The sequence below is a fragment of the Pseudomonas sp. GW101-3H06 genome (assembly GCF_059424605.1).
The window spans coordinates 743734-859076 of record NZ_JBWKZO010000001.1 but is presented as its reverse complement, the minus strand read 5'-3'; the positions used below and the strand labels follow the sequence as shown (position 1 = coordinate 859076).

General features: G+C 59.1%; 100 protein-coding genes (1 of these 100 running past the window's edge). 56 read left to right on the top strand and 44 right to left on the bottom strand.

Translation table 11 applies throughout. From position 1 onward, the window contains the following. Window positions 1-297, bottom strand: partial view of a methyltransferase domain-containing protein gene (locus AC07ZE_RS03890; RefSeq protein WP_207261470.1) — the start only. It extends 453 nt beyond the left edge of the window; the window shows 297 of its 750 coding nt (coding positions 1-297); it begins with the start codon at window positions 295-297; its stop codon lies beyond the left edge, outside the window. Next, a complete protein-coding gene (locus AC07ZE_RS03885; RefSeq protein WP_096513594.1) occupies window positions 297-599 on the bottom strand; it encodes a MazG-like family protein in 303 nt (100 codons plus the stop codon). Before AC07ZE_RS03885 ends, AC07ZE_RS03890 begins: the two co-directional genes overlap by 1 nt. 256 nt (window positions 600-855) lie before the next feature. Here AC07ZE_RS03885 and AC07ZE_RS03880 point away from each other — a divergent pair, with 256 nt between their 5' ends. Beyond that, window positions 856-1149 (top strand): hypothetical protein, encoded by a 294-nt coding sequence (locus tag AC07ZE_RS03880; RefSeq protein WP_207261468.1) that lies wholly within the window; start codon window positions 856-858, stop codon window positions 1147-1149. A gap of 103 nt (window positions 1150-1252) precedes the next feature. Here AC07ZE_RS03880 and tssF read toward each other — a convergent pair whose 3' ends face one another. Genes tssF through AC07ZE_RS03830 form a run of 10 tightly spaced genes read right to left on the bottom strand, consistent with a single transcriptional unit; the run spans window position 1253 to window position 16567 of the window. Then, window positions 1253-3022 (bottom strand): type VI secretion system baseplate subunit TssF, encoded by a 1770-nt coding sequence (gene tssF / locus AC07ZE_RS03875; protein WP_207261466.1) that lies wholly within the window; start codon window positions 3020-3022, stop codon window positions 1253-1255. 40 nt (window positions 3023-3062) lie between these two features. Continuing rightward, entirely contained in the window at window positions 3063-6374 is a 3312-nt protein-coding gene (locus tag AC07ZE_RS03870) for an ImcF-related family protein (RefSeq protein WP_207261458.1), read from the bottom strand. Window positions 6375-6393: 19 nt separating this feature from the next. After that, complete coding sequence (locus tag AC07ZE_RS03865; RefSeq protein ID WP_207261456.1) at window positions 6394-7590, bottom strand: KPHS_23130 family T6SS system protein; 1197 nt, start codon at window positions 7588-7590, stop codon at window positions 6394-6396. 1 nt (window position 7591) lies between these two features. Continuing rightward, entirely contained in the window at window positions 7592-7855 is a 264-nt protein-coding gene (locus AC07ZE_RS03860; RefSeq protein WP_207261454.1) for a PAAR domain-containing protein, read from the bottom strand. A 34-nt stretch (window positions 7856-7889) separates the two neighbouring features. Continuing rightward, complete coding sequence (locus tag AC07ZE_RS03855) at window positions 7890-8588, bottom strand: DUF3592 domain-containing protein (RefSeq protein WP_207261452.1); 699 nt, start codon at window positions 8586-8588, stop codon at window positions 7890-7892. Window positions 8589-8623: 35 nt separating this feature from the next. Continuing rightward, window positions 8624-9649 (bottom strand): formylglycine-generating enzyme family protein, encoded by a 1026-nt coding sequence (locus AC07ZE_RS03850; protein ID WP_207261450.1) that lies wholly within the window; start codon window positions 9647-9649, stop codon window positions 8624-8626. A gap of 29 nt (window positions 9650-9678) precedes the next feature. Then, complete coding sequence (locus tag AC07ZE_RS03845) at window positions 9679-10704, bottom strand: formylglycine-generating enzyme family protein (RefSeq protein ID WP_207261442.1); 1026 nt, start codon at window positions 10702-10704, stop codon at window positions 9679-9681. A gap of 28 nt (window positions 10705-10732) precedes the next feature. Continuing rightward, window positions 10733-11749 carry a formylglycine-generating enzyme family protein gene (locus tag AC07ZE_RS03840; RefSeq protein ID WP_207261440.1) on the bottom strand — a complete coding sequence of 339 codons (1017 nt, stop codon included), beginning with the start codon at window positions 11747-11749 and terminating at the stop codon, window positions 10733-10735. A 14-nt stretch (window positions 11750-11763) separates the two neighbouring features. Next, on the bottom strand, window positions 11764-14046 hold the full coding sequence (locus AC07ZE_RS03835) for a hypothetical protein (protein WP_207261430.1): 2283 nt from the start codon (window positions 14044-14046) through the stop codon (window positions 11764-11766). Between the two features lie 4 nt (window positions 14047-14050). After that, window positions 14051-16567, bottom strand: a complete 2517-nt coding sequence (locus AC07ZE_RS03830; protein ID WP_207261428.1) for a type VI secretion system Vgr family protein — start codon at window positions 16565-16567, stop codon at window positions 14051-14053. Between the two features lie 275 nt (window positions 16568-16842). Between AC07ZE_RS03830 and AC07ZE_RS03825 the strand changes: the two genes are divergently transcribed. Next, a complete protein-coding gene (locus AC07ZE_RS03825) occupies window positions 16843-18189 on the top strand; it encodes an MATE family efflux transporter (protein ID WP_207261426.1) in 1347 nt (448 codons plus the stop codon). A gap of 11 nt (window positions 18190-18200) precedes the next feature. On the opposite strand, the gene AC07ZE_RS03820 is transcribed toward AC07ZE_RS03825, so the two are convergent. The 6 genes from AC07ZE_RS03820 to AC07ZE_RS03795 all read right to left on the bottom strand — a co-directional run bounded on the left by AC07ZE_RS03820 (window position 18201) and on the right by AC07ZE_RS03795 (window position 24895). Continuing rightward, window positions 18201-18998, bottom strand: a complete 798-nt coding sequence (locus tag AC07ZE_RS03820) for a DUF4123 domain-containing protein (protein WP_207261424.1) — start codon at window positions 18996-18998, stop codon at window positions 18201-18203. After that, complete coding sequence (locus AC07ZE_RS03815; protein ID WP_207261422.1) at window positions 18995-20317, bottom strand: type VI secretion system Vgr family protein; 1323 nt, start codon at window positions 20315-20317, stop codon at window positions 18995-18997. The genes AC07ZE_RS03820 and AC07ZE_RS03815 overlap by 4 nt, the downstream gene beginning before the upstream one ends. 233 nt (window positions 20318-20550) lie before the next feature. Continuing rightward, window positions 20551-22464 carry an arginine decarboxylase gene (speA, locus tag AC07ZE_RS03810; RefSeq protein ID WP_207261420.1) on the bottom strand — a complete coding sequence of 638 codons (1914 nt, stop codon included), beginning with the start codon at window positions 22462-22464 and terminating at the stop codon, window positions 20551-20553. 219 nt (window positions 22465-22683) lie between these two features. Further along, window positions 22684-23055, bottom strand: a complete 372-nt coding sequence (locus AC07ZE_RS03805) for a translation initiation factor Sui1 (protein ID WP_041068080.1) — start codon at window positions 23053-23055, stop codon at window positions 22684-22686. Window positions 23056-23254: 199 nt separating this feature from the next. Next, complete coding sequence (locus AC07ZE_RS03800) at window positions 23255-23824, bottom strand: NUDIX hydrolase (protein WP_207261418.1); 570 nt, start codon at window positions 23822-23824, stop codon at window positions 23255-23257. A gap of 3 nt (window positions 23825-23827) precedes the next feature. Further along, complete coding sequence (locus tag AC07ZE_RS03795) at window positions 23828-24895, bottom strand: DUF2333 family protein (protein ID WP_095192037.1); 1068 nt, start codon at window positions 24893-24895, stop codon at window positions 23828-23830. 503 nt (window positions 24896-25398) lie between these two features. Between AC07ZE_RS03795 and gcbA the strand changes: the two genes are divergently transcribed. The 14 genes from gcbA to AC07ZE_RS03725 all read left to right on the top strand — a co-directional run bounded on the left by gcbA (window position 25399) and on the right by AC07ZE_RS03725 (window position 44106). Beyond that, on the top strand, window positions 25399-27069 hold the full coding sequence (gene gcbA, locus AC07ZE_RS03790; protein WP_207261416.1) for a diguanylate cyclase GcbA: 1671 nt from the start codon (window positions 25399-25401) through the stop codon (window positions 27067-27069). Window positions 27070-27121: 52 nt separating this feature from the next. Continuing rightward, window positions 27122-29068, top strand: a complete 1947-nt coding sequence (locus tag AC07ZE_RS03785; protein WP_207261414.1) for a methyl-accepting chemotaxis protein — start codon at window positions 27122-27124, stop codon at window positions 29066-29068. Window positions 29069-29222: 154 nt separating this feature from the next. Then, window positions 29223-30965 carry a protein-disulfide reductase DsbD gene (locus tag AC07ZE_RS03780; RefSeq protein WP_207261412.1) on the top strand — a complete coding sequence of 581 codons (1743 nt, stop codon included), beginning with the start codon at window positions 29223-29225 and terminating at the stop codon, window positions 30963-30965. Between the two features lie 132 nt (window positions 30966-31097). Beyond that, window positions 31098-31550, top strand: coding sequence for a type II 3-dehydroquinate dehydratase (aroQ, locus tag AC07ZE_RS03775; RefSeq protein WP_033059577.1), 453 nt, complete (start codon window positions 31098-31100; stop codon window positions 31548-31550). A 48-nt stretch (window positions 31551-31598) separates the two neighbouring features. Continuing rightward, window positions 31599-32063: an acetyl-CoA carboxylase biotin carboxyl carrier protein gene (accB, locus tag AC07ZE_RS03770; RefSeq protein ID WP_207261410.1), complete on the top strand. Its 465-nt coding sequence runs from the start codon at window positions 31599-31601 to the stop codon at window positions 32061-32063. Window positions 32064-32080: 17 nt separating this feature from the next. Then, a complete protein-coding gene (gene accC, locus AC07ZE_RS03765; protein WP_095192042.1) occupies window positions 32081-33439 on the top strand; it encodes an acetyl-CoA carboxylase biotin carboxylase subunit in 1359 nt (452 codons plus the stop codon). Between the two features lie 294 nt (window positions 33440-33733). Continuing rightward, window positions 33734-34612 (top strand): 50S ribosomal protein L11 methyltransferase, encoded by an 879-nt coding sequence (gene prmA, locus AC07ZE_RS03760; RefSeq protein WP_207261408.1) that lies wholly within the window; start codon window positions 33734-33736, stop codon window positions 34610-34612. 30 nt (window positions 34613-34642) lie between these two features. Further along, entirely contained in the window at window positions 34643-35914 is a 1272-nt protein-coding gene (locus AC07ZE_RS03755; RefSeq protein WP_207261406.1) for a DUF3426 domain-containing protein, read from the top strand. Between the two features lie 185 nt (window positions 35915-36099). Then, window positions 36100-37110: a tRNA dihydrouridine synthase DusB gene (gene dusB, locus AC07ZE_RS03750; protein ID WP_207261404.1), complete on the top strand. Its 1011-nt coding sequence runs from the start codon at window positions 36100-36102 to the stop codon at window positions 37108-37110. After that, window positions 37107-37427, top strand: coding sequence for a DNA-binding transcriptional regulator Fis (gene fis / locus AC07ZE_RS03745; RefSeq protein ID WP_015093301.1), 321 nt, complete (start codon window positions 37107-37109; stop codon window positions 37425-37427). Before dusB ends, fis begins: the two co-directional genes overlap by 4 nt. An 81-nt stretch (window positions 37428-37508) precedes the next feature. Next, a complete protein-coding gene (gene purH / locus AC07ZE_RS03740) occupies window positions 37509-39116 on the top strand; it encodes a bifunctional phosphoribosylaminoimidazolecarboxamide formyltransferase/IMP cyclohydrolase (protein WP_207261402.1) in 1608 nt (535 codons plus the stop codon). A 156-nt stretch (window positions 39117-39272) separates the two neighbouring features. Then, window positions 39273-40568, top strand: a complete 1296-nt coding sequence (gene purD, locus AC07ZE_RS03735) for a phosphoribosylamine--glycine ligase (protein WP_207261400.1) — start codon at window positions 39273-39275, stop codon at window positions 40566-40568. 99 nt (window positions 40569-40667) lie between these two features. Continuing rightward, the gene (locus tag AC07ZE_RS03730) at window positions 40668-43445 is read left to right on the top strand and encodes a hybrid sensor histidine kinase/response regulator (RefSeq protein ID WP_207261398.1); all 2778 of its coding nucleotides are present in this window, start codon (window positions 40668-40670) and stop codon (window positions 43443-43445) included. 64 nt (window positions 43446-43509) lie between these two features. After that, window positions 43510-44106 carry a MarC family protein gene (locus tag AC07ZE_RS03725; protein WP_095192049.1) on the top strand — a complete coding sequence of 199 codons (597 nt, stop codon included), beginning with the start codon at window positions 43510-43512 and terminating at the stop codon, window positions 44104-44106. Between the two features lie 76 nt (window positions 44107-44182). On the opposite strand, the gene AC07ZE_RS03720 is transcribed toward AC07ZE_RS03725, so the two are convergent. The 6 genes from AC07ZE_RS03720 to cobG form a co-directional block, all read right to left on the bottom strand. Then, window positions 44183-44833 carry a hypothetical protein gene (locus AC07ZE_RS03720; protein ID WP_207261396.1) on the bottom strand — a complete coding sequence of 217 codons (651 nt, stop codon included), beginning with the start codon at window positions 44831-44833 and terminating at the stop codon, window positions 44183-44185. A gap of 67 nt (window positions 44834-44900) precedes the next feature. Beyond that, entirely contained in the window at window positions 44901-45710 is an 810-nt protein-coding gene (locus AC07ZE_RS03715; protein WP_207261394.1) for a hypothetical protein, read from the bottom strand. Window positions 45711-45910: 200 nt separating this feature from the next. Continuing rightward, window positions 45911-47614 carry a precorrin-3B C(17)-methyltransferase gene (cobJ, locus tag AC07ZE_RS03710; protein ID WP_207261392.1) on the bottom strand — a complete coding sequence of 568 codons (1704 nt, stop codon included), beginning with the start codon at window positions 47612-47614 and terminating at the stop codon, window positions 45911-45913. Further along, window positions 47614-48345: a precorrin-2 C(20)-methyltransferase gene (locus tag AC07ZE_RS03705; protein WP_207267756.1), complete on the bottom strand. Its 732-nt coding sequence runs from the start codon at window positions 48343-48345 to the stop codon at window positions 47614-47616. The genes cobJ and AC07ZE_RS03705 overlap by 1 nt, the downstream gene beginning before the upstream one ends. After that, window positions 48345-48971 (bottom strand): precorrin-8X methylmutase, encoded by a 627-nt coding sequence (locus AC07ZE_RS03700; protein WP_137807144.1) that lies wholly within the window; start codon window positions 48969-48971, stop codon window positions 48345-48347. Before AC07ZE_RS03700 ends, AC07ZE_RS03705 begins: the two co-directional genes overlap by 1 nt. Beyond that, window positions 48964-50271 carry a precorrin-3B synthase gene (gene cobG, locus AC07ZE_RS03695; protein WP_310650355.1) on the bottom strand — a complete coding sequence of 436 codons (1308 nt, stop codon included), beginning with the start codon at window positions 50269-50271 and terminating at the stop codon, window positions 48964-48966. The genes AC07ZE_RS03700 and cobG overlap by 8 nt, the downstream gene beginning before the upstream one ends. Before the next feature lie 131 nt (window positions 50272-50402). Between cobG and cbiE the strand changes: the two genes are divergently transcribed. The 12 genes from cbiE (at window position 50403) to AC07ZE_RS03635 (ending at window position 60129) form a co-directional block, all read left to right on the top strand. Next, the gene (gene cbiE, locus AC07ZE_RS03690) at window positions 50403-51614 is read left to right on the top strand and encodes a precorrin-6y C5,15-methyltransferase (decarboxylating) subunit CbiE (RefSeq protein WP_207261387.1); all 1212 of its coding nucleotides are present in this window, start codon (window positions 50403-50405) and stop codon (window positions 51612-51614) included. Continuing rightward, window positions 51607-52704: a cobalt-precorrin-5B (C(1))-methyltransferase gene (locus AC07ZE_RS03685; RefSeq protein ID WP_207261385.1), complete on the top strand. Its 1098-nt coding sequence runs from the start codon at window positions 51607-51609 to the stop codon at window positions 52702-52704. Before cbiE ends, AC07ZE_RS03685 begins: the two co-directional genes overlap by 8 nt. Further along, window positions 52701-53429: a cobalt-precorrin-6A reductase gene (locus tag AC07ZE_RS03680; protein WP_207261383.1), complete on the top strand. Its 729-nt coding sequence runs from the start codon at window positions 52701-52703 to the stop codon at window positions 53427-53429. Before AC07ZE_RS03685 ends, AC07ZE_RS03680 begins: the two co-directional genes overlap by 4 nt. A gap of 195 nt (window positions 53430-53624) precedes the next feature. Then, window positions 53625-53927, top strand: a complete 303-nt coding sequence (locus tag AC07ZE_RS03675; protein ID WP_207261375.1) for a type II toxin-antitoxin system RelE/ParE family toxin — start codon at window positions 53625-53627, stop codon at window positions 53925-53927. Between the two features lie 3 nt (window positions 53928-53930). After that, window positions 53931-54221, top strand: coding sequence for an addiction module antidote protein (locus tag AC07ZE_RS03670; RefSeq protein ID WP_137807138.1), 291 nt, complete (start codon window positions 53931-53933; stop codon window positions 54219-54221). Window positions 54222-54318: 97 nt separating this feature from the next. Then, entirely contained in the window at window positions 54319-54717 is a 399-nt protein-coding gene (locus AC07ZE_RS03665) for a DUF2946 domain-containing protein (RefSeq protein ID WP_207261373.1), read from the top strand. 48 nt (window positions 54718-54765) lie between these two features. Further along, window positions 54766-55245 (top strand): copper chaperone PCu(A)C, encoded by a 480-nt coding sequence (locus AC07ZE_RS03660; RefSeq protein WP_137807137.1) that lies wholly within the window; start codon window positions 54766-54768, stop codon window positions 55243-55245. Window positions 55246-55266: 21 nt separating this feature from the next. Next, on the top strand, window positions 55267-55707 hold the full coding sequence (locus AC07ZE_RS03655) for a DUF2946 domain-containing protein (protein ID WP_207261372.1): 441 nt from the start codon (window positions 55267-55269) through the stop codon (window positions 55705-55707). Window positions 55708-55753: 46 nt separating this feature from the next. Then, a complete protein-coding gene (locus AC07ZE_RS03650; protein ID WP_207261370.1) occupies window positions 55754-57133 on the top strand; it encodes a PepSY-associated TM helix domain-containing protein in 1380 nt (459 codons plus the stop codon). 256 nt (window positions 57134-57389) lie between these two features. Further along, the gene (locus tag AC07ZE_RS03645; protein WP_207261369.1) at window positions 57390-58178 is read left to right on the top strand and encodes an ABC transporter ATP-binding protein; all 789 of its coding nucleotides are present in this window, start codon (window positions 57390-57392) and stop codon (window positions 58176-58178) included. Then, window positions 58175-59122: an ABC transporter substrate-binding protein gene (locus tag AC07ZE_RS03640; protein WP_207261367.1), complete on the top strand. Its 948-nt coding sequence runs from the start codon at window positions 58175-58177 to the stop codon at window positions 59120-59122. The genes AC07ZE_RS03645 and AC07ZE_RS03640 overlap by 4 nt, the downstream gene beginning before the upstream one ends. Beyond that, the gene (locus AC07ZE_RS03635; RefSeq protein ID WP_207261364.1) at window positions 59119-60129 is read left to right on the top strand and encodes a FecCD family ABC transporter permease; all 1011 of its coding nucleotides are present in this window, start codon (window positions 59119-59121) and stop codon (window positions 60127-60129) included. Before AC07ZE_RS03640 ends, AC07ZE_RS03635 begins: the two co-directional genes overlap by 4 nt. A gap of 33 nt (window positions 60130-60162) precedes the next feature. On the opposite strand, the gene AC07ZE_RS03630 is transcribed toward AC07ZE_RS03635, so the two are convergent. Further along, window positions 60163-64881: a DUF4329 domain-containing protein gene (locus AC07ZE_RS03630; protein ID WP_207261362.1), complete on the bottom strand. Its 4719-nt coding sequence runs from the start codon at window positions 64879-64881 to the stop codon at window positions 60163-60165. 318 nt (window positions 64882-65199) lie between these two features. Here AC07ZE_RS03630 and urtA point away from each other — a divergent pair, with 318 nt between their 5' ends. The 11 genes from urtA (at window position 65200) to ureC (ending at window position 75404) form a co-directional block, all read left to right on the top strand. Then, the gene (gene urtA / locus AC07ZE_RS03625) at window positions 65200-66465 is read left to right on the top strand and encodes an urea ABC transporter substrate-binding protein (protein ID WP_095192070.1); all 1266 of its coding nucleotides are present in this window, start codon (window positions 65200-65202) and stop codon (window positions 66463-66465) included. A 164-nt stretch (window positions 66466-66629) separates the two neighbouring features. Continuing rightward, a complete protein-coding gene (gene urtB / locus AC07ZE_RS03620; RefSeq protein WP_207261360.1) occupies window positions 66630-68132 on the top strand; it encodes an urea ABC transporter permease subunit UrtB in 1503 nt (500 codons plus the stop codon). Then, the gene (gene urtC / locus AC07ZE_RS03615; protein ID WP_207261358.1) at window positions 68132-69211 is read left to right on the top strand and encodes an urea ABC transporter permease subunit UrtC; all 1080 of its coding nucleotides are present in this window, start codon (window positions 68132-68134) and stop codon (window positions 69209-69211) included. The genes urtB and urtC overlap by 1 nt, the downstream gene beginning before the upstream one ends. Further along, window positions 69208-70080, top strand: coding sequence for an urea ABC transporter ATP-binding protein UrtD (gene urtD, locus AC07ZE_RS03610; protein WP_207261356.1), 873 nt, complete (start codon window positions 69208-69210; stop codon window positions 70078-70080). Before urtC ends, urtD begins: the two co-directional genes overlap by 4 nt. A 134-nt stretch (window positions 70081-70214) precedes the next feature. Then, the gene (gene urtE, locus AC07ZE_RS03605; protein WP_207261354.1) at window positions 70215-70913 is read left to right on the top strand and encodes an urea ABC transporter ATP-binding subunit UrtE; all 699 of its coding nucleotides are present in this window, start codon (window positions 70215-70217) and stop codon (window positions 70911-70913) included. 43 nt (window positions 70914-70956) lie between these two features. Further along, window positions 70957-71796 (top strand): urease accessory protein UreD, encoded by an 840-nt coding sequence (locus AC07ZE_RS03600; RefSeq protein ID WP_207261352.1) that lies wholly within the window; start codon window positions 70957-70959, stop codon window positions 71794-71796. Between the two features lie 77 nt (window positions 71797-71873). Next, complete coding sequence (ureA, locus tag AC07ZE_RS03595) at window positions 71874-72176, top strand: urease subunit gamma (RefSeq protein ID WP_096513642.1); 303 nt, start codon at window positions 71874-71876, stop codon at window positions 72174-72176. Window positions 72177-72184: 8 nt separating this feature from the next. After that, entirely contained in the window at window positions 72185-72718 is a 534-nt protein-coding gene (locus AC07ZE_RS03590) for a GNAT family N-acetyltransferase (protein WP_207261350.1), read from the top strand. Window positions 72719-72724: 6 nt separating this feature from the next. Beyond that, window positions 72725-73258, top strand: coding sequence for a GNAT family N-acetyltransferase (locus tag AC07ZE_RS03585; protein ID WP_095192078.1), 534 nt, complete (start codon window positions 72725-72727; stop codon window positions 73256-73258). Further along, a complete protein-coding gene (locus tag AC07ZE_RS03580; protein WP_207261347.1) occupies window positions 73258-73563 on the top strand; it encodes an urease subunit beta in 306 nt (101 codons plus the stop codon). The genes AC07ZE_RS03585 and AC07ZE_RS03580 overlap by 1 nt, the downstream gene beginning before the upstream one ends. A gap of 140 nt (window positions 73564-73703) precedes the next feature. After that, window positions 73704-75404: an urease subunit alpha gene (gene ureC / locus AC07ZE_RS03575; RefSeq protein ID WP_207261336.1), complete on the top strand. Its 1701-nt coding sequence runs from the start codon at window positions 73704-73706 to the stop codon at window positions 75402-75404. A 111-nt stretch (window positions 75405-75515) separates the two neighbouring features. On the opposite strand, the gene AC07ZE_RS03570 is transcribed toward ureC, so the two are convergent. Then, the gene (locus tag AC07ZE_RS03570) at window positions 75516-79940 is read right to left on the bottom strand and encodes an NEL-type E3 ubiquitin ligase domain-containing protein (protein ID WP_207261334.1); all 4425 of its coding nucleotides are present in this window, start codon (window positions 79938-79940) and stop codon (window positions 75516-75518) included. Window positions 79941-80454: 514 nt separating this feature from the next. Here AC07ZE_RS03570 and AC07ZE_RS03565 point away from each other — a divergent pair. After that, window positions 80455-81582, top strand: a complete 1128-nt coding sequence (locus AC07ZE_RS03565) for a sensor histidine kinase (RefSeq protein ID WP_207261332.1) — start codon at window positions 80455-80457, stop codon at window positions 81580-81582. A 39-nt stretch (window positions 81583-81621) separates the two neighbouring features. On the opposite strand, the gene AC07ZE_RS03560 is transcribed toward AC07ZE_RS03565, so the two are convergent. Both AC07ZE_RS03560 and AC07ZE_RS03555 read right to left on the bottom strand, forming a co-directional pair. Continuing rightward, window positions 81622-81927, bottom strand: coding sequence for a chaperone modulator CbpM (locus tag AC07ZE_RS03560; RefSeq protein WP_207261330.1), 306 nt, complete (start codon window positions 81925-81927; stop codon window positions 81622-81624). A gap of 23 nt (window positions 81928-81950) precedes the next feature. Further along, the gene (locus tag AC07ZE_RS03555; protein WP_207261328.1) at window positions 81951-82898 is read right to left on the bottom strand and encodes a DnaJ C-terminal domain-containing protein; all 948 of its coding nucleotides are present in this window, start codon (window positions 82896-82898) and stop codon (window positions 81951-81953) included. 296 nt (window positions 82899-83194) lie between these two features. Here AC07ZE_RS03555 and AC07ZE_RS03550 point away from each other — a divergent pair, with 296 nt between their 5' ends. Continuing rightward, window positions 83195-84460: an Hsp70 family protein gene (locus AC07ZE_RS03550; RefSeq protein ID WP_207261318.1), complete on the top strand. Its 1266-nt coding sequence runs from the start codon at window positions 83195-83197 to the stop codon at window positions 84458-84460. A gap of 100 nt (window positions 84461-84560) precedes the next feature. Here the strand turns inward: AC07ZE_RS03550 and AC07ZE_RS03545 are convergent, their stop codons facing one another. From AC07ZE_RS03545 to AC07ZE_RS03535, 3 genes are all read right to left on the bottom strand, one after another. Then, a complete protein-coding gene (locus AC07ZE_RS03545) occupies window positions 84561-85574 on the bottom strand; it encodes an AI-2E family transporter (RefSeq protein ID WP_137807119.1) in 1014 nt (337 codons plus the stop codon). A gap of 174 nt (window positions 85575-85748) precedes the next feature. After that, window positions 85749-86057, bottom strand: coding sequence for a PsiF family protein (locus tag AC07ZE_RS03540; RefSeq protein ID WP_207261316.1), 309 nt, complete (start codon window positions 86055-86057; stop codon window positions 85749-85751). 64 nt (window positions 86058-86121) lie between these two features. After that, window positions 86122-86916, bottom strand: a complete 795-nt coding sequence (locus tag AC07ZE_RS03535) for an AraC family transcriptional regulator (protein ID WP_207261308.1) — start codon at window positions 86914-86916, stop codon at window positions 86122-86124. A gap of 96 nt (window positions 86917-87012) precedes the next feature. On the opposite strand from AC07ZE_RS03535, the gene AC07ZE_RS03530 reads away from it, so the two are divergent. Then, window positions 87013-87900, top strand: a complete 888-nt coding sequence (locus tag AC07ZE_RS03530) for a DMT family transporter (protein WP_207261306.1) — start codon at window positions 87013-87015, stop codon at window positions 87898-87900. Between the two features lie 39 nt (window positions 87901-87939). On the opposite strand, the gene AC07ZE_RS03525 is transcribed toward AC07ZE_RS03530, so the two are convergent. The 3 genes from AC07ZE_RS03525 to AC07ZE_RS03515 form a co-directional block, all read right to left on the bottom strand. Continuing rightward, window positions 87940-88830, bottom strand: coding sequence for an esterase/lipase family protein (locus tag AC07ZE_RS03525; protein WP_207261304.1), 891 nt, complete (start codon window positions 88828-88830; stop codon window positions 87940-87942). 120 nt (window positions 88831-88950) lie between these two features. Then, window positions 88951-89256, bottom strand: a complete 306-nt coding sequence (locus AC07ZE_RS03520; RefSeq protein ID WP_207261302.1) for a DMT family transporter — start codon at window positions 89254-89256, stop codon at window positions 88951-88953. Then, window positions 89257-89895 carry an FMN-dependent NADH-azoreductase gene (locus AC07ZE_RS03515; RefSeq protein ID WP_207261301.1) on the bottom strand — a complete coding sequence of 213 codons (639 nt, stop codon included), beginning with the start codon at window positions 89893-89895 and terminating at the stop codon, window positions 89257-89259. 109 nt (window positions 89896-90004) lie between these two features. Here AC07ZE_RS03515 and AC07ZE_RS03510 point away from each other — a divergent pair, with 109 nt between their 5' ends. From AC07ZE_RS03510 to AC07ZE_RS03500, 3 genes are all read left to right on the top strand, one after another. Then, window positions 90005-90919 (top strand): LysR substrate-binding domain-containing protein, encoded by a 915-nt coding sequence (locus tag AC07ZE_RS03510; RefSeq protein ID WP_207261292.1) that lies wholly within the window; start codon window positions 90005-90007, stop codon window positions 90917-90919. A gap of 218 nt (window positions 90920-91137) precedes the next feature. Continuing rightward, entirely contained in the window at window positions 91138-91902 is a 765-nt protein-coding gene (locus AC07ZE_RS03505) for a hypothetical protein (protein ID WP_207261282.1), read from the top strand. A gap of 56 nt (window positions 91903-91958) precedes the next feature. Next, complete coding sequence (locus AC07ZE_RS03500) at window positions 91959-92660, top strand: hypothetical protein (protein WP_207261280.1); 702 nt, start codon at window positions 91959-91961, stop codon at window positions 92658-92660. Window positions 92661-92734: 74 nt separating this feature from the next. On the opposite strand, the gene AC07ZE_RS03495 is transcribed toward AC07ZE_RS03500, so the two are convergent. Next, entirely contained in the window at window positions 92735-94804 is a 2070-nt protein-coding gene (locus tag AC07ZE_RS03495; RefSeq protein ID WP_207261278.1) for an AsmA family protein, read from the bottom strand. A 377-nt stretch (window positions 94805-95181) separates the two neighbouring features. Between AC07ZE_RS03495 and AC07ZE_RS03490 the strand changes: the two genes are divergently transcribed. The 7 genes from AC07ZE_RS03490 to AC07ZE_RS03460 all read left to right on the top strand — a co-directional run bounded on the left by AC07ZE_RS03490 (window position 95182) and on the right by AC07ZE_RS03460 (window position 100434). Next, window positions 95182-95604, top strand: a complete 423-nt coding sequence (locus tag AC07ZE_RS03490) for a hypothetical protein (protein ID WP_207261276.1) — start codon at window positions 95182-95184, stop codon at window positions 95602-95604. 173 nt (window positions 95605-95777) lie between these two features. Further along, window positions 95778-96410, top strand: a complete 633-nt coding sequence (locus AC07ZE_RS03485) for a TetR family transcriptional regulator (protein ID WP_095192099.1) — start codon at window positions 95778-95780, stop codon at window positions 96408-96410. A gap of 294 nt (window positions 96411-96704) precedes the next feature. After that, on the top strand, window positions 96705-97205 hold the full coding sequence (ureE, locus tag AC07ZE_RS03480) for an urease accessory protein UreE (RefSeq protein ID WP_207261274.1): 501 nt from the start codon (window positions 96705-96707) through the stop codon (window positions 97203-97205). Further along, a complete protein-coding gene (locus AC07ZE_RS03475) occupies window positions 97202-97876 on the top strand; it encodes an urease accessory protein UreF (protein WP_207261272.1) in 675 nt (224 codons plus the stop codon). The genes ureE and AC07ZE_RS03475 overlap by 4 nt, the downstream gene beginning before the upstream one ends. Window positions 97877-97913: 37 nt before the next feature. Continuing rightward, complete coding sequence (gene ureG, locus AC07ZE_RS03470) at window positions 97914-98528, top strand: urease accessory protein UreG (protein ID WP_207261270.1); 615 nt, start codon at window positions 97914-97916, stop codon at window positions 98526-98528. Window positions 98529-98555: 27 nt separating this feature from the next. Beyond that, window positions 98556-99128, top strand: coding sequence for a HupE/UreJ family protein (locus AC07ZE_RS03465; RefSeq protein ID WP_207261268.1), 573 nt, complete (start codon window positions 98556-98558; stop codon window positions 99126-99128). Between the two features lie 172 nt (window positions 99129-99300). Next, window positions 99301-100434 carry an AGE family epimerase/isomerase gene (locus tag AC07ZE_RS03460; RefSeq protein ID WP_207261266.1) on the top strand — a complete coding sequence of 378 codons (1134 nt, stop codon included), beginning with the start codon at window positions 99301-99303 and terminating at the stop codon, window positions 100432-100434. Window positions 100435-100517: 83 nt separating this feature from the next. Here the strand turns inward: AC07ZE_RS03460 and AC07ZE_RS03455 are convergent, their stop codons facing one another. From AC07ZE_RS03455 to amaB, 8 genes are all read right to left on the bottom strand, one after another. After that, window positions 100518-101291, bottom strand: a complete 774-nt coding sequence (locus AC07ZE_RS03455) for an SDR family oxidoreductase (protein ID WP_207261264.1) — start codon at window positions 101289-101291, stop codon at window positions 100518-100520. A gap of 842 nt (window positions 101292-102133) precedes the next feature. Further along, window positions 102134-102850 carry an ABC transporter ATP-binding protein gene (locus tag AC07ZE_RS03450; RefSeq protein WP_095192103.1) on the bottom strand — a complete coding sequence of 239 codons (717 nt, stop codon included), beginning with the start codon at window positions 102848-102850 and terminating at the stop codon, window positions 102134-102136. After that, on the bottom strand, window positions 102847-103719 hold the full coding sequence (locus AC07ZE_RS03445; RefSeq protein WP_095192104.1) for an ABC transporter ATP-binding protein: 873 nt from the start codon (window positions 103717-103719) through the stop codon (window positions 102847-102849). The genes AC07ZE_RS03450 and AC07ZE_RS03445 overlap by 4 nt, the downstream gene beginning before the upstream one ends. After that, window positions 103716-104999, bottom strand: a complete 1284-nt coding sequence (gene livM / locus AC07ZE_RS03440) for a high-affinity branched-chain amino acid ABC transporter permease LivM (RefSeq protein ID WP_207261262.1) — start codon at window positions 104997-104999, stop codon at window positions 103716-103718. The genes AC07ZE_RS03445 and livM overlap by 4 nt, the downstream gene beginning before the upstream one ends. A gap of 3 nt (window positions 105000-105002) precedes the next feature. Further along, a complete protein-coding gene (locus AC07ZE_RS03435; RefSeq protein WP_095192106.1) occupies window positions 105003-105917 on the bottom strand; it encodes an ABC transporter permease subunit in 915 nt (304 codons plus the stop codon). 171 nt (window positions 105918-106088) lie between these two features. Next, window positions 106089-107222, bottom strand: coding sequence for an ABC transporter substrate-binding protein (locus tag AC07ZE_RS03430; protein ID WP_207261259.1), 1134 nt, complete (start codon window positions 107220-107222; stop codon window positions 106089-106091). A 363-nt stretch (window positions 107223-107585) separates the two neighbouring features. Continuing rightward, window positions 107586-108869 carry an L-pipecolate oxidase gene (amaA, locus tag AC07ZE_RS03425; RefSeq protein ID WP_207261257.1) on the bottom strand — a complete coding sequence of 428 codons (1284 nt, stop codon included), beginning with the start codon at window positions 108867-108869 and terminating at the stop codon, window positions 107586-107588. Window positions 108870-109026: 157 nt separating this feature from the next. After that, a complete protein-coding gene (gene amaB, locus AC07ZE_RS03420; protein WP_207261255.1) occupies window positions 109027-110517 on the bottom strand; it encodes an L-piperidine-6-carboxylate dehydrogenase in 1491 nt (496 codons plus the stop codon). Window positions 110518-110692: 175 nt separating this feature from the next. Between amaB and AC07ZE_RS03415 the strand changes: the two genes are divergently transcribed. The 3 genes from AC07ZE_RS03415 to nadE all read left to right on the top strand — a co-directional run bounded on the left by AC07ZE_RS03415 (window position 110693) and on the right by nadE (window position 113780). Next, a complete protein-coding gene (locus tag AC07ZE_RS03415; protein ID WP_207261253.1) occupies window positions 110693-111604 on the top strand; it encodes a LysR family transcriptional regulator in 912 nt (303 codons plus the stop codon). Window positions 111605-111724: 120 nt separating this feature from the next. Then, window positions 111725-112948, top strand: coding sequence for a nicotinate phosphoribosyltransferase (gene pncB, locus AC07ZE_RS03410; RefSeq protein ID WP_207261250.1), 1224 nt, complete (start codon window positions 111725-111727; stop codon window positions 112946-112948). Window positions 112949-112952: 4 nt separating this feature from the next. Continuing rightward, window positions 112953-113780: an NAD(+) synthase gene (gene nadE, locus AC07ZE_RS03405; protein ID WP_207261248.1), complete on the top strand. Its 828-nt coding sequence runs from the start codon at window positions 112953-112955 to the stop codon at window positions 113778-113780. Window positions 113781-113956: 176 nt separating this feature from the next. Here nadE and azu read toward each other — a convergent pair whose 3' ends face one another. Next, on the bottom strand, window positions 113957-114403 hold the full coding sequence (azu, locus tag AC07ZE_RS03400; RefSeq protein WP_095192113.1) for an azurin: 447 nt from the start codon (window positions 114401-114403) through the stop codon (window positions 113957-113959). Between the two features lie 344 nt (window positions 114404-114747). Here azu and AC07ZE_RS03395 point away from each other — a divergent pair, with 344 nt between their 5' ends. Further along, complete coding sequence (locus AC07ZE_RS03395) at window positions 114748-115335, top strand: cytokinin riboside 5'-monophosphate phosphoribohydrolase (protein ID WP_207261246.1); 588 nt, start codon at window positions 114748-114750, stop codon at window positions 115333-115335. Window positions 115336-115343: the final 8 nt, after the last annotated feature.

The following is a 115343-nucleotide window of genomic DNA, read 5'->3' as shown; positions in this document are numbered from 1 at the left end:
GTCCTGCCACGGCGCCTGAATGAACGTTGCGGTTTGCCCGGCCTCGGCGAAACGCTGGCGGGCGCCTTCAAGCATGGGCTCGGCGGGTTCGGCCAAGGTCACCTGATGCCCGCGCTCGGCCAGCCACAATGACATGTGGCCCAGGCCGGCGCCGATATCCAGGACCCGCAGCGGCCGGTCCGGCAGGATTTCGGCCAGATCTGCCTGCAGCACCGCCAGGCGGATCGCACCTTTGGCACCGCCGTAGATTTTTTCCGCGAAGCGCGTTGCCAGTTGATCGAAATGACGGTCGCTCATCAGCTGAACCTCCGTTCACTGTCAGCCAGCTTGCTGCGCACCACATCATTCATATCCAGCCCCAGCTCGCTGCACAGCAACAGCAGATAAAGCACGATATCGCCGATTTCCTGCCCGGCATGGGCCAGTTTGTCCGCCGGCAATTGCCGTGACTGGTCTTCGGTCAGCCACTGGAAAATTTCCACCAGCTCGGCCATTTCGACACTCGCGGCCATGGCCAGGTTTTTCGGGCTGTGAAAGGGCTGCCAGTCATTGCGGTCTCGGATGGCGTGCAGGCGTTCGGTCAATTCAACAAGGTTCATCGGGCTCTCCTGAAGGCGTATAGCTTCGGGGGGATGGCGGGGGAAGGCAAGTGACAAAGATTGAGTGGTGGGGATAGTTTCCTGTGGGAGCGAGCCTGCTCGCGAAGGCGGCAGAACAGCCAACATTTATTTATCCGACCCACCGCATTCGCGAGCAGGCTCGCTCCCACAGGTTGTGCCCAAAGCTCTATGCTTGTGGGGAACTCGCCACCACCCTCAATGGCCCAAGACACGAATTCATCAGGATGCTCATTCCATGCAGGTAGAAGGTTTTTTCGAATGGCTCGGCCAGGTCCTCGGTTCAATCATCCGTTTCATCGTTGACGCCCTTAGCGGCCTGTTCGAACTGCTGAGCCGTGCCAGCAGCAACTTTGTCGAAGGTCTGGCCCACACGCTGGGCATGGACACCTCGATCGTCAGCATCATTACGCTGATCATCGGACTGGTGCTGCTGTGGTCGGCGATCCGCGCGTTCATGAATGCATCGATCATCATGGGGCTCATCTGGTTGATGCTGGGGTTGTGGCTGCTCAGCTGGATCATCCACTAACACCACATCCCCTGTGGGGGCTTGCTCGCGAATGCGGAGTGTCAGGCGAAATCATCGTCGACTGAACGGACGCCTTCGCGAGCAAGCCCGCTCCCACCCTCTTTCAACCTGGAATCCGCTGACTATGGTTCTCATCCCATCGCAGGCACTTTCCACTCGGTTGCAGAATCAGCGTGAGCTGGTTGAACAGATGAATGTCGGCATACAGGCCAAAGAAACGGTTGAGCATCTCGCCGAACAGAGTGACGTCACCGTCGCCGCAAAAGCCGTTGGTGTCCAGGGTGACTTCAATATCCACCCCGCGTAGCAGGAAGCCTTTTTCGAAACGCTGGAGCAAATAGTGATTCACTTCGAGAATGGCGGCGAGACGGCGCTCATTCAGTTCACTGCCGGCCCAGTCGTAAAGCGCCAGGGTACCGCGCAGCACTTGGGCGTTGTCGAGCATTGGCAGGAAATTCGAACCCAGGTGACTCAGCACACGCCAATGGAAACGGTCTCGTTTGGGCGGATAGCAAGGTAAGGTCGGTGCGCAGAGATTGCGCACGCGCAATCCGGTCCTTGAGGTTTGCGCCAACGTGTCGAGCAATGTGCTTTGCAGGGCCTTGCGCGGGAGCTGACCATTAGTACCGGTCATGCGCAATGACAGGCTTTGATTCTCCACCAGCAAATCTGCTTTGAATCCCTCGCCTCCCAGGCTCAACCACGTGTCATTCAGACCGTTTGCACCGCGCTTCATCCGCGTATGGAAGTAGCGCTCAGGCGCCTCGTTGCGCAGCATGCCGCCCTTGTGTTGAAAGCTGCTGAAGGGCACATAGTCGTGTCTTTCGGTGTTTTTCGAGGCGCTGACCTGGTCGACTGAGTAAATTTCAGTATGACCGTCGTTCAAACACAAGCTGCGAAGCAGATAGTCAGCTTGCAAAGGGTCCAGACTCAGCGGATCTGCGCTCAGCGAGAACAGGTTGATCACCGGCACCGCGTTCAGACGAATGTGCTCGGTTTTCGGAGTGAATCCTTGCGGCCATGGCTGGCGAAGTACCACCTCCACTTCGAACCAGGAAATGCCTGGCGTGAGCTTCAGGTTTTCCAACCCGCAGAGGGTGACGAACATGAATTTTTCACGAAAGGTGAAGTATTCGAGCATCAACTGATAGCCGTTGCACACGCCGTCGCCTTTGGGCCACAGGCGATCCTCATCGGCAAAGCCCTTGGGTGAGAAAAAGCCCTCGAACAACTGGCGATCCGTCTGCCCTTCCAAGCGTACATACATCACTTGGGTGCTGAGTGTCAGCGCATGGTGCAAGGTACTGGCCAGCGGTGCGTCGGCATTCAGGTACAGCGGCAGCCGTCGCAGGTCGATCTCGTTCCAGTCGCACATTGCGCCGCAGGCGAAACGCAGCCGCAGCAGCGAGCGTCCGTCGGGTTCATGGGCGACCTGCACAGACTCCACGGTCAGCGGCTGCAACCTCAGGTCCTGGGTGGTGGTGTAGCGGCAACGGGTACGTTGCGGGCCGATGGGTTGTGACATCACCTCAAACCCCGCCGCGATCAGTTCACTGCGCTTCATCTGCTTGATATCGGGAGCCAGCTCGACGATGGACATTGATGGAAGGGTGCGCAGGTACTGCGGCCACAGCTGGCTGACAAGGCCTTCGGTCAGCTCCGGCAAGTCATCGTCGAGCTTTTCCCGAAATCGTCCCATCAGGAAGGCAAAGCCTTCGAACAGCTGTTCCACGCCGGGATCACGAGCACCCGGGCTATTCAGGCCAAGCTGTGCCGCGCGATCGGGGAAGGCTTGCGCAAACTCTTTGCCGGCCTCACTCAGGTAGCGCATCTCGGCGTCGAAATACTGCAATGTCAGATTGTCCATATTCATAAATAACGTCCCTTTTAATACGGTTAGCGCGCAGCGGTGCCTACAGACTCTTCTTCGATGCACCGCCGTCCAGAAAAATCTGCTTCGGCAGCTTGAAGTCCCTCAGCTTGAGCAACGCCAACGGCCCCGCCCCCAGTTCGGTGCGCAGGTTCCAGGTCAGGTCGATGCCATCGGGCGCGCGCAGTTGCACGCGGTAGTGGCTGCCGCTGTCGGTCAGGGGCGTGACCCTGGCTTGTTCCAGCAAGCGGATCAGGCCCCAGGTGCCCTGGTAGTCGCCGAACAACCGTTCGTTGGCGCGCACGCTGGTCCAGGTCAGGCTGGTGCCCGGATGGCTGGTAAAGCCCGGCCAGCTGAAGCGCTGCCAGCGCTCTTTCTGGTTGAAGTAATGGTGTTTGTCGCCGTTGAGGATGAAGGTGGTCTGCACCACGTCGCGCACCGGTTTGCCCTGCAACTCGAAGCTCATGCCCAGGCCGCCGTCGGTGTAGAGCACGTCGGCCAGGTGACTGAGCTGGTTGATCGCGGCGAGGAACTGCGGGTTGAAGCGCAGCCCCTGGCTGTGCCGGGCATCAGCCACCCAGTGGCTGCCTTCCTTGCGCAGCACGCCGCCCAGTTGCTGTTGCAAAAACTGTTCGATGCGCCCGGCGTCGGCGCGGATCATCTGCCCGAGCATCGGCAACGAGGCGTCGCCGGCGGTGGCCGCGAACGGGTAGCGACCGGCGAAAGCGCTGTGCCAGTCGTTGACGATCGCCCGTTGCCACTGGCTGTTGAGCGCCGCGGTCGAGGGTTGCAGGACCCGTTGCCAGGCCTGTTCCAGCGGCTGTACGAACAGGGTCTGGCCGACGCCGTCCCACTCGGCGCCCAGGCTCGCAGCGAGCAGGCTGGCGTAGGCCTGGGTGTCGGTGAGGTCGATGTTCTGGCCCTGGAACACGCTTTGCGCCAGGGCCTGGGTCATCGCCTGCGGGTTGGGCGCGTTGCTCACCTGCTGCAACTTCAGGCGTACGCGGGTGACGCGGTTGAGGAAGGCCTGCAGGCTCAGGCGGTCGGTATTGTTTTCGGCCTCTTTGCTCAGCAGCGCCAGCAACGGCCCGAAGGCGGTGTCCAGCGGGCCGCCGATGCCTTGCGCCTGCTGCTCGATCAGCGGTACCGCGTCCTGGCCGATCAACTTCTGCGCCGACTTCACCAGCGAGTCGGCCAGGGCCTGCCCGCGCGCGCCGGCCTGTGCCTGATACGCCAGGGTGTTCATCAGCGCGATCAACGGCGACTGGCGCACGTCGCTCATCAGCGCCAGTTGATCGATCACCTCGCCCAGGTTGTCGACCGGCTGCCAGCGCAGGCTGTTGAGGAAGTCCAGCCAGGCGTTGGCGTAGTCCCGGAAGTAGCGCTCGGTCAGCTGTTGGCGCAACTGGTCGGGGGTCAGTTCGGCGGCGATTTGGGTTGGGTTGTCGCTGAGCACCCAGTCGATTTCTTCCCGCCGGGCCTCGGCGATGGCGTCGATGGCGCCACGCACCTGGCCGTCCCAGGCCTGGCGGGTGAACACGCCGGCAACGGTTTTTTTGCTGGAAAACAGCGCCCGGGCATCGGTGTCGCCGACCAGCTGTTGCAGGCCCAGCGCCGGGTAATGAGGGGCGGTGTCGTCGAGGACTTTTTGATAGAGGCTGGCCTGGGTGTTGCGTTGGCCCAACTGGCCGAGCAGCACTTGGCGGACTTGCGCCACCAATCTCTTGTCGGATTCGATGCGCCACTCGGGATGCGCCGCCAACTGCTCGGCGTAGAACTGCCAGAGGTTCGGCGACAGGTGTTGCCAGAGCCCGGGCGACAGGTCGGCCCGCAGCGGTTGCGCCTCGCTCAGGGCCTGGCTCAGGAAGGTGGGGTCGGCCTTTTCCGGTCGCGCCAGCATCAGGTAGGCCTTGAGCTGCGTGTAGGCCGCCTGGGCCCGGCGGGCGCGTTCGGGGCTGGCGGGCGGCAGCTTGATCAGGGCGTCGAGTTGCTGTTGCAGATGGGCCGCCACCGGGTCGCGCAGCAGGCGCTGGTTGGCCTCGACGTAACGCGGCCACAGCACCTCGAACAGTTTATCGTTTTGGTTCAGGCCAAACCGCTGGTACCAGGGCGCGCCGTGTTCGGCGCGATCATTCAGGCGCCCCAGTTCAAGCACCACCTGGTGCAAGGCCCGCAGTTGCTGGTCGGCGCTTTGCGCCTGTTGCAGCGAGCCAATGGCGGCCTGCACCTGGGTGATGTGCACGCGCTGGGTGGCGAACGACAGCAACATGCCGGCGCCCCACAGCGCCGCGACACTCAGCGCCACGGCGTAACCGATGCGCACGGTGCCCCAGCCCAGGCGTCGGTGCTGAACCGCCTTGTCACCGAGTACGCCGTCCCACGGCGGGGTGACATGCCACAAACGCCCGGCATCTGGCGTCCCACCCGGCAACGGCAGGCTGAACCACAACCCGCGCAACGGCACGCCCCGGGCAAACACCCGCCACAACGGCGCCAGCGCCTGACGCCAACGGGCGATGCCCTCGACCTGCAGATCGCGGGCCAGGCGTACCAGGAAATCATGGCTCACGTCGTCGCGCATCTGAGTCCAGCCTGCCTGACGCAGGGGATCGAGCAGGCTGTCCAGCGCGGTTTCCAAAACCTGCGGCGTGGCCGGTGACGGCAGCCGGCAACCGACCGGCTGGGTCGGGCGTTTGTCTTGCTTCCATTGACTGTCGCAGACCTGCCACAGGTGCAGCGGCAACTGCCAGCGCAGCTTGAGCGCCAGGGCTTGCAGGTGGCGGATGCCGACGTCCATGGCGGCGGTGTCGGTGGTTTGTTGTTTGCTGAGCGCCCAGACCACGCCGTCGAGGGGGCGCCAGCGGGTCAGGCCGTGCCAGTGCGCATCCCAGGTTTCATCCAGCGGCTTCTGCACGCTACCGCCCCAGAGCAGCACAGTGTCATGGCCGACCAACCATTTTTTGTCCCTCAGGTCAGGGGCAATCGCTTCGATTTGCTCGGGTTCGCCGACCACCAGCAGCACGCGAACCTTGTGGCGCCAGAAGAAGCGGTGTTGCTCGCGCAGGTACTCTTTGAGATCGTTCTGGACCGTATCAACGCGGTTCGATCGTGGAGCAGCCGTACCGAGTGTTTTCCGCGCCCACGTGATGAACTCCAATGCCCCCAACTTTCTAGTGGCCAGCACGCCCAGATTGTCCAGAAACACAACCACCAGACATGCCGCCAGCAGACAAGCCGAATACATCATCCGTTCGGTTCCTGCTTCTACGGATATGATCGGGTTCTCCACCCAGATCAGCAGCCCACCGATCACACCTAAACAAAGCACCACTATCCAGACACTGACTTGTTTCATGATTAGTCCTTTATCCCCATCATCCAGCGGGCCGAACAACACACCATTGCGGTGACGTGTCCTGCATCATTACAAGTTGAGGTTGTCGCTCGATGCTGGCGTGTTCGCTCGCGACGACCAGCGCCAGATTGCCTACCGCACAACCCGGCAAACCAAGCGAATGGTCCAATGACTGGCTTGTTTCGAAACTCAGCGGCCGACCGGCAGCGTTCATCGCAATGCCAACCTTGCCTAAATGATTGGCGGGCACTTGGGTTTGCCAGGCAAAGAGCGGCGCGGCGTCATCCTGAACCTGGCCCCAGAGGAGCATGTCCTGCAACGAATCAGGCTCATCGGTCAAGGGCACCGGGCGATGTACCCAAGCGGTCGGAACAACATTCTCCCGGGAGCACCATTCAGGCAGCGCAAGCAACACGGCAGAAATAGACTCGGCCTGCTCGGCGGTGGGCTGCTGAAAAACATTGAGTTCAAGCGACAGCATCAACGGGCATGGCGAAGCGTCATCCAACCAGGCGTCCAGCCAGAGCAAACCGTCGTCGTGGGTCGCGAAGGTAACCTGATCAACAACCAGCGTGTCCGCAACGCACTCTTGCCAGAGCGCTAATACCGTTTCGTCACAGATTTGCTGGTTGTGCCGGATCCGGACACGCAGGGGCGTAGTGCACGCAAAACGCTGCAGTTCTTCATCGAGGCCGCGCAAGACTTGATGTACATAAGACGCCAAACGCTCTGTGTACGCTTGCTCTGTATAAAACTTCGGTTCAGGCGCCAACTGGCTCAAGCGCATCGTCGTCTTCGAGAGTTCCACATAAACGGGCTGCAGCGGCTTGCTGCCAAGGCGCAACGCCTGGGCCAGCTGGTTGCTACCCGCCGCCGTGCAGTAAGACGTCACCAGCACTGCAATCGAGCGTTGTCCTTGTTGAATAAGCGACTGCTCAAGATCGTGGCGACTCTGGTTCCAGCATTGCGCAAAGTCATGCTGGCGCTCGTAGATCAATCGTCGCAGCGAAAACAGCAACAACCCCGTCAACGCCGGGAAGACCACGACACAACTCCAATACCACAAGGGCATGTGCCACAAGTCCTGAGGCCACAACAACATCACCAGGCCCGCACCCAACACCAGGCAAAACAGTACCACCAGACACCAGCGCCACAGACGAGGCGGTGTCGGCAGAACACGCTTTTCGGGCAACACTCGAAGATCGACCGGCACGTTACAGCCTCCCGGCCTGGGGCAGCGACGTGATCAAGGTGCAACCACAGTCACAGCGATGCCCATGCAACGCCATGGGCCGCCCCTGCCATGTGGAGCCGGTATCACCTTCGGCAATTGCATTCTCGCCATGCCCCGGCAAAGGACAGCGGACCTTGTCCCCCACACAGGCAACCCCACGCCCCATAAACACAAAGCCCTCGGCACCTGTCAGCACCTCACCGCCGGATGTCAACTTGTCGCCGACGCGAATAACTCCTTTCATGAAACCTCCAGTTTTGCAGACGATGGTCGTCGCCTTAGTTCTTCAACTCAGGAAGAAATGAAACATCGACATGGTATTTTTTGGGATTGCCATGTTCGAGTAGCACCTTGATTGTCTCGCTGGTTATATATTTCGAGGGATCGAACCAGATACTTTCACTTTCAAACACATGCAGTTCACGAGTCTCCGGATTCAGCCAATGGCAGACGATCATGAATGGACTTTTGCCGTTCATTGAAATGCTTTCATTTAAATCCACCGACTGGATCTCGGCCTCCACCGCCACTCCGTGTCGCTGCAGGCACTCTTTTTTGCGGTCACGCAATCCAATAACCAGAACAATAATTAGGCCTATAGAAAGAAATACCGCGCCCATTACCAGCATCACCATAAACGGCCCCCACAACTCGAAGAAACGGTTGATTTTTACTTCTTGGACATTGAACGGCGAATATAAAACCTCGACCGTATCGTTCAGGGAATAGGCACGACGACTTTTACCCACGGAAGAAGTAAACTCGACAACCTGACCATCCTGAGAAACAAAGCGTACAACGGGTCTATACGACACGGAATCGGAACTGCGACTTTTTACGAAATCCACCACAGTGCCTGTAGCAGGGACAACTTCTTTAAGGAAGTCATTGGTGTTTTTATAGGAAGTCACCGCACCTGAAAGAAGGGCAACCCCCACGAACGAGAACACATACTTGATAATTGACAGCGTTTTCATATTATTTCCTTGGATTGATAGTTTGCGATAAATCGCTATTGAACAGGGAGTGGATAATTGACTACGCAGCGGGCTGTTTTATCTCCAAGCACCAATCGCTCCCCCCTATTAGACAGGCTAGCCATCGTCGCATCTGGACTTCTATAACTTCTATGCACGTTTACACCCCCTCCCCACTGAGGATCTGCATAATCTTTGCCCCGAAGTACCTTTGCATATTTGTAATTTGAAGAAGGATCTTTATAAACAGGAACCATCGGACCCTGAGGGTCTTTGAGTGGAGAGTACTGATAATATGTCGGGTCATACCAGTCCTTGACCCACTCAAACCCATTATCAGACATCGAATAAATACCTAGCGGATTGGGCGGAAATCTATCCACAGGCAACGGTGTCAAAGTACCAGTATTCCACCCCATCTTTTTTGCGAATATTTCGCGATCCCAAGAACTGGAAATATTTATGCCTTTAGGACCATCTTTCCAATCCTCTGTTACATCGTCATTAGTCGCTTTATAAGTACCGTCATCAGTGGCTACCATCAGAAATTTCCCACGGCTTCTTGCTGCATACTCCCATTGGGCTTCTGTCGGCAACCCCAATGGCAACTCGCTAACATTTGCCAGCCAAGCGCAATATTTATCAGCCTCAAACCAATCTAAGTGTGCCGGTGTATTTGGAGCCTCACTGATGATGGTGAACTTTTCTCCGGCATCCTGACGAAGCTCAAGACCATTGGACTTAAGGTAAAACTGATACTCCTGATTGGTGATTTTAAATTTACCAATTGAATAATTACTCAAAACAACTCTATGCAGCGGTTTACTATCCTTATCCGAGTCATAGGGTAGTCTTTCAGGACCATACTTGACGCCATAATCCCCCATCAGGAATTCTCCGCCCTCGACGAAAACGAGGTTATTTGTTATTCTCCCAATGAATTCCTTTAACTCCCGCGAAGAAACATTTTCCAAGACGGTATTTGGCAGTTCGGAACTTTGCTCACACCCTGTCGCAGAAAACAAAAAAAACACGACTACACCTGACTTTAGGCTATTCATAAAACTTCACCCCTAACTTTTCAGAATCATTATCTAATCGGGCGTGGAAGATTGAGCACGCAGCGGGCAGTTTTATCTCCAAGCACTAGCAACTCCCCCTTGCCGGGAAAATCAGACTCAGTGCTATCCGGACTTTTATAACTTCTATGTACGGTTACACCGCCCCCCCACTGCGGATCGGCATAATCAACACCTCGCAGCACCTTCGAGTACTTATCATTCGATATAGCATCCTTATATATAGGACCCTCCGGGCCTTGGGGGTCTTGCAGGGGTGACCGCTGATAATACGTTGGATCATACCAATCCATGACCCACTCAAACCCATTATCGGACATCGAATAAATACCCAGGGGATTGGGTGGAAATCTATCCACGGGCAATGGGGTCAGAGTACCAGTTTTCCACCCCATCTCCTTTGCAAATATTTTGCGATCCAAAGAACTTGAAATATTGATACCTTTAGGTCCATCTTCCCAATTCTCGGTTACAGCATCATCAGTTGCCCTATAGGTTCCATCATCAGTTGCCACCATTAAAAATTGGCCGCGACTTCTTGCTGCATATTCCCATTGGGCTTCTGTCGGCAAATTAAACGGCAACACACTGATTTTTGCCAGCCAGCTGCAATACTGGTCGGCTTCAAACCAGTCGATATGCGCCGGCGTACTAGGTGCAGTACTGATAACGGCAAATTTCTTGTTCGCATCCTGGCGAAGCTGCAAGCCATTTGCCTTCAAGTAAAATTGGTATTCCTGATTGGTAATCTTGAATTTGCCAATTGAATAATTACTCAAAACAACTCTATGCAGCGGTTTACTATCCTTATCCGAGTCATAGGGCAGCCTTTCAGGACCGTACTCCACGCCATAATCCCCCATCAGGAATTCTCCGCCTTCGACGAACACGAGGTTATTTTTTATTCCCCTGATAAAATCCTGCAACTCCTGCGAAGTGCTATCTCCCAAGATAGTATTCGGCAATTCGGGACTTTGCTCACACCCTGTCGCGGAAAACAAAATAAGCACGAACACAATTGACTTTAGGTAATTCATAAAACTCGATCCGTGATTTTTCGAAAATTCATTTAATCGGACGTGTTTGATTGACTACACAACGAGCCGTTTTATCCTCTAAAATCACCAGATCAGTATTTTTATACCGACTTACCATTGTGCTGTCTGGATTTCGAAAACTTCTATGTACGTTTACCCCCCCACCCCACTGCGGATTTGCATAATCCTTGCCCCGAAGCACCTTTGCATATTTGTAATTTGAAGGAGGACCTTTATATACACCGCCCTCCGGACCTTGGGGATCTTTAAGCGGAGACCTTTGGTAATAAGTTGGGTCATACCAGTCCTTGACCCATTCAAATCCATTGTCGGACATTGCATAAAGGCCTAACGGGTTAGGTGGAAAACGATCCACTGGTAAAGGTGTCAAGTCTCGTGTTTTCCAACCCAACTCCTTGGCAAATACCTCGCGATCCCACTCAGTTGAAATATTAATACCGCGAGGTCTGTCATACTCCGTTGCAGAGCCCTCAGTTATTTTATAAGTACCGTCGTTGGTGGCGACCATTAAAAATTGACCACGACTCCGAGCTGCATACTCCCACTGCGCTTCGGTAGGGAGTCCGAATGGTAAATCGCTAATTTCAGCCAGCCAGCCGCAATATTTCTCAGCTTCAAACCAATCCATATGGGCAGGGGTTGTTGGTGCTGTACTAAATACCTGAAAATCACTGCCGGCATCTTGCCGAAGCTCTAAGCCATTGATTTTCAGATATAACTGAAACTCCTCATTTGTGACTTTATACCTATTGATTGAATAATTACTTAACTCAACCTTATGCAATGGCTTACTGTCCTTATCCGAGTCATATGGTAGTCTTTCAGGGCCGTATTGACTTCCGTAGTCCCCCATCAAGAATTCACCACCTTCAACAAAGACGAGATTACTTTTTATCTTTTGCACAAAACTCTGTAAATCTTGCGAAGATGCATCATCCCCGGCCGCACTCGATAGCATTGCACTCTGCTCGCACCCCACCATTAAAACAACAGACAACACAACAGAAAGCCTTAGCATTTTCATAAAAAGCCCTTACATCAAACCCAACGTTCCGCTTCTGATTCACACGGTCCAAAACCACAACCACCAGGATAACGATTATTATCGATAGAGTGACATTGATAATATGGCGTATCATTCATGGCCAGCGCATAGCCCCAAACAACATCAGGTCTTATTCGATCATAAATAACCGACAACTCACGCTTCGCTTTATGCAAATCCTGATCACGATTGAACCCCTCCTGCAAAAATTCCACTAATTTCTGCTCCTGTAGTTCGACTATCAGGTATACATCTTCGGTTTCTGCCAAGTTAGAGCCGTCAGGCGTCATACGACAAAAAACTTTGCGCCACTCAGCGCGGGTCTGAATGCTTCTGAGTATCCAGATCACCGCTTCCTTTCGATCCTGGTAGATATCGGGCACCAGCCCTTTACCATAATTGTACGGATCGAGATGATCCCAAGTGCCATGACGAGTGAGAAGGTAAAGCAAAATCCCTTTTGCCTCTGGAGTGCAGCTCAACAACTTTTCTTTATTGGCATTAATACTGATAGCTAGTTGATTACGCCGTTTCGAGGCATCTATATTTGTCCTACTTTCATCTACAATTAATTTCATAAAATTTTTAAACTCATTCTCAACAAACCTAACACTACCCTCTAAAACCATAAACCTTTTATAAACATCACTCCGCATATCATCAATTTGCAAAACACAATATTGACTATATATTTTAAAAGCACGCCTATCTACCAAATCAAAAAAACCATAATTCAACCGATACAACTCATAAACCAACCACGCCCCAAACTCCACAATCGTATTTGTACCCACCTCAAAAATAAGCCCGCCCTTTGCCCCATATCCCCAACACAAACTGGCGGCCACATGAAAACAGAACTTTCCATTGATAAAGGTGCAGTGAAACTTGCCACCGGCCCCAGCGCCGGCCAAACCGGCAATGCTGCCGCTGATGCTGCAAAACTCGGTAAATTCGCCGCTGGACTTCAACAGACCGGCAACGCTGGCATTGACGTCCGCCGGCGGGGTGGGTTTGAGCCATTGCAGCCCCCCCTTGAGGCTGCCCTCGACGCGGGCGCCGGCGAAGGCTTCGCCGGTCAGTTGCAGGCCTTCGTCCTCGGCGCCCATTTGTTTATGGAAAACCGCACCCTTGGTTCTTCTTTCCGTGAAGCGGGGTAATCGACCATTGGGCTGGCCAGCGAGCAGTTGCTGGTCACCTTGGGTCACTATCTGCAGTTGCGCCTCAAGTTGTACCGAGGCACCGACGAAACCGCTTAACTCGGGCGACAGATGCAAACGCAACATGCCCATGTCAAAGACGTTGCCTTTGGCATTGGTGTAGGACAGCGACCAACCCAGGCGGTCCGGCACAAATGCACTGAGGCTGACCATGCCGGAGGCGACGGTCAGGCTGGCCTTGGCTTCGCCCTTGACTGCGACATTCCCCTTGCCTGGGTCGAATTCGGCACTGGCGCCGACATTGGAAACAAAGCGCATGAACTGCGCGGCACCGGACACATCGACGTTCTCCCCCAACTCGGTTTCGCCCACCAGGCTTTCGTTCCAGCGTTTAGCCCAGTCAAACAGGGTGGTGTCCTCGTTCAACGCTTCGGGATCGAAGTCCAGCCCGGTCCATTTGACGACATCTTTGAGCTCCAGCTTTATTTTTGGCCACTGCAGAGTGGTCAGCTGTTCCTTGAGCTTCTGCGTGTCGATGCGGTGTTTACCCTGCTTGTCCCTGCCATAGATACTGTTCTCAGCGCCCTTCTTTTTGTCGCCCTTCAGGGAGACCTTGTGCAGCTTGCGGCCCTCCTGACTTTTGCTGAAGTAGCCTTTCTTGACATAGGCATAACGGGTGGGCTTGCTGCCCTTCTTGCCTTTGGTTACCGCGAGCGGAATCAACTCGACGACATCGTCGTAGCTCATTTTGTCCTGGGAGAACTCTCCGAGTTTTTCGCGCAGCGCAGCCCTTTGCGCTTCCAGTCGACTTTCTACCGCCATCATTTCCTTGGCATGCGCTTCAGCTTCCAGGGGAGGCACGGCGGAGGCTGAAGACCTTTTGGCATAATTTTCCAGTGCCCTGGAATATTGCTCCTTGGCCAGGTGAAACGCGTTCATCCGCTGGGCCATGTCTCGCCAGTGTTTTTCGAACTCACCCGCGTCAGTGTCCGCGATGAAGATCAGTTCTTCGGTTTCGGGGCGGAAGTAGCACCGGGTTGATTGATGGTGCACCACCATTACGGGGTCTTCTTTGCTGATGCGCAGTTCAGCGGCATGGGCATTGGCTTGGCTCATGGTTTCAGACTCCGTGATCATCGAAGAACAGCTTGATGCCTTGCGGATCAATACCGTGATGGCGTTGGGTGTAGCCGTTTTCGTCTGTCACTCCCTGCACCACAGTGCCGTCAGCGGCATCAATGCGATAGGGAATATGGGGCTTGGGCGCGCCGCTCACTTCGTCCCTGATCTGGAATCTGCCCTGCATCGGTTTTTTATAAACGGGGTCTTCCAGGACCATGGCCGACAACGCCTTCTCCAAAGATGCTCCCCCTCCCCAAGCGATAAAGTCGTTCTTGATGCGCAACTCGCCCGGCGCACCGATTTCGATGGAGCCGTCCTTGATTTTGATATAGGCGCCTCGGCTGACCAGGGTGATTCCCTGCTCGGCGTTAATCACGATCTCACCATTGATACTGTTGAGCGTCAGTGCTTTGTCCGCTTGCAAGGTCATCGCATCGCTTTGCGCTTGAATATCCACCGCACCACGGGCGGCGCACAGCTTGAGCCCCAGCTTTTGGGCGAACAGGCTGACGGCCTCCCCGGCTGCCACGCTCAAGCGTTTGAATACGGTGATATCAGCACTCTCCCCCGCCGTGGCAGTCAGCGTTTTCCCCGCTGAAAGCTGCAGGTTTTCTGGTGTCGTCAGAGCAATACCGGCAGGCGCCGAAGCAATCAGGCCTGCTTTTTTGAGATTCGCCAATGAGTCTTGCAGCTGCTGCTGAGACAGAACGTCTGCCGACAGTGCTCCTGATACCGCAGCGCTTTGCGCCAAAGAAGTCACCAGTTGCAAGGCACTATTGAGCTGGGCCAATGCGGCACTCATGTCAAGCGCCAGGCCTTCAGCCTTGGGCTGTCCATCGGCACTGATGAACACTCCCTTGCCACCCCGAATCGCCCCCCAACCATCCGTGCGCAGTTCAAAACCTTCGCCGCGCTTCTTATTCTTCGCATCCACCAGGTGGCCGAGGTTGAGCTGACTTTTACCGCTGTGTTCGGTACTGAGTTTTATGTGCTCCCGGCCACGGTCATCCTCCATCCGTAGCTTGTTGTTGGCGGGCGTGCGCAGGACGTTGCGTCGGTAGTTTTCCAGGGTCACATGGTCGGGGTGTTCGTTGTCGTGCAACGCATGGGCGATGTAGGGGCGGTCCGGGTCGCCCTGTTCGAAGGCCACCGCCACTTCGGTGCCGGGAATCAACGGCAGGTGCAGGCCGTGGGTATCGCCCGCGTATGGCCGGGCCAGGCGTAGCCACAGGCTTTCTTCACCGGGTTGCCAGGTGTCACGGTCGAACATGAAGCTCACCCGGTAGCGCCCCTCGCCATCGATTTCGGCATAGGGGTAGTTGGTGACGGGGCTGGTCAGCCGGGCGGGGATGGTGCCGGCCATTTTTGGCTTGGGCAACAAGGGCGGGCGGAAGCAGATGGTTTCCGAATAGGGGATCGCGTGGAAGCAGCACTCGAAGCTGCGATCCCGCGCCGCGCGGGTGATTAGGTGGGTGATCACGGTGCCGAGGGCGAAGGCTTTTGGGGCGCCATCGGTGATCTTGAGCACCTGACCCGGTGCCAGCGTCGCGCTGCTGCTGGTACCGCTCAATTGGGTCTGGTGGTTGAGGTAACGCTCGTGACGCAGCCGGGCGTAGAAGTGACCGCTTTCGCTTTGCAGGTCTTCATCCTGGGCATAGCGATCGCCGAGAACGGTGTAAGGCTCGGCGTAGTGATAGGCCTCGCCGTAGGTGGTTTCGGCACCACGGGTCTGATCGATCTCGCCGTCCAGGTAGGCGTAAATGTCACGGTGATGGTAAGCGCGGAAGTTGACGTGCCGTTCCACCACTTGATGGCTCGTTTGCAAGGCCCAGACGCCATCCTGGTCACTGTTCAGGCCGGCGGGCGGGCGATACGGCAGTTGGACGTTGAACTGGTAATGGCGCTGATCGTCGTGAAACTCCACGACATCGACCGCCAGGCGCTCGTTGCTGGAGAAGCGGTACCAGATGCCGACTTCGGCCAGAAGCCGTGCGATGAAGGCAAGGTCGCTTTCGCCGTACTGCATGACTTGCTCGCGGCGAGGGTATTCACGCGCCAGCTTGAAGAGAAACTGATGGCCTTCGAGCCCGTGTCGGTCGCGCAAAATGTGCTCGACGATTTCCGGCACGGACTTGTGCTGGTAAATCCGAAACTGCTGGCCGCGACCGAGCAGTGCCAGGCGCGGTTGCAAAGTGATTTCGTAGCGGGCTTCGTCGCGGGAGTCGGACAGACGCTTGAAACCGGTGATGACGCCATGCAGGGTGCGTAGCGGTTTGATCTCGGGCTTGGGGAGCCCCCGAATCGTGGGCGGTTGCCTGGCGGCGTAAAGGCTGAAACGGGCACCGTGGTTAAGCACTTGATCGGCGGCGATGTCCAGTTCGCTGCAGGTGAATTCGATGTGATAAGTGAAGGGTTGGCTGAGGTGCTCTTCGCCGTGAAAAGCGAGAACGTCCAGGTCGATGTCGAGATCGTGGACCCGGAGTTTGTGGTGGCTATGGTCGAAAAAAGGGGACATGGTCAGGCCTTCCTGGTCTGTAGTGGGACGATCCGGAAGGGGTTGTGCTTCCTCCCTGGTCCTCGGGACCGGAAGCTTTCTATAGGCTGAATGCGAGCGATATCGGATGTTTCTGGGTGTTACGTGGGAAGCCTCTGGAGAATTAATAGGAGAAAATGCGTTTTTCTTAAACGTGAGAAGAGTATCTGTAGGCCACTTCCCAAGCCCTCCCCGCGCCGGATCGCGGCAGATTGCAGAATGTGTCGCTACAATGCCCGCTCCCCCAAGGAGCCTGCATGTCCAACCTGATAGCCGACTGGCGCGACCGCCCTACCCATCGTCGGGTCTGGGCGCTGGCGGCGCCGATGATTCTCTCGAACATTTCCGTACCGCTGGTGGCGCTGGTCGACAGCACCGTCATCGGTCATCTTCCCCATGCCCATCAGCTCGGTGCCGTCGCGGTCGGGGCCAGTCTGTATACCTTTCTGGCCTGGGCCATGGGCTTTCTGCGCATGGGCTCCACCGGGTTTGCCGCCCAGGCCGCCGGGCGCGGAGATGGCGCGGCTTTGAGGCAAATTCTGTTGCAGGGCCTGCTGTTGGCGATAGGACTGGCCATCGTGCTGGGTGCCGTGGGCGTACCGTTAAGCGGGGTCGCACTGCATTTCATGCAACCGTCGGCGGAGCTCGACCAGATGACCCGCGAGTTCTTTCACACTCGGTTGTTCGGCCTACCCGCGGCGCTGGCCAGTTATGCGCTGGTCGGCTGGTTCCTCGGCACGCAAAACGCCCGCGCGCCGCTGGTGATTCTGCTGAGCACCAACCTGGTGAACATCGCCCTGAACCTGTGGTTTGTCCTGGGCCTGGAATGGGGCGTGGTCGGCGCGGCCAGGGCTTCGGTGATTGCCGAGTGGACCGGCGCCCTGATCGGCCTGTTGATGACGCGCCAGGCCCTGCGCGCTTACCCTGGCCATATCGTCTGGGCTGCGTTGGGGCTGTGGCAGAGCTGGCGTCCACTGCTGGCGGTCAATCGCGACATATTCATCCGTAGTCTGGCCCTGCAATCGGTGTTTTTTCTGATCACCGTGCAAGGCGCGCGATTGGGCGATGCCACGGTCGCCGCCAACGCCTTGCTGCTCAATGGTTTGCTGCTGACTGCCCACGCGCTCGATGGCCTGGCCCACGCCGTGGAAGCCCTGTGCGGGCACGCCATCGGCGCTCGCGACCGTGACGCCCTGCGCCGCTCGCTGGTAGTGGCTTGCGGCTGGTCGTTTTTGGCGAGCCTGGGGTTTGCCGTATTGTTTGTGTTTGCCGGGCATTTGTTCATCGAGATGCAGACCGACATTGCCAGCGTGCGTGACACCGCGTTCATCTACCTGCCCTACCTCGCCGCGCTGCCGCTTATAGCAGTCTGGAGTTACCTGCTCGACGGGCTGTTCATCGGCGCCACCCGCGCCCGGGAAATGCGCAACGGCATGCTGCTGACGGTGGCCTTGCTGATGCCGTTTGGTTGGGCGCTGCAAGATTTCGGCAATCACGGCCTGTGGATAACCTTCCTGTTGTTCATGTTGCTGCGCAGCCTGACCCTCGGTGTAATTGCCTGGCGCCTGCATCGCCACGACGGCTGGTTCACCCGCGCACACTGAGTGTCGGATGCTCAAGGTTGATCGTTCTGCCAGCGGTTGCGCAGGCTGTCGAGCCGTTCCTGTTGCGTGCGACCCGACAATGGCGATTCAGCCACTGCGTCAGGGTGCTGCAGACGCAACCATAACCAGCCATCCAGCACAGGCCGTTCACTGAAACCCAGCGCCAACCCTTCCTGCAAACAGTTCCACAGGTGGGCGTAATCCGTCGAGGTGGTTCGGCTCCAGTGCCAGGCATGCTGTTCCAACAGGCAGGTTTGCAGTTTTTCCCGCTGCCGGGGACTGAGTGTTTCTTCGGCGGCCAATGGATTGACGGCAAGCCCCGGATTGAGCAGTTTTTGCCAACCCTGACTGCCAATCGCCCGGTCGGCCCATGTGCCGCCGAACCAGCGCAATTGGCTGATCGGCCCCAGCCAGCGACTCAGTTCACCGGCATCGCAGGCATCGAAAAAGTAGCTGGCGGTGTGCGGGTTGTAGTAACTCAGCAAGGCCCGATGGTGCAGGCCGAAACTGACTGTCAGCATGCGCCGCAGGTGCGCCAGCAATGTCATCGTTGACGCCTCGCTGCTCAGCAGCAACCCTCGCCATTGCCGGGTATCGCGCTGGCATACTTCGGTCAACGTCGGGCAGGTTCGCAGGTCGACCAGTATCGGGCCTTGTTCGCGCAACGCGTGCCATTCGGTGCCTTCGAACAGCCAGAAGCACCGAGCCTGAGCAAACCGGTGTTTCAACGTCACCCCTGCCTGCGACGCCTCCGACGCATCCAGCAACAACCATTGCGGGGTCGCATCGACCGTTTGTACGGCGATCATGCTGCACCGCTCTGGCCAAGCCGCACGGCCGCCCGACAGGTGCAGAACGCCTGCGCACAATGATTGAAGCTCCCGCCACCGGGCAGCAGACACAACAACAGCAAGGGCTCCCCCGAACGCAGCCAGCCCTCAACCCCTTCAGGCGGGCGCTCAGCGGTGCCCTTCACCTGCGCCGTATCAAGCACTTCAACAGGCACTGGCTGGTGAAGAACCCCGGTAATCAGAGGTTGATCCGGATCGCCTTCGATAAAGCTCACCACCACCTCTGCGCCTTCGCCCAACGGCGCACTACCGACTGCCTGCAACTGCGGCGCCAATGGCAGCCAGCAGTGACCGGGCGTAGCCCCCTCCCCCTGGTACGACCAGTCAAACTGCACGGCCACCGGACGCGAAGGATCCGGTTGAGCCTCATCAACGCTCACAACCCACCCCCGTTGCAGGCTGTGCATCTTGGGTTTCACCGCGCAATGGCGAGGCTTGAACGGTGTTGACCAGGGCATCGCACGCACCTTGTTGCTGTAAGGGAGGAGCGGATCCTGGCCGCCCTGATGCTCGACATGGGTCAGCAACCACAGCTGATTCCACTCGGTCACCGGATGGTCGGCCAGTGGCATCAAGTGACCGCTGCGCAACGTCGCGAGATCCGTGTGGCATTCGGCACTGTCTTGCACACTGCCGACGCATCGCTGAACTTCGAAACGACGCACCGCCGGTTGTTCTGCGTCGATGCTGAAAGTCGCCGTTTCGCCCACAGGGAAATGCCCCTGCCCATCGGCGAACACCACGCAATGCCCCCGTGCCCGGTGCTCAAAGTGGTAGTGAAGCCGTTCCTGGGCACACAACCGCTGAAGAAATTGCAGGTCCGATTCTCGGTACTGGGTGCAGAAATCCCGCAGTGGATAGTCACCGCCCAGTTCAAAGCGCCGGTCATGAGCGACTATTCCGTGCTCCTTGAGCACCTGATCGAGGATTTGCGGCACCGAACGTGCGCTGAAGATACGCTGGCTGAACCGCTGGGCCAGGCACGCCAGTTTCGGCCCCAGGCGCACATTGCACAGCCTGAGTGTCGAGCCATGGTCGCGCTGGACCAGTTCATGCAATTGTCCCTGGACGCTGTTTCCATCCGGCCCGAAATGCAAGGTAGCCGAGCGGTACATCAGGCTGGCGAGGTCGAGGGCAGGGTCATCGATCAGCAGATCCACATCGAACACGAACGGCTCGCTGATGGCTTCTCTACCGGTAAAGGCCAGGACTTCGAAGGCGTCGGACAGACCTGCTACGTCCAGACGAAATTCAGACGCGTTGACTGGATCGAACATCGGCGATTCTCTACAGGAGGGACGGCCGAAGATTTTCGCCGAGAGGCATGGCCGAGTAGAGAGGCGAACTACAACTTAGGAAATGACCTACGCGAAAAGAGGACCAATGACTGGAAAAGCCAAAGACGTAGGTTATTTCGATAGGAAAAAAGAGAATCGCCGCACCAGGTCATCTGAAATTTCCGCTGATTGGCGGAACATTTTCAGACAACCTGATGAAAGCGTGGCTTACCTCAGGAAGACAGGTAAGACGAACGGGTCAGGCCCAGACGCAAGGCGTCGAGGAACTGGGTGCGCTCGCTGGCACTGATGCGGGCACTGGCGCACTTGTCGCGGTAGTGGGTCATCAGCTCTTCCGGCGACAGGTGCACGTAACGCAGCATGTCTTCGATGGTGTCGTGGGTTTCGATACCAGCGTGGTACACGCTGCCGTCGGCGTTCTGGTAGATGTTCACCGAGTCGGTGTCACCGAACAGGTTATGCATATCGCCGAGAATTTCCTGGTAAGCACCCACCAGGAACACGCCCAACAGATAGTCTTCACCGTCTTTCAGCGCGTGCACCGGCAGGCTGGTTTCGATGCTCTGCTCATCGACATACTGGTTGATCTTGCCATCGGAGTCGCAGGTCAGGTCTTGCAGCACCGCACGGCGCAGCGGCTCTTCGTCGAGGCGATGCAACGGGATGATCGGCAGTACCTGGTCGATGGCCCAGGTGTCCGGCAGGCTCTGGAACACCGAGAAGTTGCAGATGTACTTGTCGGCCAGCTTGTCGTTGAGTTCGTCCAGCACCTGACGGTGGGAACGCTGGCGTGCCTTCAACGAGTTGTGCAGGCGACGGCACACGGCGAAGTAGCACTGCTCGGCCAGGGCTTTCTCGGCCAGGGTCAGCTTGCCGTCGGCGTACTGGGAGGCAACATCACTCATGTAGTGCGTGGCGCGCCAGTAGGTTTCGGTAACCATTTCGATGTCGGTCGGACCCAGCAGGTCCACCAGCCACTGCACGGTTTCCGGCAGCGCTTCCTTGTTCTCGATCTGCGGCACGTCGTCGTTGTGTTTCTCGACGTCGGTCACCTGGATCACCAACATCGCGTGGTGCGCGGTCAGGGAGCGGCCACTCTCGGAGAAGATGTTCGGGTGCGGCAGGCTCTGCGCGTCGCAGAACTCCTTGAGCATCCCGACCACGACACCGGCGTAATCGTCCATGTCGTAGTTGATCGAACTGGCGTTACGCGAGTGCGTACCGTCGTAGTCAACGCCCAAACCGCCACCGACATCGATGTGGTCCACCGGCAGGCCAAGGTTGCGCAATTCGCCGTAGTAACGGATCGCTTCCTTGAAACCATGCTGGTAATCCGCCAGGTTGGCGATCTGCGACCCCATGTGGAAGTGCAGCAGGCGAATGCCCTGATCCAGGCCCGCCGCGCGGAAGCGCTCGACCACCGACAGCAGTTGCGCCGCCGACAGGCCGAACTTGGATTTCTCGCCGCCGGTGTCGGCCCACTTGCTCGACGCCAGGGACGACAGGCGCACGCGCAGGCCAACCTGTGGCTTGACCTTGAGCGAGGCGGCCTCTTCGATCACCAGGCCGACTTCGGATTCTTTCTCGATCACAATGAACACGTTGTGACCAAGCTTCTGGCCCATCAAGGCCAGGCGAATGAACTCGCGGTCCTTGTAGCCGTTACAGACGATGGTGCCGCCCTTCGGCGCCAGCGCCAGCACCGCCAGCAGTTCAGGCTTGGAGCCCGCTTCCAGACCGATGGACACGTTCTGGGTCGCGATGATGTTTTCGATTACCGCTTCCTGCTGGTTAACCTTGATCGGGTACAGCGCGGTGTACTTGCTCTGGTATTCCAGGCGCTCGATGTTGGCGTCGAACGCGCCGGTCAGCTGACGCACGCGGTCTTGCAAAATATCCGGGAAACGCACCAGCAACGGCAACGACAGGCCGCTCTTGCGCAACTCGTCGACTTGCTCGAACAGGTCGATAGGCGAACTGCTTGGGCCATTCGGACGAACCTCGACGCGACCGGCGTCATTGATCGCGAAATACCCGGCCCCCCAATGGCGTATCCCGTAAACACTGCGGCTGTCCGCAACTGTCCATTGGCTGCCATCGTCTTTGCGTGTGCGTCGTACGGACATCGAAGTCCCCTATAAAGAAGTCATGGTGCGCCGCCTGGAATCAGGCCGGCGCAGTCTAAAGAATGAAAATGACGGTTCGTCAACGAGGGGGTAGACCCCGCCGACCGCAACGAGTTTAGAAACCGGTCATGAACAGGCTCTGTGAAAACCAGGGTGACGACGCCGGCCCTGAAGGCAATCAGGACCGGATCAAGCCGCGGGTGGTTTTCACAGAGGCTGCTAGCCGCCGGACTTCTTCGCCTTGAAACCGTGCTTGATCAACTCGGCCAAGAGTAGCTCGACATGATCGCCCTGGATTTCAATGACCCCGTCTTTCAACGCCCCACCGGTCCCACAACGTTTCTTCAACGTGGTCGCCAGTTCCTTGAGTGCGTCTTCCGCCAACGGCACGCCGGTGATCGTGGTCACCGTCTTGCCGCCACGGCCCTTGCTTTCGCGACGCACGCGAGCGATGCCGTCGCCGGCCGGGATAACGGTCTGTTTGCAGATGCAGGCGTCCACCGGTTTACTGCATTCCGGGCAATGACGACCTGCGTCGGTGGAAAATACCAGGCCACCAAGGGCGGCGAAGGATGCGGCTTTTTTGGCCACCGGCAATCCTCTTGGGAGGACAAAGACTGGTCGCAGCACTTGGGAAGGCTATCGACCGCGAAGCCCCACTCAGGCAGGGGCAGCGCTACTGAAACGGTGCAACCGTCCATTAACGGAAGGAGCAATACCGGTTCAGTTTGAAAAGGTCGCGCAGTGTAACGGCAAAAACGCCGATTGCTAAGAGCCAATCGGCGCCAATTTATAGCTCTTTTGCGACGTCTTCCCCGCGAGACCTCAGATAGCGTTTCAATGCCGCCAAAGAGTCCGGGCAATAAGGCTTTTCCTCGATTTCCCGCAGCACTTGCCCGATCGGCAAAAAGCGCGCTTCGAGCACCTCTTCCGGTTGCAGGATCAACGGACCGTCCCACACCGCCGAAAATGCCGAACACCAGAGACGATTGCCGGTGTCCTCAAAGAAAAAGTGGTCGTGGGCGATCAACTCGACCCCACTCACACCCAGCTCCTCTTCCAGCTCCCGGGCTGCCGACTCGGCATAGGTTTCAGTGGCCAGGACCATGCCGCCCGCCGCCACGTCCCAATATCCCGGATAGATAGCCTTGCTCAGGGTACGCCGGTGCACGCAGAGTTCACCGGCGGAATTGAACAACATAATGTAGGTACCGCGCCCGATCAGCCCGCGCTCGCGCAGGTCGGAACGGACCAGGGCACCCAGCAGGTTGTCCTGCTCGTCGACCCAGGCTATTTGCTCGGCATCGGACGCCGCCCGGTGGGCGGCTTCGCGCAGGCTATCGATGGAGCTATCGACCATGACTCAGCCCTGATTCAGCAGTTGACGCAAATCGATCACCGCCGCGTTGGCCCGGGAAATATAGTTGGCCATGACCAGCGAGTGGTTGGCCAGCACGCCGAAGCCACTGCCGTTGAGAATCATCGGGCTCCACAGCGTTTCCTGCGACGCTTCCAGCTCACGAATGATCTGACGCACGCTGACCGTGGCGTTCTTCTTGGCCAGCACATCGGCGAAATCGACTTCGATGGCGCGCAGCAAGTGCGACAAGGCCCAGGCCTGACCGCGGGCTTCGTAGAACACGTTGTCGATCTGCAGCCACGGGGTTTCGACGATTTCTTCGTCGACCTGAGGCGCCACGCCCGGCGCTACGACTTCGGTCTTCAACGCCGTGTTCAGCTTGACCCGGCCAACGCTGGCCGACAGTCGTTGCGACAGCGAGCCCAGGCGCGTCCCGACGTCACCCAGCCAGTTGTTCAGGTTGTCGGCGCGAGCATAGAACAGCGCGCTCTTCTGGTTCGGATCGGACAGGCGCGCCTGATAGCGGCTCAGAGAATTGATGCCTTCCTGGTACTCAGACTCACTGGACGGCAGCACCCAGCTCTTGTTGTCGAAGTTGAAGCGCGGTTCGGCCTTGGCCAGATCCGCGTCTTCGGCGGACTGCGACTGCGAGCGGGCGAAATCCTTGCGCAGTGCGCGACTCAAATCACGCACCTGTACCAGCACGCCATATTCCCAGCTCGGCATGTTGTCCATCCACAGGCCTGGCGGGAAGCGGTCGTTGGAAATGTAGCCACCCTGCTTGGTCAGCAAAGTGCCGGCAACGGTCTTGAGGGTTTCCACCGTGGTGTAGCCGACCACCATCTGCTTGCCTTCCTTTTCGGCGGCCATTTGCGCTGTCTGCTGCACCGGAAACAGTGCGGGCTCCTGGCTCCAGTACCAGCCCAGAGCAATCGCCACCAACAGGTAGAGGCCGATCAGCGTGGCCAGTGCCCGGCTGAACAACAGGCCGCCCAGGTAACTGCGGGTAGCCGATTTCGGTTCAGCGGCACGTTCAGGCGCGCTACCGGCGCGGTTCTTCCAGTCCAGCATGGCGATATCCTTTCAATCTCTAGGGTTCATCGGTTCGACCACAACCATACAACAACGTGCCTTGGCCCGGCACCCGCCGTTGGGTTCATGTCGGAAATAAGCTGCCCGGCGCACATAAAAATGCCTGCCCCGCCCCGTTCGGATTCAGAAGCAGTTGGCTAGCGGTGTTTTTCGTCAGGATTGAAAGATAGCCCTAGGGGAATCCCTTAGCCTTCTGACTCTGGAATTCGGCTTCGATTTCCCCTGAAAAAAATCAAAATCCCTTGACGGACGATGCCCCCTCATTCCCTCGAAAAAGACGAGCGTCTTGTAAAAAAAAACCTGAAAGCCCCAGATTCATGGGACTTCGCCTAGAATCGTCAGCCAATTAAAGACCCGCCAGTCACAAACTGAATGCGTCCGCGTTGCAGATTATTGACGTACAACACTCATGCAATTGAAAAGAGGTGCTAGCATAGAGCCACCAGTCGACCTCAGCGTGCACCCTAACTAGTAGTCAGGATATGACCGAGCCAGAAGATCCCAGCCGCGAGCGCCTCAAGCATCACTTTGCCCAGCGGGTCATTCATCAGGCACGTCAGATACTTGAGATATGGCAGCGCCTGCAACGCAGCGAGTGGTCCCCCAACGATCTGTCGGAACTGAGTGAAGCCAACCTGCGCCTGTTGCGGTTCGCCGAACGTTTCGAACAGCCGGAGCACATCCAGCTGGCACGTCATATCGGCCAGTCGCTGGAGGCTGTCGACGCCAATCGCAGACGCCTGAGCAGCGGTTTGATCACCGATCTCAACCGCTTGATGCAGCGCCTGTCGCGCACTGGCTTGCGCCATGGCGATCAACTCGACCAAACGTTCCTGCCGCCCCTGCGCAAACCGATCTACGTGATGCTGCAAGATCACGACCGTGCCGAGCGCCTGGCCAAGCAACTGGAATTCTTCGGGCTCAGCGCCCAATCCCTGGATAGCGTGTCGGCGTTCCGCTCCTCGATGGTCGAGCGCCTGCCGGCAGCCATTGTCATGGATGTGGACTTCAGTGGCCCCGGCGTTGGCCTGAAACTGGCTGCCGAAGCCCAGGAAGGTCTCGATCATCGCTTGCCGCTGCTGTTCTTCAGCCTGCACGAAACCGATACCCCGACCCGCCTGGCCGCGGTGCGCGCCGGTGGTCAGGAGTTCCTCACCGGCACCCTCGAAGCTTCGAGCCTGCTGGAGAAAATCGAAGTCCTGACCTGCGTCGCCCAGTACGAACCTTATAAAGTGCTGATCATCGATGACTCTCGTGCCCAGGCCTTGCACACCGAACGCCTGCTCAACAGTGCGGGGATCGTCACTCGGACCTTGATCGAGCCGATTCAGGCCATGGCCGAACTGGCGGATTTTCAACCGGATCTGATCATCCTCGACATGTACATGCCGGCCTGCACCGGGACTGAACTGGCCAAGGTGATCCGCCACAACGACCGTTACGTCAGCGTGCCGATCATTTACCTGTCGGCCGAAGACGATCTGGACAAGCAACTCGACGCCATGAGCGAGGGCGGCGACGACTTCCTGACCAAACCGATCAAACCCCGGCATCTGATCACCACCGTGCGCAACCGCGCGGCACGAGCACGCAATTTGAAAGCGCGGATGGTCCGCGACAGCCTCACCGGTTTGTACAACCACACCCATATTCTGCAATTGCTCGAAGACTGCTCGTTCCGCGCCCGTCGCGAGAACAAGCCGCTGAGCTTTGCCATGCTCGACATCGATCATTTCAAACGGGTCAACGACAGCCACGGCCACCCTATGGGCGACCGGGTGATCAAGAGCCTGGCGCTGTTCCTCAAACAGCGGCTGCGCAAGACCGACTTCATCGGCCGATACGGCGGCGAAGAGTTCGCCATCGTCATGCCGGACACTGACCTCGAAGCGGCCTGGAAAGTACTGGATGAAATTCGCCAACGCTTTGCCGAAATCCACTATCCGGCTCAACCGCAGGATCTGTGGTGCACCTTCAGCGCCGGGGTGGTCGAGCTGTGCGAGGATTCCGACGGGCTGTTGATGGCCAACCAGGCAGACGAGGCGCTATACCGTGCGAAAGGCGCTGGGCGCAACCGCGTTCAAGCCGCACGGGGATCAAAGCAAAGTGCCACTTTTTCATCTCAATCGAGCGCTTCAGTCATAACCCTGTAACAGAAACGCAATAACTTCAGGCACTTACCATTCTGCCGTTGGTAGTCCCGCGATGCGCCTGAAGCTGCTGACCAATCTCAATACCCTCCTTTTAGTCGCCGTGTGCGTGGCCCTTGGCGCCACGCTCTGGTGGTCACAAAAAGCCCTGGAGCGCCCCTATCTATTAATGGAGCGTTACCTGGGTTTGTCCCAGCAGTTCCAAAATGAAGTGGCGCGCAACATCGAGGACTACCTCGCCAGCGGCGATGCCCTGCGTTTGAGCAGCGCCGGCCAGGCCATCGACAACCTGCAAAAGGAACTCGGGGAATTGCCACCGGCATTGGCCGAAACGCTACGCCCCAGCCTGTCGAATCTGGACGAGTTCAGCAAAACCGACTTGCTGGCCGCCGGCAAACTCGCGGGCGACCCGCAGGCTCTGCTGTTGCAAGCCGAACGCGAACTGGGCGCCAGCCTGGATCAGCTCAGCCAGTACGCCAGCGGTAATGCGGCGTATCTGACACCCCTGCTCACCGCCTCCCAACACCTGGGCAAACTGTCGCTGGCCCGGGACAAACTGGTCAGCAGCGGTCGCAGTGAACTGGCCGCCGATGTCGAGCGCGAAGTCAGCAACATCCGCACCCAGGCCGGACAACTGGACGCCCTGCCACTGCTCGGCGTAGCGGCCAGCAGTGAATCGAACACCGATGATTTCGCCGCGATGATGGGCCTGGAAAACACTGAAAAAACCGTCGCCGAAGATGCCGGGGTCAGCCTCAAGCGCGAGCTCAACAGTTTGCTCGGCCGCTACCCGGCGGAACTGGCTCGCACTCGTGATCAAATCCAGAAACGTGCCGACCTCAGCGCCGCGACCCACCTGAAAATCGCCGACGTACAACAGGCGATTGCCGGCCTGGAACCGGTGGTACGCGCCCAGCACGGGCAGATTCAGGGTGAAGTGCGCCTGATGCAAGGTGTGATGATCGCCCTGATTCTGCTGATCGCCCTGCTCATCGACACTCTGCAACGGCGACTGGCCCGGACCCTGACCAACCTCGCACCCGCGCTTTCGACCTGGGCCGAGGGCGACTTCAGCCAGGACATCCAGCTGGGCAAGACCAACCGTGAACTGCATGACATCGAAGCATCGCTCAACCGCTTGCGTGCCTATCTGGTAGATCTGGTGGGAACGATTCGCCTCAACGCCGAGCAGGTCGCAGGCAGCAGCCGCACCCTGGCCGAGCTGAGCAATGACCTGCACAGCGGCGCCGAACATCAGGCCGGTGACACTGCGTTGATCCGCGACTCCCTCGGCGAACTGGAAGCGACCATCCAGCAAGTCGCCGGCGATGCCAGCCAGGCCGCCGACGCCAGCCGCCATGCCGGCCTGGCGGTGGAACACGGGCAGAAAGTCATCGGTTTAAGCCTCACCGGCCTGCATGCGCTGGTGGGTGAAGTGCAAGGCAATGCGCAGATGATCGAGCATCTGGCCGAAGAGTCCGCGACCATCGGCGGCGTGCTGACGGTGATCCGTTCGATCGCCGACCAGACCAACCTGCTGGCGCTGAACGCGGCCATTGAAGCCGCACGGGCCGGGGAAATGGGCCGCGGTTTTGCCGTGGTGGCCGAAGAAGTCCGGTCGCTGGCACAACGCACCGCCGGCGCCACGGCCGAGATCCAGACCTTGATCGCCGGCCTGCAAACCGCGGCACGGCAATCGGTCGAAGGTATGCGCGCCCAGGTCGAGCACGCCGAAGCCACGGCCAACCAGGCCCAGGCGGCCGACGGGGCGCTGGATAAAATCGTCGGGGCAATCCAGACCATTTCCGACACCGCCGTACGCATCGCCGATGTCACCGCCCAGCAGAGCGGCGCCGTCAGCGAGATCCGCGATCACAGCGAACGCATTCACCAATTGGGTGGGGATAACTTGCTGCGCATCGGCGAAGGGCGTGAGCAAGGGGAGAATCTATTAGTGTTGGGTGGACGGTTGCATACAGCCGTTCAAGCCTTCCGCGTCTGATCCAGCTCCCACATTGGTTCTGTGTTCGACGCAAATCAAATGTGGGAGCGAGCCTGCTCGCGAAAGCGTCATAACAATCACCGTAAATCTCACCACCCTGCACTGCGCGCTACCGTCCGCTATCATGCCCCCAACCCCGATACGCGAGACCGTCATGCGCCGTTTGCTTTACCTGCTGCTTTTAGTGCTCGCCCTGCCGGCCACCGCCGGCGGGTTGCTGGACAGTCGCCCCAGTTCCTCCCTGGGCTCGATCAACAACAGCGCCGACTTCCTGCCAGTGCGCGAAGCCTTTCAGTTGAGCCTGGTAGAAAGCACCCCGCAATCGATCAAACTGCGCTTCGTCGCCACCGAGGGTTATTACCTCTACCGACATCGCTTCCAGTTTCGCGCCGACCCGGTCGATGTGCCCCTCGGCCCAGCGCAATTGCCCAAGGGCGAACAGAAACACGACGAGTACTTCGGCGATGTCGAGGTCTACCGCGGCATTCTCGATGTCGAACTGCCGCGCACCGATCAACGCGCCTTCACCCTGGTCGTGACCTATCAGGGGTGCGCCGACAAAGGCCTGTGTTATCCGCCCGAAACCGAACGCTTGAGCATCGATGGTAGCGGCACAACCACCACACACGACTGGAACTGGCGCGAACTGGCGCTTTTTTTCCTCGCAGGCCTGGGCCTGACCTTTACGCCGTGCGTGCTGCCAATGCTGCCGATTCTTTCCGGCGTGGTGTTGCGCGGCCAGATCGGCGGTTGGCGCGGTTTCAATCTTTCCCTGGCTTACGTACTGCCTATGGCCGTCTGTTTCGCGTTGCTCGGCGCACTCATGGGGATGTTCGGCGCGCAACTCAACCTGCAGGCGCGATTGCAATCAGCCTGGGTGCTAGTGCCATTTGCGATGTTTTTTGCGCTGTTTGCCCTGGCGATGTTTGGTGTGTTCGAACTCAAGTTGCCGCATGCCATCAGCAGTCGACTGGACCGCATTGCCGGGCGTACAGAAGGTGGTTCGCTGTGGGGTGCAGCCGTGTTGGGCGTGGTGTCAAGCCTGCTGGTTTCGCCCTGCGTTTCGGCACCTCTGGCCGGCGCACTGCTGTATATCAGCGCCAGCGGCGATGCCTTGGGCGGCGGCCTGAAACTGTTCATGCTCGGCCTCGGCATGGGTGCCCCATTGCTGCTGGTAGCCACGGGTGGGGCCGCCTGGCTGCCGAAAAGCGGCCCCTGGCTGATCTACGTGAAAAACGCCATTGGCGTGTTGTTGCTGGGATTGGCGATCGGCTTGCTCAGTCGGGTTTTACCGGGCCAGATCACTTTATTGCTGATCGGTTTGCTCGCCGGGGGTGTTGGCTTGTTCATGGGCGCGCTGGAATTCGTCTACAAACCGCCGAGAAAGCGCCTGGGTCAATTGCTCGGCATGTTCCTGCTGTTTTATGCACTGGCCTGCTGGTATGGCGGACTCAGCGGCCAGAGCGATCCGTTCAACCCGATCGGCCCGTCGCGCACGGTTGTCGCTACCGGGCAAGCGCCCAACACCAGCGCCTGGCAAACCGTCAGCACGCCGACGGACCTCGACCGCGTACTTGCCCAAGCCCGTTCGTCCGGCACTCCGCTGCTGCTCGACTGGTATGCGGACTGGTGCATCAGTTGCAAAGTCATCGAACACGAAGTGCTCACCGACGCCACCGTCGTCGAACGTCTCAAGGGCTATCGACTGATTCGCTTCGATATCACCGCGAGCAACGCCGAACAACGGACGCTGCTCGACCGTTACAAGCTGTTCGGCCCCCCGGCCCTGATGTTTTTCGGCAGAGACGGGGCCGAACGCACCGATGTGCGGGTGATCGGCGAGATCAGCGCTGCGGACTTCGCCGAACGTGTCGCCAGGGCGAATGACCGGAATTAATCAAGCAGTCATATATTTCGCGCAAACATCGGACATCGTGCTGGCTTTTGCAGAGAACTGGACAGTCACAAAGGCTTTGCGGCATAGTCGCCGGGTTCTGACATTTGCACACAGATAACAAAGGAACAGCCGATGGCGACGCTACTGGTTCTGCATGGACCCAACCTGAACATGCTTGGCACCCGTGAACCGGGCACCTACGGCGCCACGACGCTGGCGCAGATCAACCAGGACCTGGAACGCCGCGCCCGTGAAGCCGGCCACCATTTGCTGCACCTGCAAAGCAACGCCGAGTACGAATTGATCGACCGCATCCACGCCGCTCGCAGCGAAGGTGTGGACTTCATTCTGATCAACCCAGCAGCTTTTACACATACAAGTGTCGCATTACGTGACGCGCTGCTGGCGGTGAGCATCCCATTCATCGAAGTGCATTTGTCTAACGTGCACAAACGCGAACCTTTCCGCCATCACTCTTACTTCTCCGACGTAGCGGTGGGAGTGATCTGCGGCCTTGGCGCCAGCGGTTATCGACTGGCCCTGGAGGCCGCCCTAGAGCAGCTTGAAAGACCGGCAACAGCTTGAACAACAAGCGTTAAACGCCCCTGACCGACCCTTGGGAGTTGATGATTCATGGATATCCGTAAAGTTAAGAAACTGATCGAATTGCTGGAAGAGTCCGGCATCGACGAGCTCGAGATCAAGGAAGGCGAAGAGTCCGTACGCATCAGCCGTCATAGCAAGACACCGGCTCAGCAGTACTACGCACCGGCTCCAATGCCTGCTCCGGCTGCCGCGCCTGTCGCTGCCGCCGCTCCGGCTGCCGCTGCAGCCCCTGCTGCTCCGGCCGCACCAGCACTGAACGGCGCCGTAGCCCGTTCGCCGATGGTCGGTACGTTCTATCGCAAGTCTTCGCCAACCTCGCCGTCCTTCGTTGAAGTCGGCCAGACCGTGAAGAAAGGCGACACCCTGTGCATCGTTGAAGCCATGAAGATGATGAACCACATCGAAGCTGAAACCAGCGGTGTGATCGAATCCATCCTCGTCGAAGACGGCCAGCCGGTTGAGTACGACCAACCGCTGTTCACCATCGTTTGAACCGCGGAGAGCCTTTGATGACTGCGAAGTTGGAAAAAGTTCTGATCGCCAACCGCGGTGAGATCGCACTGCGGATTCTGCGCGCCTGCAAAGAGATGGGCATCAAGACCGTCGCCGTTTATTCCAAGGCTGACAAGGAACTGATGCACTTGGGTCTGGCAGACGAATCCGTCTGCATTGGTCCGGCATCGGCCGCCCACTCCTACCTGCACATCCCGGCAATCATCGCCGCGGCCGAAGTGACCGGCGCCACCGCCATTCACCCAGGCTACGGATTCCTCGCGGAAAACGCCGACTTCGCCGAACAGGTCGAGAACTCCGGCTTCGCCTTTATCGGCCCGAAAGCTGAAACCATCCGCCTGATGGGCGACAAGGTTTCGGCCAAGCACGCGATGATCGCCGCTGGCGTACCGACCGTTCCAGGTTCCGACGGCCCGCTGCCGGAAGACGAAGAAACCGCTCTGCGCATTGGTCGTGAAGTCGGTTATCCGGTGATCATCAAGGCCGCTGGCGGCGGCGGTGGTCGCGGCATGCGCGTCGTGCTCAAGGAGGAAGACCTGATTTCCTCGGCGAAACTGACCCGCTCCGAAGCGGGTGCAGCGTTCGGCAACCCGATGGTCTATCTGGAAAAATTCCTGACCAACCCGCGTCACGTGGAAGTCCAGGTACTTTCCGACGGACAGGGCAATGCCGTGCATCTGGGCGACCGCGACTGCTCGCTGCAGCGTCGTCACCAGAAGGTTCTCGAAGAAGCGCCGGCACCGGGCATCGATGAGAACGCGCGCGAGGAAGTCCTCGCCCGCTGCGTCAAGGCGTGCATCGACATCGGTTACCGTGGCGCAGGCACTTTCGAGTTCCTTTACGAGAACGGCCGCTTCTACTTCATCGAGATGAACACTCGTGTCCAGGTAGAGCACCCGGTATCGGAAATGGTCACCGGCATCGACATCGTCAAGGAGATGCTCAGCATCGCCGCCGGCAACAAGCTGTCGTTCACCCAGGATGACGTGGTCATCCGCGGTCACGCACTGGAATGCCGGATCAACGCCGAAGACCCGAAAACCTTCATGCCGAGCCCGGGCACGGTCAAACATTTCCACGCTCCAGGCGGCAACGGCGTTCGCGTCGACTCCCACCTGTACAGTGGTTATGCCGTTCCTCCGAACTACGACTCGTTGATCGGCAAGCTGATCACCTATGGCGCAACCCGTGACGAAGCCATGGCGCGCATGCGCAATGCGCTGGACGAAATCGTGGTCGACGGGATCAAGACCAACATCCCGCTGCACCGCGACCTGACCCGCGACGAAGGCTTCTGCAAAGGGGGCGTGAACATTCACTACCTCGAGCACAAGCTGGCTGGCGAGAAGCACTAAGCTTCAACCGGCACACGACAAAGCCGCCTTCGGGCGGCTTTGTTGTATCTGAAGGTTTCACACATTCCCTGTGGGAGCGGACTTGCTCGCGAAGACGGTGGCACATTCAATAATGATGTCGACTGACACACCGCTTTCGCGAGCAAGCCCGCTCCCACAGGGTACAGTGCCCAATAGGCGCCGGGCGGTGGGCACAAAGCCAAGCCACTCCCACAAAACCTCCGCGCTCGCGTAAACTTGCGCGCTTCTCGCAGCCCGCTAGGCTGCAATCAATATTTTTCAAAGGTGCCCGCCATGCCTTGGCTGCAAGTCCGTCTCGCCATCAGCCCAGAACAAGCCGAAACCTACGAAGACGCTTTCCTTGAAGTGGGCGCCGTGTCGGTGACTTTCATGGACGCCGAAGATCAGCCGATCTTCGAGCCGGAGCTCAACACCACGCCGCTGTGGTCGCACACGCACCTGCTGGCCCTGTTCGAAGGTGGCACCGAGCCAGGCCCGGTACTGGCCCACCTTGAGCTGCTGACCGGCAGCCCGCTGCCCGAACATCACAGCGAAGTGATCGAAGACCAGGACTGGGAACGCAGCTGGATGGACAATTTTCAGCCGATGCGTTTTGGTCAGCGCCTGTGGATCGTCCCAAGCTGGCATGCCGCCCCGGAACCTGACGCCGTGAACCTGCTGCTCGATCCGGGCCTGGCGTTCGGTACCGGCACTCACCCGACCACCGCATTGTGCCTGGAATGGCTCGACGGTCAGGACCTGAAAGACTGCAACGTACTGGACTTCGGCTGCGGCTCAGGGATCCTGGCAATTGCCGCCCTGCTGCTGGGCGCCAGGGAAGCAGTGGGCACCGACATCGATGTGCAGGCGCTGGAAGCCTCTCGAGACAACGCCGGGCGCAACAATATTGCCGAAGAACGCTTCCCGCTGTATCTGCCGCAAGATCTGCCTCAGGTTCAGGCTGACGTACTGGTGGCCAACATTCTCGCTGGCCCGCTGGTATCCCTGGCGCCGCAACTGTCAGGCCTGGTCAAGTCCGGCGGTCGTCTGGCGCTGTCGGGCATCCTCGCCGAGCAAGGTGAAGAGGTCGCCGCTGCCTATGCCAAAGACTTCGATCTGGACCCGATCGCCAATCGCGATGGCTGGGTGCGCATTACAGGCCGTCGGCGCTAGAATGAACACCTGCATACACCGGATCGCCGCATGACCGACAGCTTCGTCACCCAGTGCCCGCATTGTCAAACCAGCTTCCGCGTCAGCCATGCCCAGTTGAGCGTGGCACGTGGCGTCGTTCGCTGTGGCTCGTGTTTGCAGGTATTCAACGCTGCCAAGCAATTGCTTGAGCAGGCTGGCAAAGAGCCTGTCACTCCGGTCGCGCCAACCATCGCCGAAACGCCGGCACCCGCCGCGCCTCGAGCCATCAGCCAAAAGCAATGGACCGCCGCCGAGCTGGACCTGGACAGCCTCGATCTTGATGAAGAACTCGCCCGACTCGAACAGCGAGAAATCCAGCCGACCACCGAGTTCGGCCGGCATCGCGAAGACACGCTCAGTGCGCGCCGCGACAGCGCCGAAAACGACGAAGAACCCTGGACGCCCGACAGCCTGTTCAGCGAGCCGGCCGCCGACCGCGTGCAAGCGGTCAACGCGCTTGATGAACTCGATTCGCTCGACGATCTCGAAGCTCCAGACACAGCACAACAACTGAAAGAAACAGGCATACTCGCGCGCACCGAACCGTCGCTCTCGCTGGAACCGGTGGAACTGGACGACGAAACGCAGCCACCACAGCTTCGCCTGCATGATCCGCTGGACGCCCCGCTTCATCACGAACGCCTGTCGGCGACGGCAACCCCTGCAATTGACGACGACCCGCCCTCGAACGAGCCGCTGCGCAAACGCCGCGAACGCAACGAACCGGGCGTTCGCGCCGATGTATTACAGGACCTGACCGATGATCCGCTGCAGCTGGACTGGCAAAAGCGTCGCTCGCCCTGGGGTCGCCGGTTCTTCTGGCTGCTGTTGATCCTGCTAGGCGCCGGCGCGCTGGTCGGCCAGTATGTCGCCTATCACTTCGACGAACTGGCGCGCCAGGACCAGTACCGCCCATGGTTCCAGCAACTGTGCCCACAAATCGGTTGCACCGTGCCATCCAAGGTCGACATCGCGAAAATCAAAAGCAGCAACCTGGTGGTGCGCAGCCATCCGGAATTCGCCGGCGCCCTGGTCGTCGATGCGATCATCTACAACCGCGCACCCTTCTCCCAGCCGTTCCCGCTATTGGAGCTGCGTTTTGCCGACCTCAACGGCCATTTGATCGCCAGTCGTCGCTTCAAACCTGGCGAATATCTCAGCGGCGACCTCGAAGGCATGGTGGAAATGCCTCCGCAAACGCCGATCCATATCGCCCTGGACATTCTCGATCCAGGCGCCAAGGCGGTGAATTACAGCCTCAGTTTCCACTCGCCCGAGTGAAACGATTCACTGATCCGCGATTGACGACGGCTTTCTGACTTTGGCCGCCTGGACCAAACCGCTGGCGATAACAGAATAACTGTTCAGATTTTGTTCAATTCAGCCTTTATCCAGTCATCGAGAGCGGGTATCATGCCAACCCTTTTTCGAACTCTCATGATCCGGCCCCACAACAGGGAAGCCCTATGTCGGCGGTACGCATCGGTCCATACACATTACACAACGGCTTGATTCTCGCCCCCATGGCGGGTGTCACCGACCAACCCTTTCGTCAGCTGTGCAAACGATTGGGCGCGGGGCTAGTAGTCTCGGAAATGGTCACCAGCGACATGAGTTTGTGGAACACCCGCAAGTCGCGGATGCGCATGATCCACGAAGGCGATCCCGAGCCACGCTCGGTACAGATCGCCGGTGGCGACGCGCAGATGCTGGCGGATGCGGCCCGGGCCAATGTCGAACTGGGCGCACAGATTATCGATATCAACATGGGCTGTCCGGCGAAGAAGGTCTGCAACAAGGCTGCCGGTTCCGCACTGTTGAAGGATGAAGCACTGGTAACCGAGATCCTGCAGGCCGTCGTGGCTGCGGTCGATGTGCCGGTTACCCTGAAGATCCGTACCGGCTGGGACCGGGACAACAAGAATGGACTGACGGTGGCCAAGATCGCCGAGCAGGCTGGCATCACGGCGTTGGCGGTCCATGGCCGCACCCGTGCCGACCTGTACACCGGAGAGGCCGAGTACGACACCATCGCCGCGATCAAGCAGGCGGTGTCGATGCCGGTCTTCGCCAACGGTGATATCGATTCACCGGAGAAGGCCCGATACGTGCTCGACGCGACCGGTGCCGATGGACTGTTGGTTGGACGGGCTGCCCAGGGGCGGCCATGGATTTTTCGCGAGATCGACCATTTCCTGCGTACCGGCGAGAAGCTCCCGGCGCTGGAGCTGATCGAGGTGGAACGCATTCTGCTGGAGCATCTGGCTGCGCTGCACGCCTTCTATGGGGACGTGATGGGTGTACGCATTGCTCGAAAGCATGTGGGCTGGTATCTCGCAACCTTGCCGGGCGCCAGGGAGTTTCGCGCCCACTTCAATCGTTTGGAAGATACGGAAGCACAATGCGCCAACGTTCAGGGTTTCTTCGCCGAACGTTACGAGAGCCTGACAGGGGACGGAGAGTGGGTGGCCGCATGACGATGATGACCGAGACTTTAGTGAGTGGAACGACACCCGTGAGCGACAACGTGAATTTGAAACAGCACCTCAATACCCCAAGCGAAGAAGGCCAGACCCTTCGCGGGAGTGTCGAGAAAGCGCTGCACAATTATTTCGCCCACCTTGAAGGCGCTGCCGTCACGGATGTGTACAACTTGGTGCTCTCCGAAGTCGAGGCCCCCCTGCTCGAGTGCGTGATGAACTACGTCAAGGGCAACCAGACCAAGGCCAGCGAGATGCTCGGACTGAACCGGGGCACGCTGCGCAAGAAACTCAAGCAGTACGATTTGCTGTAAGCATTCAATCAAACCAGAAAGGCGCCCGCGTAAAAACGGTCGCCTTTTTTGCTGACTCCTTTGCTTTTGATGGAAATTGAGATGACCGACCAGACTACCCGCCTGCCGATCCGCCGCGCCTTGATCAGCGTTTCCGACAAGACCGGGATCCTCGAATTCGCCAAAGAGCTCGAAGCCCTGGGCGTCGAGATCCTCTCCACCGGCGGAACGTTCAAGCTGCTGCAGGACAACGGCGTTGCCGCAGTGGAAGTCGCTGATTACACCGGTTTCGCGGAAATGATGGATGGCCGGGTGAAAACCCTGCACCCGAAAATCCACGGCGGGATCCTCGGTCGTCGCGGTATCGACGACGCCATCATGAGTGAGCACGGCATCAAGCCGATCGACCTGGTAGCGGTCAACCTCTACCCGTTCGAAGCCACAATTAACAAACCGGGCTGCGACCTGCCGACCGCAATCGAGAATATCGACATCGGCGGCCCGACCATGGTCCGTTCGGCAGCCAAGAACCACAAAGACGTGGCCATCGTGGTCAACGCCGGTGATTACGCCAACGTCCTGGAAAACCTCAAGGCCGGCGGCCTGACCTACGCTCAGCGTTTCGACCTGATGCTCAAGGCCTTCGAGCACACCGCAGCCTACGACGGCATGATCGCCAACTACATGGGCACCGTGAACCAGGCCGCTGACACGCTCAGCACCGAAGGTCGCAGCGAATTCCCGCGCACCTTCAACAGCCAGTTCATCAAGGCCCAGGAAATGCGCTATGGCGAGAACCCGCACCAGAGCGCGGCGTTCTACGTGGAGGCCAAGCCAGCCGAAGTCGGCATCGCCACCGCGACCCAATTGCAAGGCAAGGAACTGTCGTACAACAACGTGGCCGACACCGACGCTGCATTGGAATGCGTGAAGAGTTTCGTCAAGCCGGCCTGCGTGATCGTCAAGCATGCCAACCCATGCGGCGTGGCCGTGAGCCCGGATGCCGAAGGCGGTATCCGCAAGGCCTACGACCTGGCCTATGCCACCGATACCGAATCCGCATTCGGCGGCATCATTGCCTTCAACCGCGAACTGGACGCTGAAACCGCCAAGGCGATCGTCGAGCGTCAGTTCGTCGAAGTGATCATTGCCCCGAGCGTCAGCGAAGAAGCCCGCGCCATCGTGGCGGCCAAGGCCAACGTTCGCCTGCTGGCCTGCGGTGAGTGGTCGGCGGATCGCGCCGCTGCCTGGGATTTCAAACGCGTCAACGGCGGCCTGCTGGTGCAGAGCCGCGATATCGGCATGATCGGCGCCGATGATCTGAAAGTCGTGACCAAGCGCGCACCGACCGAACAGGAAATCCACGACCTGATCTTCGCCTGGAAAGTCGCCAAGTACGTGAAATCCAACGCCATCGTCTACGCCAAGAACCGCCAGACCATCGGTGTCGGTGCTGGCCAGATGAGCCGTGTGAACTCCGCGCGCATTGCCGCGATCAAGGCTGAGCACGCCGGCCTGCAAGTACAGGGTGCGGTCATGGCTTCCGACGCGTTCTTCCCGTTCCGTGACGGCATCGACAACGCAGCCAAGGCCGGTATCACCGCGGTGATCCAGCCAGGCGGCTCGATGCGTGACAATGAAGTGATTGCAGCCGCAGACGAAGCCGGCATCGCGATGGTGTTCACCGGCATGCGCCACTTCCGTCACTGATACACCGATCAACTGTGGGAGCGAGCCTGCTCGCGAAGACGGCGGCACATTTGATATTGATGTGACTGATATACCGCTTTCGCGAGCAGGCTCGCTCCTACATAAGAGCACCCACCAGTGGTGCTACCAAGAATTAGCGTCATCCGAGGTTTTGAAATGAATGTTTTGATCATTGGCAGCGGTGGCCGTGAACACGCCCTGGCCTGGAAAGTGGCTCAGGATCCGCGCGTGCAGAAGGTGTTCGTGGCGCCCGGCAATGCCGGCACTGCCATTGAGGCCAAGTGCGAGAACGTCGCCATCGACGTGCTGGCCCTCGAGCAGTTGGCGGACTTCGCCGAGAAAAACGTTTCCCTGACCATCGTCGGCCCGGAAGTACCGCTGGTCGCCGGCGTCGTTGATCTGTTCCGCTCCCGGGGCCTGGATTGCTTCGGCCCGACTGCTGGCGCTGCCCAACTGGAAGGTTCGAAAGCGTTCACCAAGGATTTCCTGGCTCGCCACAAGATCCCGACCGCCGACTACCAGAACTTCACCGAGATCGAGCCAGCCCTGGCTTACCTGCGTGAAAAAGGGGCGCCGATCGTGATCAAGGCCGATGGCCTGGCCGCCGGCAAAGGTGTGATCGTCGCCATGACCCTGGCCGAAGCCGAAGACGCGGTGCGTGACATGCTGGCGGGCAATGCCTTCGGCGATGCCGGTTCGCGCGTGGTGATCGAAGAATTCCTGGACGGCGAAGAAGCCAGCTTCATTGTCATGGTCGATGGCAAGAACGTCCTGCCGATGGCCACCAGCCAGGACCACAAACGTGTCGGCGATGGCGATACCGGCCCGAACACGGGTGGTATGGGGGCCTACTCTCCCGCTCCGGTAGTGACCAGCGACGTGCACAAGCGTGTCATGGACCTGGTGATCTGGCCGACGGTTCGCGGCATGGCCGAGGAAGGAAACGTCTACACTGGTTTCCTGTATGCAGGCTTGATGATTGACAAGGCTGGTAACCCAAAAGTCATCGAATTCAACTGCCGTTTCGGCGACCCTGAGACCCAACCGGTCATGCTGCGCTTGCAGTCGAGCCTGGTGCTGCTGGTCGAAGCAGCCCTGGCACAGGCGCTGGACAAGGTCGAGGCGCAATGGGATCCACGTCCGAGCGTGGGCATCGTACTGGCCGCAGGCGGCTATCCTGGTGACTACGCCAAGGGCGCGGCCATCAAGGGCCTGGATGCGGCGGCGGCACAGGAAGGTAAAGTCTTCCACGCCGGTACTGCATTGAAGGACGGGCAAGTGGTGACGGCCGGTGGTCGGGTGCTTTGCGCCACGGCCATGGGCGCCAGCGTCGATACAGCTCAACAGCAGGCATACAAGCTGGCGGCCAGTATTGATTGGGAAGGCTGTTTCTATCGCAAGGACATTGGCTACCGTGCCATTGCCCGCGAACGTGGCGAAAATCTGGAATAAGCTACCCTTTCAGCCAGGCAAGGGCTTTAGGCCCTTGCCTGGCTATTCCGGCGCCGCGCATAGTTATACTTTGGCATCAACCTACGAAGGGATTTCGCCGTGCGCTGGCTCAGGATTGCCATAGGTTTCACTGTCACTCTGCTGACTTTGCTCTGCATGCTTCCGGCTCAGGCCGGGCAAGGCAGTGGCTGGGCGGTATTGCTCGACGAACAGGGCGACCTGCAACTGAGCGACATCCGCTCCCCCCGCTACACCAATCAATTCAGCCCAATCGAACTCGACCGCCTCACCGCAGCCAAACCCGACGGCGCGCTCTGGCTACGTTTTCGCCTTGCACCCGGCAACCATGAACAATTGCTGCGAGTGTTCGCACCCGACCTGCAGCAACTCAATATGTATGTGCTGGACGGCGACAAGCTGATCGAGCAATCGAACACGGGCAACAAGCAGCCACAGGCTGACCGGCCACTGCCCAGCAGCGACTTCATGCTGCCTTTGCCGCAAAGCGACAAACCCCTGGACGTTTACCTGCGACTGGTCTCCGAACACCAGTTGCGCCCCTATGTAACCCTGCAATCGGCGATCATGACCGCGGCCAGTCAAAACCAGACGCTGATCTATGGTTTGCTGTTGGGCTGCATTGGCATGCTGATCCTGCACAACCTCATTCGTTACGCCTACACCCGCTCGCGCAGCAGCCTCTGGCTGGCGGCATGCGAAGCCTTGTTGATGCTCAGCCTGGTGCTGTTGCTGAATCTGGCGGGCACCTGGCTGCCAAACTGGCAAGCCGTGCAGACGCCCGGTGCCTATCTCGCCTTGTTACTGACAGCCCCCTGCGGCCTGATGTTCGCGTATCGCTTCTTCGCTCCCCTTGGCTCGCACCCGCTGAACAAGCTGTTACTAGGTGACATCCTGCTCATCACGATCGGTGGCTTGTTGCTCCTGTTCGTCAACACATTGCCGCTGAACATCATCACCTACTGCCTGGTCGCGCTGGCGGGCCTGAGCATGTTGTTCGTGAGCGCCTATCACTGGCAGAAAGGTTATCGTCCGGCGCGGTTATTCGTGGCCGCCATGGTGGTGTTCAACCTCGGTACACTGATCATTCTCCCCGCCCTGCTGGGGCTGACCCTGATCGAACCCCATGGCCTGATCACTACCCTGCTGGCGTTCATCTGCATCAGCGGCCTGCTGATGAGCATTGCCTTGAGCGAGCGCCAGCGCCGCATCACTGAAGACCACTTCAGCATCAGCCGCGATCTGGCGGCCAGCAACGCCGAGATCAACGCCAAGGCCGAATTCCTGGCAAAGATCAGCCACGAGATCCGTACCCCGATGAATGGCGTGCTGGGCATGACCGAGTTGTTGCTGGGTACGCCACTCTCGGTCAAGCAACGTGACTATGTACAGACCATCCACAGCGCTGGCAACGAACTGCTTACGTTGATCAACGAAATCCTCGACATATCCAAACTCGAATCCGGGCAAATCGAACTCGACGATGTGCAGTTCGACCTTAACGCGCTGATAGAAGACTGCCTGAGCATCTTCCGCGCCAAGGCCGAACAACAGAACGTCGAGCTGATCAGCTTCATCCAGCCGCAAGTACCGCGGGTCATCAGCGGTGACCCGACACGGCTGCGTCAGACCCTGTTGAGCCTGCTTGAAAACGCCCTGAAGAAAACAGACGAAGGCGAAGTCCTGATCGTCGTCGCGCTCGACGAGCGCAATGCCAAACCGCGTCTGCGAATTGCCGTGCAGGACAGCGGCGAACCCATGGACGCCGAAGAGCGCGATGCGCTGATGCATGCAGAACTGCACAGCAAAAACTTCCTTTCGACCAACCGACTGGGCGGCAATCTGGGGCTGGTGATTGCCCGCCAGCTGATTCGCTTGATGCAGGGCGAGTTCGGTATCAAGAGTGGCAGCAACCAGGGCAGCACCCTGTGGCTGACCTTGCCGCTGGACCCTGATCGCCTCGAACACCCGACCTCTGATCTTGATGGGCCGCTGCAGGGCGCGCGGGTACTGGTGGTGGACGACAATGACACCTGTCGCAAAGTCTTGGTGCAACAGTGTAGCGCCTGGGGCCTGAACGTCAGCGCCGTTCCGTCCGGCAAGGAAGCGTTGGCACTGCTGCGCACCAAAGCACACTTGCGCGACTATTTCGACGTGGTCCTGCTGGACCAGAACATGCCCGGCATGACCGGCATGCAACTGGCCGCCAAGATCAAGGAAGACCCGAGCCTGAACCATGACATCCTGCTGATCATGCTTACCGGCATCAGCAATGCACCGAGCAAAATCATCGCGCGCAACTCAGGGATTAAACGCATCCTCGCCAAACCCGTAGCCGGCTACACCCTCAAAACGACCCTGGCCGACGAGCTGACCCAACGCAACAAGGGACTCGCGGTCATGCAGCAATTACCATCCGGCACGCCCACGCCGATCAAGGTGCCCAGCGATTTCCGCATTCTTGTGGCCGAAGACAACAGCATCTCGACCAAAGTTATCCGCGGCATGCTGGGCAAACTGAACCTGCAACCGGATACCGCCAGCAATGGTGAGGAAGCCCTGCAGGCAATGAAGGCCCAGCGATACGACTTGGTGCTGATGGATTGCGAGATGCCGATCCTCGATGGTTTCTCGGCCACCCAGCAATTGCGCGCATGGGAAGTGGGCAACCAGCGAGTCCGTACCCCGGTGGTGGCGTTGACCGCTCATATCCTCGCCGAGCATAAGGAGCGCGCGCGCCAGGCCGGCATGGACGGGCACATGGCCAAGCCGGTCGAACTCTCGCAGTTGCGTGAACTGATTGAACACTGGGTTGCCGAACGTGACCTGCAGACCCGCACGGCAACACCTACGTCCTGAGCCGACAGACCCCGCAACGCCTGATAGACTCCCCCTCGACTTCCTTCGCCAGTGAGCCTGCACCATGCTCCATGTGTTGTTCAGTGTTTACCTGAAGATGCTGGTGCTCTACAGCCCATTCTTCGTGTTGTCCTGTTTCATCAGCCTGACCCGCGGTTACTCGCGCAAGGAACAACGTCGGCTGGCCTGGAAAGTGGCGATCGCCACATTGGTCTCCAGCGTCTTGTTATACCTGTTCGGCCGGGTGATTTTCAGTGTCTTCGGCATCACCGTTGACGCGTTCCGAATTGGTGCCGGTAGCGTGCTGTTCATCTCGGCGCTCGGCATGGCTCAGGGCAAGTCGGCGGTGCAGACTGACAACGTGCAGCAGGACGTGACCATCGTTCCACTGACCATCCCGCTGACGGTCGGCCCAGGTACCATCGGCGCATTGTTGGTGATGGGCGTGAGCCAGCCGCATTGGGACGACAAGCTCATGGCCATTATCAGTATTGCCCTGGCCAGCTTTACTGTCGGCGTAGTGCTGTACCTGTCCAACCGCATCGAACGCATTCTCGGCGATCAAGGGCTGCAGATCGTCAGCCGGTTGATGGGATTGTTCGTGTGCGCGTTGGCCGCGCAGATTATCTTTACCGGCGTCCGGGGTTATCTGGTGTCCTGACGGACCGGAATGCAACTGCAACAAAAAAGGCCTTGCAGGTTGAGACAAGGCCTTTTTTGTTGCCTGGGGCAAATGATCAGAACGTGAGCTTGCGCACAAGAAGTCTGTCGGAGTAAGCCTCGATTTTCTCGTGCACCCGTGCACGGTAATTATCAAAGGCCTCGCGATTAAAGGCATAGACACCACCATCCGGGATAATCAGCACCTCTTTGTCATACTCACTCCAGAACAAGAAATCCTGCTCAATCACCGTGGTGCTGCAGCGTATGCCAAAAAGGCAGACAATCGTTTCACCCGATTCGAGGCGCTCGCAAGGCGCGCACTTGAGAATGCCCATACCGCCTCGCGCTACGTTACCGCGGAAAAACTCCCATGCGAATTCGTCCAGTTTCAAGGCTTTATAGGTATCTACAACCATCTGACTCAGCCGTTCAGAGCCCAGACGACCAATCACGGTAAGGCCGACGCTCAGCAATTGGCCAACATTCGACACCCGGAACGGATCAGTGGGAACAATGGTTTTCAGAGTGAAACCGGCTTTCAACAATCGCCCCTGATAGTAATCGAACCAGGCTTTCTTCGACACTTGCCCTGGATACTTATCGTTTGCCGCCAGTTCGGCATATAACAGACAATCCTGTATATCCTGTTGGTCGCGCAAGTTCACCGCTGGAGCGAAAGACAACAGGCAGCCTCCCACGACAACAGCATCTATAAAAGCCGGCATACAAACACCTCGCAACGCAAACTTCAGCAGTCGACAAAAAGCCTCTAACGTTTTTTTTGTCGCGAGATCAGCCGACCAACTTCTTGAACAGCTCATCACCAAACTGATCGATGTAACTGTACACCTGCTGACGCTTGCGATCGAAAGCGCGCCTATTAAACTTTCGAATGCCCGCTGCTTGAAAAAGATGCACGCCTTGAGTATTGAAAGTGAAGAAAAGAAAATCACCATCGTATTGTTTGCTGTAGACATCCAACCCGCCCATGACCATCGCCATCCCCCCATCTGGAGTAACGATGCAGGGAACCGCTTTAAAGCTGACGACCTGGCTGTTCTTGCTTCCCGAATCGACAATTTTGAGGGCTGCCTTGTCGCCTTTGAGCTTTTCGAAACCACTGGTCACCAAACTCAACACGTTACCGGACCCGGCACTGATGACAGTCTGAAGGACCTGAAGCAGCGCTTCATTCATGGTCAGCGTCAGCGTTTTCGAATCGTATTTTTTGCGAGTGTAGCTTTCGGTCACCCAGCCAATCGCGGTCAACGCTTCGTTATAGGCGTTGTAACGCTGTTCCTGAGAGCTGCCGGCGGGCAGTTTGCGCACGACGGCTTCAGCAAAGGCCTGGCTATCGAGTGCATCTTGCTTGTCATCCGCGGAAAGACGCTCGTCGAACACTACAAGGGATGGACCGACAACGGAGGCACTGTGCTCTTGCGTCGGGTGAGGGGGAGCAACATCAAGCGCTGCACTGAAACTTCTGACACGCGGACGAGACGGAGTTTCGGCCAACTGGGCCTCAATCCGTTCAAAATAGGTGTCCTGTATTAATGAATCAAAGGGCAAGTCCACCGAACCATTGGCAACTGGGTAATACATAGCAAAGCTCCTTAGTTAACAGTTCACCGCTCCATGCGGTAAACCAAACTAAAACATGCAAACCCAACTTTCAATTGAACCTTCAACAGCAACCTATACTATTAATTACCAAAAATCAGACACAACCAAAAACCTCTCAAAAAACTAGAGATCATCATTTTTTATAGATAAGCGCGGCCCCGGAATGAGGCCGCCATGACTCAACTACCCGGCTTGTTGCCGTACCAGCGCGGGGTGTATACCCATTCTCCGCCCTCGACACGAGGAAACACGCAGGTCGTGGAGGAGCCGATCAGCACCATGGTGCGCATATCGACTTGATCGGGAGTCAACTGCCCGAGCGTGGTAACGCGCAAGGCCTGACCCGGACGACCAATGTCTCGCCCCAACACGACCGGTGTCTGAGGCTCGCGGTGACGGGCAACGATTTCAAGCGCCTGCCCAAGTTGCCATGGCCGTGAACGCGAAATCGGATTGTAGAACGCCAGGGCCAGGTCGGCTTGAGCCGCCAGATCCAGTCGCTGCTCGATGATAGACCAGGGCTTGAGATTGTCCGACAGCGACAGCACACAGAAGTCATGCCCCAACGGCGCACCGGCCTGGGCAGCCGTCGCCAATGAAGCGGAGACCCCTGGCAGGATTTCCAGATCAACGTTGTGCCACGCCGCATCGGTGGACTCATGCAGCGCTTCAAGCACGGCAGCGGCCATGGCAAAAACCCCCGGATCGCCAGAGGACACCACCACCACCGACCGCCCTTGCGCCGCCAGTTCGAAGGCATGGCGTGCACGCTGCATCTCTTCGCGGTTATCGGTGCAATGCAGCACCTGATCGTCGCGGAAGGGTCCGGCCATGCGCACGTAAGTTTCATACCCCAGCACATCATTGGCGCGAGCCAGTTCAGCCTTCACCGCCGGGACCATCAGCTCGGCAGCGCCCGGCCCCAGACCGATCACAGCCAGACGTCCCCGCGCACGGCCGATCTGCAACGGGTCCAGCGGCTGTTCGGCAACCGCAATGGCAACGGTGCCGTCACCCCGTATGGATACAGGTTGCCCTACAGCATTGCGGACCCGCTCAACCATATCCATTTCAGCATTGGCAAATCGCAATGGCACACCCAACTCTAGCGCTGCTTCACGCAGCGCCGGGCTGGCCATTTCGGTATCGACCGCCAACAGGCAAGCCAGCGATTGCACAGCGACACCGGCCTGATGCAACGCTGCGCGAACCACGCTCGGCAAATCTGCAATGCCAGCACTGACCGCCACTAACACACTGCGTGGATAGATCAACAATTCGTTGGCCGCCGGCGTGCGTTCGGCAGGGCTGACATGCACTGCCAGCCGCGCCTGGGCATCTTCAGGTAATTGCGCTTGCACCAGCCACGGTGCCGATCCTTCGATGCGTACCGTTTCACCGGCCAGCAAGTCGGAAACAAAACGCTTGCCCAGCTCCAGATCAGCCAACGCATAGCCGCTTGGCGGATTGAGCAGGCAGGTGCCAAAACGCAGCTCACCGCTGGTGGTAATGGCTGGTGTAACGTCGAGATGTGCGGCGATCTCCCGCGCCATCACATTCACGCCGCCAAGCCCGCCGAGCAACGGCACCACCGCGCTGCCGTCTTCAGCCACGGCCAGCACTGGAGGCTCAACGCCTTTTTCCAGCAGCAGAGGCGCCAGTGTGCGGATCACGATACCGGCGGCGCACAGGGCAATGATCGGCGAGGCCTGTTGATAAAGCTCGCGCACAGTCGCGCCGAACTCATGGTAGACACGGTCCGCGCCGTCAACGCGCTCGACCAGGCCGTGAATCAGCGCACCGGGATAGCGTTTTTGAATACTGCGGGCGGTGGCGAGGCTACCATTGCCGAGAACGACAATCGCCGGAACTGGACGGGTCATCAGCCTTGCCACCTTTCGCCCGGAACGATGATCAGCGAGAAATACGGCGAAGACATCGGCTCGACCTGATCCAGCGGCACGATTTTCTGATTGGCCATGGTTGCGCGCTCGACGTACAGCGCCCGCTCGGCCAACCCGAGTTCTTCCAGTACCTGGCGAACCTTGGGAAAGTTGCGTCCCAGCTTCATGATCACGGCGGCATCGGCATCGGCCAAGCGGCGCTTGAGTTCGTCATGGGGCAGCACGCCGGACAACACCGACAGGCTCTGATTGCGATACACCAGCGGCGCACCGAGTACCGAAGCACCACCGAGCATCGAGCAGACACCCGGCACCACTTCAGCCTGATAACGCTCGGCGAGCCGGTCGTGCAGGTACATGTAGGAACCGTAGAAGAACGGATCGCCTTCGCAAATCACGGCGACGTCGCGCCCCGCGTCCAGATGCGCGGCCAGTTGTTCGCCGGCAGCATCGTAGAAATCACTGATCACTTGCTCGTAGGACAGCGGCGCCGGCAATGCCTCGGTGGTGACCGGGTAAACCAGCGGCAGCAAGGTCTGTGCATCCTGCAGATGCGCCTCGATGATGCCAAAAGCATTACCCTTCTTTCCCTTGGCAACGAAGTACGCCACCACTGGCGATTCACGCAGCAGGCGCAAGGCTTTGACGGTAATCAGTTCCGGATCACCCGGGCCGACGCCAAGGCCGATCAAACGTCCTGGTTGTTGCATCATTCGATCTCCGTGGCGAGGGCATTGACGGCGGCGGCGGCCATGGCGCTTCCGCCCAGGCGACCTTGCATGATGACGAAAGGCACACCACGGCTGTCCGCCGCGAGCATCGCCTTGGATTCGGCGGCGCCGACAAAACCCACCGGGAAGCCGAGAATCAGCGCCGGCTTCGGTGCGCCGGCATCGAGCATTTCCAGCAAATAGAACAGAGCCGTCGGTGCATTGCCGATCACCACCACACTGCCTTCCAGATGCGGACGCCACAGCTCCAGCGCGGCGGCGGAACGGGTGTTGCCCAATTCGCGGGCAAGTGTAGGAACGCTCTCATCGCGCAGGGTGCAGATAACCGGATTGTTCGCCGGTAGACGCGCGCGGGTGATGCCTTCGGACACCATTCGCGCATCACACAGAATCGGCGCACCGGCCGCCAACGCATCGCGCCCGGCCTTGCCCGCGCCTTCGGAAAACTGCAAGCCGTCGATGGCGTCGACCATGCCGCAGGCGTGAATCACCCGAACCGCGAGTTTTTCCAGATCGGCCGGGATTCGCCCGAGGTTGGCCTCGGCGCGAATGATCGCGAAGGAGTTGCGATAGATCTCCTGACCGTCGCGGATGTAATCAAGCATCAAGGGGGCTCCGTGAGCGGGCATCGAGCAAGGCCGCGACCGCTTCAATAGTAAGGTTGCGTGCGTGCAGGGCGCCGAAACCGGGCTGCGCTGCATCGCGAAAATAGAGATCGTAGTGACCGGCTGAGACGGCCAGCAAGGTAATTGGCGCGATGTGCGCGGCAGCGCACGAACGCGGGCAACCCGATAAGTGCACATTCGGTGCATGACTGTTGCGTTGCATGAGCGCCGCCAGTTGCCGGGCATCGCCCTTGGTATCGGCCAGGCCTTTGCCGCATCCGGTCGAACCGGTGCAGGCAATCAGGTGTGCCAAGGCGTCATCAGCAGAACAACGCAAGCCCGCCCCCTCAAGACGCTGGATAACGTCGCGAGCATCGTCGGCATGGACACCGGGCAACAACAGGCTTTGCCAGGGAGTAAATCGCAGGCTGCCGTCACCCCTTTCACGGGCAAGCTTTGCAGCGCTTCTGAGCATGGCAGGGTCGAGACGACCCAAGGGCGGCACGGCGCCAACGTACACACGCTCAGCCCCACGTTGCGGATGAGCACCGATGTGCAGGGCAATGGGGCTGACATCGTGTCGGCGACTCGAAGCGGGCATCAATGGCACCCGTTCGGCCAACGCCGCGAGAAACCTGTCGAGTGAGCATTCGCCGAGCAGGTGACGCATGCGTGTCTGATCCGGACGCGCCCACTCAAGAAACAGATCAAGCACTGCGACCACCAACCCGTGGCCATGTTCCAGCAGCACCGAGCCCGCAGGCGGGTCCAGAGGACATCCCGCCAGACCGAAGGCAAAAACCGTCTGGCCCTCTCCCTCCGTGGCGGACAGCCACAGATCATGGGGATGCTCAAGCATTGCCAGGCCTTCGCCGCCATGGAGTTGCACGGCAAACTTGGCACTGAGGTCGTGAAAGCGTTCGTCGCCCTGGATCGTGACCAGGATCTGCTCGGCCAATGGGCGCGTGTCGCACAGCATTTGCCGATCAATGCCGGCACCGGGGCTGAGCATCAGATTGCGCACATCGTCGCCAGCGGCGCTACTGGGTCCCAATCCGCTGGCCATGAGGCTGTCGATCAAAGCCCCATGCTCACGGCCAATGCCGCGAATTTGCAGATTGGCGCGGTTGGTCGCCTCGATCACTCCGCCGGCGAATCGCTCGGCAGCATTGGCCACCACCTCGGCCTGAGCTGCGCTGATCGAACCGCCATTCAACTTGATCCGGCAAATACCGCCGTCCAGTGCCTGGACGATACGCAGCAACCCCGGGCAGGCCGAGGGGCGTAAGGCGGTGGACATCGGGCGTTCGTTCAAGGGCGGGACCGGGAATGTGGGAAAGGCGCTTCGCAAGCAAAGGCGCGGTATTATGCCTGTTTTGTTCGACGGCATGAAAAGCCTGCCCGTCGGAACAGCGTGTTTGAGGAATATAGATGTCGCCCTGGCTGACAGTAGTGGGAATCGGTGAAGACGGCTTCAAGGGCCTGGGCAAAAACGCCCGTCACGCCCTGTTGAACGCTTCGCGGATCATTGGTGGCCAGCGGCAACTGGATTTGTTGCCTGCCTGCATTCGCGGCGAACGGCAACTGTGGCCCAGTCCTTTTACCCTTGAACCGGTCCTGGCCAGGCGTGGCGAACCTGTCTGCGTGCTGGCCAGCGGCGATCCAATGTTCTTCGGGGTGGGCGCCAGTCTCGTGCGGCACATACCCGGCGAGGAACTGCTGATTTTGCCCACCCCCTCTTCCTGCTCGCTCGCCGCCGCCCGAATGGGTTGGCCCTTGCAGGATGTGGTCACCCTTTCTGCGGTTGCCCGCCCTATCGCCGCGCTCAACGCCCAGTTGTTCAGCGGTGTACGCTTGTTGGTGCTGAGCAACGACGGCTGCAGTCCCGCCGCCATCGCCGCGCTGTTGCGTGAGCGTGGATTCGGCCCGAGCCGCCTCACCGTACTGGAACATCTGGGCGGGGAAGCCGAGCGGCGTGTCGATGGCATCGCCAGCGACTGGACCGATCCCGCCATCGCCGACTTGAACCTGATTGCCATCGAGTGCATCGCTGAAACGAACACACCACGCCTGTCACGCCTGGCCGGTCTGCCGGACTCAGCGTTCAAGCATGACGGCCAACTGACCAAGCGCGACGTACGCGCGATCACCCTCGCGCGCCTGGCCCCAGTGCCTGGTGAACTGTTGTGGGACGTTGGCGCCGGCAGCGGCTCGATCGGCATCGAATGGATGCGCGCCCACCCGAGTTGCCGGGCGCTGGCCATCGAAGCCGATGACGGGCGGCAACAATTGATCGAGTACAACCGCGATGCCCTCGGAGTGCCCGGCCTGCAACTGATTCGCGGCCACGCACCGCAAGTCCTCGACGGACTCGAACCGCCAGACGCCATTTTCATTGGTGGCGGTGTCACCCGTGAAGGCGTACTGGACAGTTGCTGGACCGCCCTCAAACCCGGTGGCCGGCTGATCGCCAACGCGGTCACGCTGCAAAGCGAAATGACGTTGATGGCGTGGCGTGAACAGCACGGTGGAGAGCTGACGCGCATCCATATCGCCCAGGCGCAACCGCTGGGCGATTTCGATACCTGGCGCCAGGCACTGCCGATTACCCTGCTGGATATGACGAAACCTTTCGATGCGTGACGAAACTGCCGAACACCCCGCGCCACTGCGTAGTGGCCTAACCACGGGCAGTTGCGCCACGGCAACCAGCCTCGCGGCGGCTCGCCTGCTGCTCGCGGGCACGGCAGCAGACGCTGTGGAAATCGTCTTGCCCAAGGGTAAGCAAGTGCAGATGCGCCTGGAATTCTGTCGACTGACGGGCGACGGTGCCGAGGCCGGCACGATCAAGGATGCCGGCGACGATCCCGACGTCACCCACGGCGCCCTGCTCTATAGCCAGGTGCGACTGCGCGCCGAGCCGGGCATCGGTTTTAATGCCGGTCTCGGGGTCGGCACCGTGACCCGCCCAGGGCTGGTGTTGGGCGTCGGCGAACCGGCGATCAACCCGGTGCCGCGCAAAATGATCACCGATCACCTGACACGGCTCGCCGACGAGCTGGGCTATGGCGGCGGTTTCGATGTCACGGTCAATGTCGAAAACGGTGAGGCCCTGGCGCTCAAAACCATGAACCCGCGCCTGGGGATTCTCGGTGGCCTGTCGATCCTCGGCACCAGCGGCATTGTCCGGCCGTTCTCCTGTGCGGCCTACATTGCCTCGATTCACCAGGGCATCGATGTGGCGAAAACCAACGGTTACCTGCACATCGCCGCCTGCACCGGCAACGCCAGCGAAGACACCATGCGCCGGGTCTACAACCTGCCGGAAATCGCCTTGATTGAAATGGGCGATTTCGTCGGAGCGGTGCTCAAACACCTGCGCAAGGTGCCAGTGGATAAACTCAGTCTTTGTGGCGGCTTCGGCAAAATCAGCAAACTCGCAGCCGGGCACATGGACTTGCACAGCCGGCATTCAAGCATCGACCTGCCGCAACTGGCCGAATGGGCCGCGGCAGTCGGCGCCGATACCGCGTTGCAGCAAGGCATCCGCGAGGCCAACACCAGTCAACAAGCCCTGGCCATGGCCAGCGCCGCCGGCATCGCCCTCGGTGACGCGGTGTGCCAGCACGCTTTGGACTTTGCCCGCAGTGTGGTGCCTTCGCAGGTTCAGGTCGAAGTGTTTGCCATCGATCGCCAGGGCGGGATCGTGGGCCATGCCGGAGCATTCCAATGAAACGTATTCTGTTGCTGGGCGGTGTCACCGAAGCCCTGGCCATCGCCCGCACGCTCGGCCCTGAACACATCTACAGCCTGGCCGGTATCGGTCGGGTGCCAACGGACCTGACCTGCCAAGTCCGCGTCGGCGGCTATGGCGGCGCCGAAGGCCTGGCGCAATTCATTCGCGAAGAAGGGATTGATCTGCTGCTGGATGCCACCCATCCCTACGCAGCGAAAATCAGCCAGAACGCCGCCTGCGCTGCGCACCTGAGCGGCATTCCCTGCTGGGCACTGCGACGTCCGGCGTGGCAGCCTCAGGCTGGGGACGACTGGCGCGAAGTCAGCGACTGGGCCGAACTGATCGAAGCCCTGAAACCTTTTCGACGACCGCTGTTCACCCTGGGTCGCGAGCCCTTGCAGCACCTGGGCGAAATTCCCGAGGAACAATTCTGGACCTTGCGCGCGCTGGATGCTTATCCGGGCAACGAGCGCTGTGAAGTCATCGGCGCGCGCGGGCCGTTCCGGATCGAGGATGAACGTGAGCTGTTCGAACGCCGGCAGATCGACGTACTGATCAGCAAGAACAGCGGCAGTACCGCGACCGAACCGAAGCTGGAAGTGGCGCGTGAGCGTGGGGTGCCGGTGTTGGTGTTGAAGCGGCCGGTGTTGCCGGGGGTTGAGCGGGAGTTTGGATCGGTCGCGCAATTACTGGAAGCCTTGTCTATGTCAGACAATTCCTAAGCCCCGCAGAAACCAACGAATTTACTGGCAACTTTCCAGGAAGGCGCTGGCTGTATCTCTCAATAGCTTCAACTCTATATTCGCAAAACCTCTAATTCAATCAAGTACACAGACCTGCCACTGAAGGGGACGGTTAGCGTCTTCCTCCCAAAAAGGCTTCTTGCCAACCTGTATCCCAAGGAATACGATCCCGACATGATCGACTTCAAACGATCTCGTGTATTTGCCGACTGGCTCGATTCATTGAAAGACACTATCGGCAAGTCTCGCATCATCGCCAGACTCCGGGCTGCCGAACATGGAAACTTTGGTGATTGCGTGCCCGTAGGAGAGACGGTTTATGAAATGCGCGTTCATCATGGTCCCGGCTACAGGATGTACTTCACGCGCCGAGGCGAAGTGGTCTATCTGCTACTGGTGGGCGGTGACAAGTCGACTCAAAAACGCGATATCAAACGCGCTATTCAAATGGCGCAAAACATCGGAAATGAGGAGTGAATCATGACCGAACAATTCGCCCGCTTCGATGCCGCTGAATTCCTTAAAACTCCGGAAGAAATGGCCGCATATCTTGATGCCTGCTTTGAAGAAGATGCAGGCGACGGCGTTCTGATACGCGCCGCTCTTAACGACATTGCTCGCGCTCAGGGCATGACACAAGTCGCCCGTGATGCCGGTGTAGGTCGTGAGAGTTTGTACAAAGCGCTGAGCAGTACTGGCAATCCGGAATTCGCGACTATCATGAAGGTAATGAAAGCCTTGGGTATGCGCTTGCATGCCGTTGCTGTCTGATTGCGCTGCGACACCACACCGCACGCCGCTTTTTTACTTATCGGCATTGATCAGGCTAAATAGCCGTGCCTGATCGCCCACCCAATGGATCTGTCCCATGTCCCGACAACGGCTCGCAATTGCCTGGATAGCCTGCTTCGCAGTGCTGTTCAACCTGCTCGCCATGCCGATGACCGGAGCGATGGCGCAGTCGGCGAAGCCGCCTGCCGAGCAGTTGTTGTGGGGGAGTTTCTGTTCGTCCAGCGGCACCAAAATGGTTGCGATTTCCCTGGGCGGCATCGAGCAGAAAGCCCCGCAAAACGACGATCATTCCAATATGCAGCATTGCTGGTGCTGTTCAGGTTCCGCGCCGTTGGTGGCACTGCCCGGACATGTTCCGCAGTTGTATTTCGCGCAGTTCGACGCCAATCGAAGCCTGCCCCCCGCCTCACTCAATACCCCGACGCCGCGCCAGCAATGGCCGAGCCTCAACCCCCGCGCATCCCCTCTGGTGTGATTCTTTCTCGCAATTGACCTGCGTTTTGAATCGCTCTGGAGAACCATCATGCTGAACAAACTCATCGTTGTGGCTGCGTTGTTGCTGCCTGCCTGCTTTGCCAATGCCCACGAATACAAGGTCGGGGAGCTGGACATCGCTTATCCCTGGTCGCAGGAGTTGCCGCCGAACGCGCCGAACGTTGCAGCCTATTTCGTGATCCACAACGAAGGCAAATCCGCCGACCGGCTACTCAGTGTCGATTCGCCGATTGCCGGCGAAGCACAATTGCACGAGCACGTGATGCAAAACGACCTGATGAAAATGCAGCACGTGCCAAGCGTGGAAATCCCCGCCGGTGGCGAAGTCACGTTTGCGCCAATGGCCTACCACGTGATGCTGCTGAACCTGAAAGACCGCAGCCTGCTGAGCGACGGCAAGCGCTTCCCGCTGACCCTGCACTTCGAGAAATCCGGTGACGTGACGGTTGAGGTGGCGGTGCAGAAGCAGGCGCCTGAAGGCACGCAAAAGCACGCGCACGTCCAGTAACCAGCTGAGCTGAAAGCGCCCATGCGCCCGTTCAGCGCCAGGTCATCCAGACCCCGTCGTCAGCCATCGAGCCTGACACGCGGCAGCTGGATCAGCCTGTTCGCCATGTTGATGATCTTTATCGGCCCGCTGGTTTCCCAGTCGATGCCGATGGACTCGCGCGCGGCCATGAGCCTGTCGATGGACATGTCCATGGATATGCCGGCAATGGACCACGCCGATCACGGCGCACAACCGAACGCCGAGCACTGCCCGCCGCAAGCCGGACATCACGCCATCGGGGAAAAATGCGGCTATTGCAGCCTGTTGTTCAATTGCCCGGCGCTCACCGGTGGTGTGTCATTCACCGCGTTCGACACACCGCCCGCCAGTACTTTCACTTCCCCTTCCCCGCACCTGGGCCATGCCCGACAAACCTTTTTCCCCGGTGCCCGAACCCGCGCCCCGCCTATCGTCACGTAGACCCGCACCCATAACTAAAAGATCCGAGCCACGCGGAGCACACGTGATGAAACAGCCCAAAGTGAATTTCTATAACCTGGCATGGCGCTGGCATTTCTATGCCGGATTATTCGTTGCGCCCTTCATGGTAATGCTGGCCCTGACCGGCACCATTTACCTGTTCAAACCGCAACTTGACTCGTTGATGTACAGCAGTCTGCTCAACGTCCCGGCCGGCCATCACACCATCCCGGCCGACGACCTGCTGCAGCGGGTCAAAACGGCTTATCCACAAGGACAGGTCACGCAATACCTGCCACCGGTCAATGCCGAGCGCAGCGCTCAATTCGTGGTGGCGAATGCCGGCCAGGAGTTGAATGTGTTCGTCGACCCTTACCACGGCGACATCCTCGGCGAGCAAGACGCCAAGAAAAACCTGCAAGCGATCGCCCGGGCGATTCACGGTGAACTGATGATCGGCACCGTCGGTGACCGGCTGATAGAACTGGCCGCCGGCTGGGGCGTGGTGCTGGTGGTTTCCGGGGTGTTCCTGTGGTGGCCGCGGGGTCAGGCCGCCGGCATTGTGTGGCCACGCCTGAGCAGTCGCGGCCGGGTCCTGTGGCGCGACCTGCACGCGGTGACCGGATTCTGGGGCGCGTCCCTGCTGTTGGTGATGTTGCTTAGCGGCATGACCTGGACCGGTTTCTGGGGCAAGCAATACGCCCAGGTGTGGAACGTGTTCCCGGCGGCGATGTGGGATGACGTGCCGAAGTCCGATATTGAAGCCCGCAGCCTCAACACCGCTACTCGCCAGACTGTGCCATGGGCCATGGAAAACACGCCAATGCCGATGTCCGGCGACCATGCCGAGCACATGGCCCACGGTGGTGCACAAGTCGGTCCGGCAGCGCCGACCATCAGCCTGCAGGACGTGCAAAACATCGCCACGCAGGGCAAGGTCGAGCCGGGGTACAGCATTACCTTGCCGACCACCGCGACTGGCGTGTTCACCATCGCGGTATTCGCCGATGACCCGCGCAACGACGCCACCCTGCATGTCGATCAGTACAGCGGCAAGGTGCTGGCCGACGTGCGCTACGGGCAATACGGTGCCGTCGCCCGTGCCACGGAAATCGGCGTAATGCTGCACGAAGGCAAGATGTTCGGCGTGCTCAATCAGATCGTTGTGCTGCTGATCTGCTTGATGATCCTGCTCAGCGCCGTCAGCGGCGTGGTGATCTGGTGGAAGCGCCGCCCGCAAGGCAAATTCGGTGTGCCGCCCTTACGTCAAGACCTGCCGAAATGGAAAACCGCGATGGTCATCATGTTTGCCCTGGCGGTGGCGTTCCCATTGGTGGGCGCTTCGCTGGTGGTGGTCTGGCTGCTCGACAAACTGCTGTTGTCGCGTTTCAACCGACAAACTGAATCGACTTCACCTTCATCATGAGACAGGCGAGATGCGTGGTTTAGAGGGTTCTGTAGACTTTCGGCGCTTATCGCACGGCCTATTGCGCGTTACCTGATAAAGCAAATGCGCCGCCCGACCCGCAGCCCTTACTTTGGAACTAAGGGCTGCTTTTTTTTAAACCGAGTCGCCCCCTTCGCAAGCAGGCTCGCTCCCACAAGGGACGGCACAATTCCTGTGGGAGCGAGCCTGCTCGCGAAGGCGTCATCAGCAACACCGAATAACTCAGAGAAACTGCATGACCTCGCTGAACCTCACAAACCTCACCTGGTCCCCCCTGGGCCACGGCCACTGTCATCACCAATTCCGGTTGCGCGATGCCTCGCTGCGCGTGGCCGCCGGTGAGTTCGTCGGTTTGATCGGCCCCAACGGCAGTGGCAAGACCAGCCTGTTGCGTTGCGCGTGGCGCTTCAGCAAACCGGAACTCGGTGAGGTCAGGCTCGACCACCATAACGTCTGGCAACAGTCATCACGCTGGTGCGCGCAACGCATCGCCGTGGTATTGCAGGAGTTTCCCGATGCCTTCGGCCTGACCGTCGACGAGGTGGTCGCCATGGGCCGCACGCCGCACAAAGGCCTGTTCGATGGCGATACCCCGCAAGATCGAAACCTCGCAACCCAAGCCTTGGAATCGGTCGGCCTCAAGGGCTTCGAAGACCATGCCTTCTCCACCCTTTCCGGCGGAGAAAAGCAGCGCGTGATTCTCGCCCGCGCCCTGGCTCAGCAACCACAATTGCTGATCCTCGACGAGCCGACCAACCACCTCGACCCGCGCTATCAACTTGAGCTGTTGCAGTTGGTCAAGCGCCTGAAGATCGGCACCCTGGCGAGCATCCACGATCTCAATCTGGCCGCAGCCTTCTGTGATCGACTGTACGTGATCAACCACGGTCGCATCGTCGCCAGTGGCACGCCGAAAGCAGTCCTGACCACCGCATTGCTGCGCAACGTATTCGGCGTCCAGGCGCTGATCGATGAACACCCCTTGCATGGCTACCCTCGAATGACCTGGATAACCCAACCATGACTTTGCGTCCCCTGCTGTACCTTTCCCTATTACTGTGCAGCGCCCAGGTGTTTGCAGAGGCCACGCACTACCCGCTGACCATTCAAAGCTGCAACCGGGAAGTGACTTTCCAGCAAGCGCCCAAACACGCCGTCAGCCACGACATCAACATGACCCGGATGATGCTCGCCCTCGGCCTCAAACCGCAGATGGCCGGGTACAGCGGCGTGTCTGGCTGGAAGTCAGTGACGCCTCAGATGCACGGCATCCTCGACGGATTGCCTGAACTGGCGGCCAAGTATCCGTCGGTGGAAACCCTGCTCAACGCCAACGTCGATTTCTTCTTCGCCGGGTGGGATTACGGCATGCGCGTGGGCGGTGATCTCACGCCGCAAACCCTGCAACCATTGGGCATCAACGTCTACGAGTTGACCGAGTCCTGCGCCTTTGTGATGAAGCGTCCACCGGCAACGCTGGAAGACACGTACAACGACCTGCGCAACCTCGGGAGAATCTTCGACGTGCAGGATCGCGCCAATACCGTGATCAGCCAGATGCAGGCGCAAGTCGCCGGGATTCGCAAGAACCTGCCCGCCGACAAACCGCGGGTGTTCCTCTACGACAGCGGCGAAGACCGCGCCATGACCTCGGGTCGCCTGGGCATGCCGCAAGCCCTGATCGATGCGGCCGGCGGACGCAATGTGCTCGACGATGTCGAGGCGAGCTGGACCCGGGTCAATTGGGAGAACGTGGTTGAGCGCAATCCGCAGGTAATCGTGATCGTCGACTATGGCGAAGTCACTGCCGAGCAGAAGGTTGAGTTTCTGCGCAGCCACAAGGCGCTGCAATCGGTGGACGCCATCAAGCACCAGCGCTTCATTGTCATTCCGTATGTGCAGGCTACTCCGGGGATCGATAACGTGTTGGCGGTACAAACCCTGGCCAAAGGCTTTCACAGCGAATGATCAACCATCGCTACGCCGTGTTGCTGATCGGCCTCGGCGCACTATTGCTGGTGTCGTGCGTGGTGTCGCTGGGCTTCGGTCCGGCGCGGGTGCCGGTGGACGCAGTGTGGCGAATTCTGCTGCACAAGCTGTTCGGCTTCGGCGTACCCGACTGGAGCGCCGGACAGGACCACATCGTCTGGCTGATCCGCGTGCCGCGCATGCTGCTCGGTGCGTTGGTGGGTGCGGGGCTGGCGCTGATCGGCGCGGTGTTGCAAGCCGTGACGCGCAACCCGTTGGCTGACCCGCATTTACTTGGGGTCACGTCCGGCGCCACCCTAGGCGCGGTGATCGTGGTGCTGCATGTCGGTGAAATTGTCGGCCTGTTGACCTTGCCGATCGCCGCCTTCATCGGTGCACTGTTGAGCATGCTGGTGGTGCTGATGATCGCCAGTCGCCACGGTCGGCTGGACAGTGATCGCCTGCTGCTGTGCGGCGTGGCGGTCTCGTTTGTGATGATGGCGATCGCCAACCTGCTGTTGTTTCTTGGCGACCACCGCGCCAGTTCCGCGGTGATGTTCTGGATGCTCGGCGGGCTTGGGCTGGCGCGTTGGGAACTGCTCGCCGTGCCCACTGCCAGCGTAATGCTCGGCCTGGTGTTGCTGCTGGGCATGGCCCGGTCGCTGAACGCCTTGATGGCGGGCGAGCAGACGGCGGTGACACTGGGCTTGAACGCCCGAACGGTACGATTGTGGGTGTTCGTGATCGCCTCGCTGATGACCGGCGTGCTGGTGTCCATCAGCGGCTCGATTGGTTTTGTCGGGTTGATGGTGCCGCATATTGCGCGGCGCCTGATTGGGGCGGAACACCGGCGGTTGCTCCCGGTGTGCGTGTTGCTTGGCAGCGTGTTTCTGGTTTGGGTCGACGTTGCCGCACGAACAATGATTGCCCCCGAAGACTTACCCATCGGCGTCGCCACCGCCGCCATCGGCGGGCTGTTCTTCATCGGCCTGATGCGCAACAGATGAGTTGTATCTGTTGCGCAATGGGTAGCCGGATAATCAGAGCTCGTCCCGATACCAGACAACCCCGAGACCGTGTGGCTGGCGCCGACGCTCGCGCCACTTGACGCCCATGCGACCTGACTGCCTCCAGTAGTAACCGGCAATCAGAACCCTGAAATCCCCAAGATCGACGAGCCTGGAAATAAAGTCTCCCGAGGAAAGCTGAGCCTGCCATGCTCCGTTCTTGAACTCGACCGCTTTCATCGACAGCAAGTCTTTTTCTGCGCGTGTGTAGACGGGCGTGTATCGAAGCAACACACCGTAAGGGGTTGAGTAGTAATAGTCCTTGATCTCGAATCCTCTGTCCTTGAGGTACTGGGTATGTTCACGCACCATGGGAGGTGAAGCGAAATTGGCATAGACCTGTTCGATATCCGGGACGAGTGTCGTGTTGCCTGACAAGTACAACTGATGGGTTGCCACAAGCGTGTAGCCGTCGGGATAACGGGGAGCCGGAGTATTGAACGTCGCAAGCGGATCATTAGCCTTGCGGAAAATCCGGGCAACGGGACTTGCTCCGGTCGCGGAGCTTGCCAGGGGTTCGAGCGGGACGAAACGAGGCGTTCGATTCAGTACTGATGGCGTTCGGGCAAGTATCGCGCTCTCAAAACCGGTATCGCCCTCCTCTGCGCTGCCCGCACGTTGCTGGATATAGCGGGCGGCATCATCGGCATGATGAAAGACCGGCCCCAGTGCCGGCACCGGGCGGGCCGCCCAACGTTCACTGTCGGACACATCCGCCAGGCGCGGCTGCCACTTCTCGTCGACTACCCCATGCCGTGACCAGTAAGCACTGGTCACGAGGACTTCGAGTTTTCCGGCCCTTGCCATGCGATGGATGTATGCCCGCTCGTCCAGCCTGCCTCGCCTATAGGCTTGATCATCCTGCCTCGCCCGCTCCGAGTATGAAAACTGGTTAGGCCTCAATTCAACCTGGCCATAAGCATCGTAAAATTGGCCAGGCTCAAAGGCCGCCATGTCGAATCGCAGCAACGCGCCATCGGCGCAAGAGAAATAAATCGGCTTGTATCCTTGAGGCGTATAGGCAGCCGTACACAGCTGCTGCACAAGTATGGGCGAAGGAATGAATTGTCGCGGGTCATCTTCCTGTACGCCTTCCGGGGCGGCTGCCGAGCGCAGATAAAGTGCCTGTACGGCATAACCATCGGGCAGTGCACCTTCGGGGAATACACGATCGAGGGCCATCCTGGAATGCTGGTTCTCAACCGGTAGAGTGCCGATAAAAACGCCGTCCCGAGCGTTCCACAAAATGAAACCGAAGGTCGGGAGCGAAGTGTGGCGCGGGCCTTCATTCACATAGCGCGCCGCCGTGTCCTGTTGAATGAATGCCGGGCTGCACGCGGGAGCCGCCACTGCCTTGTCATAGTCACCCACCGGACCAGGCGCGACGGCTGGATAAGGAGCCCAGCGGGTCACCGGGCCACTTGATCCCCATAACCGACTGCCGGTGACAACACGCAGATAACCTGCCTGTGCCAGGGAGTCGACCCAATCACTGGGCTTCAACGCACCACTGTGGATCTGCTGCTTGATTTTCTTGCCGTCAAGGTCGGTCGGCAATTGCTTGTAGTCTGTCAGGACACTCACGAGGTCGGCACGTAAACGGCTCAGCAGACCCGCTTCATATCGAATCAATGAGCCGTCAGGCCCGAACAGGTACTCACTCAGATTCGTCACAGTGCCGGGGCCGCTAAATGCCGTGTACAGCGTATCGACCGACAACATATTCAAGTAGGTCTGCTTCTGAATTTCGGTAAAAACCAGCGGCAATTCTGCCGCGAGGCGTGTCCGGTAACGCGCCACAACCTGACAGCCTTCGGGAAACAGGCCGGAACGGATGCTTTCATCAGGAAAAATCAACTTTACGTCGAAGTCTTCCTGAGGCACTTCAACCGGATCGGTGGCCAGGTAAAGACCGTCCCCCCGTTTCAATACCACGCCACCGAGCAGCTTGTCTGGATGATCAAGCAGCCGGGAGCGGACATACGTCACAGCATCGTCCTGCTGACTGAATGCCGGGCTTAGCCAGCGACGCTCCAGATTCAAAAAGGGCTGCCAATGGAGGTCCACTGGCCAGGGCCTGTCCCAGCACAGGCTCGTGCGCATGACGTTCAATTGGCCCTGGCCGGCGACCAACCGGACAAAATCTTCAGGTTGCAACTTTCCATTGGCCAGGTTCTGTTTCAAGACCTCCAAACTCAAGTAAGGAGTGTCGTTGTCGAACAGCTTGCTGCCCCGACGATTCTCATATTTGAGCAACGCACCGTCCTGCGTGGACATATACAGCGGGATGGGCTTGTCTGACTCCGTGACCGGACGGCGTCGCGAGTAGTAGACCGCTATGTAGAGATCATCAAGCGAAATGAAGTATTGCGACAACCAGGAACCGGTTTTATCTGACGGATGCTTCACCCGCTGTCGCGAGTAAAACAAGGCATGTCGATTGAAGCCTTCAGGGTACGAATAGAAAGGCGGCATGCTGGAAACGCCGAACAGACTCTCTGGCTGGAAAACATTGTTCTTTTCGTCGCCGATGGGGACCAGTTCGGAAGCGATATATTCCTCCCGGTCCCTGTGCTTAAGGATAAAACCAAACCACGCTTTTTCCTGATCGTGCAGGCGCACGTCATGGAAATACCGATCCAGTGCGGCGTCATCTGCCGAGGAAAAAACCGCTCCGAACGCTACTTGCCTGGGTCGTGTCCATTTCCACGGCGAGGCAGGGACGGACCATGCCGCCGTCACCGGCCCACGCGCCCCCCACATTTCACTGTTCACGACAACACTCAATCGGCCGGCGGCTGCCTGCTCCCTGATGAAGTCGCTCGGCATCACAACGCCAGTTTCCAGCTCAGTGACGAGTGGCCCCGGGTGTTTCGCCGAGCCCAAGCGCTTTTCCAGATCCCGCGCACCGGCCGTCTCGGCAGGCTCGAATTTCACCAGACTTTTTTGGGCACCGGATAAATAGAGAGGAATCTCATCGAGCAAAACCTGCCTCATCTCTTCGACACTGAATGCCTGCAAACTAAGGGCTGCTTCTTGCCGGGACCACTTCAACCTGTCCACTTTCCCGGGATCAAGCCGTGACAGTGCTTCGTGCGAGACATATCGCCCCACCATGACATGGTCGATAGGGAAAATGGTGCGCCCCTCATTGTCTCGCGGATAAAACTGCCCAAGGCTGAGAGATTCGATCCCCCCTTCAAGCGGTTCGGTTGCGATGAAGCGCTTGTCATCGCGCTGAAAAACATAGCCCGCGTAGTGGCGATCACGCCGATTGCCGATTCGCTCGTGGACATAACGAGCGGCATCGTCGGCCGATAAAAACGCAGGGCTCAACGTCGGCCAGGGAAACCCGGCGAAGGGCACCCAGTCGAGGCCGACCTGCCCCAATCGGTCCCACAACGTACTACCGCGCAACACTTCCAACCGCCCGGCCAGCGCCAGCGTCGAGACGAACTCGCGCGGGCGAAGGGTCCCGGCCTGCATCCTGGCTTGAAGGCCACCATCGCCAAAGGTGCCATCTGCGTTCTTCACGCTCAGCGCCGCTTCAATCTCGGAACCGCTGAAGCTGTACTTCAATATCGAGCTGTCCCTGGTTCGCATATATAGCGACAAAGGCTTACCGGCTTCGGACAACGCTTTGCTCAAGGCCTGACATGCAATGGCCGCAGCCATTTCACCCGGCGTGAAGAAGTTTTCGTAGAGCCACGCCTGAGTGGGGGGAAAAAGGGCGGGGTCAGGGCGGGACGCATAATAAAAACCCTCCAGCACATAGCCGGCCGGCAGCTTCACCCGTCCATCGTCACCGCGAGGAAAAAACCGGACCGGATCCCATGACGCTTGACCGGCGGGACGGGCCTGTGTCGCGATGTACTCGTTGGCCGCCAGCTTTTTGAGCACCAATCCGGAAGTCAGCGCGCTTTTTTCCTTCAATGCTGCGAGCACAGCCAGCTCGGCGCTGCCGCAAATGCGAGTCATCAAAGGCCACTCTGTTATCACCCCCTTGGAAAAAGCTTTGCCTGGCTGCCAGTCCGGTGGAACTTTACCGACGGAGCCCACCCAATCGGCATTGGACACAATGACTTTAAGCTCACCGATCGAAGCGACCTTTCTGATGACGTTCGCCACTCCGAATACACCGACAGGGTTATCACGCGGCGCACCGGCTTTAAGCCAGAGGTAATAGCTGAACTCCTCCTTCGTACCGCTGGGCGAATACTTCAACAGCCCCCCGTCAGGACCCGACAGATAGGCGCTGCGAAAAAAACTGCGCTCCGAGACATCGGAAATGAAATCCATATCGGAGAAGAAATTGAGGAAAAGCCTGAGAGTGATTTCATCCTGGCCGGGATTGGCCGCCCGGACTTTGTCGAGTGCCGGCGGATGCGAATGGACATTCGCGACGCAGGTATATCCTGCAGGATGCACATAGTTTCCGTTGGCATCGGTATCCAGAATGGTCCTGAAATCAAACGTGTTCACCTCGCCTTGCACAGGCTGGGTGGCTGCAAAATCGCCGTCCGGCAACTGCACGATCACACTTCCATATTCCCTGTCCGCATTGGCAGGGATCTGGCCATGGACCCAATAAGCGGCATCCTCCTCCGTCAGAAAACCCGGACTGAGCTTTGGAAGCCTGGTTTTGGAGGGTAGTACTGCGGCACGGACTTCCCGGCCTGACATGTCATTCATGATAAAAATCCTGCGAAAGAGTATCGGGATAACTACCGAATGAGTGTCGCCATGCGTGCGCCTTGATCAGCGGTACATATCTATCGTTTGTGTATCCAGACTTTTTGGGTACTCACCCTCAGGTGCAGCACCATTTGCGCGCAGACAGGCGCACCCGACCAACCTCTCTGCCTGTTAATAGTGCAGCGCTGCTTGTGCCAGCCCATGTTTACCCTTCTGGACAAGGCATTCTCGTCGTTGGGCACAGCCCTTGCTAAAGACCCTTCAGTCGTCCGCATCTGCCAATCAGAAAAATTAAACGTTCATGGAGATCGCACAATGAAGCGTCGCAGTTTGATCAAGGCTTTCACACTCTCGGCAAGCATTGCCGCGATGGGCATGACCTGGACTGTCCAGGCAGCCGAGACCATCAAGGTCGGGATTCTGCACTCGTTGTCCGGCACCATGGCGATCTCCGAAACATCGCTCAAGGACATGGCGTTGATGACCATCGACGAGATCAATGCCAAGGGTGGCGTGAACGGCAAGATGCTGGAGCCGGTGGTGGTCGACCCCGCGTCGAACTGGCCGCTGTTTGCGGAAAAAGGCCGTCAGTTGCTGACCCAGGACAAGGTGGCGGTGGTGTTCGGCTGCTGGACTTCCGTGTCGCGTAAATCGGTGCTGCCGGTGTTCGAAGAACTCAATGGCCTGCTGTTCTACCCGGTGCAGTACGAAGGCGAAGAAATGTCGCCGAACGTGTTCTACACCGGTGCCGCGCCGAACCAACAGGCGATCCCCGCCGTTGAATACCTGATGAGCGAAGAAGGCGGCAGCGCCAAGCGTTACTTCCTGCTCGGCACCGACTACGTCTACCCGCGCACCACCAATAAAATCCTGCGCTCGTTCCTGCATTCCAAAGGCGTGGCCGACAAGGACATCGAAGAGGTCTACACCCCGTTCGGTCACAGCGATTACCAGACCATCGTGGCCAACATCAAAAAATTCTCGGCCGGTGGCAAGACCGCTGTGATTTCCACGGTCAACGGCGACTCCAACGTGCCGTTCTATAAAGAGTTGGCTAACCAGGGGCTGAAAGCCACCGACGTTCCGGTGGTGGCCTTCTCGGTAGGTGAAGAAGAACTGCGCGGCATCGACACCAAGCCACTGGTGGGCAACCTCGCGGCGTGGAACTACTTCGAGTCGGTCGAGAACCCGGCCAACCAGAAATTCGTCGCCGACTGGAAAGCCTATGCGAAGAAACACAACCTGCCTGGCGCCGACAAAGCGGTGACCAACGACCCGATGGAGGCCACTTACGTCGGCATCCACATGTGGGCGCAGGCGGCTGAAAAAGCCAAGTCCACCGACGTCGACAAAGTCCGCGAGGCCCTGGGCGGCCAGACCTTTGCCGCGCCATCCGGCTACACCCTGACCATGGACAAGACCAACCACCACCTGCACAAGCCGGTGATGATCGGCGAAATCCAGGCCGATGGTCAGTTCAACGTGGTGTGGCAGACCGAAGGCCCGATCCGCGCCCAACCGTGGAGCCCGTTCATTCCGGGCAACGACAAGAAGCCTGAGTATGCGGTGAAGAGCAACTGAGCCACTGGATGTCGGGCCTGACCGCACAACTCAGGCCCGACGATTTCCCCTGTGGGAGCGAGCCTGCTCGCGAAGAGGTCCTGACAGTCGACATTGAGGGTGAATGTCAGACCGCTTTCGCGAGCAGGCTCGCTCCCACAATGTCCGCGTCAAGGCGACTCTCTATGCCCACTGCCCTTTTCCGCTTCATCCTCGCCATCGCATTTCTTTTGCCAATGGCTTCGTTCGCCGGTGACGCCGAAGACTTCGTCGCCGCCAATTCCGTGCAGCAAGCCAAACTGCTTGAAGCCTGGGCCGCGCAGCCCGATCCGGCGCGCATCGAGCTGATCAACGCCCTGCAACAAGGCGAGTTGACCGTCGACGGCCAGCCGAAAACCTTGCGCCTGAACAACCGCCTGCGGGGTCTGATCGATACCGCCCTGGCCAGCCACCAACTGCTCGCCGCCGACGCGAAAATCCGTCTGGCCGCCGCGCAGCAATTGCAGAAAAGCGCCAAACCCGCGCAGCTCAAATTCCTCGATCAGCAACTGGCGGGCGAACAGGATGAAAGCGTCCACGCCGCCCTGAGCCTGGCCCTGGCCAACCTGCAACTGGTGGACGCCAATCCGGCAGTGCGTCTGGCCGCCGTTCGCCTGCTCGGTGAAACCGGTGACCCACTAGCCCGCACCCGCCTGGAAAGCCTGCTGGATCCGGGCGTGGAAACTGACGCCAATGTGCGCACGGCCGCCGAGACCAGCCTCGCACAGGTCAAACGCAAACTGCTGATGGGCGAATTGCTCGGCCAGGCCTTCAGCGGCATGTCCCTGGGCTCGATCCTGCTGCTCGCGGCACTGGGCCTGGCGATCACCTTCGGCCTGCTCGGCGTGATCAACATGGCCCACGGCGAGATGCTGATGCTCGGCGCCTACTCGACGTACGTGGTGCAACTGATGTTCCAGCGTTACGCGCCGCAGGCCATCGAGTTCTATCCATTGATCGCGCTGCCGGTGGCGTTTTTCATCACCGCCGGGGTCGGCATGGCGCTGGAACGCACGGTGATCCGCCATCTCTATGGGCGTCCGCTGGAAACCCTGCTCGCCACCTGGGGCATCAGCCTGATGTTGATCCAGTGTGTGCGTTTGCTGTTTGGCGCGCAGAACGTCGAAGTGGCCAACCCCGCGTGGTTGTCTGGCGGAGTTCAAGTGCTGCCGAATCTGGTGCTGCCGTACAACCGCATCGTCATCATCGCCTTTGCCTTGTTTGTCGTCGTCCTCACTTGGCTGTTGCTGAACAAGACTCGCCTGGGCCTGAACGTGCGTGCGGTCACCCAGAACCGCAACATGGCCGCCTGCTGCGGCGTGCCCACCGGGCGCGTCGACATGCTTGCCTTCGGCCTCGGTTCAGGCATCGCCGGTCTCGGTGGCGTGGCGCTGAGCCAGATCGGCAACGTCGGTCCGGACCTCGGCCAGAGCTACATCATCGACTCGTTCCTGGTGGTGGTGCTCGGTGGTGTCGGGCAACTGGCCGGTAGCGTATTCGCCGCCTTCGGCCTGGGCATCGCCAACAAGATTCTCGAACCGCAGATCGGTGCCGTGCTCGGCAAGATCCTCATCCTCGCGCTGATCATTCTGTTCATCCAGAAACGTCCGCAAGGCCTCTTCGCACTCAAAGGACGGGTGATCGACTGATGAACCAGCCCCTGCTCGTTACCGCGACACAAAAAGCCGGCCCCAAAGTCACGATGGTCGTCGGTGTTGTCGTCCTCGCTCTGCTGCTGACGTTGCCGTTGCTGTCGTTGTTGCCGGTGGACAGCACGCTGCATGTGTCGGCTTACACGCTGACGCTGGTGGGTAAAATCCTTTGCTACGCCATCGTCGCCCTGGCGCTGGACCTGGTCTGGGGTTACGCCGGCCTGTTGTCCCTCGGCCATGGCCTGTTCTTCGCCCTCGGCGGTTATGCGATGGGCATGTACCTGATGCGCCAGGCCTCGGGTGATGGCTTGCCGGCGTTCATGACGTTCCTGTCGTGGACCGAATTGCCCTGGTACTGGGCCGGCACCAGCAGCTTCCTCTGGGCCCTGTGCCTGGTGGTGTTGGCGCCGGGTCTGCTGGCGCTGGTGTTCGGTTTCTTCGCCTTTCGTTCGCGGATCAAGGGCGTGTACTTCTCGATCATGACCCAGGCCCTGACCTTCGCCGGGATGCTGCTGTTTTTCCGCAACGAAACCGGCTTCGGCGGCAACAACGGCTTCACCAACTTCCGAACGATTCTCGGCTTTGGCATCACCGAACCGGGCACCCGCGCGGTGCTGTTTTTCGCCACAGTGTTGTTGTTGGTGGCGAGCCTGTACATCGGTTGGCGGCTGGCGCGGAGCAAGTTTGGTCGCGTGTTGACCGCGCTGCGCGATGCGGAAAACCGCCTGATGTTCTGCGGCTACGACCCACGGGGTTTCAAGCTGTTCGTCTGGGTGTTGAGCGCTGTGTTGTGCGGCCTGGCCGGTGCGTTGTATGTGCCGCAAGTGGGCATTATCAACCCGAGTGAAATGTCGCCGACCAACTCCATCGAAGCCGCCGTGTGGGTCGCCCTCGGTGGTCGCGGCACCCTGATCGGCCCCTTGCTTGGCGCTGGCGTGGTCAACGGCATGAAGAGCTGGTTCACCGTGGCCTTCCCCGAATACTGGCTGTTCTTCCTCGGCGCGCTGTTCATCGTCGTGACCCTGTACCTGCCCAAAGGCGTGATCGGTTTGCTTAAGAAAAGAGGTGAACAATGAGAGTCACTGCGAGCGCTGAATTCATGCTCGAACCGGCCTTCTTTCCGCCGCTGGAACCAAACAAGGACGCCGGCAGCAGCCGCGATGCCATCGGACTTGGACAGCGCGCCGGCAAAGGCCTGAACACCCGCCACGGCACCATCCTGACCCTGGAAGACATCAGCGTCAGCTTCGATGGCTTCAAGGCATTGAACGATTTGAACCTGTACATCGGCGTCGGCGAACTGCGCTGCATCATCGGCCCCAACGGTGCGGGCAAGACCACACTGATGGACGTGATCACCGGCAAGACCCGGCCGAGTCACGGCAAGGCCTGGTTCGGCGAAACCCTGGACCTGACGCAAATGAGCGAAGTGCAGATCGCCCAGGCCGGGATCGGTCGCAAATTTCAGAAGCCGACGGTGTTCGAAGCTTTGAGCGTGTTCGAGAACCTGGAGCTGGCGCAGAAAACCGACAAGTCGGTATGGGCCAGCCTGCGTGCGCGGCTCAATGGCGAGCAGAAGGATCGCATCGTCGAAGTGTTGGACACCATTCGCCTGACCGCCTCGGTCAATCGCCCGGCAGGCCTGCTTTCCCATGGACAGAAGCAGTTCCTGGAAATCGGCATGTTGCTGATGCAGGACCCGCAACTGCTGCTGCTCGACGAACCGGTGGCCGGCATGACCGACGCTGAAACCGAATTCACCGCCGAGCTGTTCAAGACCCTGGCCGGCAAGCATTCGCTGATGGTGGTGGAACACGACATGGGCTTCGTCGGCTCGATTGCCGACCACGTCACCGTGCTGCACCAGGGCAGCGTGCTGGCCGAAGGGTCGCTGGAGCAGGTGCAGGACAATGAGCGGGTGATCGAGGTGTATCTCGGTCGATAAATTTGCGAACACTTATCCAACTGTGGAAGCGGGCTTGCTCGCGAAGACGGCGGCACATCCAACATCAATGTGACTGACACACCGCTTTCGCGAGCAAGCCCGCTCCCACAAGGGGATTGAGGAGAACTGAAGGAATGCTGCAAGTCGACAAGCTGCACCAGTACTACGGCGGTAGCCACATCCTGCGCGGCCTGACGTTCGACGTGAAGGTCGGTGAGGTCACCTGCCTGCTCGGTCGCAACGGCGTGGGCAAGACCACCTTGCTCAAGTGTCTGATGGGCCTGCTGCCGGCCAAGGAGGGTGCGGTGAACTGGGAAGGCAAACCCATCACCACGTTCAAGCCACATCAACGGGTGCATGCCGGGATCGCCTACGTGCCGCAAGGTCGGGAAATCTTTGGCCGACTGACCGTGGAAGAAAACCTGCTGATGGGCCTGTCGCGCTTCCCTGGCTCCGACGCCAAGGAAGTCCCGGCCTTCATCTACGAACTGTTCCCGGTGCTGCTGCAAATGAAACAGCGCCGTGGCGGTGATTTGTCCGGCGGCCAGCAACAGCAGTTGGCTATCGGCCGAGCCCTGGCCAGTCGTCCACGCCTGTTGATCCTCGACGAACCCACCGAAGGCATTCAACCGTCAGTGATCAAGGAGATCGGCGCGGTGATCAAGAAACTTGCGGCCCGCGGCGACATGGCGATTTTGCTGGTGGAGCAGTTCTATGACTTCGCCGCTGAATTGGCCGATCAATACCTGGTGATGTCCCGTGGCGAGATCGTGCAACAGGGTCGCGGTGAAAATATGGAAGCCGAGGGTGTGCGTGGTCTAGTCACGATATAAGAGCACGATTTAATCTGTAGCAACCTAACGATAATTGGACATCATGAATTTACCTGCCGCCACTGCCCTGTTTACCCCAAGCTGGCACGCCGAGCTGGAGCTGGGTTACGCCCGCTTCGGTGACAGCACGCGCCCGGTACAGCGCCGTCATCTCGGTCCATTGCGCGTGCAGAAGCATTTGTATGCCGAAGGTCCCGAGGTTTGCCAACACATCGTCGTCCACCCGCCAGGCGGGATTGCCGGGGGTGATCGCCTGGCCATTTCGGCCAGCGTCGGCCGCGATGCCTGGGCGCAGATCACCAGCCCGGGTGCGGCCAAGTGGTATCGCGCCGCCGGCCCCGCCTATCAGCAGCTGGACTTGAAAGTGGCGGCCGGTGCGACACTGGAATGGCTGCCCCAAGAGACGATCATTTTCAGTGCAGCGCAGGCTGAGCTCAGCACTTCGATTGATCTTGAAGGGCATGCGCGGCTGTTCTACTGGGACGTGGTCGCACTGGGTCGGCCTGCCAGCGGCGAACGCTTCGACCTCGGGCATTTTCAGGCGCGCCTGGATATCCGCCGCGACGGCCAGTTGCTCTGGCATGAGCGCCAGCGCATTGTCGGGGATGATGGCTTGCTGGATTCGCCCATTGGGCTGGACGGGCAACCGGTGTTTGCCACGCTGTTGGTGACAGGCGAGATTGATAGCGAACTGCTGGAGAAATGCCGTTCGCTGCCCAATGACGTGCGCGGGGATTTGACGCAGTTGCCGGGGCTGATTGTGGCCCGATGCCTGGCCAGCGAAGCGCTGTTGGCGCGAGGCTGGTTGATCGAGCTATGGAAGTTGCTCAGACCCGCACTGCTAGGCCGCGAAGCCGTCCCACCCAGAATATGGAGCACTTGAAATGCAAGCCCGCTCCCACAGGGATTTGTATTTACAGGTCCGAAAACCTTTTCAATCTGCCCAGATGGATTTCTACGATGGACCTGACCCCACGTGAAAAAGACAAGCTGCTGATCTTCACCGCAGGCCTCGTGGCCGAGCGGCGGTTGGCCCGCGGTGTGAAACTCAATTACCCGGAGGCCATGGCCTACATCTCTGCGGCGCTGCTCGAAGGCGCCCGCGATGGCCAGACCGTCGCACAACTGATGCACTACGGCACCACGCTGCTGAGCCGCGAACAAGTGATGGAAGGCATCCCCGAAATGATCCCGGAGATCCAGGTCGAAGCGACGTTCCCCGACGGCACCAAACTGGTCACCGTCCATCAACCGATCGCCTGAGGCTCGCCATGACTTACACCATTCGCGATGCCGTGCATGCCGACCTGCCGGCAATCCGTGACATCTATAACGATGCCGTACTCAACACCACGGCGATCTGGAATGAACAGGCCGTCGACCTCGGCAACCGCCAGGCCTGGTTCAGCGCCCGGCAGGCGCAAAGCTATCCGATCCTGGTCATCGTCAACGCCGACAACCACGTGCTGGGCTACGCTTCATTCGGCGACTGGCGCCCATTCGACGGTTTCCGACACACCGTCGAGCATTCGGTCTACGTGCGCAGCGACCAGCGCGGCAATGGCCTGGGCCCGAAACTGATGGACGCCCTGATTGAACGCGCCAGGGACTGTGGCAAGCACGTGATGGTTGCCGCCATCGAAAGCGGCAACGCCGCCTCGATTCGCCTGCATGAGCGTACCGGCTTCGTGATCACCGGACAGATGCCTCAGGTGGGCACCAAGTTCGGGCGCTGGCTGGACCTGACTTTTATGCAACTGACCCTTAATCCTGGCGCGCAACCACCGAGTGCCAGCAAGGAGTGATGCCCGATGAACCCCGCCCAACTGCGACGCGTCAATGTTGAAAGCTTTGCGCACTACCGCCAGGGATTGATTGATCTGTTGCTCGATGCAGTGGGTTATGGCGCCAGCGTCGGCTTCATGGCCAACCTTGATGCAACCCAGGCCCGCGCGTATTTCGATGAGGTTCAGGAGAACCTGAACAAGGGCCATGTGTTGTTGTGGGTGGTGGTCAAGGACGAACAAGTTCAGGCCAGCGTACAGCTGACCCTCTGCCAGAAAGCCAATGGCCTGAACCGCGCCGAGGTGCAGAAATTGCTGGTGCGTGAGCATGCGCGGCGGCGCGGTCTGGGTCAGCAGTTGATGACCGCTCTGGAGCAGGCCGCCCTGCAACACAAGCGCGGCATGCTCTACCTCGATACCGAGGCCGGCTCCCCCGCCGAAGACTTCTACAAGGCGCTGGGCTACACCCGCGCCGGCGAAATCCCCGATTACGCCTGCGACCCGAGCGGTCGCTACAAGCCGACCGCCCTCTACTACAAGATTCTCCAAGGAGCCCATTGATGATTCCCGGTGAATACCAGATCCAGTCCGGAGACATTGAACTCAACATTGACCGACGCACCCTCAGTTTGAACGTGGCCAACAGTGGCGACCGACCGATCCAGGTCGGTTCGCACTATCACTTTTTCGAGACCAATGACGCCCTGACCTTCGACCGCGCCGCCAGCCGCGGCATGCGCCTGAACATCCCCGCCGGTACCGCCGTGCGCTTCGAGCCGGGGCAGAGTCGGGAAGTGGAACTGGTGGATCTGGCCGGGCATCGCCGGGTGTTCGGCTTTGCCGGGCGAATCATGGGTGATCTCTAAATTAATGCGTTATCAGCGCCGCCCCCTTCGCGAGCAGGCTCGCTCCCACAGTTGATTGCGTTCCCCTGTGGGAGCGAACTTGCTCGCGAATGTGAGCGCATCGAACGATTTCAAATTCAACTGAATCTCAAGGCGAACGAATGAAGATTTCCCGTCAGGCCTACGCCGACATGTACGGCCCCACCGTCGGTGACAAGGTCCGCCTGGCCGACACCGAGCTGTGGATCGAAGTCGAGAAGGACTTCACCACCTACGGCGAAGAAGTGAAGTTCGGCGGCGGCAAAGTCATCCGCGACGGCCAGGGCCAGAGTCAACTGCTCGCCGCCGAAGTCGTCGACACCCTGATCACCAACGCGCTGATCATCGACCACTGGGGCATCGTCAAGGCCGACGTTGGCCTCAAGGACGGGCGCATCGCTGCGATCGGCAAGGCCGGCAACCCGGACATCCAGCCCAACGTCAACATCGCCATCGGCGCCAGCACCGAAGTCATCGCCGGTGAAGGCATGATCCTCACCGCCGGCGGCATCGACACCCATATCCACTTCATCTGCCCGCAGCAGATCGAAGAAGCGCTGATGAGCGGCGTCACCACCATGATCGGCGGCGGCACCGGACCCGCCACCGGCACCAACGCCACCACCTGCACTTCCGGTCCGTGGCACCTGGCGCGGATGCTCCAGGCGGCGGATGCCTTCGCGATGAACATTGGCCTGACCGGCAAGGGCAACGCCAGTCTGCCGGAGCCGCTGATCGAGCAGGTCAAGGCCGGCGCCATCGGCTTGAAGCTGCACGAAGACTGGGGCACCACCCCGGCGAGCATCGACAACTGCCTGAGCGTGGCCGATCAGTACGACGTACAGGTAGCGATCCACACCGACACCCTCAACGAGTCCGGCTTCGTCGAAACCACCCTCGCCGCCTTCAAGGGCCGCACCATCCACACGTACCACACCGAAGGTGCGGGCGGCGGCCACGCGCCGGACATCATCAAGGCTTGCGGCTTCGCCAACGTGCTGCCGAGCTCGACCAACCCGACCCGTCCGTTCACTCGCAACACCATCGACGAACACCTCGACATGTTGATGGTCTGCCACCACCTGGACCCGAGCATTGCCGAAGACGTGGCCTTCGCCGAAAGTCGCATTCGCCGCGAAACGATCGCTGCCGAAGACATCCTCCACGACCTCGGCGCATTCTCGATGATCAGCTCCGACAGCCAGGCCATGGGCCGGGTCGGCGAAGTCATCACCCGCACCTGGCAGACCGCCGACAAGATGAAAAAGCAGCGCGGTCCTCTACCGGGGGACGGCGCTGGCAACGACAACTTCCGCGCCAAACGCTACATCGCCAAATACACCATCAACCCGGCGATCACCCACGGCATCAGTCATGAAGTGGGTTCGGTCGAAGTGGGGAAATGGGCGGATCTGGTGCTGTGGCGCCCGGCTTTTTTCGGGGTCAAGCCGACGCTGATTATCAAGGGCGGCGCCATTGCGGCCAGCCTGATGGGCGACGCCAACGCATCGATTCCAACACCGCAGCCGGTGCATTACCGCCCGATGTTCGCCAGTTACGGCGGCTCGCTGCACGCCACCAGCCTGACCTTTATCAGTCAGGCGGCGCAGGAAGCCGGGTTACCGGAGGCCTTGGGTTTGAAAAAGAAAATCGCTGTGGTCAAGGGCTGCCGCGAGGTGCAGAAAACCGACCTGATCCACAACGATTATTTGCCGAACATCGACGTCGATCCGCAAACCTATCAGGTCAAGGCCGACGGGGTACTGCTTTGGTGTGAACCGGCGCAAACGCTGCCGATGGCGCAGCGTTATTTCCTGTTCTGATCCCACCGGCCTTGTCTTTTTTGTGGGAGCGAGCCCGCTTGCTCCCACAGGGGCTACCGCGGCTCAGGTCAGAGGTACTGCCAGACCCTCAACCCTGAACGGCACATTCAGTCACTGCAGGTTGGCGCGCTGCAAGGCTTCGCCGGTCAATTTAGCGAGCAGCGCCTTTTCCTGCGCCGCGATCGCCCCCATCTCGGCGTAATACTGTGCATTGCTCATGATCGTGCCTGGCTTTATCTCACTGTCAGGCTTGCCCAGAATTTTCGCCAACCGGACAACTTCCGAGCGCCAATGAGTCTTTTGCTCGGCCGAATCACTGTCGAGCCAGGCTCGTTGCGCTGCCTGCAAGTCCAGCAGTGGCTCGCCTTTGGCCCGCAAGGGTCTGAACAGTTCCTGATAGTGTCGCTCGAGGTGCTCGACCCAGAAGGGTTGCTCGAGCAGCCGTTCCAGCAACAGCGGCCCCCTCTCCTTTTCCAGCACTTGTTCGCAAGCACTCGTGATCATCTCGTCCGAGACATCGGGTGCCCTGAACATCATCTCCCGCGATTGCCAGGGTAATTCCAGACGCTCCGCCAATTGAGTGGGGTAGATCATATGGATTTCCACCTCATCAATATCCTCAAGCGGCTGCCCTTGCGCATCCACATGGGGGACCAGATCGCCTGCTGCATCGAATTCGGGAAACCGGCGTCCCTCGGCCACCAGCTCGTCGACCCGCTTTCGAGCGATCTTCCCCAGCTCGTTCAGACGCGACTTGCCCCGCGCCAATGTCACCAGTTCGACCTCGACTTCGTCGGCGTCCAGGTCATAGGCCTGAACGATCAAGACCTCGACGCCCATGGCATTAAATACCTGTGCGCCGGCATCCACGCAGGTTGTCGGGGCAGCGGCCATACGGAACAGTTTTTCCCGTAAAGCAGTGTTTGCGGCCGTCGCCTCAACCATTGACCAGACCTTGCCACACAACTCGACCCTCGCCGCTTCGTTGGCGGACAGAGCATCCGCCGATTGCGAGAGCTTCCTCAGTTCACTGAAAAATGGCTCCGACCCGGGTTCACGTTCGAGGTCGGCCCATACATCCTGTTTTTCCTTCCATTGCGCTTCGGTCAGCCCCTCTTTCCACAGACTGCTGTCGAACACACCTTGGGGTGGAAACTGTCGATCCGGCTCAAAGCCGACCGACTGGCGATAGTCTCTGACCCTGCTCAGATTCTCCGGGGAAATAGAGGCTGGCTCGTGACTGATGAGCGTGCGTGCCACGATCTCCGCTTGCTCTGACCCTGGCGTCACCTGCGGAACGATTTCCAGGGTGTTGGACCTCATGTCCAGGAACAGCGTGCGGCTCCTGGGCTGATCGAATAAACCCACAGGCCAGGTATTGATTTCCGTATTGGCCAGCAAAAGGATAAGCAGTTCGGGCATCTGCCCGATATCCGGAGGCAACTTCAAGGGATTGCCCTCAAGCCCCAGGTATCGAAGATGCGTCAGCTCGCGCAGTTGCTCGACAATCTGCGTGTCGAACTCGATCAGGTTGTCTGACAGGTCCAGTTCGGTCAGGTGAACCCATTGCGTCAATGCTTGCGGCATCTTGTCCAGTTCGTTGTTGCTCAGATTCAGTCTGCGCAGACGCTTGAAATGACGCAGAAATCCATCCGCGTGTGCGATGCCGGTACCCGATAGATTCAGGTGAGTCACGTGACTGAAATTGGCCGACAGCGGTGGTAGTTCTTCGACTTGTCCCTGCAGGTCGATGTTGGACAAATCAATCGTTTGGCCCTGGGGCCAACCGGTATTGTCCACGTCCACCTCCCCCCTGCGTTGCCAGGCCTGACCGAGTGCATTGGTGATCGTCAGTCGTGCATCCTGCTGAGGGGACTGTTCGATAGCCAGCACCCAGTTTTGCAAGGTGCGAGTGAGCGAATCAAACTCTCGCTCACGGTTTCTGAGGGTCGTTTCGCGACTGTCGCCCAAGCTCGCGATAAACGAGTCCATCTCCTGCGACGACATCGTGGGGTACAAGTGACGAACCCGTTGCTCAAAAACAGGTCGCCACTGGCTGACGTCAGGGTGATCGCTCAGGGGATAACCAATACGCTCGCCGGACAGGCGTTTGGGTACCCGGAAAAAAGGTTGTCGACGCGGTTGCATTCTCAATAGCGGACGAAGCTGATCACGGGGCAACTGATGCTCGATGATCTTCGTCTTCAGCTGCGCGCCCTGCGCGACATGGGGTAACCCGATGGCTTGACGATGCCGGTCAGGCAAGGCGTGCTGGATCGAGGCGTAAAGATCGTCGGTACCGTGCAAGTGTTCATCGCGCTCATTGCGTGCCTCGTAGAGTCCCTCGCCCACCCGCACCAGCACCTTGCGTTCGGCAGCCTGTTCGGAACCGACACTGGCGCGCAGTTCACCCTCGAGCCCGCGTTCCCGTACTTCAAGGCGGATATCCAGGTGCATCTTGCGCAAGGCATTGTCGCTGACGCCACTGACGTCGGCGATCTGAAGTAATTGATCGTCGGAGAACGCTTCAACCACGGGCCCCATGCGCCGCATCAGCGTCAGGCGATCCCAGGCCAGCGGGCGCTCAAGTGTATGACGCCAGGCACCGGCAGCGTTGTGAGTCAGGACGGGCTGGTAGGCTTGGGGATCGGTCGGATGCTTGATCCGCCACTGTTTCAACGAAGCTTCATAGGTTGTTTCGTAGAGTTGGCCACCGAGCCTGATGCAGGTCTTGCCTTCAACCTCGTACTGCCCCAGGGCATTGGCGGTCACGCCGGGGTCAAGCGCAACGGAACGCTCATAGCCACTCAGGTCGGGTTTCCACAATCGACGCTCGCCATTGGGCAGGGTCACCGGATCCAGGCTTTCGATCACGGGCTCGGCCTTGACCGCGGTCAGTTTGGCCAGTCCCTTACCCGCACCGGTCGTTACGGCGAGCAGGGCCAGGTTTTCCGCCAGCTCCACCAAGTGGGCCTTGGCGGCCTTGCGATCGCCCTCACTCCACTCCACCGCACCGGCAAAGGCTCCGTACAACAGTTGGCCGGTCATCACGACCATCATCAACTCGCCGAACACCGGGATGAACATTGAAACAGCGGTGAGCACCAACATGCCGATATTCAGCAGTCGAGCAAGTTTCTCGGAGCGCACCCTGGCATCGACATCCGCCGTGGGCACGGCGTGGGCTTGCGCATCGGCGATGACCTTGGCGCGGTGCTGCTCGAAGAGATAGTTCCACAGCTCGATGTTATCGCTCCATATCCCGTGGCCCTTGCGGGGAGCACCCGCCGGGACCAGGGCGGGATCGTCATTGGGTTGCTGATTGATCGGCTCGGCGGGCGGCAGTTTTTTGAAGCCGACAAACGGATTGATGCCCTGCGCCAAGGCATTGAAAATCGATGCATAAGGACCCAGCTTCTGGCTCAACGGTGCATTGGATGCATCGTCGGTGAATTCACTGAAATAGTGCGGACGATCCGCATAGTCGACAAACTGGCTGAAAAACCGCTGGTACGCGGTTGGACTGCCGTCCCAAGGTTGCGCGGCATCGCCGGTAGTGAAGCGACGCTTGAACATCGCCGTCAATTCGCTGTAGGTGTAACGCTTGAGGGGATGGTGGGGGTCGTTCGGGATATACAGGATCAGTTCGTCGGAGTAGCGGTATTTTTCGCAAATGCTGAATACTACGCAGCCGGTCATTCTGCGTTTCATCAACGTCAGATCCCGAAACCAGACCGGTTTACCGTTCAGACGGGGATGCACTTCACCGTTGATCACAGACAGGATCATCCTGTAGTCCGCAGGCTCGATATCCTTTTTCAACAGCGCCAGTTCAGCCGCTGCTCGCAAGGCGGTCTTTTGAGCCGCGATGAATTTATGGCGCAGCGCCTGCTCCGCCGCAGCATCGGCCGGTTGCAGGAAGTCTTTGAGATAAACCTGATACTTCGCGCCGATATCCAGCGAGCGACACAAGCCGGTGAATTGCGCCACCGTCAAGGACGTCTTGACCGCCTCGAAGTCGTCCGTCGCCGATTTTTGCGTCAGGAATCCCGACGACTCATCAAAGGCGCCGTCCTCGCATTCCGACGCTTCAAAGTTATGCAACGCAGCCTGCAGCAGCGGCAATTTCAAGACGTCGAACGTCCCGACATCTATTTCAAGGATGCCCATCTCCAGCGGTTGCTTGAGACTGATCAGGGTTTCATTGACGTCCAGTTCGACGTTGAACCGGTCCTTCAGTGCCTTGCTCAGCAAGGGTGCGGCGAAGGTGTCGATGTCCTGGAAGGCCGCCATGGCCTGGTCCAGCCGGATTTGTGCGCTAAAGCTGGCGGTGACGGTGGCGTTCAACGCCTGGCGTTGCTCTGGCGAGGCGCGCAGGTACCAATCCGGCTGGGGCGTATCGTGATCTTTCAGTTCTGTGCGGCGTTGTGGCGTGGCCTGGATCAGCCAGTCGGGAATGGCTTTTTCCAGGAGTGGCCCGTGAATGCTTTTTGTCACAGCGGTTGGTTGACCGGCGGACGGGAGGTTGTCGGACATGGTGTGTCTCCTGTAAATGGGAGCACTAGCACACCATGGCCGACAGCCTCGCTTGCGGTACATAGTTATGGCATCAGCGCCGCGCGATGCAGGTTATCGATACCGAGCTTTACGAGAAAATGCCCTCGATCATTCCAACGCTTTCAAATGCTGTCGATCCGCGGCCGACGTTTTCAAGTACCAATCCGGTATTTCTGCAGTCTGATTCAAGCAGCACTGGCGGCGCATTTTTTTATTGCATCGGGAATCCCCCTCGTTACGCGTTGCTCGTGAACACTCTTTTCAAATTTAGAGGGGCATTCGTCGAGTTGCTTCCTTGCAAATCAGACATGATTCAGACCTTCAAATGAATCGTTAAGCCAATAGCCTATTCATGCGAAGCCAAGGAATGGATATACATCTGTACCATCCCTGAAACGGCTTATCGTGCATCCGCCCTGCGGCAGGTTTACACCCGGCCCAAAGGGGCTACTATTTCGACACACCTCACCTCCACTGCCCCAGGACACCGCCCATGCGTCTATCCGATTTCATTACGCAACAGGCGGACCGTATCGTCGATGAATGGGAGCAGTTCGCCAGCACCATCACGCCTGCGGCCGAATACATGGATCGAGTGGCCCTGCGCGACCACGCCAAGGCCATTCTGCTGGCGGCCGCGCGGGACATGACCAAGCCCCAGAGTGCCAGCGAGCAAATGGCCAAAGCCAAGGGTGAAGGCCCGGAGAAAACCCCAAGCCTGGACGAAGCCGGCGCCAGCCATGGCGAGCTGCGTCATACCGTGGGGTTCGATCTGGTACAGATGACCAGCGAATTCCGTCACCTGCGTGCCTGTGTGATTCGCCTGTGGGTCGACAGCCTGGAATCACCGGATATGACGTACTTCCAGGACATGATCCGCTTCAACGAAGCCATCGACGAAGCCCTCGCCGAATCCACCGCCGCCTATGCCGAACAGGTCAATCGTTCGCGGGATATCTTCCTGGCGATTCTCGGCCATGACCTGCGCGCGCCGTTGCAAGCGGTGAGCATGTCCACCGAATTGCTGATGCGCAAAACGTCGTTGGAAGGCGATGCGCTGACCTGCGCCAACAACATCAAGCGCGGCACCCGGCACATGGCGGCGATGGTCAATGATTTGCTGGAACTGGTGCGCAGTCGCTTGGGCAAAAACCTGCCGATAGACCCCGCGCCCATGGACCTGTCTGCCGTGGCGCATGAGGCCATTGCTCAGGCTTGCGCGGGGAATCCGGAGTGCGATCCGACGTTAAAAGTAGCGGGGGATATGCAAGGCGTCTGGGATGCCGCGCGGCTAAGCCAGTTGCTGCAAAATCTTATCGGCAATGCATTGCAGCATGGCTCGACCAAAGGCGATGTAACGGTGACGCTCAGCGGCGAACCCGACACCGTTCACCTCACGGTACACAACTACGGCGCACCGATTTCCGAGAAGGACATCGGCACGATCTTCGATCCATTGGTGCGTAGCACCGACGAAGAACTGGGCCACCCGTCCACCAGCCTCGGTCTGGGTTTGTTCATCGTCAAGGAAGTGGTGGATGCGCATGGCGGGACGGTTGAGGTCAGTTCAAGCGAAACAGACGGAACGCTGTTCACCGTGGTGCTGCCGAGAAAGGTTTAGACCGTTGCAGTGAGGGAACCTTTGTGGCAGTACCGAGAATTACTCCACCACCAACCGCCCCAACCGCTGCTTCAACATCCGGTTCTCCGCCCGCAACTGCTGGACCTCTTCAAGCAGGTCCAGCGCCAGGGCGACGCCCTCCCAGTCCAGTTCCAGGTCATGGCGCAGCTTGGCCGCGCGCTTGGCCAGCGCCAGTTCGTATTCGGTGAAACGCCAGTCATTGGGCACGGCGCCCTGAGGTTCGAGGATGCCGTGCTCGACGATCTCGATCACGTAGACGTCCGTCAGGTCGGTTGCCTCACAGAATTCTGCCAGGTCCAGTTGAACGATCAGGGGGTTGCTCATGACGGGCTACTCCATGTCTGGGATCAGAAATTTTCTCTGGGGTCGAACGCGGCTTTTTTCGCCAGCTCCTGCCACAGGGCCTTGATGTCATCGTCGGTTTTTTTCGGCATGACGGCCTTCAGTTGCACGAACAGGTAACCGCGCTCACCCGACTTGTTCAACAAGCCATGGCCCTTGGCGCGCATGCGCTGGCCGTTCTGGCTGCCGGCCGGGACCTTGAGGTTGATCTTGCCGGTCAGGGTCGGCACCGCGACTTCAGTGCCCAACGCCAGCTCCCACGGCGCCAGCGGCAGCGTGATGATCAGGTTTTCGCCTTCGACGTCGAATTTCGGGTGTGGCGCAAAACGAATCGTCAGGTACAGATCGCCGTTGGCGCCACCACCGACGCCCGGTGCACCCTGGCCTTTGAGGCGAATACGCTCGCCGTCGGTCACGCCGGCGGGAATTTTCACGTTCAGGCTTTTCGGGGTGTTGCTGACGTGCTGGCCGGCCGCGTTGTACTGCGGTACCTGGAAGGTAACCTTCTTCGATTCGTTCGACAGGGTTTCTTCGAGGAAAACCCCCAGTTCCATTTCCACGTCTTGCCCTCGACGCCCGGTGCTGCGACGTGACTGTCCACCACCACCGAATCCTGGGCCGCGGTTACCGAAAATCGAACTGAAGAAGTCCGAGAAATCGCCAGTGTCCTGGCCACCGCCGCCGAAACCGCCACGGCTCTGCCAGCCCGGTGGTCCCTGGAATGGCTGACCGTGCTGACCATAGCGACGCAGCTCATCGTATTCGGCGCGTTTATCGGCGCTTTTCAGCGCTTCATAGGCTTCAGAGGCATCCTTGAACTTGGCCTCGGCGTCCTTTTCCTTGCTGACGTCGGGGTGGTATTTGCGCGCCAGCTTGCGATAGGCGGCCTTGATCGCCTTGTCGTCCGCCGTCGGCTCCACACCGAGAATCTTGTAATAGTCTTTGAAGTCCATCGCGGGAATCACCATCCGTTATCGAAGTCGCGCCACCTGCCACAGCATGCGCTTGATTACAGCGCAGGGGTTGACCGATCTCAAGTTTGTGACCGGATGGCGCATCAGAAGTTTATCGGCAGCGGGCGGGGCGACTTGCGCTTGCCTCGGGGCTGTCCGGTTGATGCAGGGTAGTTTGGGGGTGATGGCACTTCTTTCAAGCGTTGAATGGCAAGATTTAGCAGATAGTCGGCCTACGATTCTGTGTCGCTCTGGCATACACTGCGCGGCCGTTTTTTAACCGGAACTCGAAAGACATGAAAAACGCATCTCCAGCCCGTGCCGTGGGTATCGACTTTGGCACATCCAACTCCACCGTCGGCTGGCTGCGCCCCGGCATGGAAACGCTGATCGCGCTGGAGGACGACAAGATCACCCTGCCCTCGGTGGTCTTCTTCAATCTCGAAGAACGCCGCCCGGTGTACGGCCGATTGGCGCTGCACGAGTACCTGGAAGGCTACGAAGGCCGACTGATGCGCTCGCTCAAGAGCTTGCTGGGTTCCAAGCTGATCAAGCACGACACCAGCGTCCTGGGCACGGCGATGCCATTCAAGGACCTGCTCGGACTGTTTATCGGTCAACTCAAGAGCCGCGCCGAAGCCGCCGCCGGTCGGGAATTCGAAGAAGTGGTGCTGGGCCGCCCGGTGTTCTTTGTCGATGATGATCCGATGGCGGACAAGGAAGCCGAAGACACCCTGGTGGATGTGGCGCGCAAGATCGGTTTCAAGGAAGTCTCGTTCCAGTTCGAACCGATTGCGGCTGCTTTCGACTACGAGTCGACCATCGAGAAAGAAGAACTGGTGCTGATTGTGGACATCGGCGGTGGTACGTCCGACTTTTCCTTGGTGCGCCTGTCCCCCGAGCGTCGGGGTGTGGATAACCGTCACGAAGACATTCTGGCCACCGGCGGCGTGCATATCGGCGGGACCGACTTCGACAAGCAACTGAGCCTGCAAGGCCTGATGCCGCTGTTCGGCTATGGCAGCCGGATGAAAAGCGGCGCTTACATGCCCACCAGCCACCACATGAACCTGGCGACCTGGCACACCATCAACTCGGTGTATTCCCAGAAGTCGCAACTGGCGTTGGGCAGCATGCGCTACGACATCGAAGACACCGGTGGCATCGATCGCCTGTTCAAGCTGATCGAACAGCGCGCCGGGCACTGGCTGGCCATGCTGACGGAAGAAACCAAGATCGAGTTGACCTATTGCGACAGCCGTCATGTGCCACTGGATCGCATCGAAGCCGGTTTGAGCGTGGAGCTGACCCGTGCGCTGTTCGAATCAGCCATCGACAATCTGCTGGAGCGCGTGCGCAACAGCGTGAGCCAGCTGCTGGCGGATGCCGATGTTCGGGTCGATCAGGTGGATACGGTGTTCTTCACCGGCGGCTCGAGCGGGATTCCGGCGCTGCGTAACAGCATCTCGGCCATGCTGCCGAACGCGCGGCATGTGGAAGGGAACATCTTTGGCAGCATCGGCAGTGGTTTGGCCATCGAAGCCGCCAAGCGCTACGGCTGAGGAGCCGCTTCAAGCTGCAAGCTTCAAGTGGCAAGTAAAAGCAGGAGCGAACACGATCTGCTCCTTGCCCTTACTTGCAGTTTGAAGCTTGCAGCTGCTTCTAGACCATCCCCACCTGCTTCAACTCGCTCTTCAGGTACGCGTAATAAATCGGGCCCGCCACCACCCCCGGCAGGCCGAACGCGGCTTCGAACACCAGCATTGCCAGCAACAACTCCCAGGATTTGGCACTGATCTGCCCGCCGACGATGCGCGCGTTGAGAAAGTATTCCAGCTTGTGGATCACGATCAGGTAACCCAGTGCCGCCACGGCCACCCAGATCGACAATGACAGGCCGACGATGGTGATCAGGGTGTTCGACATCAAGTTGCCGATTACCGGCAACAGGCCGAGCAGGAAGGTCAGGACGATCAGGGTCTTGGTCAGCGGCAACTTAATGCCGAGCATTGGCAGCACGACAGCCAGGAAGATCCCGGTGAAGAAGGTGTTGAGCAGGGAAATCTTGATCTGCGCGAACACGATGTTGCGAAAGGCCTGAACCAGCAGGTGCAGGCGATCGAACAACGCGGCGGCCAAAGGCTTGCGCTTGGTCAGGTCCGGCACGCGCTGCAAGGCGATGATTGCGCCGAGCACCATGCCGATCAACAGCGTCACGAACATGTGCGCCGCATCCTTGCCTACCAGCTGCAAGTCACTGAGGTGTTTACTGATCCACTCGCCTATCGCCACACGAAACTCGGCGGCACTGGCCGGCAGGTAGGCGTCGATGAAGGGTGGCAGTTGCCCGCGAGCGCGGTCGACCACGCCCATGAACTTGTCGAGAGAAGCGCCGGGGTTTTCCGCCTCGTGCAGTAGAAAGCTAAAGGCGCCGGCAAAGATCAGCGCCAGGACACTGACAATCAACGTCCCTAACAATGCCACCGCGAGCCAGCGCGCACGCCGGCCTTCGATCAGCCGTTGCAACTGCGGGGTGAGCATGTTCACCAACTCGAACACCAGCAACCCGGCCAACAGACTGGGCAACAACCGCAGTGGAATCACCAGCAGCAACCCGCCGAAAATGATGACCCAGCTGATGACCAGCAACACTTGACGCTGAGAAAACGTTGGCATACAGCCTCAAAACGAACGGCGTAAAAGGATTGGCAGTCTGCCAGCGATCCGGTGTCAGCACTAGGGATTGTGTGGGACGACCTTGGTCGGGGTTCCGGTCAAGATTTGCAGCGTCCTTACCAACGCCTGCTCGCGAAGGGCCCCCCACAACCGCCACAGAACCCGGATCAATGCCTATTTTTTCTTCAGGCACTCACTCATGAACGCCTTGCGCGCATCGCCCTTGAGGGCCTTGGTCGCAGCGTCTGCATTGCAGGTTTTCATTTTCTCTTGTTGCGGTGTCAGGACTTTACCCGCGTCGTTGGCTGCCGGTGCCGCCTTGAGGCAATTGCTCATGAAGGCCTTGCGCTCCTCGCCCTTGAGGTTTTTTGCGGTAGCGTCGGCGTTGCAGGTGGTCATCTTGTTCTGTTGATCAGTGGCGGCGAAGCCCTGTGTGCAGAGCAACAAACCGATCATCAACAAAGGGGCACGCAACATCTTCATGGAGTTTTCTCCTTGTTGCCGCACCGAGGGGAACGGCCTCGCAGTGTAGTGTAGACAACAGCTGTTACACCTTCCTGTTCTCCAAATGGCTGCGTCGATACTGCTCTGGTGTGCATCCGGCCTGGCGCTGGAACATCGCAATGAACGCCGAACCGGTGCTGTAGCCCATGTCGAAGGCGATTTCCTGGATGCTGCGCTGGCTGTCCAGCGCTTCGATGGCGGCGACAAACCGCAAGCGCTGGCGCCACTCACCGAAGCTCATCCCCAACTCACGGACAAACTGCCGCGCCAAGGTACGCTCGCTCACATGAATGTGCGCTGCCCAATCCGCCAACGGCCGGTTGTCGCCAGGTTCGTTCTGCAGGGCTTCGAGAATGCCAAGCAACGCGACACTACTGGCATAGGGCAGATAACACTCATGCACGGGGGCCTGTTGCAGCTGATCCACCAACACCTGAGCCAGGCGCTGGTCCGCGTCGCGCTCGGGAATCTTCACATCCCGGGCGGCGAAATCCTTGAGGATGGCCTTGAGTATGTCGCTGATGGCCAGGGTGCAGGCTTGCGATGGCAGATCACGGCAAAGGATCGGCGCGAGGCAGACCGCGCGATAGTTGATCGGCTGGTTGCTGTAGAAGCTGTGCTCGGTCTCGGGTGGCACCCACACGGCGTATTGCGGCGGTGACATGAAGCGGCTGCCACCGATCTCCATGTGCAGTACACCATGGGCGGAATATTCCAGGGTGCCCCACGGATGCCGGTGAGCCGAAGCAAAGCGGTGCGCATCAAAATCGGCATAGCGAAAGTACACCGGGGCCGGCAGTTCGCTGAAATCCAGCAGGTCAATGTGTTGACTGGTCATGCTGTCCGGAATCAAGGGTAAGTTGTCTGGATCGAAGTATAGGCTTGTATCCGGACAGAGGATAATTGCCCCTCATTAACGTTCTGGTTTTCCCCGATGCAATACGCTTATCCCCTGCTGGCCATTTTTATCTGGGCCGGCAACACCGTGATCACGAAAATGTCTGCCGGGGCGATCTTCCCCGCGGAAATCGGTTTTTACCGCTGGCTGCTCGCCGGACTGCTATTCACGCCCTTCATGCTCAAACCGGTGATCGCCCACTGGCCGGTCATTCGCCCGCACCTGGGCAAGATTTTCATTCTCGGCGTACTCGGCATGGCGGTCTATCAAAGCCTGGCGTACTTCGCCGCGGCCCTGACCACGGCCACCAACATGGGCATCATCCTGTCCCTGATGCCGCTGATGTCGTTGGCCATGGCAATCATCAGCCTCGGCCAGCGCCTGACCGCCGGCGCACTGGCGGGTGCGGGGCTGTCGTTCGCCGGGGTCTTGGTGGTGGTCTCTTCCGGCAGTCTCGACGTGCTGCTGGAGCATGGGGTGAACCTGGGGGATGCGATGATGCTGGTCGCCACGCTGGCCTATGCGGTGTACAGCACGCTGCTGAAGAAATGGCAGCTGAAGTTGCCGCCTCTGGTGTTGCTGTATTTGCAGGTGCTGGTGGCTGTGGTCGTGCTGTTTCCGCTGTTCCTGGTCTCACCGAAGACCGGCCTGACCCTGCAGAACATTCCGCTGGTGCTGTACGCCTGCTTGCTGGCTTCGATGCTGGCGCCACTGGCATGGATGCAGGCGGTGGTGCATCTGGGGCCGAGCCGGACCACGCTGTTTTTCAATTTGCTGCCGGTGATGACTGCCTTGATTGCGGCGGCGGTGCTGCGCGAGCAATTGGCGATGTATCACCTGGTGGGCGGGATGTTGACCCTGGGTGGGGTGATTCTTTCCGAGCGCTGGACCACGGTGTTGGGCCGTAAAATCAGCGCTGCCTGACCTGTGGCGAGGGGATTTATCCCCTCGCCACAACCCGGTCTAAAGCCCTGCCGCTTCAAGCCTCGCCGCATGTTCGACAAACAGCCTCACCGGCTCGGCCCCCTTCCCCACCAAGCCCAACGACTGATTGACGATGTCGAAGTGATCCAGCGGGTAGTCGTCGCCAATCACCATCCCCAGATGCGAGCTGTAGCGTCCAACCATCCCGTCGCAATGCCCGGCTTCGCGCACGAAGGTTTTGGCGAACAGCCGGCAACTGCGGTTGGTGCCATCGAGCAGGTTGAGTCCGCGGTTGGTTTTTCCCGGCTGCAAGGTGCCGGACCAGGAGTAATAACGCACGCCATTGACCTCTTCCGGCCCCTGTCCGCCCCAAGTCTCGGACAGCCCCTGTGGATAACGTTGATTGAACAGCGCCACGCCTTCGGTGGTGAGTGAGTGGTGAGACGCGTGGATATCCACCGGCAGTTTCGGTCCGCGATATCCGGTTTCCAGCAAGCTCATCAATGCTGCGACCAGACGAAGCACAAAACTCAGCAGCCGGCCACGGGCGCAGTCATGGGGATAATGTCGGTGCAGATAATCCGCCAGTTCCGAACCATGATTCGGCCCCGCCACCGATGTCACCGAGGCCACCCTGTCCGGTCGCTTGGCAGCCGCATAGCGGGCCGTTAGCGAACCCTGGCTGTGGCCGATCAGGTTGACCTTCTCGGCCCCCGTTTCGCGCAGAATCTCCTCGATTCGCGCCAGCAATTGTTCACCGCGCACTTCGTTGGAGTGGAGCGGTGAGACCTGCACCGCAAACACCACTGCACCGCCCTGGCGCAGTGCGGTAATGATCCCGTACCAGTACGGATACAGCAGCAACCGCACAAACCCGAGCATTCCCGGGACCAGCACCAACGGATAGCGAGGGGCGAAACCTTGCGACATGGGCGGACGTCCTTGTGATCGGGGCTTGTGAATGAGGCTTGATGCAAGGCGAGATGCAAGACATCCGCCAAGCTAAGCCAGCGAACATGACAACTCGACGACCATTTTATGACATCAACCCTACTTCAACCCCACTACCCCCGCCACAATCAGCCCGACTGACAGCAACTTGACTGCGGTCAGGCTTTCGCCCAGCAACGCAAACCCGAGAAATACCGTGCCCAGCGAACCGATGGCAGTCCAGATCGGGTAAGCGATGCTCACCGGCAACTCGCGCATGGCCAGCGTCAGGAAGTACACCCCACCCACCGCCGCCACCACGGTGATCAACGAGGGCCACAGTCGGGTGAAGCCCTCGGCGTACTTCATGCCCATGGCGAAGGTCACTTCGAACCCGGCGGCGATCAGCAAGAACAGCCAGGCCATCTAGAACTCCCTGGCCAGCGCCAGCAGACGCTGTTCGGCCTCGGCGGCGGAAACCTCGAAGGTGCGCGCCGCGGACTCTTCGCCCTCCGCCGCGACCACCGTGACATCGGTGATACCGATAAAACCCAGTGCCGTTCGCAACAAGGGGTCGGCGTGATTCATGGCTTCCAGCTCGCCGCCCGGTCCAAAACCGAAGCCGCCGCGACTGGTGATGATCAGTGCTTTTTTACCCCGCACCAGCGGTTCATATTGGGCGATACCGTTGTCGAGCGTGTGATTGAAGGTCAACCCAAGCCGCACAATCTGATCGATCCAGGCCTTCAAGCCGCTGGGGACGCTGAAGTTGTGCATCGGTGTGGAAATCACCAGCACGTCATGGTCCAGCAGCTCACCGACCAGTTCATCGCTGAACGCCAGGTCGGCCTGCATTGACAGCGGTCGAGCCTCGGGTTTGGGGTAAAACGCTGCAGCCACGAACGCCTCGTTGACCGGCGGAATCAACGCGCGGCCAACCTCCCGGCGGGTCAGTTGTGCGTGGGGGTTGCGCGCTTGCCAGGCTGACAAAAACATTTCGGCCAAACGCCGGGAGTGCGAGCGCTCACCACGTGGACTGGCATGAACAGCAAGAATCTTACTCATCTGAATCTCCTTGGGACTAAACTAAAACTGCTTGTGGCTTGCAGCTTGAAGCTCGCAGCTGGCCCTATTCAACTGAACAAAAATCAGTCTGGGTGAGTTAATTTCATCCATGGAGCATTCAATGTTTGCCTCGCTACCGCTGACCGCCCTGCGCGCCTTCGAATCCGCTTCACGCCTGCTGAGCTTCAAGGCCGCCGCCGAAGAACTGTCGGTGACCCCGACGGCGGTGTCCCATCAGATTCGCTCGCTGGAGACGTGGCTCGGCGTGCCGTTGTTTGAGCGCCTGCCACGTCGGGTACGGCTGACCGACTGCGGCGAACGGCTGTTCCACAGCCTGCATGGCGCTTTTCTGGAAGTGGCGCAAAGCGTCGACACCCTGCGCCCCCAACGCAGCGGCACGAACCTGACGATCTCCACCACCGCCGCCTTCGCCGCCCTGTGGCTGGTACCTCGCCTTGGGCGCTTTTACGCCCGCCATCCAAACATCAGCCTGCGCCTCGATACCCATTGCGAAGTCATCGATCTGCATCAGGACGCCAGCGTCGATCTGGTGGTGCGCTATAGCCTCGATGACTATCCGAACCTGTATGGGTTGTGCCTGTTCGACGAATCCTTCGGCGTCTATGGCTCACCAGAGCAAGTGAGCCTGGCCACTACTCGCACGCCAACGCTGATCAGCGTGCGCTGGCACAACTCCAAGCTCTATGCCCACGGCTGGGAGGCCTGGTGCGCACAGGCCGACGAGACCTGGCTGACCGGCCAGCCCGCCGTGCGGGAATACGATGAAGAACATTACGCCCTGCAAGCGGCGATCGCCGGGCAAGGTCTGGTGCTGGCGAGCAACATTCTGGTCTCCGAAAGCGTTGCCAGCGGTGTGCTGGTGCCTTATCGGGGCGATGTGCAGGTGGATGGCGCCGGATACAGCGCACTCTGTGTACCGGGGCGTGAGCGACATCCTCCGGTTCGAGCGTTTTTTGCGTGGTTGCGAGAAGAGGCACTTGGCTCGGGACAGACCGCGCGTTGAGCCTCAAAGATAAGTCACTCGACATTTAGATATAAAAGATTGAGCACCTCTCCATTAAAAACACAACCCGAAAACCTGATAGATAGAAAATAACTCAAGATCTAACACCTCATCCCATATTTAAAGTTACAAACGTTAAATGGACTTTTTTTCGGAGAAAATTAATCTAAAACCGTAACCAACCGGTTGCTTACATAATCAAGTAAAGGACTACACTCATGTTCCTGGAACAACGACTCGAATTTGTCGACTCCCTTCCAACGCTACCACTGATAACAATGCCACGAGCATTCTCCGGCACTTCTGAAGACCAGCCCGCATACGACATAAACAAACCAAACGCCAGCGCACTGCCAGGCACAATCGATGTGTTTATGCCAGGTGTTTCGCAACAACTGATCGAGGATGTCAACATCTGCAAGTTAATAATGCAAAGGGACGCAGATAGATTATATCCAAATGACACGCAGTTATTTGAATGGTACAAACACTATGTTACCGGTTTGAGCAAGCTGGGCTGGATCATTCAAGCCAAGGACATTCAAGAGACCACTATCCGAAGAGTTGGATTAACGATGGATCAGGTTGCCCTGGAAGTTGCCAAGGGGTTGATTGGTGCAAATAGTGCTCAAATCCTTGCAAACGTCGGCAAACAGGCAGTAGAGGCTGTACAGAAAAATCCTCGAGCCATCGATATTTTTAACCGAAATTCCAAGCTTGGAAAACAAGCCAAGTTCGACATCGCTCCCGTTTGGGTTGATGGTAACGGACAAGCGAACATGGTCCTTAACTGCATATCCCTCGATGCAAGGGAAAGCACCCGTGGCATCCTGTTCTGGAAATCCACAAGGCAATCCACCACCATCAAGACCGGGGCCGTGCGAACATATCTGGACAACCGGGTATTCTCTGGCATTCGCGAACTACTGTACAAAAAATTCAGCAAGCAAGCTGAGCAATTCATCGAAGGGCTAAATTTCTAAGGGAACAAAAATCTAGAAATCCATATATTAAATGCCAAACCAGAGCCCCAACAATCATGGACACATCTCCGTTTGATATTTACCTGATCAGAGGCAATATAACCGTTTTCTGCGGTCCCCACACCGAAGACTTTAAGAAAGACGTTTTGAACTCCAGTCTGTTGAGCGATCTCGCTTCAGGGTCGAAACACTCACACTGCGAGCTTTCGTGGTCCGAGTACGTTTCCACGATCAACAAGTTAGGCTGGATTACCAAGGGCCGAGAGTTCAAGCGTTGCGAATTTTCCGCGAAAACCCTGTTAAAGACGGTGGAAACATGTGCAGAAACCTCCCTGACAAAAGTGGAAAAACAAACATTACACAATGCTTTTTTGCAACTGAGTAAACCGCCCACCCAATCGCCTGTTACCAACGTAATTCTTGATAGACTCCGAGCCAATACATTTGATCCCGGCGTAAAAATCATCGCTTCAAAGCAGACACCGGTCGCCACTTCAACCCGGCTAACCATTGTTCGCAACAATGCAAACATCATTAGCCTGCGGATTGCATTTCAAGCAAATGATGGAATCAACGCTGATATTCTGAACCAGCCAGTCCTCAGTTCCATCAAAGATGGAAAATCCAACATGTGGTTATTGGTGAGCTCGCTGGATGCGCGTGAGTACGACAAGATCAGAGCTGCTGTCATAAAAAAAATCGGCGATCACATCAACACAGACGTGCTGCACGTTCCAACGCCTACCCTTGCTGGCTGAGAATCTGCCGCAGTTTATGCTTGATCGCGCTCGGACTTGTTCTGCGGCAGCGATCAAGCATTTTTCAACTCGCCTCAGTTTCTCACCGTCTTCGGCGCCTTGCCCGCTTTCATCTGCTCCAGCAACGGCGCGCACTGATTCGGCTCGCCGCCGCTCGGCGCCACCAGCGCCAGCAACCCTGCCGCGGGTGCCGCGATCACCCCCAGCGCCACCATCCCGGCGCCGCGCAACATCAAGGGTACGGCTTTTACCCCGGCTTCGGGCTTGATGAACTTGCCACGCACGTACAGCGGCGAACGCAGTGAAATCAAGCGCCAGCCCTTGGATTCCGGGGTAATGGTCAGGTCCAGTTGCTCGGTCGCCATGTTCGCCGTGCCATCGACATAGACAATGGCGTTTTCGGTGTCGAAGACGAACAACCGCGTGGTTGCCAGACCGCTCCTGATGTCGAAGTCGGCCGCTGCGCAGTTAATCTTCACTTCCTTGTCGCCAAAAATCCTGCCCACTACGTAGTTGCCGACGTTCAACCCGGCCAACTCCATCAACTCGCGACTGATCGCCCCGTCGTTGATCAGCATTTTCAGGTTGCCATTGGCGCTGCCCAGCAATTTGGCCACCGAATTGCCGCGCCCGGTGATGTCGGCATCACCATTAAGCTCGCCGAAACTGGTTTTCATCGGCTCGAAGGTCGGGAACAACTGCTTGAGCTTGAAACCCCGCGCGGTGAGCTTTGCGTTGCCTTCCAGGGGTTCAGTGCGACCGTTCAGACGAATTTGCGCATCCAGCTTGCCCCCTGCAACGCCGAATCGCAGCGGCTCGAGACTCAGCACGCCATCGGTGAGCACCAAGTGGGTATAGAGGTCGTTGAACGGCAGTTTTTCGCTGTGGACGATGCGCTTGCCGGTGAACTCGACATCCGCGTCCATATCGCGCCAGCGCTCGGTCTTGAACGCTTCGACCGGCAGTACCTTGTCCGCCGGCTGCTTGCTCTCTCCGCCACGGGTCTTTTGCTTGGCATTGGAATCGGCACCGATCAACGGGGCCAAGTCGGTAAACAGCAGCTGATTGGAAAGCAATGAACCGCTGAGTTTCGGTCGCGGCTGACTGGCGACATAACTCAAGTTGCCATGAATGTCGCTGGCGCCGATCTTGCCGTTGAACGCTTCATAGCGGAAGACTGCGCCCCCCGGCTCATGCAACTTGGCAATCAAGTGCCCGTCGGTGGCGTACGGCGGCGTATCCGGCAGGGTCACGCCAGTCAGCGGGTAGAGATTGCCCAGGCTGGTTCCGGCCAGCTTCAGGCGCAGGTCCAGGGCACCCAGGTTCATCGGATCCGTCAGGGTACCCGCCAATTCGACGCTGGTGTCGGCGATCTTTACCTGGGCTTGCAGCGGAAATGGCCGCGCCGCATCTTGCAAGGCCAATAAGCCTCCGACTTTGCCCTGCCCCGCGAGTTTCTGACCGTGATACTGACCTTTGACCTTCAAGGCAAAGGCGTAGTCCTGCGGTGATGTGCCCTTCTCCCGGGCGGCTTTCGCGGTTTTGTCGCCGACAATCTCGCTGAACGGAATCGGTTTGCCCAACGGGTCGATCAACACGTCGAGCTGGGTCTTGAGGCTTTGGTCGTCGAGGGTGACATGGCCTTTGTCGAAACCGATTGCACCGATATCCATCACCCAAGGTGATGGTTCGGCGTTCGGGTCTTTCGGATCGAACTTGAACGTCCAGTTGGCACGGCCGTCGGCCAGCCGTTGCAGTTCGGCATTGGGTTCTGTGAGGTCGATACGCGGAATCACCACACGCTGTGCCAGCAAGGCCAATGGTGAGATGCGCAGCTCGACGCGTTTGAGGCTGGCCATCTGTGGCGCCTTCGACCAATCCGGATTGCCCAGGCTCAAATCTTCGGCCACCACGTGCGGCCACGGTACCCAGGCTCGCCAGCCGCTCTCATCAAGCTCGCGGCGCCAGACCACCGCCAGGTTGCCGTTGATGGCGAATGGACGGTGCAACTCTTCAGAAACCTTGGCATTGAGCGACGGTTTGATCCGGTTCCAATCAAAGAACACGATGATCAGTACCAGCACCGCCAGCAGCACGACCAAGCTGGTGAAGGTCCAGGCGAGAATGTTACGAGTGCGCGTCATTGCACAGGGCTCCTGATACGACTGAGCGCCCCGACTGCGACGCACATGAAAAACGCTGGGCCAGAACCGGCCCGCTATGGAATCTACGACTGGAAAACTGCGGGCAGGTTTAATCGAAAAACAGATTTTGCCGCAATCGACCGCTCGAGTGCCGTGCCTCCTTCCCCTCCTGCGTTACCGCACCCGCACTTTTGCGTGGCGCAAGTGAGTCGAAAATACCCACCTCGGTGCACCGCAAAGCCCCGGTTTAGAAGGCCTGCAGAGAACAATCAATTCCGTTGATTATTAACATTGCGTTTATGAACTTTTATATCGACTTATCGAGAGTAGCATTGCCTTCGTACCCAATTTATCGCCCTCCCACGGAGCACCCGATCATGAAACGCCAATTGTTGCTCAGCCTTACCCTTTCTATGTTGACCAGCACTGCTTTCGCACTGCCGGCCGCTGACCAGGCTACTCCGCAAGTCAAAGACAGCCACTCGGTATTCAGCCAAACCGTCGCCGCCGATGGTTCCGACCGTACTCCAGGCCAAACCCTTGCCGAAGGTGGTAACGATCGCCTGAAAGAAAAAGGTCTGATCACCGAAGATGGCTACGATCAAACCCCACAAGGTCAAACTGTTGCCGAAGACGGCTACGACCAGACCCCACAAGGCCAGACTGTTGCTGAAGATGGCTACGACCAGACGCCTCAAGGTCAAACCGTTGCCGCTGACGGCTCGGACCGCACCCCAGGTCAAACCCTCGCCGAAGGTGGTGGTGACCGCGTAATCGAACGCAACAGCACCATGAGCTAACCCCATGGTGGCCCTGAAGAAAAGCCCAATCACCGGATTGGGCTTTTGATTTTCTGGTTCCTCGCTTTATAGACGCCGCTCATCTCCCGCTGGATCTCCTTATCCCCGTTCGACGCCGGCAAAGCCGATTTGCTAGAGTGCGCCGCTCTCCTTCTCCAGAAAACGCCTTTGTAATGCTGCCCCGCGCCGAACAGAAACAACAGACCCGCAACGCCCTGATGGACGCTGCCCGCCATTTGATGGAAGGTGGCCGAGGATTCGGCAGCCTGAGCCTGCGTGAAGTGGCGAAAACCGCCGGGATTGTCCCGACCGGTTTCTACCGACATTTCGCCGATATGGATGAATTGGGCCTGGTGCTGGTCAGCGAGGTCGGCCAGACCTTCCGTGAAACCATTCGCTTGGTGCGACACAACGAATTTGTCATGGGCGGTATCATCGATGCGTCGGTGCGGATCTTTCTCGATGTGGTCAGTGCCAACCGATCACAATTTCTGTTTCTTGCCCGCGAGCAATACGGCGGTTCGCTACCGGTGCGTCTGGCCATCGGCCGTTTGCGCGAAGATATCAGCTCGGACCTGGCTGCCGACCTGTCGCTGATGCCAAAGCTGCAACACCTGGACATCGCCGACCTGAGCGTGATGGCGGACCTGATCGTTAAAAGCGTGTTCGCCACCTTGCCGGACATCATCGATCCGCCGGCCGAGGCATTGCCTGAACACCTGACGCCTCAGGCGAAGATTACCCAGCAGTTGCGCTTTATCTTTATCGGCCTCAAGCACTGGCAAGGTCTCGGCAGCACTGAGTAACCCGCTTCTGCCCCTGACGGTACACAACTCCCTGTGCGAGCCTGCTCGCGAAAGCGGTTGTCCACTCAACATCAAGGCAACTGAGCCGCCCCATTCGCGAGCAAGCTCGCTCCCATAGAAAAGCCAAGCCGCCCCACGCTGGTGCAATACAAAATCCTCTTGCACCAACATCACTCAAAACCCACGCCCCAACAAACCTCGACCTACACATCCCTCAGGCATTTCCTACACGCCACCCCGATTGGCAAGCCCCTTGCTCTAGCCTGAGCATTGTCCATTGCTGGAAGCTTTCCGATGCTGGTGATTCATCGCAGAATCGACCCTCAACCCGTCTGGGCCGCCGAGTTGCACCTGACGTTCGAAGCCCGGAGCAAAAGCCGTTTGCGCTGTTTCAGTGCCGAAGGTGAAGACGTCGGCCTGTTTCTGGAGCGCGGTCAATCGCCACTGCATGACGGCGAATGTCTGCAAGCCGAAGACGGGCGCATCGTCCGCGTTTGCGCCCGCCCGGAACAGCTGCTGCACGTCACCTGCGCCAACGCTTTCGAATTGACCCGAGCCGCCTATCACCTGGGCAATCGCCACGTTGCCTTGCAGGTTGGCGACGGCTGGCTGCGCCTGCTCGATGATTACGTACTCAAGGCCATGCTCGAACAACTTGGCGCCACCGCCGAAAGCATCGAAGCGCCATTCCAGCCGGAGCACGGTGCCTATGGCGGCGGCCATCATCACTCGCGCCATGGTGATGAAGACTTCAACTACCCGCCCAAACTGCACCAGTTCGGCGTGCGCCCATGAACCGCGCCTGGGCGCTGCTGCGTCTGGCCAGTCCGCAATTGCCGATCGGCGGCTACAGCTATTCCCAAGGCCTGGAAATGGCGGTGGAGAACGGTCGGGTGCACGATCCGGACAGTGCGCGGCGCTGGATCAGTGATCAATTGCTGCTCAATCTCGCCTGCTTCGAAGCCCCGCTGCTGCTTGCTCATTGCATGGCCGCCTTCGAGGAAAACTGGAGCGAACTGCTGCAACGCTGCGAAGAACACCGCGCCAGCCGGGAAACCCGTGAGTTGCATCAGGAGAGCCGGCAGATGGGCTATTCCCTGCAACAATTGCTCTACGGTTTGCCGGAGCTGGACGCAACGGCACGCGCCTTTCTGGCTCAGCGCCCCGAACCGCACTTGGCCCTGGGCTGGGCGCTGGCCGCTCGCGCCTGGCAGATCAGTCCGCAGGATGCATTGGCCGCATGGCTCTGGAGCTGGCTGGAAAACCAGTTGGCGGTATTAATGAAAACCCTGCCGCTGGGCCAACAAGCTGCCCAGCGCCTGACCAGCGAATTGCTCCCGTTGGTGCAGCAAGCCCAGCAGAACGCCACCGCCATCAACCCCGAACACTATGGCAGCGCCGCTTTCGGCCTGTCCCTGGCGTGTATGGCCCACGAGCGCCAGTACAGCCGTCTGTTTCGTTCCTAGGCCCCCTTATTTTGGCCGCTCTATTTTGGAGAACCACATGAACACACAACCCCTGCGCGTCGGCATCGGCGGCCCGGTCGGCTCCGGTAAAACCGCCCTGACCCTGGCCCTGTGCCTGGCCCTGCGCGATCGCTACAACCTGGCTGTCGTGACCAACGATATCTACACCCGCGAAGATGCCGACTTTCTGGTGCGCAACCAGGCTCTGGCGCCAGAGCGGATCATTGGCGTGGAAACCGGTGGCTGCCCGCACACGGCGATCCGCGAAGACGCCTCGATCAACCTCGAAGCCGTGGATCAGTTGAACCGCCGCTTTCCCGGCCTGGACCTGATTCTGGTGGAGTCCGGTGGCGACAACCTGTCGGCGACCTTCAGCCCTGAACTTTCAGACCTGACCATCTATGTAATCGACGTTTCGGCCGGCGACAAGCTGCCACGCAAGGGCGGACCGGGGATCTGCAAGTCCGATTTGCTGGTGATCAACAAAATCGACCTGGCGCCGCTGGTAGGCGCGTCGCTGACCCTGATGGACAGCGACACCACGCGCATGCGCAACGGCAAGCCCTTCGTCTTCAGCAACCAGAAAACCGGCCAGGGCCTCGAAGAAATCATCGCCTTCATTGAACGCCAGGGTCTGCTGAGCGCGGCCTGAACCCCATATTCACAAGGAAGCTTATCCATGACACTGAATCGCATCCTGGGCGCCCTGGCCCTTCTGCTGACCCCGGCTATCGCCTTCGCCCACCCGGGTCATGGTGACAATGGATTGATCGCCGGCATCAGTCACCCGATCGGCGGCCTCGACCACTTGCTGGCGATGCTTGCGGTGGGACTGTGGGCAGCACAACAGAAAGGCGCGGCGCGTTGGGCGCTGCCGTGCACGTTTGTCGGCACCATGCTGTTTGGCGGGCTGCTGGGTTTTGAAGGCCTTAACCTGCCGGCACTGGAAGGCGGGATCGCCGCGTCTGTGTTGGCGTTGGGTCTGGCGGTGGCCCTGGCGGTGCGTCCGCCGGTGAGCATAGCGGTTGCCGCAACAGCGCTGTTCGCGCTGTTCCATGGCGTGGCACATGGGTTGGAGTTGCCGGATATGTCCAGCCCGTGGGCGTATGCAACAGGGTTTGTGGTGGCAACGGCTGTTTTGCATGCGGCGGGTTATGCCGTGGTGCGGGTCTTGCCGCAAGCGGCAGCTCCGCTGGTTCGGCTGGCGGGCGCGGCTTCGGCGGCGACTGGGGCCTGGTTGTTGGCGGGTTGATCCTTTACTGCCTGTGATGGCCTCATCGCGGGCAAGCCACGCTCCCACAGGTTTTGTGTTGTCCGCAATCCTGTGGGCGCGAGCCTGCTCGCGATGAGGGCCTGACAGACACCGCGTCCCTCAGGCCTGTTAACATGTCGCGCAATCAAACCTGCCGTGACGACGCCAGCCAATGCCGCATGTTCCTCGCTCCGCCTCCCAGCCTGAACTGACCGCGCTGTTCACCTCGGTGCAACAGCACTTCCAGGACGTGATCGTGCCACTTTGGCAAGGCCCCGGCTGGAATGCCGACATGGCGCTGCCTTATGAGGCGCTGGACGCCAAACATCAGCCACTCCCTGCGCAGCGTTACCGGGCCATGGCTTGCGCACGGCAGTTGTATCTGTTTGCCAGCCTGATCGGTCAGGTACCGGCGGCTGAAGAGCGTGCAGCGGCGCTGTTCCGTTCCCTGCAACGGCATTTTCACGACGCCGAGCACGGTGGCTGGTTCTACAGCATCGATCCGCACGGAGCGCCGCTGGATCAACGCAAAGACCTTTACACCCACGCTTTCATCCTGTTCGCCTGCGCCCATTACTGGGACAAAGTCCGCGAACCGCTGGTGGAGTCGGTGCTCAACGCCGCCCTGGAAGTGATTGCAAGACGCTTCGCCACCGGCGACGGTCTCTACGAAGCCTGCCTCGATCGTGACTGGAGTACCTTGCAAACCGGCCCATTGCAGAATCCGTTGATGCACTTGGCCGAAGCCTTCCTCGCCACATTATCCGTTCGCGAAGACCTCGCCGCACAACGGGCACTCGCGGAATTATGCACAGCCATGCAAAAAGGTTTTATCGATCCGAAGCACGGCGTGTTGATGGAAAAACCACTGGGCGCTGTGGATAACTGGTTTGAACCGGGGCATCAGTTCGAATGGTATTTCCTGCTGGAGTCTTCTGATTTGCTGCGCGGTTCGAAACTGCACACTTCGCTGGAGCGCGCGTTTGCCTTCACCGAGCAATTAGGTGTAGATCAACAGACCGGCGCCGTGCGGGCCATGCTCGACCTGGGGCCAAATGGCGGCTCTCGGGACGCTACCCAGCGAATCTGGGCGCAGGCCGAGTACCTGCGCGCGTTGACGCTGCGCCCGGACAGCGAAGCCACGGTGTTGCGTCAATTGCAGGCGTTGCAAAAGAGCTCGCTGCACGCAGGCGGGTGGTACGAGTGCCGTGACGAGCAGGGGGAAGTGAGTCGTCGGGATATGCCATCGACCACGCCCTACCACCTGGCGACCTGCTATGCCGGGTTGGCCGATTATCTTCGCTGACTGATAAATCGCTTTGGCGAACAGTCTTGCTCCCACATTGGAATGCACCTCCCTGTGGGAGCGAGCCTGCTCGCGAATAGCCGTTATGCGTTTTTGCCACCACTGCGATCAATCGCAAACCCGGCCCAACTCTGGCTGACCGGCATCAACTCCAGGCTGTTGATGTTGATGTGTGCCGGAGCATTGAGAATCCAGAAAATGGTGTCGGCGATATCCTGCGGCTGGATCGGTTCGGCACCGGCGTAGGTGGCGTTGTAACGCTCCTGATCGCCGCCAAAACGCACCAGCGAAAACTCACTCTCGCACAGACCCGGCTCGAGGTTGCTAACCCGCACGCCAGTGCCTTGCAGATCACAGCGCAGGCTCAGGGAGAACTGCTGGACGAATGCCTTGGTCCCGCCATACACATGGCTGCCCGGGTACGGATAATTGCCGGCGACGGAACCCAGGTTGACGATACCGGCTCCTCTACCGTGGGCGATCAGGCGTGGGAGCAGCAAGCGCGTGCTGTACATCAGGCCTTTGATGTTGGTATCGACCATGGTGTCCCAGTCGTCCAGGCTGCACTTGGGCGCCGGATCAGCTCCCAAGGCAAGGCCTGCATTGTTAATCAGCCCGCGCAGCTTGGCGAAAGAGGGTGGCAGGTTGGCGATAGCTTCTTCCATAGCCTTGCGGTCACGCACGTCGAGCACCAGGCCATGCACCTCGGTTTGCTTCGACAGTTCGGCACACAGCGCGTTGAGGCGTTCTTCACGACGGCCGGTCAGCACCAGTTTCCAGCCGGCCTCGGCAAAACGACGGGCACAGGCTTCACCAAAACCGGAGGTCGCGCCGGTAATAAACAGGGTGTTGGACATCGTGTTCTCCTTGCTTGGACTGAGGGTCCGCCATTGGAATAGAAAATCAGCAAGCAGCATGCCCGGCCTTGCCCACAGCGGCAACCACTGCCAAATCTGTACAAAAAACGACCAACCCACGCCACACCTTGTGCACCGTGGCTTGCAGACAGGTGCGCGCACCTTATCCACAGCCCCATCCACACATTCCGGGGGCAAGTCGAAATGCTGCAAGCCGCTATCCACAAGGCTTTGCGAGAGATTACAAAACTTTTTCGCTTGACCCTCGTCGTCCAGCCGTGTAGCCAACGGCCATATTCTCGACCAGCCGGTCAATCCGACGGTGGCCGCGAGCCAGTAACCACGGCCTTCAGCCGAGTCTTTCCAGAGTTTAACCACAGACTTATCCACAGGCTTTCCCACACCCGTTTTCAGCAGTTTCACCCCCAAGAAAGTAGTTGACAAAACCGGCCTCAAGGCTCGCAAAAGCGCCTGATCAAAAAACAACCACAGCGCTGAAGCCCCCGGATTCAGAGGCTTACAGCCAGCTACACCCACGTTATTCACAGCCAGCTCCACAGCAAACGGGGACAAGTCAAAACCGTGACAAAACAACTATTTGCAGCGGCTTTATGTCGCGCTTTGGGAGCTTGCGAATATTGTTTTCCACAATTTCCCAAGACCGCACCACCATCCCCTCTGGGAGCGAGCCTGCTCGCGAAAGCGGTCTGTCTGTCACATCCATATTGAGTGTGCCGACGCCTTCGCGAGCAAGCCCGCTCCCACAGGTTTTTTGCGGTTTATCGAGATGTAAAAAAGCCCCGGAGATTACTCGCCGGGGCTGTGGATACTTCAGTAACGAATCAATGCCCGCCAAGATAAGCGTTACGCACATCCTCGTTGACCAGCAGTTCCTTGCCTGTGCCGCTCATGCGGATCTCGCCGTTGACCATCACATACGCCCGATCCGACAGCCTGAGGGCGTGGTTGGCGTTCTGCTCCACCAGGAAGATGGTCATGCCGGTCTTTGCCAGTTCCCGCAGGGTGGCGAAGATCTGCTTCACCACGATGGGGGCCAGGCCCAGGCTCGGCTCGTCGAGCAGCAGCAACTTGGGCCGGCTCATCAACGCCCGGGCGATGGCGAGCATTTGCTGCTCACCGCCGGACATGGTCATGGCGCGCTGGGTGCGCCGCTCTTCGAGCCGCGGGAACAGCTCGAACATGCGTTGCATGTCTTCCTTGGCGTATTTATCGCCGATCGGAATGGTGCCCATCAGCAGGTTTTCCTCGACGGTCATGTCGGGGAACACCCGCCGGCCTTCCGGCGATTGCGCGATGCCGTTGGACGCGATGTAGTGCGACGACTTGTGGGTAATGTCCACGCCTTGGTAGAGGATCTGCCCGTCCGCCGCCCGCGGCTGGCCGAAGATCGACATCAGCAGGGTCGACTTGCCGGCGCCGTTGGAGCCGATCAGGCTGACCGTTTCACCTTCGTTGATGTGCAGCGAGACTTTCTTCAGAGCCTGAATCGGCCCGTAAAACACGTCCAGCGCCTTGAGTTCGAGGATGGGTTTACTCATACCACCTCCTCTTCGTCGGCGCCCAGGTACGCGGCAATCACTTTCGGGTCGTTGCGGATGTCATTGGGGCCGCCCTCGGCGATGACAACGCCGTGGTCCAGCACCACGATGTGGTCGGAAATACTCATTACCATGCCCATGTCGTGTTCGATCAGCACCACGGTCAGATCGTGCTCGTCGCGCAGCAGCCGGATCATCGCGCTCAGCGCTTCGGTTTCCTGAGGGTTGAGGCCGGCGGCCGGTTCGTCGAGGCAGATGATCTGCGGACGGGTACACATGGCCCGGGCGATCTCCAGGCGACGTTGTTGGCCGTAGGACAGCTCACCGGCCAGACGGTTGGCGCAGTCCACCAGGTCCACCACTTCCAGCCAATAGAACGCGTGGTCCAGGGCGTCGCTTTCGGCCTTGCGGTAGCCCTTGGTGTTGAGGATGCCCGCAAGCATGCTGCGGTTGACCCACATGTGCTGAGCCACCAGCAGGTTTTCCAGCACCGACATTTCCTTGAACAGGCGAATGTTCTGAAAAGTCCGCGCCAGCCCGGCCCGGTTCACCAGATGAGTACCACCGAACGCTTTGTAGAACAGACGACTGGCGAAGGTTTTCGGTGAGACAAAATCGGTCGGTTTGAACGATTCGCCCAGCAACTTGATGACGTTGGTCTGCTGGCCACGCACGTTGAGTTCGATCTTGCCGCCGGAGGCCTTGTAGAACCCGGTCAGGCAGTTGAACACGGTGGTCTTGCCGGCACCGTTGGGGCCGATAAGGGCGAAGATCGAGTTGCGCTTGACCTTCAGGCTGACATCGTTCAACGCCTTGATGCCGCCGAAGTGCATCATCAGTTTTTCGACACTGAGTACGACTTCGCTCATGGCGCTACTCCTTTACGCGGGGTCACACCGGTACGGCTGATCCGAATCAGTCCGCGCGGTCGCCAAATCATCATTAACACCATCAGGATGCCGAACAGCAGAACGCGGTATTCGGCGAAGCCACGCAGCAGTTCCGGGGCTACGGTCAGTACGAAAGCCGCAATGACCACACCGATGGTCGAGCCCATGCCGCCGAGCACCACGATGGCGAGGATCAGGGCCGATTCGAAGAAGGTGAACGAAGTCGGGTTGACGAAGCCTTGGTAGGTGGCGAAAAACACGCCGGCCAGGCCCGCCGTCGATGCACCGATGGTGAACGCCGAGAGCTTGACCAATACATGGTTCAGGCCCATGGAACGGCAGGCGATTTCGTCCTCACGCAGTGCCTCCCAGGCACGGCCTACAGGCATCTTGACCAGTCGATGCTTGATGTACAACACAGCCAGCACGACCAGGAACAACACCGCGTAGATGAAGTAGTACTTCACGTCGGGGTTGTAGGCCAGACCGAAGAACTCATGGAACGGCACACCACCGTCTTTCGCACGCTTGCCGAACTCGAGGCCGAAGAAGGTCGGCAGCGGCGCAGGCATACCGTTCGGGCCGCCGGTCAGGGTCAGCCAGTTGTTGAGGACCAGGCGGATGATTTCACCGAAGCCCAGGGTCACGATCGCCAGGTAGTCACCGTGCAAACGCAACACCGGGAAGCCAAGGATGCAACCGGCCAGCCCGGCGGTGATCGCCGCCAGCGGCAGCACCGTCCAGAAACCCAGGCCCAGGTACTGATAACCGAGCGCCAGGCCGTAGGCACCAATGGCGTAGAACGCCACGTAACCCAGGTCAAGCAGGCCGGCCAGGCCGACCACGATGTTCAGCCCCAGGCCCAGCAGCACGTAGATCAGCCCGAGGATAACCACGCCCAGCACGTAGGAGTTGGAGAAGAACGGGAACACCACGGCGATGGCGATCATCAGCGGGATGATCCAGCGCAGGCGCGATTTGTAATCGGGCGCCAGTACGTGCACCCCGGAGCCGGTGGTTTCAAAGCCTTCGAGAATTCTCAGGCCCTTGGGCGTCTGCAGGAACGTGCTCAAGGCAAAGCGACCGGCCATGACGATGGCAACAATCCACGCCACCCGGGTCGATTCCAGGTTGAAGCCGTAGCCGTCGAGCACAACACCGACAATCGGCCCGAATACGATCAGGGCCACAAGCCCGGCAAGGATCGCGTCAACCAGACTTTTCTTGAGATCAATGGTTTTTTTAGTGGTTGAGGACATCGCTTACACCTTCGACACAAGAGGACGGCCGAGCAGGCCTTGAGGCCGAAAGACCAGAACGAGAACCAGCAGCGAGAAGCTGAATACGTCTTTGTAGTCCGAGTTCACCAGACCGGAGAACAGCGATTCGGAAATCCCGAGAATGATCCCGCCAAGCATGGCGCCTGGCAGCGAACCGATCCCGCCGAGTACCGCAGCGGTGAACGCCTTGATTCCGATGATGAAGCCGGCATAGAAGTCGAACGTGCCGTAGTTCATGGTGATCAGCACGCCGGCCAGGGCCGCCATTGCTGCACCGATGATGAACACGTAGGAAATCACCCGGTCGGTGTTGATCCCCAGGATCGAGGCCATCTTGCGGTCTTGCTGGGTCGCGCGGCACATGCGGCCGAGCTTGGTGTACTTGATGATGTAGGTCAGCAGGGCCATCCCGGCAAACGCTGCGACCAGAATGAAGACCTTGGTGTAGGTCAATTGCACGAAACCTGTACCGATATCGACGCGCCAGGCACCTGTCAGCAGGGTTGGAACGCCCTGTTGCTTCGCGCCTTGGGAGATCTGGGCGTAGTTTTGCAGGATCAGCGAAATACCGATGGCGCTGATCAGCGGTGCCAGTCGGGTGGAGTTACGCAGGGGTTTATAGGCGACTCGCTCGATGACCCAGCCATACACCGCCGTGACGACGATAGTGAAGATCAGGGTGCCGAGCATCAGCAGCGGGAAGGATTCAATACCGAAGTAAGCCAGCAGTGCCAGACTGATTGCCGCGAGGTAAGCGGAAATCATGTAAACCTCGCCGTGGGCGAAGTTGATCATGCCAATGATGCCATAGACCATTGTGTAGCCGATGGCGATCAGGCCATAGACCGACCCGAGAGTCAGGCCGTTGACCAGTTGCTGCAGGAAAATACCATCCATAACGCAATCTCACGCATTTGAGAGACTGCACAGAAGCCGCTAGCGTCGGACCGGGGTTCAGCCGCCGACGCTATGCGGTTGTGTGCAGCTCTACGAGAAAAGACAGGTACTGCACGGACATGTTTCAGGATTGCCCGGCCCATAAGGCACCGGGCAGATCAGCCGCTCATATCACTTCTGTTTTTCCAGTTGATGGTATTTGCCGTTCGCGTCCCACTCGTAAACCACGTAGTCGGAGACTTTCAGGTCGCCCTTGCTGTCCCAGGTCTTCTCGCCCATGACGGTTTTGACAGGGTTCTTTTTCAGCCACTCGGCGGCTTTCTCGCCACTGTTGGACTTGGCACCGTTGAACGCCGCTGCCAGGGTCTGGACCGAAGCGTAGGCATACAGGGTGTAGCCTTCAGGCTCGGTGCCGGCTTTACGGAATGCGTCTACCACTGTCTTGCTGTCTGGCAGCAGGCGTGGGTCGGCGCCGAACGTCATCAGCACGCCTTTGGTGTACTGCGCACCACCAGCGGTGGTCACCAGTTCGTCGGTCACGATACCGTCGTCGGACATGAACTTGACGTCATTCAGGCCTTGCTCACGAAGTTGACGGACCAGAGGACCGGCTTCCGGGTGCAGACCACCGAAGTAGACGACATCGGCGCCCGCGCCGCGGATTTTGGTAACGACGGTGCTGAAGTCTTTTTCACCACGGGTCAGGCCTTCATACAGCACTGGCGTCACGCCGCGCTTGGCCAGTTGCGCCTTGGTGGCATCCGCCAGGCCTTGGCCGTAGGTGTCCTTGTCGTGCAGCACGACAACCTTCTTGCCCTTGAGCACGTCGACGATGTAGTCGCCGGCCACGATGCCTTGCTGGTCGTCACGTCCGCACATACGGAACATGGCGCTCAACCCACGCTCGGTAACGGCCGGGTTGGTGGAACCCGGGGTGATTGCAATGATGCCCGCTTCGTCATAGATCTCGGAGGCCGGGATGGTCGATGAGGAGCAGAAGTGACCGACCACGCCGGCAACTTTCTGGTTGGTCAGGTCCTTGGCGACCGTCACAGCCTGTTTCGGTTCGCAGGCGTCATCGCCCTTGACCAGTACGATTTTTTCCCCGTTCACGCCGCCCGCTGCGTTAACCGCATCGGCCGCTGCCTGTGCACCCTTCATGTACTGCTCGCCAAATGCTGCGTTGGCGCCCGTCATTGGACCCGCTACGCCGATCTTGATGTCAGCCTGAGCAAACGCAGAAACACCCAACGCAGTTGCCACTGCGAGGGCCAGAAAGCCTTTCTTGTAAAACGTCTGGGACATGAGGTGGTGCTCCAAGGTTTTTTTTAATTGGCACTGCGACTTCACTGAATGCTCAGAGCAAGTGCCGTGCCATCGGTTTTTTATTCTGAAAAAAGTCGCTGCTTTATTGTTATTTCGACTGTTTCGATCCCATTTTCATTGGGCGTGCAACCGTCTAAACCGCGGAAGGTAAAACCATTTATTTTTTGAGGCGCAACCCCTCTGCGCCATCATTGCAACCGCGGCGCGAAACGGCGTGCAACCAGCCTGTAACAACGCGCGTCACCGAACTGCACACTGCTGGTGCGCAACTGCTACAACGCGCACCACTACAGGCTAGTCGCTGCGCGAAAAAGCGCCGCTTCCAGCAACAAATTTCAACAATCAGATCACGATCCGCAGGCACTGGCCTGCGTGATACAGCGAAAACCCGGCCTCGTACAAACAGCTACGCAACCCCACCCCTGCCAATGGCTGCATGGGAGCGAAAGGAATGGGTAGCGCTTGAGGATTTCCGTTACACAAATAATCGGCAAACGCCTTGCCGACCACCGTTCCAGTGGTCACTCCCCGGCCGTTGTAGCCGGTGACTGCCACTATTCCGGGCGCGGGTTCGAACAGGCGCATCAAGTGATCCGGCGTGAAAGCGATTCGCCCCGTCCAGGTGCATTCCCATTCCACCGGTTTGAGATAAGGGAAGTAATGCTGTTGCACGCGATCGGCCCAGGCCTTGAGGAACCAGGTCGGTTTCTGGTTGCCATTGCCCAGACTGCCAAGCAGCAGGCGACCGTCTTTATCCCGGCGAATACTGCTGAGTACCTGACGGGTGTCCCATGAGCCTTGGCCACCGGGCAGGATTTGCCGGGCAGCCTCGTCAGTCAGCGGCACGGATGCCACTTGATAGTAATAACCGGGGAAGAAATTGCGCCGCAGTTCGGTCCAGTCGCCTTCGGTGTAGGCGTTGGAGGCGATCACCACTTGCTCGGCCAGCACCGAACCCTGCGCAGTTTGCACCGACCAGCGTTGGCCCTGGCGTTCGAGGCGGGTGACCGGGGAATGATCGAACAACTGACCGCCGAGGCTGATGGCTGCTTTTGCCAGCCCCGTTGTATATGCCATCGGGTTGAGGGTGCCGGCACGCTTGTCGAGCAGTGCGGCAGCGATCTTTTTGGTGCCTGTTGCCTGTTCGCAAGCTTGCCCGGTCAGCAGTTCGACCGGCGCGCCACGACGTTTCCACTGTTCTTCTCGACTGCGCAGATCGGCTTCGCCACGGGCGTTGTGAGCCATGTGCAGCGTACCTTCGCGGCGCAGTTGACAATCGATGTGGTATTTGTCGATCAGGCTGAACACCAGCGATGGCGCCGCGCCCAGCATGCGGTTGAGCTGACTGCCGACCGCCTCGCCAAACCCGGCCTCGATCTCATCCGGAGGTATCCACATTCCGGCGTTGACCAGCCCGACGTTGCGCCCCGAGCCGCCATGGCCGGCACGATGGGCTTCCACTACACAAACCGTCTTGCCCTGTTCCAGCAGATGAAGCGCCGCCGACAGCCCGGTGAAACCGGCACCGATGACACAGACATCCGCCTTCACCTCACCTTTGAGCGCCGCATTGTCAGGCCTTTGCGGCGTCAGTTTTTCCCACAGACACTCTTCGCGTAACGGCATTGCCAGACTCCAACAGAAACCTAACCAACCCACACCAATCAGTTGTGGGAGCGAGCCTGCTCGCGAAAGCGGTATATCAGCCACCAATGATGTCGGCTGACAGATAGCATTCGCGAGCAGGCTCGCTCCCACAGGGGATCACTGTTTGGCTGAAATATCAGTCAAACGTAATGCCTTGGGCCAACGGCAACTCCAGCGAGTAGTTCACAGTGTTGGTCTGACGACGCATGTACCCGCGCCAAGCATCGGAACCGGACTCACGGCCGCCACCGGTTTCTTTCTCGCCACCGAATGCGCCACCGATTTCGGCACCGCTCGGGCCGATGTTGACGTTGGCGATGCCGCAGTCACTGCCCACTGCCGACATGAACTGCTCGGCTTCACGCACGTCGGTGGTGAAGATGCAGGATGACAAGCCTTGAGGCACGGCGTTGTTCAAGCGCAGGGCTTCGTTGAAGTCGGTGTAACCGACCACATACAGAATCGGCGCGAAGGTTTCGTGACAGACCACGTCGCTCTGCTCCGGCATTTCGACGATGGCCGGCGAAACGTAGTAGGCATTCGGGAATTTGTCTTCCAGCTGGCGCTTGCCGCCGAACACCTTGCCGCCTTCGCTCAAGGCCTGCTCCAGTGCGTCCTGCATGTTGTCGAAGCTTTGCTTGTCGATCAGTGGACCGACCAGGTTGCCTTCCAGCGGATGGCCGATGCGCACTTTGGAATACGCGGCTTTCAGGCGAGTGACGATTTCTTCTTTGACCGATTCGTGGGCAATCAGGCGACGCAACGTGGTGCAACGCTGGCCGGCGGTGCCGACGGCGCTGAACAGGATCGCGCGTACAGCCATATCCAGATCGGCGCTTGGACCGAGGATCATTGCGTTGTTGCCGCCCAGTTCCAGGATGCTGCGGGCAAAACGCGCGGCGATTTTCGGCGCCACTTCGCGCCCCATGCGGGTGCTGCCGGTGGCGCTGACCAGCGCGACACGTGGATCATCGACCAGCGCTTCGCCGGCATCGCGACCACCGATGATGACCTGACTCAGGTGCGCAGGTGCATCGCTGAAGTTCTTCAATACACGGTCGAACAGCGCCTGGCAGGCCAGTGCGGTCAACGGGGTTTTTTCCGACGGTTTCCAGATCACCGGGTTGCCGCAGACCAGTGCCAGCGTGGCGTTCCAGGCCCAGACCGCTACCGGGAAGTTAAAGGCGCTGATGACGCCGACGACGCCCAGCGGATGCCAGGTTTCACGCATGTGGTGGCCAGGACGCTCGGAAGCAATGGTCAAACCGTACAACTGACGGGACAGGCCGACGGCGAAATCGCAGATGTCGATCATTTCCTGAACTTCACCCAAACCTTCCTGAGTGATCTTGCCGGCTTCCCAGGACACCAGCTCGCCGAGATCGGCCTTGTATTCACGCAGGATGTCGCCCAGTTGACGCACCAGCTCGCCACGGCGCGGTGCCGGAACCTTGCGCCACAGTTCGAACGCATGATCTGCGCGACTGATGTGCTGCTCGACTTCAGCGGCACCTTCCCAGTTCACGGCGGCGATGCGACTGCCGTCGATGGGCGAATGCACCGGCACTTTGCCGTTCTGGTACAGGGCCGGGTTCACACCAAGACGATCAAGCAATGCGGCAACCATGGGTTACTCCTCAAGCAAAAAACGGTACGTGTGCAGCCGCGCGGACACGGCTGATCAGGCCTGTAGTTTTAGCCCCCCGCAGGTTACTCAACAAACGACCTTTAAGAGAGATATCATTCCGTTTATTCATGCTGTGCATTGTTGGCAATAAAGAGACAAGAACAAAGGACCGCCCATGCTGAACAAACGCTACCTGCCATCGATCGCTGCCCTGCAGTGTTTCGAAGCCGTGACCCGGCATCTGAGCTTCACCCGGGCCGCCGAAGAGTTGAACCTGACCCAGAGCGCCGTCAGCAAACAGGTCGCGCAACTCGAAGAGCTGTTGCAGCATTTGTTGTTTCGCCGGGTGCGCCGACGCCTGCAAATGACCCCGGCAGGCGATTTGTACCTGGTCGAGGTACGAAAAATCCTCACGCAAGTGGAGATGTCGACCCATTACCTGCGTTCCTACGGCGGCGAAACAGAGGTCCTGCGCGTCTCAACACCGCCGACCTTCGGTGCGCGCTGGCTGGTGCCACGGCTCAAAGGCTGGCGCCTGCGCCATCCGTCGATCCATCTGGATCTGTGCAGCGAGCAGGAGGCTGATGATCTGCTGCAAGGTCGCAGCGACCTGGCGTTCTACTTCGGCCAGGGTTCTCGTCCCGGCACCGAATGCCTGAAGCTGTTCAGTGAGGAGCTTGTTCCGGTATGTGCCCCCGGCAGCCTGCCCGCCGAGCCCTTCACCGACCCCACGCAACTCACCGACCTGGTCCTGCTGCAAAACGCCTCCCGCCCCCAGGCCTGGCATGACTGGTTCAACAGTCAGGGTTACCACACTGAACACAGCTACCACGGTCCGCGCTTCGAAACGTTCTACATGTGCATCCGCGCCGCGCAAGTCGGCTGTGGTGTGGCGTTATTGCCACGGTTTCTTGTGGAAGAAGAACTGGCCGAAGGCAAGCTGGTCATTCCCTGGCAGCATGCAATGCCCAGCACTGATGCCTATTACCTGGCGTACCCGGAGCATTCGGCGGAAGTGCCCAAGGTGCGGGATTTTGTGAAGTGGATGCTGGAGCAGATCGATAGCCCGGATGCCCTCCATATTTAGAGTTTCCCACAAGGGTTTGTTGAGGCCAAAAAAACGCTGGCAATCCTCATCGTTGATATGCGCCACTAGCACCCATGATTGATACCGCGCCACGCCGTGGCACGTCTGGAGATTCCCGTTATGAGCGAGAGTGTGTTTGCCGATCGCATCGTGCAGAACCTGCTCGACACCGACTTCTACAAACTGACGATGATGCAGGCGGTGCTGCACAACTACCCGAACGTGGAAGTCGAATGGGAGTTTCGTTGCCGTAACAGTGAAGATTTGCGCCCGTATCTGGCGGAGATCCGCTTCCAGATCGAGCGCTTGGCAGCGTTGAGCCTGAGTGCCGATCAGTTGGGCTTTCTGGAGCGCATCACCTTCCTGAAGCCGGATTTCCTGCGCTTTCTCGGGCTGTTTCGCTTCAACCTGCGCTACATCCACACAGGGATCGAAAACGGTGAGTTGTTCATCCGCCTGCGTGGCCCGTGGCTACACGTCATTCTTTTCGAAGTGCCGATACTGGCGATAGTCAGTGAAGTGCGTAACCGCTATCGCTACCCGGAAATCGTCCTGGAACAGGCTCGCGAGCAGCTCTACCGCAAGTTTGACTGGCTGGCCGCCAACGCTGGCAGCGACGAGTTGTCCGAGTTGCAGGTCGCCGATTTCGGTACCCGCCGTCGCTTCTCGTACCGCGTGCAGGAAGAAGTGGTGAATGTGCTCAAGCACGATTTCCCTGGACGCTTCGTCGGCACCAGCAACGTGCACCTGTCCCGGGAACTGGATATGAAGCCGCTGGGCACCATGGCCCACGAATGGATCATGGCTCACCAGCAACTCGGCCCGCGGTTGATCGACAGCCAGATCGCCGCCCTCGATTGTTGGGTGCGCGAGTACCGCGGCCTGCTGGGAATCGCCCTGACCGATTGCATCACCATGGATGCCTTCCTCGGCGATTTCGATCTGTTTTTCGCCAAGCTCTTCGACGGATTGCGCCACGACTCCGGCGATCCGGTGGTCTGGGCAGAAAAAGCCATTGCCCACTATCACAAGCTCGGCATCGATCCGATGAGCAAGACGCTGACCTTCTCCGACAGCCTGACCCTGCCCAAATCCCTGGAAATATTTCGCGCGCTGCGTGGTCGGATCAATGTCAGCTTCGGCATCGGCACCAACCTGACGTGCGATATTCCGGGTGTCGAACCGATGAGCATCGTGCTTAAAATGACCGCCTGCAACGGCGCGCCGGTGGCGAAGATCTCCGACGAGCCTGGCAAGACTCACTGCAAAGACCCGAATTTCGTCGCCTATTTGCGACACGTTTTCCAAGTACCTGCCCCATCAAGCCTACCTGGCAAGGAGTGAATTCATGCAAGCCGTACAGCGTGAGATTGCTGAGCAGCTCAAGGTCCAACCGCCGTTCGCCGACGAGGCCGCCCTTGAGGCAGAAATCGCCCGGCGAATCACCTTCATCCAGGACTGCCTGGTCAATTCCGGGCTCAAGACCCTGGTGCTGGGCATCAGCGGCGGTGTCGACTCCTTGACCGCCGGCCTGCTGGCCCAGCGTGCCATGCGCGAGTTACGCGACCGCACGGGTGATGACAGTTACAAGTTCATCGCCGTGCGCTTGCCGTACGAGACTCAGTTCGATGAACACGATGCCCAGGCTTCGGTGGATTTCATCAAGCCGGACGAACGTCATACCGTGAATATCGGCCCGGCGGTCAAGTCCCTGGCCAATGAAGTCGCAGCGTTCGAAGGCAAGCACGCGGTGTCGGTGGACTTCGTACTCGGCAATACCAAGGCGCGGATGCGCATGGTTGCCCAGTACACCATCGCCGGAGCCGCCCAGGGCCTGGTGATCGGTACTGACCACGCGGCGGAAGCGGTCATGGGTTTCTTCACCAAGTTCGGTGATGGCGCTTGCGACCTGGCACCGCTCAGTGGCCTGGTGAAGAACCAGGTCCGGGCAATTGCCCGCAGCTTCGGCGCGCCGGAATCACTGGTGGAAAAAGTCCCGACCGCCGACCTCGAAGACCTGTCTCCCGGCAAGCCGGACGAAGCGTCCCACGGCGTGACCTACGCCGAAATTGACGCCTTCTTGCATGGGCAGCCGGTGCGCGAGGAAGCGTTCAAGATCATTTGCAACACGTACAACAAGACCCATCACAAGCGTGTGATGCCGTTTGCGCCTTGATGAGTGAATGAATGAAAAAAGCCCGCTGAAGCGTTGATCTTCAGCGGGCTTTTTCCTTGGCCAATGCATGTGTTGATGCTGATGACCTCTTCGCGAGCAGGCTCGCTCCCACATTGACGGTGCTAAACCTGTGGGAGCGAGCCTGCTCGCGAAGAACGATAACGCGGTGTGTCGACTTACTTCAGGGTCACAGTCCCCTTCATCATCGAGATGTGGCCCGGGAACGAGCAGAAGAAACCATATTTCTCATTGGCATCGAGCTTCGACACGTCGAAGGTCACCGAATCGGTTTCCTTGGCGCCGATGATCTTGGTATGAGCGATAACGCGGGCATCGCCTTCTTTCAGATAGCTCTTGTCGATACCGGCGCTCAGGCCGTCGGTGGCGATCGGCTGCATGTCAGCTTCTTTGCTCAGCACCCAGTTATGACCCATGACGTTTTTCGGCAAGCTGCCTGAGTGGGTCAGTTCCACGGTGAATGTCTTGCAGCTCTTGTCGATTTCAATGGCCTTGGTGTTGAAGGACATTTGGTCTGTGGAGTCAACGGTGACTTTGCACTCCGCAGCCATCAATTGGCTGCTGGCCAGCGTCAACAGGGATACCGCAACAAGTTTGGCAAACATGGTGAATCTCCAAGGCAGGGTTATTGGAAAATGCGAATGAACAGAAGACTGCCTGAAAACTTCGCAAGTTCATATGACCTGAATCAAAAATTGTATACAACTTTTGGGCTATGGCACCGATCGAGACAATCTACCAGCCAGGCGTCTGGCCCGGGCCTATGATCAAGCCATCATCACTGACCGGAGCGTCCGACATGTCCCTCAATAGCCTGTTGTGCAGCTTGCTCGCCGCCTACGCCTGTGGCGCCAGCGGTACTTACGAAACGCCCAAGCGGGAAGTTTAGCCCTTGGTGCGCTGCGCGCCTGCCTTTACTCTGTGGCACTGTTCGACCATGGAGTAAGGCATGTCTTTAGCATCCGTATGTGTATTTTGTGGTGCCAGCACCGGCATCAACCCGGCTTATCGTGAAGCCGCTGTGGCGCTCGGCCAGGCCCTGGCCGAACGCAAGCTGACCCTGGTCTATGGCGGCGGTGCCGTGGGCCTGATGGGCATCGTGGCCGACGCCGCGCTGGCGGCCGGTGGCGAAGTGATCGGCATCATCCCGCAAAGCCTCAAGGACAAGGAAATCGGCCACAGCGGCCTGACCCGCCTGGAAGTGGTCGACGGCATGCACGCGCGCAAGGCGCGGATGGCCGAACTCAGCGATGCCTTCATCGCCCTGCCCGGCGGCCTGGGCACGCTGGAAGAACTGTTCGAAGTCTGGACCTGGGGCCAATTGGGCTACCACGGCAAACCGCTGGGGTTGCTGGAAGTGAACGGCTTCTACAGCAAACTCACCGGTTTTCTCGATCACATCGTCGGCGAAGGCTTCGTTCGCGGGGCGCACCGTGACATGCTGCAGGTGAGCGAATCGCCACAGACGCTGCTCGATGCCCTCGATAGCTGGCAACCGACCGTACTGCCCAAGTGGGTCGAACAAAAACCCGACTAACGACTCAG

What these genes read in the sequence shown, in the direction of transcription:
- AC07ZE_RS03590 (WP_207261350.1), top strand. Translation starts at nt 72,185, where the DNA reads ATGACTTACACCATTCGCGATGCCGTGCATGCCGACCTGCCGGCAATC.
- fis (WP_015093301.1), top strand. Translation starts at nt 37,107, where the DNA reads ATGACGATGATGACCGAGACTTTAGTGAGTGGAACGACACCCGTGAGC.
- AC07ZE_RS03870 (WP_207261458.1), bottom strand. Translation starts at nt 6,374, where the DNA reads ATGAAACAAGTCAGTGTCTGGATAGTGGTGCTTTGTTTAGGTGTGATC.
- AC07ZE_RS03665 (WP_207261373.1), top strand. Translation starts at nt 54,319, where the DNA reads ATGTCCCGACAACGGCTCGCAATTGCCTGGATAGCCTGCTTCGCAGTG.
- AC07ZE_RS03490 (WP_207261276.1), top strand. Translation starts at nt 95,182, where the DNA reads ATGAAACGCCAATTGTTGCTCAGCCTTACCCTTTCTATGTTGACCAGC.
- ureA (WP_096513642.1), top strand. Translation starts at nt 71,874, where the DNA reads ATGGACCTGACCCCACGTGAAAAAGACAAGCTGCTGATCTTCACCGCA.
- AC07ZE_RS03395 (WP_207261246.1), top strand. Translation starts at nt 114,748, where the DNA reads ATGTCTTTAGCATCCGTATGTGTATTTTGTGGTGCCAGCACCGGCATC.
- AC07ZE_RS03785 (WP_207261414.1), top strand. Translation starts at nt 27,122, where the DNA reads ATGCGCCTGAAGCTGCTGACCAATCTCAATACCCTCCTTTTAGTCGCC.
- amaB (WP_207261255.1), bottom strand. Translation starts at nt 110,517, where the DNA reads ATGGTTGCCGCATTGCTTGATCGTCTTGGTGTGAACCCGGCCCTGTAC.
- AC07ZE_RS03655 (WP_207261372.1), top strand. Translation starts at nt 55,267, where the DNA reads ATGCGCCCGTTCAGCGCCAGGTCATCCAGACCCCGTCGTCAGCCATCG.
- AC07ZE_RS03505 (WP_207261282.1), top strand. Translation starts at nt 91,138, where the DNA reads ATGTTCCTGGAACAACGACTCGAATTTGTCGACTCCCTTCCAACGCTA.
- gcbA (WP_207261416.1), top strand. Translation starts at nt 25,399, where the DNA reads ATGACCGAGCCAGAAGATCCCAGCCGCGAGCGCCTCAAGCATCACTTT.
- AC07ZE_RS03485 (WP_095192099.1), top strand. Translation starts at nt 95,778, where the DNA reads ATGCTGCCCCGCGCCGAACAGAAACAACAGACCCGCAACGCCCTGATG.
- AC07ZE_RS03515 (WP_207261301.1), bottom strand. Translation starts at nt 89,895, where the DNA reads ATGAGTAAGATTCTTGCTGTTCATGCCAGTCCACGTGGTGAGCGCTCG.
- tssF (WP_207261466.1), bottom strand. Translation starts at nt 3,022, where the DNA reads ATGAATATGGACAATCTGACATTGCAGTATTTCGACGCCGAGATGCGC.
- nadE (WP_207261248.1), top strand. Translation starts at nt 112,953, where the DNA reads ATGCAAGCCGTACAGCGTGAGATTGCTGAGCAGCTCAAGGTCCAACCG.
- livM (WP_207261262.1), bottom strand. Translation starts at nt 104,999, where the DNA reads ATGTCCTCAACCACTAAAAAAACCATTGATCTCAAGAAAAGTCTGGTT.
- AC07ZE_RS03675 (WP_207261375.1), top strand. Translation starts at nt 53,625, where the DNA reads ATGATCGACTTCAAACGATCTCGTGTATTTGCCGACTGGCTCGATTCA.
- AC07ZE_RS03445 (WP_095192104.1), bottom strand. Translation starts at nt 103,719, where the DNA reads ATGAGCGAAGTCGTACTCAGTGTCGAAAAACTGATGATGCACTTCGGC.
- AC07ZE_RS03780 (WP_207261412.1), top strand. Translation starts at nt 29,223, where the DNA reads ATGCGCCGTTTGCTTTACCTGCTGCTTTTAGTGCTCGCCCTGCCGGCC.
- urtB (WP_207261360.1), top strand. Translation starts at nt 66,630, where the DNA reads ATGCCCACTGCCCTTTTCCGCTTCATCCTCGCCATCGCATTTCTTTTG.
- AC07ZE_RS03795 (WP_095192037.1), bottom strand. Translation starts at nt 24,895, where the DNA reads ATGCTGGACTGGAAGAACCGCGCCGGTAGCGCGCCTGAACGTGCCGCT.
- AC07ZE_RS03835 (WP_207261430.1), bottom strand. Translation starts at nt 14,046, where the DNA reads ATGAGCCAAGCCAATGCCCATGCCGCTGAACTGCGCATCAGCAAAGAA.
- AC07ZE_RS03435 (WP_095192106.1), bottom strand. Translation starts at nt 105,917, where the DNA reads ATGGATGGTATTTTCCTGCAGCAACTGGTCAACGGCCTGACTCTCGGG.
- AC07ZE_RS03815 (WP_207261422.1), bottom strand. Translation starts at nt 20,317, where the DNA reads ATGTTCGATCCAGTCAACGCGTCTGAATTTCGTCTGGACGTAGCAGGT.
- speA (WP_207261420.1), bottom strand. Translation starts at nt 22,464, where the DNA reads ATGTCCGTACGACGCACACGCAAAGACGATGGCAGCCAATGGACAGTT.
- purD (WP_207261400.1), top strand. Translation starts at nt 39,273, where the DNA reads ATGAATGTTTTGATCATTGGCAGCGGTGGCCGTGAACACGCCCTGGCC.
- ureE (WP_207261274.1), top strand. Translation starts at nt 96,705, where the DNA reads ATGCTGGTGATTCATCGCAGAATCGACCCTCAACCCGTCTGGGCCGCC.
- ureC (WP_207261336.1), top strand. Translation starts at nt 73,704, where the DNA reads ATGAAGATTTCCCGTCAGGCCTACGCCGACATGTACGGCCCCACCGTC.
- amaA (WP_207261257.1), bottom strand. Translation starts at nt 108,869, where the DNA reads ATGCCGTTACGCGAAGAGTGTCTGTGGGAAAAACTGACGCCGCAAAGG.
- AC07ZE_RS03670 (WP_137807138.1), top strand. Translation starts at nt 53,931, where the DNA reads ATGACCGAACAATTCGCCCGCTTCGATGCCGCTGAATTCCTTAAAACT.
- AC07ZE_RS03635 (WP_207261364.1), top strand. Translation starts at nt 59,119, where the DNA reads ATGATCAACCATCGCTACGCCGTGTTGCTGATCGGCCTCGGCGCACTA.
- AC07ZE_RS03450 (WP_095192103.1), bottom strand. Translation starts at nt 102,850, where the DNA reads ATGAGTAAACCCATCCTCGAACTCAAGGCGCTGGACGTGTTTTACGGG.
- urtE (WP_207261354.1), top strand. Translation starts at nt 70,215, where the DNA reads ATGCTGCAAGTCGACAAGCTGCACCAGTACTACGGCGGTAGCCACATC.
- AC07ZE_RS03540 (WP_207261316.1), bottom strand. Translation starts at nt 86,057, where the DNA reads ATGAAGATGTTGCGTGCCCCTTTGTTGATGATCGGTTTGTTGCTCTGC.
- AC07ZE_RS03560 (WP_207261330.1), bottom strand. Translation starts at nt 81,927, where the DNA reads ATGAGCAACCCCCTGATCGTTCAACTGGACCTGGCAGAATTCTGTGAG.
- urtA (WP_095192070.1), top strand. Translation starts at nt 65,200, where the DNA reads ATGAAGCGTCGCAGTTTGATCAAGGCTTTCACACTCTCGGCAAGCATT.
- AC07ZE_RS03880 (WP_207261468.1), top strand. Translation starts at nt 856, where the DNA reads ATGCAGGTAGAAGGTTTTTTCGAATGGCTCGGCCAGGTCCTCGGTTCA.
- AC07ZE_RS03660 (WP_137807137.1), top strand. Translation starts at nt 54,766, where the DNA reads ATGCTGAACAAACTCATCGTTGTGGCTGCGTTGTTGCTGCCTGCCTGC.
- AC07ZE_RS03885 (WP_096513594.1), bottom strand. Translation starts at nt 599, where the DNA reads ATGAACCTTGTTGAATTGACCGAACGCCTGCACGCCATCCGAGACCGC.
- AC07ZE_RS03550 (WP_207261318.1), top strand. Translation starts at nt 83,195, where the DNA reads ATGAAAAACGCATCTCCAGCCCGTGCCGTGGGTATCGACTTTGGCACA.
- AC07ZE_RS03545 (WP_137807119.1), bottom strand. Translation starts at nt 85,574, where the DNA reads ATGCCAACGTTTTCTCAGCGTCAAGTGTTGCTGGTCATCAGCTGGGTC.
- prmA (WP_207261408.1), top strand. Translation starts at nt 33,734, where the DNA reads ATGCCTTGGCTGCAAGTCCGTCTCGCCATCAGCCCAGAACAAGCCGAA.
- AC07ZE_RS03565 (WP_207261332.1), top strand. Translation starts at nt 80,455, where the DNA reads ATGCGTCTATCCGATTTCATTACGCAACAGGCGGACCGTATCGTCGAT.
- AC07ZE_RS03525 (WP_207261304.1), bottom strand. Translation starts at nt 88,830, where the DNA reads ATGTCGCAAGGTTTCGCCCCTCGCTATCCGTTGGTGCTGGTCCCGGGA.
- purH (WP_207261402.1), top strand. Translation starts at nt 37,509, where the DNA reads ATGACCGACCAGACTACCCGCCTGCCGATCCGCCGCGCCTTGATCAGC.
- AC07ZE_RS03860 (WP_207261454.1), bottom strand. Translation starts at nt 7,855, where the DNA reads ATGAAAGGAGTTATTCGCGTCGGCGACAAGTTGACATCCGGCGGTGAG.
- AC07ZE_RS03845 (WP_207261442.1), bottom strand. Translation starts at nt 10,704, where the DNA reads ATGAATTACCTAAAGTCAATTGTGTTCGTGCTTATTTTGTTTTCCGCG.
- accB (WP_207261410.1), top strand. Translation starts at nt 31,599, where the DNA reads ATGGATATCCGTAAAGTTAAGAAACTGATCGAATTGCTGGAAGAGTCC.
- AC07ZE_RS03555 (WP_207261328.1), bottom strand. Translation starts at nt 82,898, where the DNA reads ATGGACTTCAAAGACTATTACAAGATTCTCGGTGTGGAGCCGACGGCG.
- AC07ZE_RS03685 (WP_207261385.1), top strand. Translation starts at nt 51,607, where the DNA reads ATGCGTGACGAAACTGCCGAACACCCCGCGCCACTGCGTAGTGGCCTA.
- AC07ZE_RS03535 (WP_207261308.1), bottom strand. Translation starts at nt 86,916, where the DNA reads ATGACCAGTCAACACATTGACCTGCTGGATTTCAGCGAACTGCCGGCC.
- AC07ZE_RS03600 (WP_207261352.1), top strand. Translation starts at nt 70,957, where the DNA reads ATGAATTTACCTGCCGCCACTGCCCTGTTTACCCCAAGCTGGCACGCC.
- AC07ZE_RS03465 (WP_207261268.1), top strand. Translation starts at nt 98,556, where the DNA reads ATGACACTGAATCGCATCCTGGGCGCCCTGGCCCTTCTGCTGACCCCG.
- AC07ZE_RS03850 (WP_207261450.1), bottom strand. Translation starts at nt 9,649, where the DNA reads ATGAATAGCCTAAAGTCAGGTGTAGTCGTGTTTTTTTTGTTTTCTGCG.
- AC07ZE_RS03755 (WP_207261406.1), top strand. Translation starts at nt 34,643, where the DNA reads ATGACCGACAGCTTCGTCACCCAGTGCCCGCATTGTCAAACCAGCTTC.
- AC07ZE_RS03460 (WP_207261266.1), top strand. Translation starts at nt 99,301, where the DNA reads ATGCCGCATGTTCCTCGCTCCGCCTCCCAGCCTGAACTGACCGCGCTG.
- AC07ZE_RS03475 (WP_207261272.1), top strand. Translation starts at nt 97,202, where the DNA reads ATGAACCGCGCCTGGGCGCTGCTGCGTCTGGCCAGTCCGCAATTGCCG.
- cbiE (WP_207261387.1), top strand. Translation starts at nt 50,403, where the DNA reads ATGTCGCCCTGGCTGACAGTAGTGGGAATCGGTGAAGACGGCTTCAAG.
- AC07ZE_RS03630 (WP_207261362.1), bottom strand. Translation starts at nt 64,881, where the DNA reads ATGAATGACATGTCAGGCCGGGAAGTCCGTGCCGCAGTACTACCCTCC.
- accC (WP_095192042.1), top strand. Translation starts at nt 32,081, where the DNA reads ATGACTGCGAAGTTGGAAAAAGTTCTGATCGCCAACCGCGGTGAGATC.
- AC07ZE_RS03640 (WP_207261367.1), top strand. Translation starts at nt 58,175, where the DNA reads ATGACTTTGCGTCCCCTGCTGTACCTTTCCCTATTACTGTGCAGCGCC.
- AC07ZE_RS03585 (WP_095192078.1), top strand. Translation starts at nt 72,725, where the DNA reads ATGAACCCCGCCCAACTGCGACGCGTCAATGTTGAAAGCTTTGCGCAC.
- ureG (WP_207261270.1), top strand. Translation starts at nt 97,914, where the DNA reads ATGAACACACAACCCCTGCGCGTCGGCATCGGCGGCCCGGTCGGCTCC.
- dusB (WP_207261404.1), top strand. Translation starts at nt 36,100, where the DNA reads ATGTCGGCGGTACGCATCGGTCCATACACATTACACAACGGCTTGATT.
- AC07ZE_RS03415 (WP_207261253.1), top strand. Translation starts at nt 110,693, where the DNA reads ATGCTGAACAAACGCTACCTGCCATCGATCGCTGCCCTGCAGTGTTTC.
- AC07ZE_RS03455 (WP_207261264.1), bottom strand. Translation starts at nt 101,291, where the DNA reads ATGTCCAACACCCTGTTTATTACCGGCGCGACCTCCGGTTTTGGTGAA.
- AC07ZE_RS03720 (WP_207261396.1), bottom strand. Translation starts at nt 44,833, where the DNA reads ATGCCGGCTTTTATAGATGCTGTTGTCGTGGGAGGCTGCCTGTTGTCT.
- AC07ZE_RS03645 (WP_207261369.1), top strand. Translation starts at nt 57,390, where the DNA reads ATGACCTCGCTGAACCTCACAAACCTCACCTGGTCCCCCCTGGGCCAC.
- AC07ZE_RS03715 (WP_207261394.1), bottom strand. Translation starts at nt 45,710, where the DNA reads ATGTATTACCCAGTTGCCAATGGTTCGGTGGACTTGCCCTTTGATTCA.
- AC07ZE_RS03500 (WP_207261280.1), top strand. Translation starts at nt 91,959, where the DNA reads ATGGACACATCTCCGTTTGATATTTACCTGATCAGAGGCAATATAACC.
- AC07ZE_RS03725 (WP_095192049.1), top strand. Translation starts at nt 43,510, where the DNA reads ATGCTCCATGTGTTGTTCAGTGTTTACCTGAAGATGCTGGTGCTCTAC.
- AC07ZE_RS03530 (WP_207261306.1), top strand. Translation starts at nt 87,013, where the DNA reads ATGCAATACGCTTATCCCCTGCTGGCCATTTTTATCTGGGCCGGCAAC.
- AC07ZE_RS03855 (WP_207261452.1), bottom strand. Translation starts at nt 8,588, where the DNA reads ATGAAAACGCTGTCAATTATCAAGTATGTGTTCTCGTTCGTGGGGGTT.
- aroQ (WP_033059577.1), top strand. Translation starts at nt 31,098, where the DNA reads ATGGCGACGCTACTGGTTCTGCATGGACCCAACCTGAACATGCTTGGC.
- pncB (WP_207261250.1), top strand. Translation starts at nt 111,725, where the DNA reads ATGAGCGAGAGTGTGTTTGCCGATCGCATCGTGCAGAACCTGCTCGAC.
- AC07ZE_RS03580 (WP_207261347.1), top strand. Translation starts at nt 73,258, where the DNA reads ATGATTCCCGGTGAATACCAGATCCAGTCCGGAGACATTGAACTCAAC.
- AC07ZE_RS03510 (WP_207261292.1), top strand. Translation starts at nt 90,005, where the DNA reads ATGGAGCATTCAATGTTTGCCTCGCTACCGCTGACCGCCCTGCGCGCC.
- urtD (WP_207261356.1), top strand. Translation starts at nt 69,208, where the DNA reads ATGAGAGTCACTGCGAGCGCTGAATTCATGCTCGAACCGGCCTTCTTT.
- azu (WP_095192113.1), bottom strand. Translation starts at nt 114,403, where the DNA reads ATGTTTGCCAAACTTGTTGCGGTATCCCTGTTGACGCTGGCCAGCAGC.
- urtC (WP_207261358.1), top strand. Translation starts at nt 68,132, where the DNA reads ATGAACCAGCCCCTGCTCGTTACCGCGACACAAAAAGCCGGCCCCAAA.
- AC07ZE_RS03840 (WP_207261440.1), bottom strand. Translation starts at nt 11,749, where the DNA reads ATGAAAATGCTAAGGCTTTCTGTTGTGTTGTCTGTTGTTTTAATGGTG.
- AC07ZE_RS03830 (WP_207261428.1), bottom strand. Translation starts at nt 16,567, where the DNA reads ATGTCCCCTTTTTTCGACCATAGCCACCACAAACTCCGGGTCCACGAT.
- AC07ZE_RS03680 (WP_207261383.1), top strand. Translation starts at nt 52,701, where the DNA reads ATGAAACGTATTCTGTTGCTGGGCGGTGTCACCGAAGCCCTGGCCATC.
- AC07ZE_RS03570 (WP_207261334.1), bottom strand. Translation starts at nt 79,940, where the DNA reads ATGTCCGACAACCTCCCGTCCGCCGGTCAACCAACCGCTGTGACAAAA.
- cobG (WP_310650355.1), bottom strand. Translation starts at nt 50,271, where the DNA reads ATGTCCACCGCCTTACGCCCCTCGGCCTGCCCGGGGTTGCTGCGTATC.
- AC07ZE_RS03825 (WP_207261426.1), top strand. Translation starts at nt 16,843, where the DNA reads ATGTCCAACCTGATAGCCGACTGGCGCGACCGCCCTACCCATCGTCGG.
- AC07ZE_RS03820 (WP_207261424.1), bottom strand. Translation starts at nt 18,998, where the DNA reads ATGATCGCCGTACAAACGGTCGATGCGACCCCGCAATGGTTGTTGCTG.
- AC07ZE_RS03800 (WP_207261418.1), bottom strand. Translation starts at nt 23,824, where the DNA reads ATGGTCGATAGCTCCATCGATAGCCTGCGCGAAGCCGCCCACCGGGCG.
- cobJ (WP_207261392.1), bottom strand. Translation starts at nt 47,614, where the DNA reads ATGACCCGTCCAGTTCCGGCGATTGTCGTTCTCGGCAATGGTAGCCTC.
- AC07ZE_RS03700 (WP_137807144.1), bottom strand. Translation starts at nt 48,971, where the DNA reads ATGCTTGATTACATCCGCGACGGTCAGGAGATCTATCGCAACTCCTTC.
- AC07ZE_RS03430 (WP_207261259.1), bottom strand. Translation starts at nt 107,222, where the DNA reads ATGTCCCAGACGTTTTACAAGAAAGGCTTTCTGGCCCTCGCAGTGGCA.
- AC07ZE_RS03705 (WP_207267756.1), bottom strand. Translation starts at nt 48,345, where the DNA reads ATGCAACAACCAGGACGTTTGATCGGCCTTGGCGTCGGCCCGGGTGAT.
- AC07ZE_RS03650 (WP_207261370.1), top strand. Translation starts at nt 55,754, where the DNA reads ATGAAACAGCCCAAAGTGAATTTCTATAACCTGGCATGGCGCTGGCAT.
- AC07ZE_RS03495 (WP_207261278.1), bottom strand. Translation starts at nt 94,804, where the DNA reads ATGACGCGCACTCGTAACATTCTCGCCTGGACCTTCACCAGCTTGGTC.
- AC07ZE_RS03520 (WP_207261302.1), bottom strand. Translation starts at nt 89,256, where the DNA reads ATGGCCTGGCTGTTCTTGCTGATCGCCGCCGGGTTCGAAGTGACCTTC.